90 protein-coding genes, 1 tRNA gene and 1 riboswitch (1 of these 92 only partly in view) are annotated in these 93,895 nt (G+C 71.6%); of the genes, 29 read left to right on the forward strand and 62 right to left on the reverse strand.

What is annotated here, in order from left to right:
• The 6 genes from ACH4DZ_RS24820 to ACH4DZ_RS24845 all read right to left on the reverse strand — a co-directional run.
• Positions 1-348, reverse strand: partial view of an iron-siderophore ABC transporter substrate-binding protein gene (locus ACH4DZ_RS24820; protein ID WP_398289498.1) — the 5' portion only. Its footprint begins 720 nt before the window's first position; 348 of the gene's 1,068 nt are visible here — the first part of the coding sequence; the start codon lies at positions 346-348; the stop codon falls past the left edge of the window.
• Between the two features lie 160 nt (positions 349-508).
• Positions 509-1,372 carry an ABC transporter ATP-binding protein gene (locus tag ACH4DZ_RS24825; RefSeq protein WP_398289499.1) on the reverse strand — a complete coding sequence of 288 codons (864 nt, stop codon included), beginning with the start codon at positions 1,370-1,372 and terminating at the stop codon, positions 509-511.
• 115 nt (positions 1,373-1,487) lie between these two features.
• Complete coding sequence (locus tag ACH4DZ_RS24830) at positions 1,488-2,390, reverse strand: helix-turn-helix domain-containing protein (protein WP_398289500.1); 903 nt, start codon at positions 2,388-2,390, stop codon at positions 1,488-1,490.
• Between the two features lie 211 nt (positions 2,391-2,601).
• Positions 2,602-3,486 carry an SDR family oxidoreductase gene (locus tag ACH4DZ_RS24835; RefSeq protein WP_398289501.1) on the reverse strand — a complete coding sequence of 295 codons (885 nt, stop codon included), beginning with the start codon at positions 3,484-3,486 and terminating at the stop codon, positions 2,602-2,604.
• Between the two features lie 95 nt (positions 3,487-3,581).
• Positions 3,582-4,115, reverse strand: coding sequence for an immunity 21 family protein (locus ACH4DZ_RS24840; protein WP_398289502.1), 534 nt, complete (start codon positions 4,113-4,115; stop codon positions 3,582-3,584).
• Positions 4,116-4,202: 87 nt separating this feature from the next.
• Positions 4,203-4,703, reverse strand: coding sequence for a rhodanese-like domain-containing protein (locus tag ACH4DZ_RS24845; protein ID WP_398289503.1), 501 nt, complete (start codon positions 4,701-4,703; stop codon positions 4,203-4,205).
• Positions 4,704-4,797: 94 nt separating this feature from the next.
• On the opposite strand from ACH4DZ_RS24845, the gene ACH4DZ_RS24850 reads away from it, so the two are divergent.
• The gene (locus tag ACH4DZ_RS24850) at positions 4,798-5,244 is read left to right on the forward strand and encodes an Lrp/AsnC family transcriptional regulator (RefSeq protein WP_107018741.1); all 447 of its coding nucleotides are present in this window, start codon (positions 4,798-4,800) and stop codon (positions 5,242-5,244) included.
• Between the two features lie 143 nt (positions 5,245-5,387).
• Here ACH4DZ_RS24850 and ACH4DZ_RS24855 read toward each other — a convergent pair whose 3' ends face one another.
• From ACH4DZ_RS24855 to ACH4DZ_RS24930, 16 genes are all read right to left on the reverse strand, one after another.
• Positions 5,388-8,384: an AAA family ATPase gene (locus tag ACH4DZ_RS24855; RefSeq protein ID WP_398289504.1), complete on the reverse strand. Its 2,997-nt coding sequence runs from the start codon at positions 8,382-8,384 to the stop codon at positions 5,388-5,390.
• 55 nt (positions 8,385-8,439) lie between these two features.
• Entirely contained in the window at positions 8,440-9,603 is a 1,164-nt protein-coding gene (locus tag ACH4DZ_RS24860; protein WP_398289506.1) for an exonuclease SbcCD subunit D, read from the reverse strand.
• A gap of 290 nt (positions 9,604-9,893) precedes the next feature.
• Complete coding sequence (locus tag ACH4DZ_RS24865) at positions 9,894-10,832, reverse strand: SGNH/GDSL hydrolase family protein (protein ID WP_398289507.1); 939 nt, start codon at positions 10,830-10,832, stop codon at positions 9,894-9,896.
• 123 nt (positions 10,833-10,955) lie between these two features.
• Positions 10,956-11,627 carry a response regulator gene (locus ACH4DZ_RS24870; RefSeq protein ID WP_398289508.1) on the reverse strand — a complete coding sequence of 224 codons (672 nt, stop codon included), beginning with the start codon at positions 11,625-11,627 and terminating at the stop codon, positions 10,956-10,958.
• Between the two features lie 16 nt (positions 11,628-11,643).
• Positions 11,644-12,807, reverse strand: coding sequence for a sensor histidine kinase (locus ACH4DZ_RS24875; RefSeq protein ID WP_398289509.1), 1,164 nt, complete (start codon positions 12,805-12,807; stop codon positions 11,644-11,646).
• A 106-nt stretch (positions 12,808-12,913) separates the two neighbouring features.
• Positions 12,914-15,166, reverse strand: coding sequence for an MMPL family transporter (locus ACH4DZ_RS24880; RefSeq protein WP_398289510.1), 2,253 nt, complete (start codon positions 15,164-15,166; stop codon positions 12,914-12,916).
• 283 nt (positions 15,167-15,449) lie between these two features.
• On the reverse strand, positions 15,450-16,967 hold the full coding sequence (locus ACH4DZ_RS24885; protein ID WP_398289511.1) for an ATP-binding protein: 1,518 nt from the start codon (positions 16,965-16,967) through the stop codon (positions 15,450-15,452).
• Positions 16,964-17,668: a response regulator transcription factor gene (locus ACH4DZ_RS24890; protein WP_398289512.1), complete on the reverse strand. Its 705-nt coding sequence runs from the start codon at positions 17,666-17,668 to the stop codon at positions 16,964-16,966. Before ACH4DZ_RS24890 ends, ACH4DZ_RS24885 begins: the two co-directional genes overlap by 4 nt.
• Before the next feature lie 48 nt (positions 17,669-17,716).
• Positions 17,717-18,493: an ABC transporter permease gene (locus ACH4DZ_RS24895; protein ID WP_398289513.1), complete on the reverse strand. Its 777-nt coding sequence runs from the start codon at positions 18,491-18,493 to the stop codon at positions 17,717-17,719.
• A 101-nt stretch (positions 18,494-18,594) separates the two neighbouring features.
• Positions 18,595-19,509, reverse strand: a complete 915-nt coding sequence (locus ACH4DZ_RS24900; protein WP_398289514.1) for an ABC transporter ATP-binding protein — start codon at positions 19,507-19,509, stop codon at positions 18,595-18,597.
• Between the two features lie 232 nt (positions 19,510-19,741).
• A complete protein-coding gene (locus ACH4DZ_RS24905) occupies positions 19,742-20,368 on the reverse strand; it encodes a YigZ family protein (protein WP_398289515.1) in 627 nt (208 codons plus the stop codon).
• 237 nt (positions 20,369-20,605) lie between these two features.
• Positions 20,606-21,181: a SixA phosphatase family protein gene (locus tag ACH4DZ_RS24910; RefSeq protein WP_398289516.1), complete on the reverse strand. Its 576-nt coding sequence runs from the start codon at positions 21,179-21,181 to the stop codon at positions 20,606-20,608.
• Positions 21,178-21,939 carry a hypothetical protein gene (locus ACH4DZ_RS24915; protein WP_398289517.1) on the reverse strand — a complete coding sequence of 254 codons (762 nt, stop codon included), beginning with the start codon at positions 21,937-21,939 and terminating at the stop codon, positions 21,178-21,180. The genes ACH4DZ_RS24910 and ACH4DZ_RS24915 overlap by 4 nt, the downstream gene beginning before the upstream one ends.
• 46 nt (positions 21,940-21,985) lie before the next feature.
• Positions 21,986-22,882: an ABC transporter ATP-binding protein gene (locus ACH4DZ_RS24920; RefSeq protein WP_398289518.1), complete on the reverse strand. Its 897-nt coding sequence runs from the start codon at positions 22,880-22,882 to the stop codon at positions 21,986-21,988.
• Positions 22,879-23,895 carry a FecCD family ABC transporter permease gene (locus tag ACH4DZ_RS24925; protein ID WP_398289519.1) on the reverse strand — a complete coding sequence of 339 codons (1,017 nt, stop codon included), beginning with the start codon at positions 23,893-23,895 and terminating at the stop codon, positions 22,879-22,881. The genes ACH4DZ_RS24920 and ACH4DZ_RS24925 overlap by 4 nt, the downstream gene beginning before the upstream one ends.
• 8 nt (positions 23,896-23,903) lie before the next feature.
• Positions 23,904-24,944 carry an ABC transporter substrate-binding protein gene (locus tag ACH4DZ_RS24930; protein WP_398289520.1) on the reverse strand — a complete coding sequence of 347 codons (1,041 nt, stop codon included), beginning with the start codon at positions 24,942-24,944 and terminating at the stop codon, positions 23,904-23,906.
• A 66-nt stretch (positions 24,945-25,010) separates the two neighbouring features.
• Positions 25,011-25,198: riboswitch (cobalamin riboswitch) on the reverse strand.
• 161 nt (positions 25,199-25,359) lie between these two features.
• Here ACH4DZ_RS24930 and ACH4DZ_RS24935 point away from each other — a divergent pair.
• Complete coding sequence (locus ACH4DZ_RS24935; protein ID WP_398289521.1) at positions 25,360-25,767, forward strand: CoA-binding protein; 408 nt, start codon at positions 25,360-25,362, stop codon at positions 25,765-25,767.
• A gap of 83 nt (positions 25,768-25,850) precedes the next feature.
• On the opposite strand, the gene ACH4DZ_RS24940 is transcribed toward ACH4DZ_RS24935, so the two are convergent.
• The 3 genes from ACH4DZ_RS24940 to ACH4DZ_RS24950 form a co-directional block, all read right to left on the reverse strand.
• Entirely contained in the window at positions 25,851-26,732 is an 882-nt protein-coding gene (locus tag ACH4DZ_RS24940) for an MHYT domain-containing protein (protein WP_398289522.1), read from the reverse strand.
• Positions 26,733-26,940: 208 nt separating this feature from the next.
• Positions 26,941-27,738, reverse strand: coding sequence for a VOC family protein (locus tag ACH4DZ_RS24945; RefSeq protein ID WP_398289523.1), 798 nt, complete (start codon positions 27,736-27,738; stop codon positions 26,941-26,943).
• Between the two features lie 190 nt (positions 27,739-27,928).
• Positions 27,929-28,288: an ArsR/SmtB family transcription factor gene (locus ACH4DZ_RS24950; RefSeq protein ID WP_398289524.1), complete on the reverse strand. Its 360-nt coding sequence runs from the start codon at positions 28,286-28,288 to the stop codon at positions 27,929-27,931.
• A gap of 68 nt (positions 28,289-28,356) precedes the next feature.
• Between ACH4DZ_RS24950 and ACH4DZ_RS24955 the strand changes: the two genes are divergently transcribed.
• The gene (locus ACH4DZ_RS24955) at positions 28,357-29,469 is read left to right on the forward strand and encodes a cation diffusion facilitator family transporter (RefSeq protein ID WP_398289525.1); all 1,113 of its coding nucleotides are present in this window, start codon (positions 28,357-28,359) and stop codon (positions 29,467-29,469) included.
• Positions 29,470-29,473: 4 nt separating this feature from the next.
• On the opposite strand, the gene ACH4DZ_RS24960 is transcribed toward ACH4DZ_RS24955, so the two are convergent.
• Positions 29,474-30,031, reverse strand: coding sequence for a YbaK/EbsC family protein (locus ACH4DZ_RS24960; protein WP_398289526.1), 558 nt, complete (start codon positions 30,029-30,031; stop codon positions 29,474-29,476).
• 77 nt (positions 30,032-30,108) lie between these two features.
• Positions 30,109-30,681 (reverse strand): helix-turn-helix domain-containing protein, encoded by a 573-nt coding sequence (locus ACH4DZ_RS24965; protein ID WP_398289527.1) that lies wholly within the window; start codon positions 30,679-30,681, stop codon positions 30,109-30,111.
• Positions 30,682-30,795: 114 nt separating this feature from the next.
• Between ACH4DZ_RS24965 and ACH4DZ_RS24970 the strand changes: the two genes are divergently transcribed.
• The gene (locus ACH4DZ_RS24970; RefSeq protein WP_398289528.1) at positions 30,796-31,647 is read left to right on the forward strand and encodes an EamA family transporter; all 852 of its coding nucleotides are present in this window, start codon (positions 30,796-30,798) and stop codon (positions 31,645-31,647) included.
• A gap of 127 nt (positions 31,648-31,774) precedes the next feature.
• Here the strand turns inward: ACH4DZ_RS24970 and ACH4DZ_RS24975 are convergent, their stop codons facing one another.
• Entirely contained in the window at positions 31,775-32,548 is a 774-nt protein-coding gene (locus ACH4DZ_RS24975) for an acyltransferase (RefSeq protein ID WP_398289529.1), read from the reverse strand.
• Between the two features lie 93 nt (positions 32,549-32,641).
• Between ACH4DZ_RS24975 and ACH4DZ_RS24980 the strand changes: the two genes are divergently transcribed.
• Positions 32,642-32,788, forward strand: a complete 147-nt coding sequence (locus ACH4DZ_RS24980; protein ID WP_398289530.1) for a hypothetical protein — start codon at positions 32,642-32,644, stop codon at positions 32,786-32,788.
• A 142-nt stretch (positions 32,789-32,930) separates the two neighbouring features.
• On the opposite strand, the gene ACH4DZ_RS24985 is transcribed toward ACH4DZ_RS24980, so the two are convergent.
• A complete protein-coding gene (locus tag ACH4DZ_RS24985) occupies positions 32,931-34,328 on the reverse strand; it encodes an MFS transporter (RefSeq protein WP_398289592.1) in 1,398 nt (465 codons plus the stop codon).
• A 140-nt stretch (positions 34,329-34,468) separates the two neighbouring features.
• On the opposite strand from ACH4DZ_RS24985, the gene ACH4DZ_RS24990 reads away from it, so the two are divergent.
• Together ACH4DZ_RS24990 and ACH4DZ_RS24995 are read left to right on the forward strand one after the other, a co-directional pair.
• The gene (locus ACH4DZ_RS24990) at positions 34,469-36,208 is read left to right on the forward strand and encodes a SulP family inorganic anion transporter (protein WP_398289531.1); all 1,740 of its coding nucleotides are present in this window, start codon (positions 34,469-34,471) and stop codon (positions 36,206-36,208) included.
• Between the two features lie 128 nt (positions 36,209-36,336).
• Entirely contained in the window at positions 36,337-36,870 is a 534-nt protein-coding gene (locus ACH4DZ_RS24995; RefSeq protein WP_398289532.1) for a gamma carbonic anhydrase family protein, read from the forward strand.
• Positions 36,871-36,973: 103 nt separating this feature from the next.
• Here the strand turns inward: ACH4DZ_RS24995 and ACH4DZ_RS25000 are convergent, their stop codons facing one another.
• From ACH4DZ_RS25000 to iolC, 9 genes are all read right to left on the reverse strand, one after another.
• A complete protein-coding gene (locus ACH4DZ_RS25000) occupies positions 36,974-37,630 on the reverse strand; it encodes a DedA family protein (protein WP_398289533.1) in 657 nt (218 codons plus the stop codon).
• A gap of 112 nt (positions 37,631-37,742) precedes the next feature.
• Entirely contained in the window at positions 37,743-40,235 is a 2,493-nt protein-coding gene (locus ACH4DZ_RS25005; RefSeq protein WP_398289534.1) for a beta-glucosidase, read from the reverse strand.
• Between the two features lie 183 nt (positions 40,236-40,418).
• A complete protein-coding gene (locus ACH4DZ_RS25010; RefSeq protein ID WP_398289535.1) occupies positions 40,419-42,899 on the reverse strand; it encodes a SpoIIE family protein phosphatase in 2,481 nt (826 codons plus the stop codon).
• Between the two features lie 114 nt (positions 42,900-43,013).
• Positions 43,014-43,796: a GntR family transcriptional regulator gene (locus ACH4DZ_RS25015; RefSeq protein ID WP_398289536.1), complete on the reverse strand. Its 783-nt coding sequence runs from the start codon at positions 43,794-43,796 to the stop codon at positions 43,014-43,016.
• A 48-nt stretch (positions 43,797-43,844) separates the two neighbouring features.
• Positions 43,845-45,341, reverse strand: coding sequence for a CoA-acylating methylmalonate-semialdehyde dehydrogenase (locus ACH4DZ_RS25020; RefSeq protein ID WP_398289537.1), 1,497 nt, complete (start codon positions 45,339-45,341; stop codon positions 43,845-43,847).
• A gap of 72 nt (positions 45,342-45,413) precedes the next feature.
• Positions 45,414-47,288, reverse strand: a complete 1,875-nt coding sequence (iolD, locus tag ACH4DZ_RS25025) for a 3D-(3,5/4)-trihydroxycyclohexane-1,2-dione acylhydrolase (decyclizing) (protein WP_398289539.1) — start codon at positions 47,286-47,288, stop codon at positions 45,414-45,416.
• A gap of 57 nt (positions 47,289-47,345) precedes the next feature.
• The gene (gene iolB / locus ACH4DZ_RS25030; protein WP_398289540.1) at positions 47,346-48,221 is read right to left on the reverse strand and encodes a 5-deoxy-glucuronate isomerase; all 876 of its coding nucleotides are present in this window, start codon (positions 48,219-48,221) and stop codon (positions 47,346-47,348) included.
• 46 nt (positions 48,222-48,267) lie between these two features.
• Complete coding sequence (locus ACH4DZ_RS25035) at positions 48,268-49,146, reverse strand: deoxyribose-phosphate aldolase (RefSeq protein ID WP_398289541.1); 879 nt, start codon at positions 49,144-49,146, stop codon at positions 48,268-48,270.
• Positions 49,147-49,190: 44 nt separating this feature from the next.
• A complete protein-coding gene (iolC, locus tag ACH4DZ_RS25040; RefSeq protein ID WP_398289542.1) occupies positions 49,191-50,165 on the reverse strand; it encodes a 5-dehydro-2-deoxygluconokinase in 975 nt (324 codons plus the stop codon).
• 244 nt (positions 50,166-50,409) lie between these two features.
• On the opposite strand from iolC, the gene ACH4DZ_RS25045 reads away from it, so the two are divergent.
• The 4 genes from ACH4DZ_RS25045 to ACH4DZ_RS25060 are packed head-to-tail and all read left to right on the forward strand — an operon-like array spanning position 50,410 to position 54,430.
• Positions 50,410-51,426: a sugar ABC transporter substrate-binding protein gene (locus ACH4DZ_RS25045; RefSeq protein ID WP_398289543.1), complete on the forward strand. Its 1,017-nt coding sequence runs from the start codon at positions 50,410-50,412 to the stop codon at positions 51,424-51,426.
• Between the two features lie 5 nt (positions 51,427-51,431).
• Positions 51,432-52,505 (forward strand): ABC transporter permease, encoded by a 1,074-nt coding sequence (locus tag ACH4DZ_RS25050; protein WP_398289544.1) that lies wholly within the window; start codon positions 51,432-51,434, stop codon positions 52,503-52,505.
• A 3-nt stretch (positions 52,506-52,508) separates the two neighbouring features.
• Positions 52,509-53,417 carry an ATP-binding cassette domain-containing protein gene (locus ACH4DZ_RS25055; protein ID WP_398289545.1) on the forward strand — a complete coding sequence of 303 codons (909 nt, stop codon included), beginning with the start codon at positions 52,509-52,511 and terminating at the stop codon, positions 53,415-53,417.
• On the forward strand, positions 53,417-54,430 hold the full coding sequence (locus tag ACH4DZ_RS25060) for a Gfo/Idh/MocA family protein (protein ID WP_398289546.1): 1,014 nt from the start codon (positions 53,417-53,419) through the stop codon (positions 54,428-54,430). Before ACH4DZ_RS25055 ends, ACH4DZ_RS25060 begins: the two co-directional genes overlap by 1 nt.
• A 382-nt stretch (positions 54,431-54,812) precedes the next feature.
• Here the strand turns inward: ACH4DZ_RS25060 and ACH4DZ_RS25065 are convergent, their stop codons facing one another.
• Positions 54,813-55,991, reverse strand: coding sequence for a phytanoyl-CoA dioxygenase family protein (locus ACH4DZ_RS25065; protein ID WP_398289547.1), 1,179 nt, complete (start codon positions 55,989-55,991; stop codon positions 54,813-54,815).
• A 176-nt stretch (positions 55,992-56,167) separates the two neighbouring features.
• Positions 56,168-56,605, reverse strand: coding sequence for a DUF4442 domain-containing protein (locus ACH4DZ_RS25070; protein ID WP_398289593.1), 438 nt, complete (start codon positions 56,603-56,605; stop codon positions 56,168-56,170).
• Between the two features lie 166 nt (positions 56,606-56,771).
• Here ACH4DZ_RS25070 and ACH4DZ_RS25075 point away from each other — a divergent pair, with 166 nt between their 5' ends.
• Entirely contained in the window at positions 56,772-57,809 is a 1,038-nt protein-coding gene (locus ACH4DZ_RS25075; RefSeq protein ID WP_398289548.1) for a hypothetical protein, read from the forward strand.
• Positions 57,810-57,970: 161 nt separating this feature from the next.
• On the forward strand, positions 57,971-59,269 hold the full coding sequence (locus tag ACH4DZ_RS25080) for an MFS transporter (protein ID WP_398289549.1): 1,299 nt from the start codon (positions 57,971-57,973) through the stop codon (positions 59,267-59,269).
• Between the two features lie 59 nt (positions 59,270-59,328).
• Here the strand turns inward: ACH4DZ_RS25080 and ACH4DZ_RS25085 are convergent, their stop codons facing one another.
• From ACH4DZ_RS25085 to ACH4DZ_RS25095, 3 genes are all read right to left on the reverse strand, one after another.
• On the reverse strand, positions 59,329-60,174 hold the full coding sequence (locus ACH4DZ_RS25085; protein WP_398289550.1) for a spermidine synthase: 846 nt from the start codon (positions 60,172-60,174) through the stop codon (positions 59,329-59,331).
• 110 nt (positions 60,175-60,284) lie between these two features.
• The gene (tuf, locus tag ACH4DZ_RS25090) at positions 60,285-61,466 is read right to left on the reverse strand and encodes an elongation factor Tu (protein WP_398289551.1); all 1,182 of its coding nucleotides are present in this window, start codon (positions 61,464-61,466) and stop codon (positions 60,285-60,287) included.
• Positions 61,467-61,763: 297 nt separating this feature from the next.
• Positions 61,764-62,147 carry a DNA alkylation repair protein gene (locus tag ACH4DZ_RS25095; RefSeq protein WP_398289552.1) on the reverse strand — a complete coding sequence of 128 codons (384 nt, stop codon included), beginning with the start codon at positions 62,145-62,147 and terminating at the stop codon, positions 61,764-61,766.
• A 49-nt stretch (positions 62,148-62,196) separates the two neighbouring features.
• On the opposite strand from ACH4DZ_RS25095, the gene ACH4DZ_RS25100 reads away from it, so the two are divergent.
• Entirely contained in the window at positions 62,197-62,970 is a 774-nt protein-coding gene (locus ACH4DZ_RS25100) for a TVP38/TMEM64 family protein (protein ID WP_398289553.1), read from the forward strand.
• Positions 62,971-63,094: 124 nt separating this feature from the next.
• Here ACH4DZ_RS25100 and ACH4DZ_RS25105 read toward each other — a convergent pair whose 3' ends face one another.
• Complete coding sequence (locus tag ACH4DZ_RS25105) at positions 63,095-64,264, reverse strand: thiolase family protein (RefSeq protein WP_398289554.1); 1,170 nt, start codon at positions 64,262-64,264, stop codon at positions 63,095-63,097.
• A 142-nt stretch (positions 64,265-64,406) separates the two neighbouring features.
• On the opposite strand from ACH4DZ_RS25105, the gene ACH4DZ_RS25110 reads away from it, so the two are divergent.
• The gene (locus tag ACH4DZ_RS25110) at positions 64,407-64,907 is read left to right on the forward strand and encodes a winged helix-turn-helix transcriptional regulator (protein WP_398289555.1); all 501 of its coding nucleotides are present in this window, start codon (positions 64,407-64,409) and stop codon (positions 64,905-64,907) included.
• A 35-nt stretch (positions 64,908-64,942) separates the two neighbouring features.
• On the opposite strand, the gene ACH4DZ_RS25115 is transcribed toward ACH4DZ_RS25110, so the two are convergent.
• The 3 genes from ACH4DZ_RS25115 to ACH4DZ_RS25125 are packed head-to-tail and all read right to left on the reverse strand — an operon-like array spanning position 64,943 to position 67,901.
• Positions 64,943-65,686 (reverse strand): cupin domain-containing protein, encoded by a 744-nt coding sequence (locus ACH4DZ_RS25115; RefSeq protein ID WP_398289556.1) that lies wholly within the window; start codon positions 65,684-65,686, stop codon positions 64,943-64,945.
• A gap of 2 nt (positions 65,687-65,688) precedes the next feature.
• Positions 65,689-66,633, reverse strand: a complete 945-nt coding sequence (locus ACH4DZ_RS25120; RefSeq protein ID WP_398289557.1) for a PmoA family protein — start codon at positions 66,631-66,633, stop codon at positions 65,689-65,691.
• On the reverse strand, positions 66,630-67,901 hold the full coding sequence (locus tag ACH4DZ_RS25125) for a Gfo/Idh/MocA family protein (protein ID WP_398289558.1): 1,272 nt from the start codon (positions 67,899-67,901) through the stop codon (positions 66,630-66,632). The genes ACH4DZ_RS25120 and ACH4DZ_RS25125 overlap by 4 nt, the downstream gene beginning before the upstream one ends.
• A 306-nt stretch (positions 67,902-68,207) precedes the next feature.
• On the opposite strand from ACH4DZ_RS25125, the gene ACH4DZ_RS25130 reads away from it, so the two are divergent.
• A complete protein-coding gene (locus ACH4DZ_RS25130) occupies positions 68,208-69,083 on the forward strand; it encodes an undecaprenyl-diphosphate phosphatase (protein ID WP_398289559.1) in 876 nt (291 codons plus the stop codon).
• 188 nt (positions 69,084-69,271) lie between these two features.
• Here ACH4DZ_RS25130 and ACH4DZ_RS25135 read toward each other — a convergent pair.
• Both ACH4DZ_RS25135 and ACH4DZ_RS25140 read right to left on the reverse strand, forming a co-directional pair.
• A tRNA-OTHER gene (locus ACH4DZ_RS25135) sits at positions 69,272-69,334 on the reverse strand.
• 74 nt (positions 69,335-69,408) lie between these two features.
• The gene (locus tag ACH4DZ_RS25140; protein ID WP_398289560.1) at positions 69,409-69,969 is read right to left on the reverse strand and encodes a carboxymuconolactone decarboxylase family protein; all 561 of its coding nucleotides are present in this window, start codon (positions 69,967-69,969) and stop codon (positions 69,409-69,411) included.
• A gap of 206 nt (positions 69,970-70,175) precedes the next feature.
• Between ACH4DZ_RS25140 and ACH4DZ_RS25145 the strand changes: the two genes are divergently transcribed.
• A complete protein-coding gene (locus tag ACH4DZ_RS25145) occupies positions 70,176-70,451 on the forward strand; it encodes a winged helix-turn-helix transcriptional regulator (RefSeq protein ID WP_398289594.1) in 276 nt (91 codons plus the stop codon).
• Positions 70,452-70,575: 124 nt separating this feature from the next.
• Positions 70,576-70,755, forward strand: a complete 180-nt coding sequence (locus tag ACH4DZ_RS25150) for a hypothetical protein (RefSeq protein ID WP_107018686.1) — start codon at positions 70,576-70,578, stop codon at positions 70,753-70,755.
• A 188-nt stretch (positions 70,756-70,943) separates the two neighbouring features.
• Here ACH4DZ_RS25150 and ACH4DZ_RS25155 read toward each other — a convergent pair whose 3' ends face one another.
• Positions 70,944-71,825 (reverse strand): NAD(P)H-binding protein, encoded by an 882-nt coding sequence (locus ACH4DZ_RS25155; RefSeq protein ID WP_398289561.1) that lies wholly within the window; start codon positions 71,823-71,825, stop codon positions 70,944-70,946.
• Positions 71,822-72,283, reverse strand: a complete 462-nt coding sequence (locus ACH4DZ_RS25160) for a nuclear transport factor 2 family protein (protein WP_398289562.1) — start codon at positions 72,281-72,283, stop codon at positions 71,822-71,824. The genes ACH4DZ_RS25155 and ACH4DZ_RS25160 overlap by 4 nt, the downstream gene beginning before the upstream one ends.
• A gap of 135 nt (positions 72,284-72,418) precedes the next feature.
• Here ACH4DZ_RS25160 and ACH4DZ_RS25165 point away from each other — a divergent pair, with 135 nt between their 5' ends.
• From ACH4DZ_RS25165 to lnt, 3 genes are all read left to right on the forward strand, one after another.
• Positions 72,419-73,030: a TetR/AcrR family transcriptional regulator gene (locus ACH4DZ_RS25165; RefSeq protein ID WP_398289563.1), complete on the forward strand. Its 612-nt coding sequence runs from the start codon at positions 72,419-72,421 to the stop codon at positions 73,028-73,030.
• Between the two features lie 52 nt (positions 73,031-73,082).
• Positions 73,083-73,568 carry a nuclear transport factor 2 family protein gene (locus ACH4DZ_RS25170; RefSeq protein ID WP_398289564.1) on the forward strand — a complete coding sequence of 162 codons (486 nt, stop codon included), beginning with the start codon at positions 73,083-73,085 and terminating at the stop codon, positions 73,566-73,568.
• 133 nt (positions 73,569-73,701) lie between these two features.
• Complete coding sequence (lnt, locus tag ACH4DZ_RS25175) at positions 73,702-75,333, forward strand: apolipoprotein N-acyltransferase (protein ID WP_398289565.1); 1,632 nt, start codon at positions 73,702-73,704, stop codon at positions 75,331-75,333.
• On the opposite strand, the gene ACH4DZ_RS25180 is transcribed toward lnt, so the two are convergent.
• Positions 75,248-76,162, reverse strand: a complete 915-nt coding sequence (locus ACH4DZ_RS25180) for a Gfo/Idh/MocA family protein (protein ID WP_398289566.1) — start codon at positions 76,160-76,162, stop codon at positions 75,248-75,250. The genes lnt and ACH4DZ_RS25180 overlap by 86 nt on opposite strands.
• Positions 76,163-76,373: 211 nt before the next feature.
• On the opposite strand from ACH4DZ_RS25180, the gene ACH4DZ_RS25185 reads away from it, so the two are divergent.
• Positions 76,374-76,886, forward strand: a complete 513-nt coding sequence (locus ACH4DZ_RS25185) for a DinB family protein (protein WP_398289567.1) — start codon at positions 76,374-76,376, stop codon at positions 76,884-76,886.
• A gap of 117 nt (positions 76,887-77,003) precedes the next feature.
• Positions 77,004-77,489 carry a hypothetical protein gene (locus ACH4DZ_RS25190; RefSeq protein WP_398289568.1) on the forward strand — a complete coding sequence of 162 codons (486 nt, stop codon included), beginning with the start codon at positions 77,004-77,006 and terminating at the stop codon, positions 77,487-77,489.
• A 42-nt stretch (positions 77,490-77,531) separates the two neighbouring features.
• Here ACH4DZ_RS25190 and ACH4DZ_RS25195 read toward each other — a convergent pair whose 3' ends face one another.
• The 7 genes from ACH4DZ_RS25195 to ACH4DZ_RS25225 form a co-directional block, all read right to left on the reverse strand.
• On the reverse strand, positions 77,532-78,152 hold the full coding sequence (locus tag ACH4DZ_RS25195; protein WP_398289569.1) for a hypothetical protein: 621 nt from the start codon (positions 78,150-78,152) through the stop codon (positions 77,532-77,534).
• A gap of 494 nt (positions 78,153-78,646) precedes the next feature.
• Complete coding sequence (ung, locus tag ACH4DZ_RS25200; protein WP_398289570.1) at positions 78,647-79,330, reverse strand: uracil-DNA glycosylase; 684 nt, start codon at positions 79,328-79,330, stop codon at positions 78,647-78,649.
• Between the two features lie 112 nt (positions 79,331-79,442).
• Positions 79,443-81,032, reverse strand: a complete 1,590-nt coding sequence (locus ACH4DZ_RS25205) for an ABC transporter substrate-binding protein (protein ID WP_398289571.1) — start codon at positions 81,030-81,032, stop codon at positions 79,443-79,445.
• 242 nt (positions 81,033-81,274) lie between these two features.
• Complete coding sequence (locus ACH4DZ_RS25210; protein WP_385837527.1) at positions 81,275-82,033, reverse strand: SDR family oxidoreductase; 759 nt, start codon at positions 82,031-82,033, stop codon at positions 81,275-81,277.
• Positions 82,034-82,049: 16 nt separating this feature from the next.
• Complete coding sequence (gene fabG, locus ACH4DZ_RS25215) at positions 82,050-82,811, reverse strand: 3-oxoacyl-ACP reductase FabG (protein WP_387321723.1); 762 nt, start codon at positions 82,809-82,811, stop codon at positions 82,050-82,052.
• 204 nt (positions 82,812-83,015) lie between these two features.
• The gene (locus ACH4DZ_RS25220) at positions 83,016-83,438 is read right to left on the reverse strand and encodes a DUF3037 domain-containing protein (protein WP_398289572.1); all 423 of its coding nucleotides are present in this window, start codon (positions 83,436-83,438) and stop codon (positions 83,016-83,018) included.
• On the reverse strand, positions 83,435-84,226 hold the full coding sequence (locus tag ACH4DZ_RS25225; RefSeq protein WP_398289573.1) for a HipA family kinase: 792 nt from the start codon (positions 84,224-84,226) through the stop codon (positions 83,435-83,437). The genes ACH4DZ_RS25220 and ACH4DZ_RS25225 overlap by 4 nt, the downstream gene beginning before the upstream one ends.
• Positions 84,227-84,532: 306 nt before the next feature.
• Here ACH4DZ_RS25225 and ACH4DZ_RS25230 point away from each other — a divergent pair, with 306 nt between their 5' ends.
• Together ACH4DZ_RS25230 and ACH4DZ_RS25235 are read left to right on the forward strand one after the other, a co-directional pair.
• Positions 84,533-86,704 (forward strand): prolyl oligopeptidase family serine peptidase, encoded by a 2,172-nt coding sequence (locus tag ACH4DZ_RS25230; RefSeq protein WP_398289574.1) that lies wholly within the window; start codon positions 84,533-84,535, stop codon positions 86,702-86,704.
• A gap of 122 nt (positions 86,705-86,826) precedes the next feature.
• Positions 86,827-87,285, forward strand: coding sequence for a Rieske (2Fe-2S) protein (locus ACH4DZ_RS25235; protein WP_398289575.1), 459 nt, complete (start codon positions 86,827-86,829; stop codon positions 87,283-87,285).
• On the opposite strand, the gene ACH4DZ_RS25240 is transcribed toward ACH4DZ_RS25235, so the two are convergent.
• Positions 87,272-87,922 carry a cysteine hydrolase gene (locus ACH4DZ_RS25240; protein ID WP_398289576.1) on the reverse strand — a complete coding sequence of 217 codons (651 nt, stop codon included), beginning with the start codon at positions 87,920-87,922 and terminating at the stop codon, positions 87,272-87,274. The genes ACH4DZ_RS25235 and ACH4DZ_RS25240 overlap by 14 nt on opposite strands.
• 175 nt (positions 87,923-88,097) lie before the next feature.
• On the opposite strand from ACH4DZ_RS25240, the gene ACH4DZ_RS25245 reads away from it, so the two are divergent.
• Positions 88,098-88,565: a pyridoxamine 5'-phosphate oxidase family protein gene (locus ACH4DZ_RS25245; protein WP_398289577.1), complete on the forward strand. Its 468-nt coding sequence runs from the start codon at positions 88,098-88,100 to the stop codon at positions 88,563-88,565.
• A 107-nt stretch (positions 88,566-88,672) separates the two neighbouring features.
• On the opposite strand, the gene ACH4DZ_RS25250 is transcribed toward ACH4DZ_RS25245, so the two are convergent.
• Entirely contained in the window at positions 88,673-89,575 is a 903-nt protein-coding gene (locus tag ACH4DZ_RS25250; RefSeq protein WP_398289578.1) for a LysR family transcriptional regulator, read from the reverse strand.
• Positions 89,576-89,613: 38 nt separating this feature from the next.
• Here ACH4DZ_RS25250 and ACH4DZ_RS25255 point away from each other — a divergent pair, with 38 nt between their 5' ends.
• On the forward strand, positions 89,614-90,678 hold the full coding sequence (locus ACH4DZ_RS25255; protein WP_398289579.1) for a DMT family transporter: 1,065 nt from the start codon (positions 89,614-89,616) through the stop codon (positions 90,676-90,678).
• A gap of 186 nt (positions 90,679-90,864) precedes the next feature.
• Here ACH4DZ_RS25255 and ACH4DZ_RS25260 read toward each other — a convergent pair whose 3' ends face one another.
• Complete coding sequence (locus ACH4DZ_RS25260; RefSeq protein ID WP_398289580.1) at positions 90,865-92,196, reverse strand: aminotransferase class I/II-fold pyridoxal phosphate-dependent enzyme; 1,332 nt, start codon at positions 92,194-92,196, stop codon at positions 90,865-90,867.
• Between the two features lie 166 nt (positions 92,197-92,362).
• Here ACH4DZ_RS25260 and ACH4DZ_RS25265 point away from each other — a divergent pair, with 166 nt between their 5' ends.
• Complete coding sequence (locus ACH4DZ_RS25265) at positions 92,363-93,040, forward strand: pyridoxamine 5'-phosphate oxidase family protein (protein ID WP_398289595.1); 678 nt, start codon at positions 92,363-92,365, stop codon at positions 93,038-93,040.
• On the forward strand, positions 93,040-93,672 hold the full coding sequence (locus tag ACH4DZ_RS25270; protein ID WP_398289581.1) for an FMN-binding negative transcriptional regulator: 633 nt from the start codon (positions 93,040-93,042) through the stop codon (positions 93,670-93,672). The genes ACH4DZ_RS25265 and ACH4DZ_RS25270 overlap by 1 nt, the downstream gene beginning before the upstream one ends.
• Positions 93,673-93,895 lie beyond the last annotated feature (223 nt).

Below are 93,895 nucleotides of genomic sequence, written 5' to 3' on the forward strand. Positions count from 1 at the left end.
GCTGGGCAGCTTCTCGGCGCTGACCCAGGTGCTGTACCCCTTCGCGTCGGAGACCGCGGTGGGGGTGACGCACAGCGTGAGCGCGTCCTCGACCTGCTGCCATTCCAGGACCGCGATCCGCTTGGCGGGCTTGTCGAGCTTCACCTGCCGGCCGACGCCGTCCTTGAAGGAGACCGGCTTCGTCGAGGTGGCCGTGGTGTCGTCGGCGCAGCTCTGCGACGCGGGCGACGCGCTCGCGCTGCTGCCGGCGTCGGCCTTGTCGTCGACGTCGGTCGTGCCGCAGGCCGTTGCGGCGAGGACGATGAGTCCTGTGGAGGCCGATGCCGCCAGACGACGGACACGCTTCATGAGGGGTCCTCTTTCTTGTTTCTTGTTCCCGCGACGGGGCGCGTCGCGGCAGGGGTGCACCGCGGCGCGGTGGGACGCGCTGCGGTACGGCGGCGGATGTGCCGCCTCGGGGGCCGTCCTATGAGAGGGGCCGTCCTACGAAAGGGGTTTTGCGAGGGGTTCAGGCGGGATGGCGGCCGAGCGGGTCGATACGGAGACGGCCCGTGCGGGGGTCGACTCCGACCTCGACCCGGATGTCGTAGACCTCGCCGATGTTCTCCGCGGTGAGGACGTCGACGGGTTTGCCCGCCGCGTGGACGCGGCCGGAACGCATCAGGACCAGCGTGTCCGCGACGCGGGACGCCTGGTCGAGGTCGTGCAGGACCACCCCGACCGCGATGCCGTGCTCCTCGACGAGATCGCGTATCAGGTCGAGGGTCTCGATCTGATAGCGCAGGTCCAGGTGGTTGGTCGGTTCGTCCAGCAGCACCACGCCGGTGTCCTGGGCCAGGCAGGCCGCGAGCCAGACCCGCTGCATCTCCCCGCCGGAGAGTTCTCCGACCGGCCGGCCGGCCATCTCGCGTACGCCGGTGACGCCCATGGCGTGGTCGACGGCACTGCGGTCCTCGGGGGTCGGTCCGGCGAAGCCACGCCGGTACGGGTGCCGCCCGAACGCGACGACCTCCGTGACCGTCAGCCCCTGGGGCGCGGGCCGCGACTGGGAGAACAGCGTGACCTCGCGGGCGAACCGACGGGCGCTGAGCAGGGCCGCGTCACGCTCGTGCGGTCCGTCGGGGGCGCCGAGCGTCAGCCGGCCGCCGTCCGCCCGGTGCAGTCGGGAGAGAGCACGCAGCAGCGTGGACTTCCCGCTCCCGTTCGGCCCCACCAGGGCGGTCGCGCGGCCGGGTGTCAGGGACAGCGAGACACCGTGGACGACCGGTGTGCCGCCGTACCGCAGGACCAGGTCGTGCCCGTTGAGGGCGGCCACCGGCAGGGCGGGGTCGGCCACGGGACGACCGGCGCGCCGGAGGGGGCTTGTGAACATCAGTGGGTCCGGACGCTCGGAGAGGCAGGGAAGACGGCAGTGCCCCGTCCGGCGTTCGCCGAACTAAGGGTTGCCTAACTCCGAGAAGAGTATGTTCCGCTTCCCATGTCGGCAATCAGGAGTTTTGGACAGGCACTACGGGATTCCGGACACCTTCGGACGGGTCGGGAGCTCCGTCGGCCGTGTCGAGGAACGCGCCGGGCGTGGTGCCCATGACCCGCCGGAACGAGGCGATGAAGGTACTGGGCTGCGCGTAGCCGAGCGTCTCCGAAACGGTCGTCACGTCGAGCCCCTCGGCGAGGAGCGTCAGCGCCCGATGGACGCGCAGCACCTGTCGCCACTGCGCGAAGGACAGGCCTGTGGCGTGGCGGAAGGCGCGGGTGATCGTGCGGTCGCTGATCCCCAGCCACCGCGCCCACTCCTCCAGCGAGCGGTTGTCGGCGGGGTCGTCCAGCAGGGCTTCGGCGATCGCGTCGATCCGCGCGTCGCCCGGCAGCTGCAGCGCGAACTGGTGTTCCGACGGCTGGAGCACGTCGAACACGACCGACTCGGCCCGCTGCCTGGCCGCCGTGTCGAGATCCGTACGGGACAGATGCGTCAGCAGCGACTCCAGCAGCGGCGTCATCGCGATCGCTCTCGGCTCCTCCAGCGCGAGGGCCGACGCGAACGCGAGCGGCGCGCGGTCGGGGGCGAAGAAGGCTTCGTAGAACTTCGCCCCCGCGGTCGCCCGGCCCCCGTGCACCACGCCTGCGGGCATCCACAGCCCGTGCCCCTCGGACACGGTGAAGACGCGGTCCGCCACCCGGGACGTGAGCGTTCCGCCGCGTACCCAGACGAGCTCGTGCCGGGGGTGTGCGTGCGGTGCCCACTCCGTGGGGACTCGGGGCACCTGCAGCCCGGCGATGATGGCGAAGGGGGCCACCGCCTGTTCCGGGAACGGCGGGACCCGGAGCACCACGGTGCCCGCCTCGCGCCGCCACATCCCGGGGCTCGCGTCACCACGGGACGATCGGACCATGCGCCCGAGTCTATCCGGGGGGCCGCACCGGCACCGGGACGCCCCTGACCCACGACGAACCGCTCCCCGGCGCTGCGGGCGCCGCGGCCTCCGCGGTGACACAGAACGACTCGGCGCCGCGCAGCGCCGCGGGCGCCGCAAGCCTCGCAGGCACCGCGAGTGGCGCAGAACAGCTCGGCGCCGCTGGTGCCGCGGGCGCCGCGCCCACGCCTCAGCGTCGGAATCCGCCCTCCGAGTCGATGACCTGCCCGGTGATCCACCCGGCCTCGTCCGTGGCGAGCCAGGCGATGAGCCGCGCGGGATCGTCCGGCATTCCCCAGCGCCCGCCCGGGAACATCGAGGCGACCTGCCCGTACGCCTCCCCGGTCAGGTAGCCGGTGTCCACCGGGCCCGGATTGACGGTGTTCACGGTGACGGCGTACTCGGCGAGCGTGGTCGCCAGGGAGCGGGTGACCGAGGCGAGGGCACCCTTCTGCAGGGCGTACGCGATCTCCCCCGGCATCCCGCCCGCGATGTCCTGACCGGACGTCATCATCACGACGCGCCCGCCCGGCGTACGCGCCGGCAACGCGGTACGCAGCCGGGCGTAGGCCTGGACGAGCAGGATCACCGACCGCGTGTCGACGGCCCAGTGCGCGTCGAGCATCGCCGCGTCGATCGCGTCCAGCGGGCCGTCCGAACCGCTGAGCGCGTGGTTGGCGACAAGGATGTCGAGCCGCCCGCCGAGCGCGTCCGCCGCCCGGGCGACCAGCTCGGCCGGGGCGTCCGGTTCGGAGAGGTCACCCGGCCCGTGGACGATCCGGGCGCCGGGATCGCCGAGTGCTCCGCGCACTTCGGCCGCCACCTCCTCCGGCCGGTCCGCGCCCCAGGGCATCGCGGCGTCGTGCGGCACGTGATGGTGCAGATAGACGCTCGCTCCGTACGCGGCCATGCGCCGGGCCACGGCGTAGCCGATCCCCGCGCGCCGGCCGGCACCGGTGACGAGAGCGGTACGCCCGCGCAGCGGCAGCGGCGCGCGGCACAGGTCTTCGGGCACGGGCACGGGTGCGGGTGCGAACTCTGCGGGTGGGGGTGCGGCTGAAGGGAGTTGAGGCATGGCGGACCATGATGGGCGGCGTGCGGGCCGCGCGCACGCCATTTTCCGCGGCGGGGCTCGTCCGTCGATTCACCGACAGCGCCCACCCTCCTCAATCAGCGCCCCAGCGGCCTCAGTCGGACGAGTCCGATCCATGTCTCCGGGCCGGGTTCGGCGTGCGCCGCGCGCACCGCGTACCGGCCCGGTTCGAGGGCGATCCGCAGATGCCCCGCCCCCGTGGCACGCTTCCCCGGCCACGCCGCGTCGAACAGCACGACGGCCCCGGGAACCTCCCAGTGCACCTCGCGGCCCCACGCCGCGGTGGCGAGGGCGGCCGGCACCCCGGCCAGCAGCTCCTGCTCCGAGTCGCCCGCGGACCACCGTACGAACGTGCCGTGTTCGGGCAGGTAGGCGGTGGCGGCCGGTTCGTCGCCCAGGACGAGGGCCGTGGTGTTGCCGACGGGCAGCAGGCCGACGAGGCCCTCCACCTCGCACGCCCTGTCGTAGTCGGAGGCCAGCTCGTCGCCGTCGGCCCCCGTCCAGAACGGCAGCACCACTTCCGGGATCGCTATGAGCGGCCCACCGCCGGACTCGACCCACTCCACCTGTTCGACCCGCTCGACCGAACCGGGGTCCGCATAACTCGCCATGGGCAGAAACTACACGCCCGGACGGACCGTAATTGACGATTCCTTTGCCGACCCCGGAGCTGATACGCGACTGAGTCCGTACGCCCCTCAGCAGCCGCAGTCCTCCGCCCCGACCGGTGCCGTCAACGGGTCGGCGGGACGCCGTTCGCGCCCTGCCCACGTCTCGAACTCGAAGCCCTCGCGCACCCAGTACTCGAACCCGCCGAGCATCTCCTTGACCTGGTAGCCGAGTTCGGCGAGGGCGAGGGCGGCCCGGGCCCCGCCGTCGCAGCCCGGGCCCCAGCAGTAGGTGACTACCGGTACCTGCTTGTCCAGCAGTTGTCCGGCCTGTTCGGGGATCAGGGCGGTGGGCAGGTGGATGGCGCCGGGTACATGACCCTGGTCCCAGGATTCCGTGGACCGGGAGTCGACGACGACGAAGCCGGGGTCGCCGTCACCGCCATCGGCGGCCAGTGCGGCGGCGACATCGGACACGTCGGCGTGGAAGGCGAGGCTCGCCGCGAAGTGGGCGACGGCCTCGGCGGGCGACGCCGGGGCGACGCGCAGAACGGGGTTACGGGTGTTCTGGGTGACGGCGCTGCTCTTCATGCCCCGAATCTACGGCCGCCGATCCCCCACCCAGAAGGCACGATCCACGGCCTCGGGCTTGGTCGGCCGGGGATTCCCCTGCTATTCCTCGGACATGACCGCGTATTCACCGGACGCCACCGACTGGCGCATTCTCGAAGTCCTCCAGCGCGAGGGCCGCACCGGTTTCGCCGAGCTGGCCCGTGCCGTCTCCATGTCCGCGAGCGCGGTCACCGAGCGGGTGCGGCGCCTGGAGGAGGCGGGGGTCATCCAGGGGTACGCGGCGGTCGTGGACCCGGAGAGCCTCGGCCTGCCGATTCTCGCGTTCGTGCGGCTGCGCTACCCGAACGGCAACTACAAGCCGTTCCACGATCTGATCGCGGCCACCCCCGAGATCCTGGAGGCGCACCACGTGACGGGGGACGACTGCTTTGTGATCAAGGTCGCGACCCGTTCCATGAGCCACCTGGAGGAGGTGTCCGGCCGGATCGGCACACTCGGCTCGGTGACGACGAGCGTCGTGTACTCGTCACCCCTGCCACGGCGCCCCCTCGGCCGCTGAAGCCCCGAGCGACCGTCACACCCTTCCTTCCGACCACCGTCACGCTCCCGACGACCGTCACAGCCTCCCCACCGCCTGCCGGGGTCTCCCCCGACGGGCCACCCCGCCACCCTCCGGACGCCACCGGCTGACGGCCGCGTACGTCAGCCGCCGTCGGCGCCCCGCTGCCGGACGACCGACCCCGAGCGCCCCTTCACGACCTCCAGTTGCGCATGGATCCGACGCCGCAGATCCGCGACATGGCTGACGATGCCGACGCTGCGGTCCCGCTCCCGCAGCGAGTCCAGTACGTCCAGGACCTCGTCGAGCGTCTGGTCGTCGAGACTGCCGAAGCCCTCGTCGATGAAGAGCGTGTCCAGCCGGACGCCTCCCGCCTCGTCCGTGACCACGTCCGCGAGGCCCAGCGCGAGCGCGAGGGAGGCGAAGAACGTCTCACCGCCGGAGAGCGTCGCCGTGTCGCGCTCACGCCCGGTCCAGGCGTCGACGACGTGCAGCCCGAGCCCGCTGCGGCCCCGCCCGGCCCGGTCGTCGGAGTGGACGAGGGTGTAGCGCCCGGCGGACATGCGCTGCAGCCGTGCGCTGGCCGCCGCCGCGACCTGTTCCAGCCGGGCCGCGAGGACGTACGACTCCAGGCGCATCCTGCGTTCGTTGTCCGCGGAGGTGCCGGCCGTGAGTGCCGCGAGTCGGGCCACGCGGTCGTGCTCCTCGCGCAGCGGCCCCAGTCGGCGCACGGACGCGGTGGCCCGTTGGGACAGCCGGTCCAGTTCCGTGCAGCGGCGGGCCGCCGCGTCCCGCGCGGAGGCGGCTTCGCGCATGCGCCGCACGGCCACGGCGGCGGTCTGTTCGGCGGTCCGGACGTCGGCGGGCGGCCGGTCCGCGGCGGCGGCCGTCTCGGCCTCCGCGAGCACCGCGCGGACCGTCGCCTCCTCCTGCTGCCAGGCGTCGAGCCGTCGTTGCAGCTCCCGGTGGGCCACGTCGTCGAGGAGGGCCGCCGCGGCGGCCTGCGGCGTGTCGAACCCGGCGCGGAAGGCCGCGTCGGCCAGTCGCCCGTCGGCGTCCTTGAGCCGCTGCGCGGCGTCCGCCGCGACGCGCGCGGTGTCCGCGGCCTCGGTGAGCGTCGAAACCTGCCGCTCCAACTGGGCGGCCCGCTCCGCCACACTGCCCGCCGAACCCCTGGCCTGCGCCAACTCCTCTTCCAGGGTGGCCGTTTCACGGGCGAGGGCGTCCCGGCGGGCGCTGCGTGACGCGCCGCGCACCGCGGCCTCCTGATGGGCGGCGAGCCGGCGCTCGTGCTCGTGCTCGGCCTGCCGGAGCGCCTCACCGGCCGCGTGCAGCCCGGAGGCGGCGTCCCGCGCCTCGGCGTGCCGCCTCTCCAACTCCTCGGCCTGCTCGGCGAGTCGGCCGGTAGGGCTGTCGCCCGCCTCCGCGGTCGCGGCGGCCAGTGCCTCGCGCACCACTCCGAGGCGGCGCTCCTCCTCCGTGCGGCGCTCGTCGGCGCTCTGGTACGCGGCGAGCGCGGCGTCCTCGGCACGCTGGTCGATGTGGCCGTCGACCTTCCGGGCGGGAGCGGGGTGCTCGGTGGCGCCGCAGACGGCGCAGGCCTGCCCGTCCACGAGGCCCGCGGCGAGTTCCGCGGCGATGCCCTTGAGCCGCTGTTCCTTGAGGTCCAGCCAGTGGGTGCGCGCGTCCGCCGCCTCTTCGCGTGCGGCGAGCACGCGCGCGTGGGCCTGGTCGGTGTCCCCGGCGAGCTGGTCGCGCAGCCGGGCCGCCCCGAGCCGCGCCCGGGCCGGCTCGCGCTGCACCGCGAGCTGTTCGGCCCGGGTGGCGGCCTCCTGGGCCGTCTCGATACGGGTCTGGAGCCCTGCCCTGGTCGTCTCCCACTCCGTGAGCCACTGCTCGGCGTCGTGCAGCACGTCCTCGTCGGCGCGCTCCTGGCGGTCCAACTGGACGCGTTCGGTGGCGAGTTCGGTCAGCCGCTGCTCGCCCCGGCGGGCCGACTCCAGTCCGCCCAGCTCTTCGGCGGCCTTGCGGGCGGCGGTCGCGAGCCCCGTGGCCCCGGCCCCGGAGAAGACCTCGGAGAGCTGTGCACGCGCGCGTGCCTCGGCGTCGGCCGCCCGCCGGTGTTCGGTCTCGGTCGCCTCGCGCAGCCCGAGCGCGGGCGCCACCGCCTCGGCCTTGCGGGCCCGCTCCATGCGGGTCCGGTCCTCCCGATGGGCCCCCGAGCGCTCCGCCAGCCGAGCGGCCCGCTCCCTGGCTTCGGCGAACCGCCGCTGCAGCCGCGCCACTTCGCGTACGTCTTCCAGTGCACGGGCCGCGGCGGCCTGCGCCGACTCGGTGGCCGCCTGTGCGCGGTGGGCGATCGTGAACCACTCGCGGGCCGTAGTCCTGTTGATCGCCGCCCACTCCAGCACGGCCTCGGCCAGCCCCGGGTCGCCGGGCGCGAGTTCGGGCAGCGGCAGCTCGACGAGGTCGCCGACCGCCTGCTGCATCCGGTGGGCGCCGGCGAGCAATTCGGCGTCACCGGCGCGTACTTGTGTCTCGGCCGTGCGCCTGCGCTCGGCCAGGCGCTGCTCGACGGCGGCGAAGCGCTGGGTGTCGAAGAGGCGGCCGAGAAGCCTGCCGCGGGCCTCGGCGTCGGCCCGCAGGAAGCGCGCGAAGTCGCCCTGGGGAAGCAGCACGACCTGGCAGAACTGCTCGCGGCTCATACCGAGGAGCTGGGTGATCTCCTCGCCGATCTCCTGGTGCGAGCGGCTGAGGTCCTTCCAGGAGCCGGCGGGCGCGTGGTACTCGCGCAGCCAGCTCTGTGCCTTCTCCGTGGTGGTGCCCGTGCCGCGCTTCTTGGGACGCGCGAAGGGTGGCTGCCGGGTGATCTCCAACCGCCGCCCGGACACGGTGAGTTCGAGCGTCACTTCGGTACGGATGTCGGGGAGCGCGTGGTCGCTGCGCAGCGAACCGCCCTGCCGGGCGCCCGGTACGGAGCCGTACAGCGCGAAGCAGACGGCGTCCAGGACGGAGGTCTTGCCCGCGCCGGTCGGCCCGTGCAGCAGGAAGAGTCCGGCGGTCGACAGGTCGTCGAAGTCGACCTCCTGGGCGCCGCCGAAGGGCCCGAAGGCGGTGATGTGCAGCCGGTGCAGCCTCATCGGGTCCTCTCGGTGCGGAACGCGCGCGGCGGACTGTTCCGGTCGCAGACCGCGGTCACCGGGCGACCTCGCGGACCGTGTCGTCGGCGCGGGCGGTGTCGAACGCGTCCTGGAGCACGGCCTGTTCGCGCTCGTCGGGACCGGCGCCGCGCACATGGGCCACGAAGTCCTCCGCGATCTGCTGGTCGCTGCGGCCCGCGAGCCGCCGGGCGTACGAGACGTCGGGGTCGTCGGGTGCCCGCTCGGGATCGAAGACGAGGCTGAGCGTGTGCGGGAACCGCTCGGTGAGCCGGGCCATGGGGTCGGCGGGGCGCACCGGGTCGGTGAGGGTCGCCTCGACCCACGCCTCCTCGTGGCGCGCCAGTTCCGGATCGGCGAGCAGTTCCTCCAGCTCTCCCCGGACGCGGGCCAGCGCGCGCGGTACGGGGCAGTCGAGGCGCTCGGCCTCCACGGAGCCGTCGGCCCCCAGGTCGACCAGCCACATGCTCTTGCGGTGGTCGGTCTCCGAGAAGGAGTACGGCAGCGGGGAGCCGGAGTAGCGCACGCGCGTGGTGATCCTCTGGCTGCCGTGGAGATGGCCGAGCGCCACGTAGTCGACCCCGTCGAAGACGCCGGCGGGGACGGCGGCGACCCCGCCCACCGTGATGTCCCGCTCGCTGTCGCTGGCCTCGCCGCCCGTGACGAAGGCATGGGCGAGGACTACGGAGCGGGTGCCCGGCGCACGCGTGGCGAGGTCGGCGCGCACCCGGTCCATGGCGGCGGCGAGGACCTGCTCGTGCCCCGCCTTCTCCACGCCGAACTCGTCCTTCACCAGGGCCGGTTCGAGGTACGGCAGCCCGTAGAAGGCCACGTCCCCGAAGGCGTCCTTCAGCAGCACCGGTGTGCCGCAGGCCGAGGGCTCGGTCCGCAGGTGGATGCCCGCGCGGCCGATGAGCCCGGCGCCGACACCGAGCCGGCGTGCGGAGTCGTGGTTCCCGGAGATCATCACCGTGGGCACGCCGAGGTCCGCGAGGCGGTGCAGCACGTCGTCGAAGAGCTCGACCGCGGCGAGCGGGGGCACGGCCCGGTCGTACACGTCCCCCGACACGACCACGGCGTCCACGTCGCGCTCGCGCACGGTCGCGACGAGGTGACCGATGAAAACGGCCTGGGCCCCGAGCATGTTCACGCGGTGGAACGCCCGGCCCAGATGCCAGTCGGAAGTGTGCAGCAATTTCATGAAACCGCTCTGACCTGCATGTTTCCCCCTGACGGACCTGAAAGACCAGCGCCGACCAGCATGGACCCCGATCGGCAACCAACACGCTAACCCCTCTGGGCCGCCGATTCACCACGGGTCGCAACCCATCCCACCTTTAACGGCACATTGCCGTAAATGTCCAAGAGGGCGTGTCGCGGAGGTCTCACCAATCCCACCTACATCCCGGAGCCTGCCCTCAGTTGACGGGTTCGTCGGGTGCACGCGCTGCACGTGGCGCAGGCAGCGGGTGCCCTTTTCGGACGCACTCATCAATTGGGGTGTGTTTCCCTCATGGCGCGCAGGATGATCTGCGTGACCCCGCGTTGTCCGCGAGCGTTGGGGTGTACCGGTGCCGCCGGACTACTGGGGATCAGGGGCTCGATCCATCGTGTGTCCTGGGCTGAGCACGCGCTGTGCTTCCGGGATTCGGTTTCGGTGTCCACATAGGTGGCGTCGGCTGTCTGGGCCTGTTGCCGCAGTACCTTGTTGAGCTGGTCTTCCCTCTCCCGCAGGTACGCGATATCGCCGGGAGCAAGAGGAAGGGCGCGTCCGCATCCCGTGCCGCCGGGCGGCAGGATCGCGGGGTAGCCGACGATGTAGAGGTGCGCCTGGGGTGCACGCCGCCCGATCTCCTGCATCAGGGCGGACAGTGCTGTTCTCAGCGCTGTCATCCGCTGCTGCGTACTGTCGGTGCCGTCCTTGACGTAGCGCTCGCGGCAGGGAGCGTCGATGGAGACGTCCTTGTGGCGGGTGATGATCTTGTACGCCGCTCCCATGGTGAGGCAGCGGGTCAGCATGCTGCTGAAGCCGACGTCATTGCCTCCGATGCCGACGGTCACGAGCCGGGTTCGGCGGGAAAGGGCGGAGAGCTGTGCGGGATTGCGGCCGTTGTCGGTGGACTGAGGCGAGGTGAAGTCCGCTGTCGTCGCGCCGCCGCAGCTCATATCGCGGAACATGCCCGGTGTGAGCTTGAGCTGGGCGGCGAGCAGCGCCGGGTAGTTGTGGTCGGAGCGGTCACAGCCGGCGGGCTTGCCGCTTCGAGCCGGTATGCGTGGACCGGAAGTGTAGGAGTCACCGAGGGCGACATAGGGGCCCTGCAGGTCGCTGTGCCCGGCAGTGTCGCTGTCCTGACGGGTCTCGGCGACGGCGACGGTCAGGACTGTTACGGACAGGAGGATTCCGGTCAGGACGACGCGTAGGTGGGTCACGGTGCCGTGTGTCCCCTCTTCTGGGTGGGCGTGATCGGTCGGAGGCAGGGCGGGCACGGGGAGGTCTCGGGCGACTTGGCAGCGTCCGTGGGGGTCGGTGCAAGGCACCGGTCGCCTCGTACGTCACCGCGGCGGTGGCATCAGTCCGGACTGGTAGGCGAAGGCGACGAGCTGTGCGCGATCGCGGGCGCCCGTCTTGGTTTTGGCCCGCTGGACGTGGGTGCGGACGGTCAGGGGGCTGAGGAAGAGTGCGTCGGCGATCTCGTCGTTGGATTTGCCCTCCGCGACCACGGCCAGCACCTCGCGCTCTCGCGGAGTGAGGCCGCTGAATCGCTCGGGGGCAGGGGCGACGGAGCTGGGCACGGGCAGGGCGAGGAAGCGGGTGATCAGTGAGCGGGTGGCTGCGGGTGACAGCAGGGCGTCACCGGAGGCGACCGTGCGGATGCCGTCGAGGAAGGCGTCGGCAGTGGTGCTCTTGCCGAGGAAGCCGCTCGCACCCAGGTGCAGGGCCTGGGCGACGTGCTCGTCGGTCTGGAACGTGGTGAGGATCAGGACGCGGGTGTCCTGCAGCTCGCTCCGGTCGCAGATGGCGGCGGTCGCGGCCAGTCCGTCGGTGCCGGGCATGCGGATGTCCATCAGAACGACGTCCGGGCGGTGGAGGTCGGCCAGTGTGACGGCCTGCTGCCCGTCGGCGGCCTCGGCGGCGACCTCCATGTCGTCACAGGAGTCGATCAGTACCCGGAAGGTCGCTCGCAGCAGGGCCTGGTCGTCGGCAATCAGTACGCGGATCGTCATGGAACTTTCTCTCTGGTCAGGCGCTGATGGGAAGTTCGGCCGTGACGGAGTAGCCGCCTTCCGGGCAGCGCCCCGCACGAAAGCTGCCCCCGGCGGACTGGGCGCGTTCTCGCATGCTGATGAGACCGAAGCCTCCGCCGGGTGCCCGCGGGGGCGTGATCGGGCTTCTGTCATTGCTCACGGTGATCGTCAACTGCTCCTGGCCGTAGACGAGGTGGACATGTGCCGTGTTCACCGCGGCGTGTTTGGCAACATTGGTGAGCGCTTCCTGCACGATCCGGAAGGCAGCCAGGTCCACCCCGGCCGACAGGGTCTTCGCGGCGCCTTCGACAGCGATCGTGATGTGCAGTGCGGCGGCGGCGAAGGCGGCGACCAGATCCGGAAGCCGGTCGAGTCCGGGTGCGGGGTTCAGCGATTCCTCGGCGCTCTCGGGCTGGCGCAACAGGCCCACGGTTGCCTCAAGTTCGCGCAGCGCCGCCGTGGTCGTGCCGGTGAGTTCGGTGAGGATGCGGCCGGTCTGCGCGGGACGCGTGGAAAACAGGTGGGCGGCTGTGCCGGCCTGGGCGTTGGCGAGGGCCATGTGGTGGGCCACCACGTCGTGCAGTTCCCGGGCGATACGGATGCGTTCTTCGGTGACGCGGCGTTGTGCCTCCTCATGGCGGGTGCGTTCGGCGTCCTCGGCGCGGGTGCGGACGGTGTCCATGTACGCGCGGCGCGCTCGTACGGCCAGTCCGTGCAGGATGGGCAGCAGGATCCAGAAGGCCAGGCTCACCGTCTCGTTCGCCCAGGGTTCGTCCTCCGCATCCCAGCGCAGCGCGGTGGGCACGAGGATGACGGCAACCAGGAGACCGTGGAGCCGGATGGCTCGCTGAGAGGCCTGGAGAGTCAGTTCGTACAGGGCGACGATGACCGGGAGCAGCAGGAGGGGTCCGAAGTCGCTGCCCCGGGCACCTGCGACGGCGGTGCCGAGGGTGGTGAGGACGACGACGGCGCCGGGGTGTCGGCGGCGCGCCGGCAGGCTCGTACAGGTGACTGCCGCGAGGGCGAAGCCGGGCCACCACAGGGTGTCGTCGCCGGCCCGGCGGTACTGGTTACTGGTGGCCGCATAGATCAACAGGAGGAAGGCCGCTTCGACCAGGCGGGGGTGGCGATCGATGCGACGTCGCAGGCGGGTGACCATGGTTTCTCCGAGCAGTACGGTGACCGTGGGCTGAAGAAGTGGACGGCGTGGAGGCCGGTCCGGGCCGCTCCGGGACCGGGGCGGAGCGGCCCGGCCGGCACGTGCGTCAGACCGTCACGGAGGGCCGTGGATCGTCGGCGGGCAGATCATTCGGCGCGGAGACCTGCTGGGTGAGTGCTTCGCCCTCGACGTCGACGCGGGGCATCAGCCGGTCCAGCCGGCGCGGCAGCCACCATGCCCGCTTGCCGAGGAGCGCCAGGACCGCGGGCACGAAGGCCATACGGACGACGAAGGCGTCGAAGAAGACGGCACTGGCCAGTCCGAAGCCGACCATCTTGACCAGGGATTCGCCGCCCGTCATGAACCCGCCGAACACCGCCATCATGATCAGCGCTGCCGCTCCCACGACCTGGGCGCTGTGCCGGAATCCGGTGACGATGGCCTGGTCGGGCCCTTCTCCGTGGATGTGCGCTTCCCGGATCCGGGAGACGAGGAAGACCTGATAGTCCATGGCGAGGCCGAAGACGATACCCACCAGGAAGATGGGCATGGTGCTCATGATCGGGCCGGTTTCGTCGACGCCGAACAGGCCGGCTCCGTGGCCCTGTTGGAAGACCGTGACGATCGCGCCGAGGGCCGCGCCGACGGACAGCAGGAATCCGAGGGCGGCCTTGAGCGGCACCAGGAGCGAACGGAAGACCAGGGCCAGGAGGAGGAAGGCGAGACCGACGACGACCGCGAGGTAGGGAATGAGGGCGTCCTGCATCTTCTGGCCCACGTCGATGTTCAGGGCGGTGGTGCCGGTGACTTTGAAGTCGGCGCCGGTGGAGGACTCCACCGCACCGCGCTCGCCGCGGATGGTGTGCACCAGGTCCTGCGTCTGCCGGCTGGTGGGTGCGGTCGAGGGGACAGCGGCGATCACGGCTGTGTCTTCGGCCTCGTTGAACCGTGCCGGGGAGACGGAGACGACTCCCTCGGTGCCGGTGAGTTTGTCGGAGACCGCTGTCACGGCCGCCTGCGGGTCCTTGGCCTCCTTGACGTCGACCACCACGGTCAGCGGGCCGTTGAAGCCCGGTCCGAAGCCCTCGGCGAGCGCGTCGTAGGCGCGGCGCTCGGTGGTCGCGGTCGACTTGGCCTCATCGCCGGGCATGCCCATCCGCAGGTCCAGCGACGGCACCGCGAGCGCCCCGAGGCCGATCACCGACAGGAGCAGGACGGGCAGCGGGCGGCGCACCACGAACTGCGCCCAGCGAACACCCCGGGGGGCCTTCGTGGTGGTGCCGGCCGTCCTGGTCCTGCCGACGAGGCTGAGGATCTTGGCGCGGGAGCGGCGTCCCCCCTTGCGGTCACGGCGCGAGAGCACCGCATCGGGCCAGAAGCCCAGGAGTGCAGGCACGGCGGTCAGGGCGATCAGGACTCCGACCATGACGGCGCCCGCCGAGCCGATGCCCATCTTGCTGAGCATCGGGACGCCGACGACGGAGAGACCCAGCAGAGCGATGACGACGGTGAGTCCGGCGAAGACGACCGCGCTTCCGGCCGTACCCACGGCCAGGGCCGTCGCCTCCTGCGGCTGGTGTCCCTTGGCCCGCTCCTCCCGGTAGCGGGAGACCACGAACAGGGAGTAGTCGATGCCGACGGCGAGGCCGAGCATCATCGCCAGTTCACCGACCGTCGAGGAGAATCCGAAGGCACTGCTCAAAGCGGTGATTCCGGCCAGGCTGATGCTGACGCCGAGGATGGCGGTGAGCAGGGGGAGGCCGGCGGCGGCGAGTGAGCCGAAGGTGATCAGCAGCACCACTGCGGCGACGAGAACGCCGAGTACTTCGCCCAGGCCCTGCGCGGCTTCGGTCTCCAGCGCGGAGCCGCCGACCTCGACGGTCAGGCCCGCGTCCCGGGCCTGCTCGACCGCCTTGGTCAGGTCCGTCTTGCTGGCGTCGGTGAGATCGTCGCCGGCGACCTTGTAGGTGACGGTGGCGTACGCGGTCGACTTGTCCTTGCTGACCGCGTTCGTGTCGAAGGGGCCGGCCGCGTCGGCGACCTGCGGCCCGCCAGCCACCGCCGTGACGAGTTCACCGATGGCCGACCGGCCGGCGGCGGAGGTGACCTGCCGGCCGTGTTCCGCGACGAACACGATGCGGGCCTCCGCGCCGTCCGCTTCGGCGCCAGGGAACCGCTCATTGATCAGGTCGAATGCCTGCTGGGACTCGATGCCCGGCAGGGAGGAGGAGTCCTCCGACGCCTCGGATGCGCTGGAGGCCCCGAGGAATACGGCAGCCAGTACGGCCGCCCAGGCCAGCACCACGGTGCCGCGCCTCCGGAAGGCCCAGCGGCCCACCCGGTGCAAGAAAGTCGCCATGAAAGACATCTCCATATCTGGATATCGGGAACGTCATTCACCCTGCCGGGCCGACCGCATTCGTGTCGTCGGCCGTATCGACGATCCCCCGTACTCAAAAACAAGTAGGGCTCGGCGGGGGCGTGATATCCCGCCGGTAGTCCTCTGCGACAAAGGGCAGGAGGCCGTGCAGAACAGGACGGCGGCACACTTGGCGGAACACGCCGTCGGTTCCGGTGAGGCGCTCGGTGTGTCGGTTACCGCCCGCTGTTCGCGACAGCGCTTCGACGGGCTCGGGCCATTTTCAGGAATTGCCGGCGGAGCTGTCGGAATTCAACGGCAGCAGGACGCGGAACGTGGCGCCCTCCCCAGGCTGAGAGCACACCTCCACGCGGCCCTGGTGAGCGGTCACCAGGGAGCGGACGATGGACAGGCCAAGTCCGGTACCGCCGGTCTGTGTCCGGCCGCGGGCGGTGTCGGCACGGTAGAAGCGGTCGAAGACGTGAGTGACCTGTTCGGCTGTCATCCCTGGCCCCTCATCGCTGAGTTCGAGGATGGCCTCGTCCTGCACGGTGCCGACGCCGATGCGTACCGGCGTGCCGGGCGGGGTGTGGGCGATGGCGTTGCCGACGAGGTTGGAGGTCACCTGTCGCAGGCGTGACTCGTCGCCCAGAACCGGGGCTCCACCGGGCGGGCCGCCGCCCGGGCCGGTCAGGGTGACGGGACGGTCGGGTGCCATGGCCCGCAGGTCGTGCAGGGCGTCGGCGGCCAGGGTGCGCAGGTCCATCGGAGTCAGGCGAACAGTCAGATGCGCGTCTGCGGTGGCGTCTTCGTCGAGCCGGGCGAGCAGCAGCAGTTCCTCGACGATGCGGACCAGGCGGGCCGCTTCACCTTCGATACGGCCCATGGCGGCATCGACGTCCGCGCGCCGGGGCATGCCGCCCATCCGGTACAGCTCGGTGAAGCCCTTGATCCCGAACAGCGGGGTGCGCAGTTCGTGGCTGGCGTCCGCGATGAAGGTCCGCATGCGCGCGTTGGTGGCCGCGCGGGCGGCGTCACCGGCTTCGATGCGGTCCAGCATGCCGTTGAGGGCGGCGGACAACCGGCCCAGTTCCGTGCGCTGGGTGGCCGGCTGCGGCACCCGGCTGGACAGGTCCCCGCCCGCGATGGCGGCTGCTGTCTTCTCCATACGCCGCAACGGCCGCAAGCCGGCCCGCACCGCGAACCAGGCGACGACGCCCAACCCGATGAGCACCACCGCGTCGATCACCAGCATCCACACGCCCAGGTGCCGGATCGTCGTATGGACCGGAGCCAGGGAACCGGCCACCACGACGCTGCCGCCCTTGCCCGCCTCGACGTCCTGACCCGGGGTCAGAGGAGTGGCGATGACACGCCACTCCTCACCGTCGCCCTCGGCCGCCACCTGGAAGGGGCGCTGTTCGCGGACGGCGACCGCCGCTGTGTCCAGGACGGGAAGAGGCGGGGCGCTGTGCGTAGCCGGACGCAGCGTACGCCGCAGTCGCCCCTCGGAATCGAGGTAGACGACGTAGACGTCGCCCGTCAGGTCGCGCTCCACTGCCTCGCGCAGCTCCGGTGCCGTCTCACCGGGCACGTCCTCCAGGTTCGACAGCCGCGCCGCCGTCGCGGCAGCGGCGCGCAGCCGGTCTTCCAACTGGTGCACCAGCTGCCGCTCCAGCAGGGTGACGAGTACGGCGTTGCTGGCCAGCAGGGCGGTGACGACCAGCGACAGCGTGATGGCCACGACCCGCCCGCGCAGCGACATCCGACTGATCGGCCCGCGCGCGGTGGCGGTACTCATGCGCGGGACCTGCGCAGCACGTAGCCGGTCCCCCGCACCGTGTGGATCAGCTTCGGTTCCGCGATGTCGATCTTGCGGCGCAGGTAGCTGATGTAGGACGCGACGATGGAGTCGTCACCGTCGAAGTCGTAGTGCCAGACCTGGTCCAGAAGCTGATGCCTGGACAGGACCTGGCCGGCGTTCTCCATCAGCACGCGCAGCAGACTGAACTCGGTCGGAGACAGTTGCACCGGCCGGCCGCCGCGGGTCACCTCGTGGCTGTCGGGATCGAGCTCCAGGTCGTCCACCACCAGGAGCCCGTCGGGCCGACGGCCGCTGGTTCGGCGCAGCACGGCCTGGATGCGCAGGATGAGTTCCTCAAGGTTGAAGGGCTTGGTGACATAGTCGTCCCCGCCTGCCCGCAGACCGCTGATGCGGTCCTCCGCCGCGTCCCGGGCGGTCAGAAAGAGGATCGGCGGCTGCCCGATTCCCGGACCGGAGGGGTCCTCACGCAGACGACGTGCCACCTCGAAGCCGTCGAGGTCGGGCAGCATCACATCCAGGACGATCAGGTCGGGTCGGTTGTCGCGGACCGCTTCCAGTGCTCGGCCGCCCGTCCGGGCCGCGGTCACCTCGAAGCCGGCCAGCCGCAGGCTGGCGGACAGCAGCTCACAGAGCGTGGGCTCGTCCTCGACCAGCAGCAGTCGTTGTGTCGTCGCCATGGCACCTGTCCCCGACCGATGATCCTCTGTCTTCACTGTCCCGCCCCGCTACGCGTCTCGCTTGCGGAAGACGATGAATGCCGCTGCCATCAGAAACGCCACGGACCCCACCATGACACCCACCCCCGCCCAGGGACTCAGCAGGTCGGGGTCCTGGTAACTGGTGATGATCTGCCCGCCTGCGATCGGCGGCCAGTACTTCGACACCCGGTCGCCCAGTCCTCCGGGCAGGGCCGGAGCGAATGCCTGAACAATCAGCATCACCCCGAAGAGTGTGGTCACCGTTGCCGTCGTGGAGCGGATCACCGTGCCCAGAGCCAGTCCGAAGAGCGCGGCCAGTGCCAGGTACAAGCCACCACCGAAGATGCCGCGCAGTGCCACGCCGTCGGAGAGCGCCAGGTGCGGAGCGCCCGCCCCGGACAGCGACGCCTGCCCGACCAGAAACCCGCCCAGCGACACCGCGATCCCGACCGGGAGCGCCACGCCCACCAGCACCACCGCCTTGGATGCCAGCACCTGTGCCCGGTGCGGAACCCCGATCAGAGTGGGGACGATCGTTCGGGCGCCGTACTCAGATGTGATGACCAGGCCGCCCAGCAGACCGAGCGCGATCTGCGCGAGCAGGTAACCGCGCAGGCTGGTGGCCAGCGGGTCGAACGACGCCTGGTCCGCGGGGCTCAGGTCCGCGAACTCGCTGCCGGCGGACGAGCCGTTCAGCGCGGCGAGTCCGAGGCAGAACGCCAGGGTGCCCAGGATCACGTACAACGTCGACCGCATCGTACGAATCTTGATCCACTCGGCATGCAGGCAGTGCCAGAAGGTCACCCTCCCCTCCCTCGCACGACGCGGTTGCGGCCGAAGACGGGGCATGAGCGGGCGCCGACGGGCTTTCGTCGCCCGGACAACGGTTTGCGTGGTCGAACGTGTCATCGGGTCGTCTCCTTCTCCGACTGGTACTCCACCGCATCCCGGGTCAGATCCATGAACGCCCTTTCCAGCGACACCTGGCGCGGAGCAAGCTCGTGCAGCTCCACCCCGTTGGCCGACGCCAGCGCGCCGATCTCGGCGGCCTCCAAGCCCGTCACCACCAGAGCGTCGCCGCTCTCGGTCCGCACCTCGACGGCTGCGCTGAGCATGCCGCGCAGTTCCCCGGACTGGGGACTGCGGACAAAGACCTCGCGCTCGGAGTGAGCCTCGATGAAGTCCTTCATCGAGGTGTCGGCGATCAGCCGTCCCCTGCCGATGACAATGAGGTGGTCGGCAGTCAGTTCCATCTCGCTCATCAGATGGCTCGACATCAGAACCGCGCGTCCTTCCGCCGCCATCCTCCGCATCAGCGAGCGGATCCACACGATGCCCTCCGGGTCCAGCCCGTTGAGCGGCTCATCGAAGACCAGCACTGGAGGATCGCCCAGCAGAGCCGCCGCGATCCCCAGCCGTTGACGCATCCCGAGGGAGAACGTCCCCGCACGTCGGCGGCTCACGTTCTCCAGGCCGACGTCCGCCAGCACCGCCTTGACCCGGCTGCTCGGGATGCCATTGCCTGCCGCCAGCGCCAGCAGATGGTGATAGGCGGTGCGGCTGGGCAGCACCGCGCCCGGATCCAGGAGCGCCCCGACCTCCTTCAGCGGCGTGGGCTGCTCGGCGTACGGCCGCCCACCCACAGTCGCGGTCCCGGAACTGGCGGCGTCCAGGCCCACGATCATCCGCAGGGTGGTCGACTTGCCGGCACCGTTGGGCCCCAGGAACCCCGTCACTTCCCCGGGCCGGACAGCGAACGTCAGATCGTCCACGGCCAGGACCTCGCCATAACGCTTTGACAGGCCACGTACTTCGATCATCGAGACTCCAGACCGGCGGCGGTGCACGCGACCCTCGCGTGCACCACTCACTGTCCGCCGCCGCCATGAACCGGATCTGGACGAACATGAACGTCACATGGGAATGCCAAGCCTGTGACCTGCGAAGACTCGGCAGGCCGCATCGGAGAGCCCTCTGACTCACATAGAACTCACATGCTGGCCTCTGGCCGCCGGCCATTGACATGGTTCCCGCAACAGGCCGATGTGCGGTTCATGCGTCCCCGTACGCCTCTCCGCCCAGTTCGAATCCGGCGGTGCCCGCCGTGCTGTCCGCCAGCCAGCTCCGGAATGCCTCCACCTCGGCCTCCGGCAGGCCGATCTCGATGGTGACGGCCTCCCCGTAGCGGACGTCACGCACCTCGCGGCCGGTGGAGCGCAGATCGTTCTGCACCTTGCCCGCCCGCTGGTGGTCGACGGTCACGGTCGCGAGGCGGAATCGTCTGCGCGTGAGGGTTCCGAGGGTGTCCAGTGCCTCTCCCACCGCGCCGCCGTAGGCCCGGATGAGTCCGCCCGCGCCGAGTTTGACGCCTCCGTAGTAGCGCGTGACGACGGCGACGACGTACCGCATGTCGCGGCGCAGCAGCATCTGGAGCATCGGGACGCCCGCGGTGCCGCCCGGTTCGCCGTCGTCGCTCGCCCGCTGTACGGCGGCGTCCGCGCCGATGACGTACGCGAAGCAGTGGTGCGACGCGTCCGCGTGCTCCTTGCGGACGGCCGCGACGAAGTCCTGGGCCTCCCGCTCGGTGGCCGCCGGTGCCAGTGCGCAGAGGAAGCGGGAGCGGTTGATCTCGGTCTCGTGCACCCCTGCGCGGGCCACGGTGCGGTACTCGTCCTGCATCCGCCCAGCGTATGCGCCCGACCGACGCCCCCTCCAGGGGCGCGGGGAACTACGCAATCATGCACGCCCGCCACACCTTCCAGGGGCGCGGGGAACTACGCAATCATGCACGCCCACCACAGCGACACCGCACCCACAAACGCACCTTCCAGGGGCGCGGGGAACTGCGCAATCGTGCACGCCCGCCACAGCGACACCGCACCCACAGACGCGCCTCCGGCGAGAAGCGGCGCCCCGCTATCGCCCCCGCCCGTGGTGCCCCTTCTCGCCGCGCGCCTTCTTCCCCCGCGCCACGATCATGTCCGTGAGCAGGGCCGTGCCGGGGCCCAGGGACGCCCAGCCGATGCCGTGCCAGGCGAGGATCGCGATCGCCGAGGTGGGGAACTTCGTACGGACGTCGTCCAGCGCGCCGTCGAGGCTGTCGCCCGCCAGCGTGAGGACCAGCTCCTCCAGACCGGGGTTGTGCCCGATCAGCAGCAGGGTCTCGGCCTCCGCCGGGGCCTCGCGCACCGCTTCGAGCAACTCGGGCACCTCCGCCCCGTACAGCCGTGCGTCATGGCGTGCCGGAGGGGGTGTGCCCCACTGTGCGGCGGCCAGTTCCCAGGTCTCCCGGGCGCGTACGGCGGTGGAGCAGAGCGCGAGGTCCGGCAGGCAGTCGGCGTCGGCGAGGACGCGTCCGGCGGCCGGGGCGTCCCGGCGCCCGCGCGACGCGAGCGGCCGCTCGTGGTCGGGGACGCCGTCCGGCCAGGCCGACTTGGCGTGCCGCAGCACGACCAGCCGGCGGAGCGGGCCCGCTCCGGCGCGCGCGATCACGCCGGAGCCTCGCGGCCGATGTCCCGGGTCAGCTCCAGACCGAGCAGCCGGTCCGCGTAGGCGTACGTCTCGAAGCGGGCCCCGTCCGGAACGGTCCCCGACGTCTCCACCTTCCGCAGCACCCCCAGTACGGCGGGCACGTCGAGGTCGTCCTCCCAGGCGGCGCGCAGCTGATCCCGTACGGGATCGGGGATGGGTCCCGAGGGCCGGGTGGCCCACCTGGCGACGGCGCCCCGCCAGTGCCTCAACCGGTCCTCGGCGTCCGCGAGATCGGCCGCGCCGAGCCGTAGTTCCTGGCCCCGGGGACGGGCGAGCAGAGCGAGGCGCAGGGCGGCGGCGCTCTCGTCGTCCTGCGCCGCTCCACTCTCGATGTCCGCCGGGGCGACCTCGACGCGCACCCCGCCCGCCGCCTCGTCGCTACGGGTCACGCTGTCGGCCGGCTCGTCGGTCCGGGCGCACACGCGCAGCACCTGGGCCTCACCGAGACCGGGGCCGCTGTCCCGTTCGTCCTCGAACGGCCGGATGCCGAGCGCCCTGGCCCGGGCCCGCAGTTCCGCGCGTCCCTCCGTGCCGGTCAGCACGGTCCACACGGGTGTACCGCCGATCTCCAGGGCCCGTACGAGGACGTCGGCGGTCAGGAGCACGCGCAGGCCGGTGGCGTCAGGGCGCTCCACCCGCGCCTCGACGCGGGTCAGGCCCCGGCGGGTGGGCGTGGCGGTGACGGGGTCGCCTGTTCGGGCGTCGGTGATACGCAGCACGGGCTGAGCGTAGGCGTGCGAGAGGCCGCGCGCAGGGATGCCGACATCATTGCGGACACGTGTGCGCGGATTCCCGGGGGTCGTGCCGGCTCACGGTGCCCAGGAAACGCACGTGCGGGCGGCCGTCGGGACCGTCGCGGTCGTCACGGGTGACGGCGGTCCGTACGCCGTACACCTCGGCGATGAGTTCCTCGGTGAGCACGTCGGTCGGTGTCCCGACGGCCACCACGCGTCCCTCGCGCAGGACGACGAGCCGGTCGCAGTACATCGCCGCGAGGTTGAGGTCGTGCAGGGCGACGACGCTGGTGAGCGGCAGCGAGGTGACGAGGTTCAGCAGGTCGAGCTGGTGCTGGATGTCGAGGTGGTTGGTCGGTTCGTCCAGGAGGAGTTCGCGGGGCTCCTGGGCGAGGGCGCGGGCGATCTGGACGCGTTGGCGTTCGCCGCCGGAGAGGGTGTGCCAGGACTGGTGGGCGCGGCCGGCGAGGCCGGTGCGGGCCAGGGCGTCGCGTACGGCCTCCTCGTCGGCCGGCGACGGGGGCGTCCAGGCGCGGCGGTGCGGTGTGCGGCCGAGGCGTACGACGTCCAGGACGCTCAACTCGACCTGTGTGTCGGCCTGTTGCTCGACCACCGCGATACGGCGGGCGATGTCGCGGCGGCCCAGTTCGCCGAGCGGACTGCCGTCGAGGGTGACCACGCCCGAGGCGGGGGCGAGGACGCCGGAGAGCAGGCGCAGGAGGGTCGACTTGCCGGAGCCGTTCGGGCCGAGGAGGCCGACGGTGGTGCCGGGGGCGGGGCTGATGCTGACGCCGTCCAGGATGACGCGTCCGTCGGCGGTGCGGGTGACGCGCCGGGCCCGGAGGCCGGCATCCGGCCCGGCCTCACCCGTCTCAACACGTTCGACGCCCTCGGTGGTCCCGGCGTGCGTGATGCGCTCCGTCGTCATCGTGTCCTCCGTGTCCGGTACAGCACCAGCACGAACACCGGCACGCCGATGAGTGAGGTGACCACGCCCACGGGCACCTCCTGAGGGTCGAGGACGGTACGGGCCAGGGTGTCCACCCACACCAGGAACACCGCCCCGGCGAGGGCGGCGACCGGCAGCAACCGGGCGTGGCCGGAACCCACCAACGCGCGGGCGGCGTGCGGCAGGACGAGTCCGACGAAGCCGATCGCGCCCGCCGAGCTGACGAGCGCGGCCGTCAGAAGCGCCGTCACGCACAGCAGCACCAGCCGGGTACGGGCCACGGACACCCCGAGGGTCGCGGCGGCGTCCTGGCCGAAGGCGAACGCGTCGAGCGTGCGCGCGTAGCCCAGACAGACCGCGAGCGCGACCACCAGGACCGCGAGGCAGACCCAGACGTCGGTCCAGCCGACCCCGCCCAGCGAGCCGAGCAGCCAGAACAGCACACCGCGGGTGGTCTCGGCGTCGGCGGCGGTCATCACGACGAAGGACGTGAGCGCGGAGAAGAGCTGCATCGCGGCCACACCGCTCAGCACCACGCGGTCCGTCGTCCCGCCGAGGGTGTGGCTGAGCAGCAGGACGAGTCCGAACGACAGCAGCGCTCCGAGGAACGCGCCCGCCGAGACCGACACCAGGCCGCCGCCCGCGCCGAGGACGACCACGACGACCGCGCCGGTCGAGGCTCCGGAGGACACCCCGAGGACGAAGGGGTCGGCGAGCGGGTTGCGCAGCAGGGACTGCATCACCGCGCCGCACACGGCGAGCCCGGCCCCGCAGACGGCGGCCAGCAGGGTGCGCGGCAGCCGCAGCTGCCAGACGATCCCGTCCCGGATGGGGCTCAGCTCCGTACTCCCCCAGCCGAGATGGGACGCGACCACGGACCAGACGTCGGCGACGCGGATGTCCGCCGGGCCGATGGTGATCGCGACGGCGATCGATGCGACGAGCAGTGCCGCGCCGGCCGCGCAGAGCAGTCCCACGCGCGGCCGTGTCACCCGGCGGGTCACCCCGTGAGCCCGAACTCCCGCAGGGCGGCGGCCACTTGTTCGACGCCCTCGACGGTACGGATGGTCGGGTTCATGGCCTGCCCGCTGAGCAGGACGTACCGCTTCTTCTTCACGGCGGTCATGTTCCTGGTGACCGGGTCGGACTCCAGGAACTCGATCTTCTTCTTCGCGGACTCGGCGGTCTGCGACTTGCGGGTCAGGTCGCCGATGACGAGGACGTCGGGGTCGCGGTCGGCGACCGTCTCCCAGTTGATCTGGGGCCATTCCTCGTGGGTGTCGTCGAAGACGTTCTTCGCGCCGAACGCCCGGGTGATGATGCCGGGGGCTCCGCAGCAGCCCGCCATGTAGGGGGACTCAGAGTTGGCGAACCAGTACAGGAGGGAGACGTCCGAGGCGTCGATGCCCTCGGTGGCCTTCCTCATCCGCTGCTTGAGCTCGGCGACGAGCCGGTCGCCCCGCTCCTGCACGCCGAACACCTCGGCCAGGTCATGTATCTCGCCGTAAATGGCGTCGATGCCGAGGGGCTTCTCGCGGGCGCCGTCGCCGTCTCCGGTGTTGTCCTTGCCCGCGCAGTCGGAGGGCGAGACGTACGCGGGTACGCCGAGCTTCTCGAACTGCTCGCGGGTGGCCACGCCTCCCTTGCCGAGCGTGGACACGAACGAGGCGGCGACGAAGTCCGGGTCGGCGTCCAGGACCCGTTCGAAGGACGGGTTGTTGTCGGCGATCCGCTTGACCTTCGCGTCGGCCTTCTCCAGGCCCTTCATCACCGGGTCGGTCCAGGTCGCGGTGCCGGCCATCCGGTCGGCGAGGCCCAGCGAGAACATGATCTCGGTGGTGCCCTGGTTGAGGGAGACGGCCCGGCGCGGCGGGGACTCCACGCGGACGGTGTGGCCGCAGTTGTCCAGGGTGACGGCTGCCGCGGAGTCCTTGCCGGCTGAGCCGGCTGAGCCGGACGAGTCGGCGCCACCGCAGCCGGTCAGCAGAATGGCCCCGGAAACGAGCAGGGCGGCGGGGCGGGCGGAGCGTGCGATGGGCACGGAAGTTCCTCAGACGTCGAGGGCTCGAACGCGGAGCCCGGTCGTACGGTGCTCCCCCGCCGTCTCGGGACCGCGGAGGCCGCCAGCAGGTCTTCGGACTCGGGTTCACCCGGACGAGGCGCCTTCCCGGACCGTCTGTTCGATCCAGTGGCCGATGCCCCGCCCGTCACCCTCACCGCTGCGCGTCAGCTCCGGATTTCCACCGGATTCCCTGACCCACGTACATGGGTTCGACTGGCTTTCGCAAGCTATCACGGCGACTTTCACGGCCACACGGCGCACAAGGCCTGCCGGGCCTTTCAGGGGCGGACCGAGGACAGCCGCTCCGCCGCCGGGCGCGATCTCGGGAATCCCAGGGCCGCGCCCGACGTTGTCCGCCGCAGGCAGACACACCCCCACCCACAGGAGGCGAACCGTGTACGGCGACCCGGCAACGATCCGCAAGATCCTCACCGAGAGCGGCGACACCTGGGCCGTCGTGGGCCTGTCGTCGAACGAACGGCGTGCCGCGTACGGCGTGGCGGACGTGCTCCGGCGCTACGGCAAGCGCGTGGTCCCGGTCCACCCGAAGGCCGAGACGGTCCACGGGGAGAAGGGGTACGCCTCCCTGGAGGACATCCCCTTCGAGGTCGACGTGGTCGACGTCTTCGTCAACAGCGACCTGGCGGGGCCGGTCGCCGACGAGGCCGTGGCCATCGGCGCCAAGGCCGTCTGGTTCCAGCTCGGCGTGATCGACGAGGCCGCGTACGAGCGCACCCGCGAGGCGGGCCTCGACATGGTCATGGACCGGTGCCCGGCGATCGAGATCCCCCGCCTCGGCTGACCCGCCTCGGTCGACCCGCCTCGGCTGAACCGGCGGGGCCGACCCTCCCGGGCCGTCCCGCGACACCGGGACAGCCGCCCCGTTCAGCCGTTGCGGCCCCCGGGCCCGCCTGGCTCGTACGCGCGCCGGTCCGTCCTGGGCGGGGCCTCGAACGCCGAGCCGGACCAGGCGGGCGGTTCCGTGGCCGGAGGGGGCGTCCGGCGGCGGGACGCGGTCCGGTTCCAGTCGCCGTCCCCGAGGACGAGCATCGGGTCGAACATCACCACGACTCCCGCGAGCGCCAGGAAGAGGACCGGGCCGATGAGCATCGGCAGCAGGAGCGAGTGGGCCGAGTCGCCCGAGTCCGGGGTGCCGGCCGCGCCGTGCAGGTGCACACTGACGGCCGCCATCCCCGTGTAGTGCATCCCGGTCACCGCGACGCCCATGACGAGGCTCGCCGCCAGGCTGGTCAGAAAGCCGCGGATCGCGACCGCCGCCCAGAGCGCGGCGGTCGCGGCGACGACGGCGATCAGGACGGAGAGCGCGACGGTACGGGCCTCGTACCGCAGGTCCCCGTTCACACGGATGGCGGCCATTCCTATGTAGTGCATGGCGGCGACCCCGAAGCCGGTGAACGCGCCCGCGAGCAGCAGGGTCGGTGTGCTCGCACCGCGATAGCCGACGGCGAAGACGCCCAGACCGACCACGGCGATCGCCACCGCGAGGCTGAGGATCGTCAGGCCGACGTCGTAGCGGATACGGCTTTCCTCGACCTGGAATCCGATCATGGCGATGAAGTGCATCGTCCAGATGCCGCAGCCGATCGACGCCGCCCCGAGCGCGAGCCAGCCCGGTTTCCACGACTGGTCGTTGCGCAGGGACCGGGTGATGCAGCGCAGCCCCAGGGCGGCTCCCAGACAGGCCATGACATAGGCCGTGAGCGGTGTGACCGTTCCATAACTGAATCCGTCGACCGTACCTTGCATATGCCAACATCCCCCCGGAATACGACTGTTGCGGGGACAGATGTACGTGCCACAACAGGACGACAGCAAGGGGTTTCGTGCAATTGCAGCCAACAGAATTCTGTATCAGTCACTTTTGGTCATGAATAGGCGCCTTTGCGCCGGAGGGAAGCATTCTGGTGGCGCGGCCCAGGACCACGGCCGCTCCCCGCCCCGCCGCGCCCCACCCTCACATCTGAGGCTTCGAGGTCACGGTGAACTGCGCCCCGTCGGGATCCCGCAGCACCGCCTCCGTGGTGGTCGCGCCGTCCCGGACCGTACCGCCGTGATCCAGCGCCGCGCGCACGCAGGCCTCGACGTCCGCGACCGAGAAATGGACCTGCCAGTGGGGCCGGATCGTGGGATCGGGGGCGGCCTCCACCGCGCCGGAGTGGATACGGGCCACCACGTCGCCGTCGCTGCGCAGGACGACCTCGTCCCCGTCGTAGTGCACCTCGCAGCAGCCGGGCCGCGAGGTCGCCCACTCCAGCACCTCGCCGTAGAACATCGCGGCGTCGAAGGCGTTGCGCGTGTGCAGTCGCAAGAAGGCGGGGGCGGCCCGGCGCCAGGTCTTCCAGCCGGCGACGAGCTGGCCCTCCCAGATGCCGAAGACGGCTCCGTCGCGGTCCGCCAGCAGGGCCGCCCGGCCCTGTGGGAAGCCGATGGGGCCGACCGCCGCCGTACCGCCGCGCTCCCGGCCCCGGGCCACCGCCTCGTCGGCACTGTCCACGGCGAAGTACGGGGTCCAGGCGACGGCCATCTGCCACATCGTGGCCACGGCCGCGACGCCCGCGACCGGCACCCCGTCCGCGTAGGCGATCCGGAACCGGTCCATCAGCGCGGTCGTCCGGAACCGCCACCCCAGCACCGCCTGGTAGAAGTCCTCGGCCGCCTGCTGGTCGCGCGCCGTCAGGCTGACCCAGCACGGGGCTCCCGCGACCGAGTGGCTGGAGACGACCTCGTTGCGGACTCTTGCGTCGCTGTTCATGGCAGTACCGTTCCTGAATCGTACCGAGGGGCGTGGGCGGACACCCGACAGCGTCGAAAGCACTAGCCGGGCCGTGGTGCCGTCTTCCTCAGCATCCCCCTCCCGCGCCTCCTTCGCCCGGAGGCGGGCGGGGTCCCACGCCCCGAGTACCCGGCGGTCACGCCCGAAACAAACCGGCGCCCAGGACCGCTCAATCGTGCGCCGGCCTGTCGCTGAGCCGGTGGTCGGCCAGATTCAGCGCCTCGTCGACAACCCGCCGCAGATGCCCGTCCCGCAGCGAATAGATCACCCGGCGGCCCTCCTTGCGTGTGTTGACGAGGCCCGCGAGCCGCAGCCTCGCCAGGTGCTGGCTGACCGCCGGACGGGCGGCCCCGCACCGCTCCGTGAGGGTCGTGACGTCCGCCTCGGCCTCCGCCAGGGCGTGCAGCAGGACGAGACGGGTGCGATCACCCAGGAGGGCGAAGAGTTCGGCGGCGAGGGCGAACTGCTCCTCGCCCGGCGTGCGCGGATGCTCATCGTGCGCAGGTGACAGGTGCATGCGTGCGCTCATACGCACATAATGGTCCGGTGGCGCGGTCGAGTCCACCTCGTCCGTGGACATCCCGGGAAGGAGACCACGTGAGCACCGAGCACGACCACGGGCACGAACGGGAACGCGGGCACGAGCACCGGCACGAGCCCGGTCACCAGCACAGTCAGGGGCACGGGCGCGGGCGCGGCTCAGGGAGCCCGTCCCGGCCGGGGCTCCGGCACCGGCTGACCCATCTCCTCACCCCGCACTCCCACGCGGCCACCGACAAGGTCGACCCCGCCCTGGAGTCCTCCGCCCGGGGCATCCGTACGCTCTGGATCTCGCTGGCCGTCCTCGGCGTGACCGCCGCGGCCCAGGCGGTCGTCGTCGCCCTCTCCGGCTCGGTGGCGCTGCTCGGCGACACCGTGCACAACGCGGCGGACGCGCTCACCGCCGTACCGCTCGGCATCGCCTTCGTGCTGGGCCGGCGAGCAGCGACGCGCCGCTTCACCTACGGCTACGGCCGGGCGGAGGACCTGGCGGGGCTCGTGATCGTGCTGACGATCGCCGCCTCCGCGGTCTTCGCGGGCTGGACGGCGGTCGACCGGCTGCTCGATCCACGCCCCGTCGAGCACCTGCCGGTGGTCGCCGCCGCGGCCGTCATCGGCTTCGTGGGCAACGAGTGGGTGGCCCGCTACCGCATCCGCGTCGGCCGCGCGATCGGCTCGGCCGCGCTGGTCGCGGACGGGCTCCACGCGCGGACGGACGGCTTCACCTCGCTCGCCGTGCTGCTGGGCGCGGGCGGCGCGGCGGTCGGCTGGCAACTCGCGGACCCGGTGGTCGGGTTGGCGATCACGGCGGCCCTGCTGCTGGTGCTGCGCGACGCCGCCCGCGAGGTGTTCCGCCGGGTCATGGACGCGGTCGACCCGGCCCTGCTCGACGCGGCCGAGCGGGCGCTGAGGGACGTACCGGGTGTACGTGGGGTCGGCGAACTGCGGCTGCGCTGGATCGGCCACCGGCTGCGCGCCGAGGTGGCCGTGGTCGTCGACGGGGAGTCGAGCGTCCGTGCTGCCCACCGGGTGGCGGTCGCGGCCGAACACTCCCTGCTGCACGCCGTACCGGGCCTCACCGCGGCCCTGGTGCACGCCGATCCGTCACCCGCGCCGGGCGAGTCGGACCCTCATCTGGCCCTCGCCCACCACGCGACGGGGCCCGCCTGAGCGGTCAGGCGCTCCCGAGTCCCTCCAGGACCACGGCGTTCGGCAGCTCCGCGAAGGCCTTGCCGGGCACGAGCAGCTTCCCGCGCCGCCGGCCGCTGCCCACCAGTACGTACGGCAGGTCGACGACGGCCGAGTCCACCAACACGGGCCAGTGGGCGGGCAGTCCGAGCGGTGTGATGCCGCCGTACTCCATGCCGGTCTCCCCGGTCGCCGTGTCCATCGACGCGAACGACGCCTTGCGTGCGCCGAGTTGCCGCCGGACCACGCCGTTGACGTCGACGCGCGTGGCGGACAGCACCACGCACGCGGCGAGCGTGGTCTCCCCGCCGCGCCTGCCCGCGACGACCACGCAGTTCGCGGACCGGTCCAGGAGTTCCGGACCGTAGTGTTCGAGGAACGTGGCGGTGTCGGCCCACTCCGGCTCGGTGTCCACGTAGACGATCTGCTCGGCGGGGACGCCGCCGCGCCAGTCGCGTACGGCGTCGGCGACCGGGCGGGTCAGCACGTCGAGGCGTTCGGGGGCGGGCGTGGCGTCGTCGAAGTGTCCGAGGGGTGCGCGCATGACGGCACGCTAACAGCCGCGCGAACGGCTCCCACCCGGGGCCTCTGCCGCCCGTACGCAGGGTCCGCGTACGGGCCTCAGTGCACGCCGGGGACCGACACGGCCATGACCATCTCCACGGGTACGTCGCCCGCGTTGCCGTACGTGTGGGGGGTGTCGGCCTCGAAGGAGGCGCTCGAACCGGCCGGGACGCGGTACTCCGTGCCGTCCACGGTGAGCGCCAGTTCGCCCTTCGTGACGTGGATGAGTTCGACCGTGCCCGTGGGGTGCGGGTCCGAGGGGCTGCCCTCGCCCGGCATCAGCAGCCAGTCCCACATCTCCAGGGGGCCGGGTGCCTCGGTGCCCGCGAGGAGCCGGTTGTAGCTGCCCGCGTCCGTGTGCCAGAGCCGTACGGCCTGCTCCGCCGGGACGATCCGGACCTTCGGGCCCTGCTCGTAGTCGAGCAGGGTGGTGATGCTGATGCCGAGCGCGTCGCCGATCTTGACGACGGTGCCGAGGCTGGGGTTGGTGCGGGCCTGCTCGATCTGGATGAGCATGCCGCGGCTGACCCCTGCGCGGGCGGCGAGGGTGTCGAGGGTGAAGCCGCGCTCGGTGCGCCAGCGCTTGACGTTGCGCGCCAGTGACTGGGTCAGGAGGTCGAGGTCCGACACATTCCGTCCAATATTCTGGATGACAGAGTCCAATGAGTTGCACTACGGTGAGGTGCACCAGATCGTCCACCGAACTGTACTGCGGTACGGGACCGCGAGACTGCGAGGTATGTGATGACGGCGCTGTTCGCCGTGGCCACCAGCTTCCTGTGGGGGCTGGCCGACTTCGGCGGCGGCTTGCTGACACGGCGCACTCCCGCGTTGACGGTGGTGGTCGTCTCGCAGTCGATCGCCGCGGTGGTGCTGGGCGTGATCGTCCTCGTGACGGGCGCGTGGAGCGAGACGGGCCCCCGGTTGTGGTTCGCGGTGGCGGCGGGCCTGGTCGGGCCCGTCGCGATGCTGGCCTTCTACAAGGCCCTCGCGCTCGGCCCGATGGGGGTCGTCTCTCCGCTCGGCTCGATCGGGGTCGCCGTGCCGGTGGGGGTCGGGCTCGCCCTCGGGGAGCGTCCCGGGCCGATGCAGTTCGTGGGGATCGCGGTCGCCGTCGCGGGGGTCGTACTGGCGGGGGGTCCGCATTTCAGGGGTGCGCCCGTGCAGCGGCAGGCCGTGCTGCTCACCTTGCTCGCGGCGTTCGGCTTCGGGGCGGTGATGGCGCTGATCGCGGCGTCGTCGTCGACGCTCACCGGTCTCTTTCTGGCGCTCTTCGTCCAGCGCGTCACCAATGTCGCCGCCGGTGGCGCGGCGCTGTGCGTGTCCGTGCGGCGGGGCGGCGTGGCTCCGCCGAGGGTCGCCTGGCGGTGGCTGCCGGCCTTCGCGTTCGTGGGGCTCGCGGATGTGGCCGCCAACGGCACGTATGCGCTGGCCGCTCAGCGGGGGCCGGTGGTGGTGGCCGCGGTTCTTGCCTCGCTGTATCCGGTGGTCACGGCGCTGGCCGCACGCGGTTTCCTCCGGGAGCGGCTGCGTGGCGTCCAGGCGGCCGGGGCGGGGCTCGCGCTGCTTGGCAGCATGCTGCTCGCCACGGGGTGAGGGCGGGCGCCGGCCTGTGCCCACGCCTTGGCCCCGCCTGGGCCTCGGCCCACGCCTGGGCCGGTGCGTCGGCTGCGGGCGGGCCGCGGCTGAGCGCGCCGTTCCCCGCGCCCCTGTCGGGGCTCCGCTAGGGGTCCGTGTGTGCGTCGTCTGTTGCTTTCAGCGCTGCGATGCTCTTCGCGTCCAGTTCGGACAGGGCCAGGAGTTGTTCCGGGGTGATGTTGTCGGGGATCGGGGTCGGGGCCGGGGTCCGCAGAGGTGGTTGCCAGCCTTCGGCCGGGGTCCAGCGGCGGACGACCCGGGCCGGCGCCCCGGCCACCACCGCGTGGTCGGGGACCAGGCCGCGTACCACCGCGCCGGCCGCCACCACGACGTTCCGTCCGATCCGCGCCCCCGGCAGGATCACCGCGCCCGTGCCGATCCAGCAGCCGGGGCCGATCTCCACCGGCTCCATCCGCGGCCACTGCTTGCCGATGGGCATCTGCGGATCGTCGTACGAGTGGTTCGTGGACGTCACGTACACATAGGGACCGAAGTAGCAGTCGCTGCCGATCGTGACCGTCGTGTCGGCGATGACATGGCTGCCGCGGCCGAGGACGACGCCGTTGCCGACCCGCAGTATGGGCTCGGCCCCGAGGTCGAGGTCGGGCATCAACCCGGCGGTCAGAGTGACCTGTTCGCCGATGATGCAGTGGTCGCCGAGGTGGATCCACGGCTCACCGAACACCGTGCCCTGCGGGAAGGCCAGCCTGGTGCCCGTCCCCATCGCGCCGAAGCGCAGCCGTCCCGGCCGCTCGGCCGTCACCGCGCCGGTCCGCTGCACCCAGGCCCAGCCCGCGTGGACGGCCCGCTGAACGAGGCGGCTCCGCCGGGACGAGAACGTGTTCTTGCTCTTGGGCACCCGCACACCGTACTCAGCGTCATGTCCGCCCACGGGCTCGTACGGCTGTGATCTTCGCCCCACGGCCACGGACCTGCGGTTCACCCGCTACGGATGATGCGCCCGCGCCCCGTCGCCGAAGTCACCACCGATGCGGTGATCCGCGGGCTGCCGGCCGCGGTGGTCGACCGGACAGCGGCCCGGCCGGACCTCGCCGCCGGTGTCTCGGCCGCATCGTCCGCGACACCGGCGGCGGACTGACCGGCAGCTCCGTGGGCGACCGGTTGCCGGGCCTGCGCGTCGCCGGCCGCTCAGGCCGGCTGCCGGGTGTCCCCCGCGCCCGCGTCGGTCCAGGATCTCGCCCCGGCCCCCGCCGCCCGCCACGACGGGACGGGACGGGCGGTCACAGGCCGGCCCTCTGCCGGGGCAGCATGGCCGCGGCGCCGAGCCCGGCCAGGCCTACGAAGGCCAGGACGCCCAGGGCCACGGCGTACGGTCCCGCGGCGGGGTCGGCGACGAGGATCGTGCCGGCGATCGCCGTGCCGAGCGACGAGCCGAGGTTCGACACACTGCGGGAGAGCCCCGAGATCTCGCCCTGCCGCTCCTCGCCGAAGCTCGACTGGACGACGTTGACCGACGGGGTGAGCATCACACCGAGCCCCAGGCCGATGAGGAGCAGTCCGGGTGTGAAGGCCCAGATGCCCGGCGAGCCCGCGGCCAGCGCGATGAGCAGACCGATCCCGCAGACCGTGACGCCGAAGCCCACGACGATGAGCGTCCGCTGCGGCCACCGCTTCACCAGGCGCGCGGCGGCCAGCGACGCCGTGAGCAGGCCGACGGTGGCCGCCGTGAAGATGACACCGGTGCGTATCGCGTCGTATCCGCGCACGACCTGGAGGTACGCGGCCACCACGAACGACACCCCCATCAGCATCAGCCACTGGGCGTGCTGGGTGATGAGCCCGAGGTTGGACGTGCGGTCGTGGAACAGGCTCGTCGAGAACAGTGGTTCCCGCCCCGAGCGCTCCCTCGCGCGCACCCACTGGAAGAGCCGGACGAGGACGAGCGCGCCGAGCCCCAGCAGCCCCGCCGTCACCCAGCCGTTGTCGTCGGCGGCCAGGATGCCCATGACGACGAGCACGAGGCCGACTGCGGACAGGACCGCTCCGCCGGTGTCGAAGCGGCGGTCCGGCTCCGGTGGCAGCGGGTCCCGGACGTGGCGGCTCAGCAAGATGATCAGCGCGACGACCGCCGCCTGGAAGACGAAGGCGGCCCGCCAGCCGATCGCCGAGGTGATGAGCCCCCCGATCAGCGGTCCCGCGGCGGCGCCGATGCCGCCCAGCGCCATGACGGTACCGAACGCGCGGGCCCGGGAGGTCACCTCGGTGAACAGGAGCGTGACGAGGATGTAGACGGGCGGGATGAGCAGGGCCGTACCGATTCCCTGGAGGATCGAGTAGCCGAGGGCGAGGACACCCAGGCCCGGAGCGAGCGCGCTGAGCACGGCTCCCACGCCGTAGACGGTGAGGCCGGCGAGGAAACAGCGCTTGCGGCCGTAGCGGTCGGTCAGCCTGCCGCCCGGGATCATCAGCGCCGCCATCGTCAGCAGGAAGACCGTGATGACGGTCTGCACGCCCTGGACGGTGGTGTCCAGGTCCTCGCTGATGTCGTTGATCATGACGTTCATGTTGGAGCCGGCGTAACTGCAGATGAACTGGGCGAGGGCGAGCGGGGCCAGGACGCGTCGCGCGGTACGCGACGCCTGTCCCGAGGACTCCGTTTCGGGGGGTTTCGGCGGCATGGCCATGTCGGCTCCCGGACGCTCGGATGCGGATATCCTCCGTGGCGGCCGGTCGCCCGTCATCACCCCTGCGAGGTGACGACGGGTTCGTGCGCCACGGAGTAGACGTCTATGAGCGAGGGACCGGGCGGAGGGCCGCGATGCCAGGTGACAGGAAGAGCGCTCCGAGCGTCCCGCCCGGGCTGCGTGCGCTTCTGGCCTATCGGCGGGAATGGCTCGTCAAGGACGTCGTCGCAGGGGTCGTCCTCACCACGCTGCTGGTGCCGCAGGGCATGGCGTACGCCGAGCTGGCGGGGCTGCCGGCGATCACCGGGCTCTACACGTCGGTTCTCTGCCTGCTCGCCTACGCGGTGTTCGGCCCGTCACGGATTCTGGTGCTCGGCCCGGACTCCTCGCTGGGCCCGATGATCGCCGCCACCGTCCTGCCCCTGATCGTCGCGGGAGGGGACAGCGAACGTGCCGTGGCGCTCGCCTCGATGCTCGCGCTCATGGTCGGGGCGATCACGCTCCTGGCGGGGGTGGCCAAGCTCGGCTTCATCGCCGACCTGATCTCCAAGCCCACGATGATCGGCTACATGAACGGCCTGGCGCTCACCATCCTGATCGGGCAGCTGCCGAAGCTGTTCGGCTTCAGGACGGACGCCGACGGGCTGCTCGGCGAGGTCGGGGACTTCTTCCAGGGGCTGGCCGACGGGAAGGCGGTCCCGGCCGCCGTGGCGGTGGGCGGTACGGGGATCGTGCTGATCCTGGTCCTGCAGCGGTGGCTGCCGAAGGTGCCGGCGGTCCTCGTCATGGTGCTGCTGGCCATCGCCGCGACCTCGCTCTTCGACCTGGGCCGGCACGGCGTCGGCCTGGTCGGTGAACTGCCCCGGGGCTTCCCGCCGCTGACCTGGCCCGGCATCCGCTGGGACGACCTCGGCCCGCTCTTCGTCGGCGCCCTGGGCATCGCGCTCGTCTCGCTCGCCGACACCATCTCCAACGCCTCGGCGTTCGCCACCCGCACGGGCCAGGAGATCCGCGGCAACGAGGAGATGACCGCGATCGGCGCGGCGAACGTGGCGGCCGGACTGTTCCAGGGCTTCCCCGTCAGCACGAGCGGGTCACGGACGGCCGTCGCCGAACGGGCGGGCGCCCGGAGTCAGCTCACCGGGGTCGTCGGAGCCGGCCTGATCGTTCTCATGCTGGTGCTGCTTCCCGGGCTGTTCCGCAATCTGCCCCAGCCCGCGCTGGCCGCGGTGGTGATCACGGCGTCGCTGTCCCTGGCCGACCTCTCGGGGACGGTACGGCTGTGGCGTCAGCGCAGGACGGAGTTCCTGCTGGCGATCGCGGCCTTCCTGGGCGTGGCCCTGCTCGGCGTGCTGCCGGGGATCGGCGTCGCCGTCGGTCTGTCGATCCTCAATGTCTTCCGGCGGGCCTGGTGGCCGTACAACACCGTCCTCGGCCGGGTGCCGGGACTTGAGGGCTACCACGACGTCCGCTCGTACCCGCAGGCCGAGCATCTGCCCGGACTGGTGATCCACCGCTTCGACGGTCCCCTGTTCTTCGCCAACGCCAAGGCCTTCCGCAACGAGGTGACGCGGCTGGCCCTCGGCGAACCGCGGCCCGTCTGGGTGCTGATCGCGGCCGAGCCGGTGACCGACGTGGACACCACGGCCGCCGACGAACTGGAGGAGTTGGACGAGGCGCTCAACGCGCGGGGCATCAGCCTGGTGTTCGCCGAGCTGAAGGATCCGGTGCGGCGCAAGATCGAGCGGTACGAACTGACGCGCACCATCGATCCGCGGCACTTCTTCCCCACCATCGAGGCCGCCGTCGCCGCCTATCGGGAGAAGACCGGCGCCCGGTGGACGGCGACGGACCGGCCGCCGTCCCAGGACTGACCGCGCTCGCACCACCTCTGCGGCGCCGGGCGGCCGTGCCTCGCCCGGGGCGGGTGACACGGACCCGGAGGGCCGGGCCGGCGGTCCATCGCCTACCGTGCCGGTGTACCGACGACGAGGAGACAGTGATGACGCACGAGGCGCTGGTCATGGGGATCGGCGGCAAGGATCCGCGGGTGGACCCGGAGGCGTTCGTGGCGCCCACGTCCGTGGTCATCGGGGACGTCACCCTGCGGCCGGGCGCGAGCGTCTGGTACGGCGCGGTGCTGCGCGCGGACTGCGGTCCGATCGTGATCGGCGCCGACAGCAACGTCCAGGACAACTGCACGCTCCATGTCGACCCGGGTTTTCCGATCACCATCGGGGAGCGGGTGTCCATCGGGCACAACGCCGTGGTGCACGGGGCGGTTGTCGAGGACGACTGTCTGGTGGGGATGGGGGCGACGGTCCTCAACGGGGCGGTGATCGGAGCCGGGTCGCTCGTCGCGGCTCAGGCGTTGGTGCCGCAGGGGATGCGGGTGCCGCCCGGGTCGCTCGTAGCCGGTGTTCCCGCCAAGGTGAGGCGGGAACTCAGCGCGGAGGAGCGGGAGGGGGTTTCGCTCAACGGGGTGTTCTACGTGGAGTTGGCGAAAGCCCACCGGGCGGCTCACGAGGAAGGGTAGGCGGGGGTCGTCGGTCTGGTGCGGGTCCGTTGTGGCCGGTCGCGCAGTTCGCCGCGTCCCTCAAAAAAGGTGCGGCTCCGCCCGCCCTTTTTTGCAGGCGGTCTCAGTCCGTCGCCGGGACCGGCTCCGCCGCAGCCGTCTCCTGCTCGGCCTCCGCCGTCATCCTCTTCGCCTTGCGCTTCATGATCAGCATGGAGGCGGCGCCGATGAGGACGGCGAGTACCAGGCCCAGCCAGGAGAAGCGCTTGAGCCAGGATTCGGCCACCACGCCGACGTAGTAGATGACCGCCGTGGTGCCGCCCGCCCAGATGATCCCGCCGAGGACGTTGGCGATCAGGAACTTCCAGTACGGCATGCGCAGCACACCCGCGAGCGGGCCCGCGAAGATCCGCAGCAGGGCGATGAAGCGGCCGAAGAAGACGGCCCACATGCCCCACTTCTCGAAGGACCGCTCGGCGGTGGCGATATGGCCCTCGCCGAAGTGCTTGGGGAACTTCGCGCCGAGCCAGGCCAGCAGCGGGCGCCCGCCCTTGCGGCCGATGGCGTAGCCGATGGAGTCACCGATGATCGCGCCCGCTGTCGCGCAGGCGCCGAGGATGACGGGGTCGATGTCACCGTGCTGGGAGGCGAGCAGCGCCGAGGAGACGAGGATGATCTCACCCGGCAGCGGGATGCCCAGGCTCTCCAGGCCGATGACCAGGCCCACCAGCGCGTAGATGCTGACCGCAGGCACGGTCTCTAGCCATTCCTGGACGTGCAACGCCGGTTCCTCCCCATCACCGCGGTCCGGGCCGGGCCCGGCGTGCGCTCGGTCATGCGCACGCCGGGCAGCCTACCGGTTCACGCCCCCTGCCCGACGGCCCGTCGGGGGCTCATACGGCCACCGTCGTACGGAGCCGCAGGTCACGCGACGATGCCCCGACCCATACGGTCCGCCGCCCGGTACCGAGCGCCCAGCCGGGCCCGCGCGGGTCCCACGAGGACAGCGTGCGTTCGTCGACGCGCACGGTGATCCTGCGCGACTCCCCCGCCCTCAGCGCGAGCCGCCGGTAGCCGCTCAGCACGCGTACCGCCCGCTCGACGCGCAGGTCCGGCGAGGGGCCCACGTAGACCTGCGGGATGTCGACGCCGTCCCGCCGCCCGGTGTTGCGCACGGTGAAGACGACGTCCAGCCCGTCCCCGGTCCGTTCCACCACCAGATCCTCGTACGCGAAGGAGGTGTACGAGAGTCCGTGCCCGAACGGGAACAGCGGCCGTACGCCCTTGGCGTCGTACCAGCGGTAGCCGGCGTGGATGCCCTCGGAGTACTCCTCGACGCCGCCCACACCCGGGTAGCGGCGTGGTTCGCCGGCGACCGGGTGGCTCTCGTCGTCGGCCGGGAAGGACTGGGTGAGCCGTCCGCCGGGGTCGCAGTCGCCGAACAGGACGGCCGCGGTGGCCGCCGCGCCCTCCTGGCCCGGGTAGTACATCTGCAGCACGGCGGCGGTGCGCTCCAGCCAGGGCATCGCGGTCGAGGAGGAGGTGTTGAGGACGACGGTGGTGCGCGGGTTCGCGGCGGTCACCGCCTCGATCAGGTCCGGCTGGTGGCCGGGGAGCGCGAGAGTCGTGCGGTCCTGGTTCTCGGTGGCGTCCTCGTAGGCGAACAGGACGACGCTGTGCGCGGCCGACGCGGCCCGCACGGCCTCGGCCACGTCCTGGGCGCGGGTCGCGCCGGTGACGCGCCGCAGCCGGAACGTCTGCCCCGCGTCCCCGCCCTTCGCGGTGATCTCGATCCGGTGCCCGCCAGGGGTGAGATCGACGGTCCTGCGCCGGACCGCCAGGCCGTCGGGGGCGGCCGACACCAGTCCGCCGGCGAACTGCTCGGCGAGCCCGGCCACGACGGGGAAGAGTTCCGTTCCGTCCAGGAGCACCCTCGGCCGCGTACCGGAGTAGTGGATGACGAAGGTCCACTCGTCGGCGTCCTCGACGGTGAGGGTCCCGTCGTACGTCCAGGTCTTCCCGGCGGCGATCCGCTGGGCCTCGGGGGCGATGCCCGCCGAGAGCGCGTTCTTCGGCAGGGGTTTGCCGAAGAGGTCCTCGCCGAGTGCGTACGAGACCCGGGCGCCCTCGCCCGCGCGGGACCTGATGGCGTCCAGTGGGCTGTCGGCGTGGTCGGGGACGACGTGGGCGCTGCCGCCGCCGCTGACGAACGGGAGGGAGCCGGTGGGACCGACGACGGCGATGCTGCGGGCGCCCTCGCCGGTGAGGGGCAGGGTGCCGTTCTCGTTGTGCAGGAGGGTCGCGCCCGCCTTGGCGACCTCCAGGGCGACGGCCGCGCCCGCCGCCGGGTCCCGGCGCGGGCGGGGCGGGGCACTGCCGTCGAGCAGGCCGAAGTCGTCCATCGCGGTCAGGACGCGGCGTACGGACCGGTCGACGTACTCCTCGGAGACGCCGCCGTCCTGGACCGCCTTCTTCAGGGCGGCCCCGAAGTACCTGCTGTTCGGCATCTCCATGTCGAGGCCCGCGGTGAGCGAGGCGACGGTGCTGTGGGCCGCGTACCAGTCGGTCATCACCCAGCCCTCGAAGCCCCAGCGGTCGCGCAGGATCCCGGTGAGGAGTTCCTTGTTCTCGCAGGCGTAGACGCCGTTGACCTTGTTGTAGGCGCCCATGGCCGCGCGGGCGCCGGCGCCGACGGCGGCCTCGAAGCCGCGCAGTTCGACCTCGTTGAGGGTCTGCTCGTCGACCCGGACGTCGACGGTCTCGCGGTCCTTCTCCTGGTTGTTCATCGCGTAGTGCTTGACGGTCGCGATGAGGCCCTCGCCCTGGATCCCCTTGATCTCCTCGGCGACCAGGTCGGCGGAGAGCAGCGGGTCCTCGCTGAACGTCTCGAAGTTGCGGCCCGCGTACGGGGTGCGGACCAGGTTGACCATCGGGGAGAGCAGGACGTCCTGGCCGAGGGCGCGGCCCTCGTGGCCGATGACCCGTCCGTAGCGGCGGGCCAGGCCGGGATCGAAGGCGGAGGCGAGCAGGACGGGTGCGGGCAGGGCGGTGGCGCGCTGTTTGACGCGGACGCCGGCGGGGCCGTCGGCGAGGCGCAGGGGCGGGATGCCGAGCCGTGCCACGCCGGGTACGTGACCGGCCTGGCCGAGGGACTCCGGGTCGGGGGCGCCGTGCAGCAGGGAGATCTTCTCGTCCAGGGTGAGCTGGGCGAGCAGGCCCTCCACACGGCGGCCGGCGGCCGGCTCCCGTACGGCCGCCCGGGCGGGCGCGGGACTGCCGGTGGTCGCGGCGAGGGCCACGGCGGTCGCGCCGCCCAGCAGGCGCAGGACGGAACGCCGGGACACGGGCCGCCGGGAGACGGGCCGCCGGGAGACAGGGTCGGACATGAGGCGTCACTCCTCGTTGGGTGCGGGCACGAGGAGGTGAACCGCGGGGCGCGCGGGCGGCCGTCATGGTTCGCCCTCCGGACGCACTATGCGACAAAAGCGACTTGTCGCAGTGTTAGGCGCCACCGTCGCAGCAGAAAATGCGACCGCACCGATCGGTGAGAACGTCTGCCAGTACGTCGGTCAGAACGTCGGGCCGGCCAGGGACTGTTCCGTCCAGATGATCTTGCCGTCCTGGGTGTAGCGGGTCCCCCAGCGCTGGGTGCACTGCGAGACCAGGAAGAGACCGCGGCCACCCTCGTCGGTCGTCTTCGGATGGCGCAGGTGCGGGGCCGTGGGGCTGGCGTCCCACACTTCGCAGACCAGGGTCCTCGACATGATCAGCCGCAGCCTGATGGGGCCGTCCGCGTGCCGGATCGCGTTGGTGAACAGCTCGCTGACGACGAGTTCGGTCGTGAAGGTCAGCTCGTCGAGACCCCATTCGCACAGCTGGCGCGAGGTGCGCTTGCGGACCTCGGCGACCGAGGCAGGGTCACCCGGCAGCTCCCAGGACACCGTCCGGTCCGCCGGCAGGCGGCGGGCGCGGGCCATCAGCAGCACCACGTCGTCCGGCGGGCGCGCGGGGACCAGGGCGTCGACCACGGCCAGACAGCGTTCGTCGAGGTCGGGAGCGCGCCGTCCGAGCACGCGGCGCAGCCGTTCCCGGTCGGCGTCGGCGTCCCGTCGGTCCGCGGGCCCCTCGGCGGCGAGCAGGCCGTTGGTGCACAGGGCGAGCACACTGCCTTCGGCGAGCCGCAGCTCGACCGACTCGAAAGGCGGTCCGCCGACGCCCAGTTCGGGCCCCTGCGGCAGTTCGGGGAAGTCCACCGTGCCGTCCGGGGCGACGACGGCGGGCAGGCCGTGGCCGGCGGCGGCCATCGACAGCCTCCCGCCGACCGGGTCGTACACGGCGTACAGGCAGCTGGCGCCCTTCGCGCGGGTGCCGTCGGCGCGGGGTGCCGTCCCCGGGTCGTCCTCCTGTCCGGCCCGGTCGACCAGGTCGTCGAGGTGGGCCAGCACTTCCTCGGGCGGCAGGTCCAGGTCGGCGAGGGTCTGTACGGCGGCGCGCAGCCGGCCCATCGCGGCGGCGGCCTCGATGCCGTGCCCGACGACGTCACCCACCACGAGCGCGACCCGGGCGCCGGACAGCGGGATGACGTCGAACCAGTCCCCGCCGAGGCCCGTCAGCTCGTCGGCCGGCCGGTAGCAGGCGGCGACCTCCATCGCGTCCTGTTCGGGCAGCCGGTGCGGCAGCAGATGGCGTTGCAGGACGAGCGCCGCGTCGCGTTCGCGGGTGTAGCGGCGGGCGTTGTCGAGGCACAGGGCGGCGCGGGCCACGAACTCCTCGGCGAGGCCCAGGTCGTCGTGGTCGAAGGGCTCCTCGCGGCGGCTGCGGAAGAACGTGGTGATGCCGAGCGTGGTGCCGCGGGCCCGGACGGGCAGGATCATCGCGGTGTGCGGTCCGGGGCCGGGGAAGTCGGCGGCCCCGCCCCGGGGCGGGTCGGCGGTCCACGCCGCGGCCGGCGGGTCGAGGCGCTCCTCGATCCAGGACCTGCCGCCGGTCAGGGCGGTGATCGGGGGTGAGTCGGCGCGGTACCGGGCCACCTGGCCGATTCCGACGGAGGTCTCCGGGCCCTCGTCGTCGACCGAGCGGTGGCCGGCCCGGCGCAGGGGGACGGCGTCCGGCCCGCCCAGGGGTCCCCCCGTCGGTCCGGGCGCCGGCTCACCGCCTTCGAGGACGGTCTCCAGCAGGTCGACGGTGACGAGGTCGGCGAGTCCCGGTACCGCGATGTCGGCCAGTTCCTGGGCGGTGCGGGTGACGTCCAGGGTGCGGCCGATGCTCTTGCCCGCCCGGTCCAGGAGGGTGAGGCGCGCGCGGGCCCGAAAGCGCTCGGTGACGTCCACGACGGTGTAGTACACGCCGAGCGGGGTGCCCTGGTCGTCGTCGAGCCGGGTGAAGGACATGGCGTGGGCGGTCTCCCGGTGCGGTGCCGAGCGGACCGTACCGACGTGTTCGTAGCCCGCGACGGTCTCGCCGGTCTCCAGGACCTGGCGCATCACCGCTTCCAGGGCGGCGGCGTCCAGTCCTGGTTGTATGTCCGCGAGCCGCTTGCCGATGCGCTCGTGCCCGGGTCCGCCGCCGAACTGCTCCAGCGCGGTGTTCGACCAGACGAAGCGCAGATCGGTGTCGACGATGGCGATGCCGATCGGCGAGTGGGCGGCCATCCGCTCCAGCACCCCTCGGCTCATGCCCCAGCCCGGGGTACCCGCGGTGTCGGCGGCCAGGGCCACCCAGCGGGGCGGGCCGTCCCCGGCCTCCACGGCGGGCAGCACCCGTACGGTGGCGACGACCGGGTGGCCGTCCCGGTGGCGCACCGCGAGGAGTCCGGTCCAGCGGCCGTCCCGCACGCACCGGCGGGCCAGGCCGGGCAGGCGCGCGGCGTCCTCGGGCATCAGCAGGTCCGCCACGGAACGGCCCACGGTCTCGGCGCTTCGGTAGCCGAACAGCCGTTCGGCGTCCGCGGTCCAGCCGGACACCGCCACGCGGGCGTCCAGCAGCACCACCGCGGCATCCGCCACGTCGAACCGACGCGCCGCCACGCCGCTCTCCTCGCTCGTCGACACCCTGACCCTCTCCGTCGCTGGGAGTGGTCTTCCCACGCCACGGTCGATGCACCCGCGCCGCACGGGCCCAACGTACCGCCGTGGAGGGCTGGTGAGCCCGGCAAACGCACCCGATCAGGGGCGGACGAGCAACTGGAAGTCGAAGGTGTAGCGGGCCGCCCGGTAGACGTGGGTCCCGTACTCCACGGCCCGTCCGGTGTCGTCGTAGGCCGTGCGCCGCATGGTGAGCAGCGCGGCTCCCGCGGGCTCGTCGAGCAGTACGCCCTCCGCGGCGGTGGCGCTTCGGGCGCCCACGGTCTGGTGGGCGCTGTGCAGGGTGATGCCGGCGGACTTCATCAGCCGGTAGAGGCCGGTCGCCTCAAGTCTCCCGGTGTCCAGGTCGAGGAGGGTGGCGGGCAGGTGGTTGCGGAGGTGGGCCACGGGTTCGCCGTGGGTGGTGCGCAGCCGTTCGAGCACGATGACGTCCCGGCCCTCGGGGATGCCGAGGGCCGCGGCGACCTCCGCCGAGGCCGACTCGATCTCGTTGCGCAGCACCCGGGTGGCGGGGCTCTGCCCGGCGGCGGCCAGGTCGTCGTACAGGCTGCTCAGTTCCAGTGAGCGTCTGACCTGGCTGTGCACCACCTGGGTGCCGATGCCCCTGCGGCGTACCAGCAGGCCCTTCTCCACCAGGGACTGGATCGCCTGGCGGACGGTGGGCCGGGACAGGCCGAGCCGCGCGGCGATGTCCACCTCGTTGCCCAGCAGGTCGCCCGGGGCGAGCGCCCCGTGCTCGATCGCCGACTCCAGTTGCTGGGCGAGCTGGTAGTAGAGCGGGATCGGGCTGCCCCGGTCCAGGGCGACCTCCAGCCGGTCGAAGGCCCCGGCGGTGGCCGGACGTGTGGTTCCGGTCTCTGCCACTCGTGCCCCTTCCTCGGACGTACGTACGCAGGCGGCTCAGGCGGAGAGTCAGGAATGGCTCGGGAAGCCGAGGTTGATGCCGCCGCTGTCGGCCGGGTCGGGCCAGCGGGTGGTGATGACCTTGCCCTGGGTGTAGAAGGCGACGCCGTCATTGCCGTAGATGTGGTGGCCGCCGAAGAGGGAGTCCTTCCAGCCGCCGAAGGAGTGGTAGCCGACCGGGACGGGGATCGGCACGTTGACGCCGACCATGCCCGCCTGGACCTCCAGCTGGAAGCGGCGGGCGGCGCCGCCGTCCCGGGTGAAGATCGCGGTGCCGTTGCCCCAGCGGGAGGCGTTGATCAGTGCGATGCCCTCGTCGTAGGTCTCGGCGCGGACCACGCACAGCACCGGGCCGAAGATCTCGTCCCGGTAGGCGTCCGCGGTGACCGGGACCCGGTCGAGGAGCGAGACGCCGAGGAAGAAGCCGTCCTCGTGGCCGGGCACGGTGAAGCCGGTGCCGTCCACGACGACCTCGGCGCCCTGGGCGGCGGCGCCCGCGACGTACGAGGCGACCTTGTCGCGGTGCTCGCGGGTGATGAGCGGGCCCATCTCGGAGGCCGGGTCGCTGCCGGGGCCGATCTTCAGGCCCTTGGCCCGCTCGGCGATCTTCTCGACCAGTTCGTCCCCGGTGTCGCCGACGGCGACGACGACCGAGACGGCCATGCAGCGCTCGCCGGCCGAGCCGTACGCCGCGCTGATGGCCTGGTCGGCGGCGAAGTCCAGGTCGGCGTCGGGCAGGACGAGCATGTGGTTCTTGGCGCCGCCGAGGGCCTGGACGCGCTTGCCGTGCTCGATGCCCTTGAGCTGGATGTACTTGGCGATGGGCGTGGAGCCGACGAAGGAGACGGCCGTGATGTCCGGGTGCTCCAGGAGGCGGTCGACGGCCGCCTTGTCACCGTGGACGACGTTGAGGACGCCGTCCGGCAGTCCGGCCTCGGAGGCCAGCTCGGCGAGCCGGTAGGAGGCGGACGGGTCCTTCTCGCTCGGCTTGAGCACGAAGGTGTTGCCGCACGCGATGGCGAGCGGGAACATCCACATCGGCACCATGGCGGGGAAGTTGAACGGCGTGATGCCCGCGACGACACCGAGGGGCTGGCGGATCGCGGCCACGTCGACCCGGGTGGAGACCTGGGTGGACAGTTCGCCCTTGAGCAACTGCGGGACGGAGCAGGCGAGTTCGACGATCTCCATGCCCCGGGCGACCTCGCCGAGCGCGTCCGGGTGCACCTTGCCGTGCTCGGCGGTGATCAGCTCGGCGATCTCGTCGCGGTGCGCGTCGAGCAGTTCGCGGTACTTGAAGAGGACCGAGGTGCGCTTGGCGAGCGAGGCGGTGCCCCAGCTCCCGAAGGCGGCCTTCGCGGAGGCGACGGCGGCGTCCACCTCGTCCACGGAGGCGAAGGGCACCTGCTTCTCCTGGGCGCCCGTGGCGGGGTTGTACACGGGGCCGAAGCGGTCGGAGGCACCCGCGACGGGCTTCCCGCCGATCCAGTGGTCGATGTTCTTCATGGGATGCGGGTCCTTTTCACGAGCGGGAGGTTCAGCGCGGGGAGGTGCGGGCGGGAGACGGGGACGGCACGGTCAGAGGTGGCGGCGACGGTCGGCGACCTGCCGCTCGTACGTCGTACGGGCGCTGGTCGCGGCCTCGCGGGAGGCGACCTCGGCGACCGGTACGTCCCACCAGGCCTCGGCGCCGGGCGAGGTGGGCGCCGGGTCGGTCTCGACGTACACGCAGGTGGGCCGGTCGGACGCGAGGGCGGTGGCCAGCGCGTCCCGCAGTTCGCCCACGGTCTTGGCACGCAGGACGTCCATGCCGAGGCTGGCGGCGTTGGCGGCCAGGTCGACCGGCAGCGGGTCCCCGGTGAAGGTGCCGTCCGGGGCCCTGTAGCGGTAGGCGGTGCCGAAGCGCTCGCCGCCCACCGCCTCGGAGAGGCCGCCGATGGACGCGTACCCGTGGTTCTGGATGAGCACCAGGTTGACGGGCAGCCCCTCCTGGACGGCCGTGACGATCTCGGTCGGCATCATGAGGTACGTGCCGTCGCCGACCAGTGACCACACGGGCGTGCCGGGGGCGGCCTGCTGGACGCCGATGCCGGCCGGGATCTCGTAGCCCATGCAGGAGTAGCCGTACTCCAGGTGGTACTGGCGCCGGCCGCGCGCCCGCCAGAGCTTGTGCAGGTCGCCGGGGAGCGAGCCGGCCGCGTTGATCACCACGTCGTCGTCGCCGACCACGGCGTCCAGGGCGCCCAGGACCTGGGTCTGGGTGGGGACGGCGTGCTCGTCGTCGGCCCGGTAGACCGAGTCGACGACCTGCTCCCAACGCTCCTTGCCCGCGCGGTACTCGGCCTCGTACGCCTCGGCCACGCGATGGCCGGCGAGCGCCCCGGTGAGGGCTTCGAGGCCCGCGCGGGCGTCGGCCACCAGGGTGCGGGCGCTCAGCTTGTGCGCGTCGAAGGCGGCGACGTTGAGGTTGACGAACCGGACAGCCGGCTCCTGGAAGAGCGTGGCGGAGGCGGTGGTGAAGTCCGAGTAGCGGGTGCCGACACCGATGACCAGGTCGGCGGTGCGGGCCAGGTCGTCGGCGACGGCGGTGCCGGTGTGGCCGATGCCGCCGACGTCCGCCGGGTGGTCGTACCGCAGCGAGCCCTTGCCGGCCTGGGTGGAGGCGACCGGGATGCCGGTGGCCTCGACGAACGCCTTGAGTGCCGGCTCGGCCTCGCTGTGGTGGACGCCGCCACCCGCGACGATCAGGGGGCGCCGGGAGCCGCGTACGGCCTCCGCCGCGGCGGCCAGCTCGGCCGGTTCGGGCGCCGGGCGGCGGACGTGCCAGACCCGGTCGGCGAAGAACTCCTCGGGCCAGTCGTACGCCTCGGCCTGCACGTCCTGCGGCAGGGCGAGCGTGACGGCGCCGGTGTCGACGGGGTCGGCGAGCACCCGCATCGCGTCGAGGGCGGAGGGGATCAGCGCCTCGGGGCGGTGGATGCGGTCGAAGTAGCGGGAGACCGGGCGCAGGGTGTCGTTGACGGACAGGTCGGCCTCGACCGGGTGTTCCAGCTGCTGGAGCAGCGGGTCGGCGACGCGGGTCGCGAAGTAGTCACCGGGCAGGAGCAGCACGGGCAGGCGGTTGATCGTGGCGAGGGCCGCGCCGGTGACGAGGTTGGTGGCGCCGGGACCGATCGAGGTGGTGACGGCCTGCGCGGAGAGCCGGTCGAGCTGGCGGGCGTAGCCGACGGCGGCGTGCACCATGGCCTGTTCGTTGCGGCCCTGGTGGAAGGGCATGGTCTCCTCGCCGGCCTCCAGGAGCGCCTGGCCGAGGCCCGCCACGTTGCCGTGGCCGAAGATCCCCCAGGTACCGGCGATCAGCCGGTGCCGTTCGCCGTCGCGTTCGGTGTACTGCGCGGCCAGGAAACGCACCAGTGCCTGGGCGACGGTCAGACGGAGGGTGGAGCGGCTCATCGGTTCCTCACTCGGATGCGGAGGCGGAGGCGGAGGCTGCGGGCGTGACGGAGCGGGTCACGGGGTCAGGCGGGGGTCGACCGGTTGGCTCGGCCAGGTGTCGCGGATCCAGGCGTGGTCGGGGTGGTCGCAGATCAGCCAGGCCCGGTCGGCGCCGGGGCCCGCCATGACGTTGAGGTAGTACATGTCGTGGCCGGGCGAGGCGATCGAGGGGCCGTGCCAGCCGTCCGGGATCAGGACGACGTCTCCGCCGCGCACCTCGGCGAGCACGTCCGTGCCGCCGCCGTTGCCGGAGGGCGAGACGCGCTGGTAGCCGAGGCCGGGGGTGCCCTGGTGGTCGGCGATCTCGAAGTAGTAGATCTCCTCCAGCTCGGACTCCTCGCCCGGCCGGTTCTCGTCGTGCTTGTGCGGCGGGTACGAGGACCAGTTGCCGCCCGGGGTGATCACCTCGACCGCGATGAGCTTGTCGCACTCGAAGACCCCGGCCGCGCCGAAGTTGTGGACCCTGCGGGAGCAGTTGCCGCTGCCGCGCAGTTCGACGGGCACGGACCCGGCGGGCCCGTAGCGGGCCGGCAGACGGCGCTCGCAGCGGGCCCCGGTGAGGGCGAACCGGCCGCCCTCGTCGGAGGTGAGGGCGGCGGTCGCGTCCCTGGGCACGTAGACGAAGTCGCTGACGCCGCTGAAAACGTCCGCCCGGCCGCGCACTTCGAACTCGTCCTGTCCGTAGTCGTCGGTGACGGCGACGGTGCAGCCGCCGCCGAGCGAGGTGACGATCCACTCGCTGTCCCCGGCGGTGAACAGGTGCGTGCCGCCGGGGGGCAGTTCGAGGACCCGGAGGCTGGAGTGGTCCCAGCCGGCGCTCTCCGGGGTCACGTCCACGGCGTAGGGGCCGCTCGCGGCCTTGCCCGCGGGCAGGTGGTGTGCGCTGGTCATGAGGTGTGATCCTTCCGGTGTCCGGTCACGACGGGCTGATCTCCGGTCAGAGCAGGCCGACCGCGGTGTCCACCGCTGTCTCCACGTCGCCCTCGGCGGGATAGAGCAGGGAGCGGCCGACGACCAGACCCTGGACGGTGGGCAGCCGCAGCGCCTTGCGCCACTTCTCGTACGCGCCCTCCTGGTCCCTGCCGACCTCGCCGCCGAGCAGGACGGCGGGCAGCGTGGAGGTCTCCAGTGCGGCGGCCATGTCGTCCGGGTCGCTGGTGACGGGCAGTTTCAGCCAGGTGTACGCGGAGGTGCCGCCGAGGCCGGAGGCGATGGCGATGGAGCGGGTGACGGCCTCGGCGGAGAGGTCGTTGCGGACCTTTCCCTCGACGCGGCGGGAGATGAACGGCTCGACGAACACGGGCAGTCGGCGCGCGGCCATGTCGTCGACCGCGCGGGCGGTGGACTCCAGCGTGGTCAGCGAACCGGGGTCGTCGTAATCGATGCGCAGCAGCAGTTTGCCCGCGTCGAAGTTCAGCCGCTCGATGTCCTCGGCGCGGTGGCCGGTGAAGCGGTCGTCCATCTCGAAGGCGGCGCCCGCCAGGCCGCCGCGGTTCATGGAGCCCATGACGACCTTGTTCTCCAGCGCGCCGAGCAGGAGGAGGTCGTCCAGGATGTCGGCGGTGGCGAGCACCCCGTCCACGCCCGGCCGGGACAGCGCGATGCACAGGCGCTCCAGCAGGTCGGCGCGGTTGGCCATGGCCAGTTTGCGGTCGCCGACGCCGAGCGCACCGCGGGCCGGGTGGTCGGCGGCCACGATCATGAGGCGGCCGCTGTCGCCGACGAGGGGTCGCCGGCTGCGGCGGGCGGCCGCTTCGGCCACGGCCTCGGGGTGCTGGACACGCACCCTGACGAGGTCGGGGATGGTGATGCTCAAGGTCTGGCTCCGTTCGGGGTGGTGCGGTGTCGGCCGTGAGATCTTCAGCCGCGAGAGGTGACGAGTTCCTCGACCTCGGCGGCGGTCGGCATCGCGGAGGAGCAGGCGAGGCGGGAGGCGACCAGGGCGCCGGCCGCGTTGGCGTACCGCATCGTCTTCTCCAGTTCCCAGCCGGCCAGCAGGCCGTGGCAGAGCGCGCCGCCGAACGCGTCGCCCGCGCCGAGGCCGTTGACCACCTCGACGGGTACGGGCGGCACCTCGGCGGTCGTGCCGTCGCGGTGGACGGCGAGGACGCCCTTGGGGCCCTGCTTGACGACGGCCAGTTCCACGCCGGCTTCGAGGAGGGCGTCGGCGCAGGCCCGCGGTTCGCGGACGCCGGTGGCGATCTCGCACTCGTCGAGGTTGCCGACGGCGACCGTGGCGTGCCGCAGGGCCTCGGTGTAGTACGGGCGGGCCTCGTCGGGCCCGCTGCGGGAGCCGCTGCTGTTGCCGCTCCAGAACATCGGGCGCCAGTCGAGGTCGAAGACGGTGGTGCCGGCCTTGTCGCGGGCCTTGAGGGCGGCGAGGGTGGCCGAGCGGCTGGGCTCCTCGCTGAGTCCGGTGCCGGTGATCCAGAAGATCTTGGCCGCCCGGAGCGCGAAGAAGTCCAGTTCGTCGGTGTGGATCACCAGGTCCGGCGCCTTGGGCTGCCGGTAGAAGTACAGCGGGAAGTCGTCGGGCGGGAAGATCTCACAGAACGTGACCGGTGTCGGGTACTCCTCGACCGGCGTGACCCAGCGGTCGTCGACCCCGAATTCCTTGAGAGCCTGGTGGAGATAGGCTCCGAACGGATCATCACCGGTACGGCTGACGATCGCCGTCGCGCGCCCGAGGCGTGCCGCGGCGACCGCCACGTTGGCCGCCGAACCGCCGAGGAACTTGCCGAAGGTCTCGACGCGTGCGAGCGGTACGCCGGTCTGCAGAGGGTAGAGGTCGACCCCGATGCGGCCCATGGTGATCAGGTCGAAGGACTCGCTCATACGCGTCGCTCCTCGTGTGGATGCGGGCTGGTGGGGGTGCGGGATGCGGGGGACCGGTGTGTCCTAGGTGTAAGACCGGGGGCCGAGCCATGTCAAGACTTTGTACTTACATTCTCACGTCACCGTGAAATGATGTCTTAACAAAGTATTGACAGCGGGGCATATGAGGGACTTACATCCCCTCCCAACAGAACTGCCGAGTTTTAGCTCCCTCTCCCCTGCCGCACAGTGAGGTGCCGGAAAGATGGACCGCACGTCTCGCCCCCGTTCCCGCAGAATCGCCCTCGTCGCCGCGGCCGCCGCGGCGGCCCTGATAGTCACCGGTTGCTCCAGCGACTCGGGAGGCAAGAAGGCCGAGGAGGACTCGGGCAACGCGTCGGCCGGCAAGGCCGACACCCCCCGTATGAAGATCGCGATGATCACCCACGCGGCCGCTGGTGACACCTTCTGGGACCTCGTCCGCAAGGGAGCGGAGACCGCCGCCGCCAAGGACAACGTCGAGCTGGTCTACTCGAACAACCCGGACTCGGCCAAGCAGGCCAACCTCGTCCAGAACGCGATCGACCAGAAGGTCGACGGCATCGCGCTCACCCTCTCCAAGCCCGACGCCATGAAGGACGTCGTCGCCAAGGCCGAGAAGGCCGGCATCCCCGTCGTCGGCCTCAACGGAGGCATCGACGACTGGAAGGAGCAGGGTCTCCTGTCCTACTTCGGCCAGGACGAGTTCGTCGCCGGTGAGGCCTTCGGCGAGAAGCTCAACGCACTCGGCTCCAAGAACAACATCTGCGTCATCCACGAGCAGGGCAGCGTCTCCCTGGAAGCGCGCTGCGCCGGTCTGAAGAAGACGTTCAAGGGCAAGACCACGACCCTCAACGTGAACGGCACGAACATGCCGTCCGTGAAGTCGACGATCAACGCCAAGCTCAAGCAGGACACGTCGATCGACTACGTGGTCACGCTCGGCGCCCCGTTCGCCCTGACCGCCGTGCAGTCCGTGGACGACGCGGGCAGCAAGGCGAAGGTGGCGACCTTCGACCTCAACAAGGAGATGGTCGACGCCGTCAAGAGCGGCGACATCGAGTTCGCGGTCGACCAGCAGCCGTATCTGCAGGGCTACCTGTCGGTGGACTCCCTGTGGCTCTACAAGACCAACGGCAACTTCAGCGGTGGTGGCCAGGAGCCCGTGCTCACCGGCCCGGCGTTCGTCGACAAGGAGAACGTGGACGACATCGCGAAGTTCGCCTCGAAGGGCACTCGGTGACACCCATGACCCAGGCAACGGCACCGGCGGCGAGTTCCTCGCCGCCGGCTTCGCCGGCCGCCCCCAAGGACGGCCGGACCTCGGAACGGTCCCTGGCCCGCCGCCTGGCGGCCCGCCCGGAGATCGGCGCCCTCATCGCGGCGATCGCCGTGTACATCTTCTTCTTCGCGGTCGCCTCGCCCTTCCGTGAGGCGAGCTCGCTGGCCAACGTGCTCTACGAGGCCTCCGTGATGGGCATCATGGCCCTCCCGGTCGCCCTGCTGATGATCGGCGGCGAGTTCGACCTCTCCGCCGGTGTGGCCGTGACCACCTCCGCGCTCACGGCGAGCATGTGGAGCTTCCAGCTGTCCATGAACGTGTGGACCGGCGTCATCGTCGCCCTGGTGGTGGCGCTCGCGATCGGCGCGTTCAACGGCTACATGCTGGTACGCACCGGACTGCCGTCGTTCCTCATCACGCTGGGCTCGTTCCTGATCCTGCAGGGCGCCAACCTCGCCATCACCAAGCTCTTCACCGAGAACGTCGCCACCGACTCCATCAGCGACATGGACGGTTTCGACCAGGCCAAGAGCGTCTTCGCCTCCGAGATAGGCATCGGCGGGGTCGACGTGAAGATAACCGTCTTCTACTGGCTGATCCTCGCCGCCGCCGCGACCTGGCTGCTGCTGCGCACCAAGTTCGGCAACTGGATCTTCGCCACCGGCGGCAGCCAGGAGAGCGCCCGCGCGGTCGGCGTGCCGGTCACCTTCACCAAGATCGCCCTGTTCATGGGCGTCGGCGCCGGTGCCTGGTTCGTCGGCATGCACATCCTGTTCTCGTTCAACACCGTCCAGTCCGGCGAGGGCGTGGGCAACGAGTTCCTGTACATCATCGCCGCGGTCATCGGCGGCTGCCTGCTCACCGGCGGCTACGGCTCCGCGATCGGCGCCGTCATCGGCGCGTTCATCTTCGGCATGGTCTCCCAGGGCATCGTCTACGCCAACTGGAACCCCGACTGGTTCAAGGCCTTCCTCGGCGTCATGCTCCTGCTCGCCGCCCTCGTCAATCTGTGGGTCCGCCGCCAGGCAACCCGGAGGTAACCCATGACCGACAACACCACCTCCAGCGACGACGCCCCCGCTGTCCAGGACGCGCCCCAGGACGCACCGCCGATCGTGCGGCTGCGCGGGGCCGGCAAGGCGTACGGCAACGTCCGCGCCCTGCACGGCGTGGACCTGTCCGTCCACCCCGGCCAGGTCACCTGCGTGCTGGGCGACAACGGCGCCGGCAAGTCCACCCTGATCAAAATCATCTCCGGGCTGCACCAGCACACCGAGGGCGAGTTCCTCATCGACGGCGAGGCGGTGCACCTGAGCACCCCGCGCGAGGCCCTCGACAAGGGCATCGCCACCGTCTACCAGGACCTGGCCACCGTGCCATTGATGCCGGTGTGGCGGAACTTCTTCCTCGGCTCCGAGCTGACCAAGGGCCCCTGGCCGATCCGCCGCCTGGACATCGCGGCGATGAAGCAGACCGCGGACACCGAACTGCGGGCCATGGGCATCGTCCTGGACGACCTCGACCAGCCGATCGGCACCCTCTCCGGTGGCCAGCGCCAGTCCGTGGCCATCGCCCGCGCCGTCTACTTCGGCGCCCGCGTGCTCATCCTGGACGAGCCCACCGCCGCCCTGGGCGTCAAGCAGTCCGGTGTGGTGCTCAAGTACATCGCCGCCGCCCGCGACCGGGGACTCGGCGTCATCTTCATCACCCACAACCCGCACCACGCCTATATGGTCGGCGACCACTTCAGCGTCCTGCGTCTGGGCACGATGGAACTCTCCGCGTCCCGCGCGGACGTCACCCTCGAAGAGCTCACCAACCACATGGCCGGGGGCGCCGAACTCGCCGCCCTCAAGCACGAGCTGGCGCAGGTACGCGGTGTGGACGTCGAAGGGCTCCCCGAGGAGGACGACCTCCAGGCACCCCTCGCGGCATCGAAGGGGAAGTCCTGATGGCGGGCGTGCTCGGCGTGGCCGTCATCGGCACCGGCAGGATGGGGGCCGACCACGTACGCCGGCTCCACGAGGTGACCAGCGGGGCCCGCGTGGCCGCGGTCGTGGACGTCGACGCGGAACGGGTCAAACGGATCGCCGACGGCATCGAGGGCTGCTCCGCCCACACCGACCCGGCCGCCGCGATGGCCGCGGACGGCGTCGACGCCGTACTGATCGCCTCCCCGGGCCCCGCCCACGAGGCGGCCCTGCTCGCCGCGTTCGAGCACGACCTGCCGGTCCTGTGCGAGAAGCCCCTCACACCCGGCTCGGCCTCGGCGCTGCGCGTCCTGGAAGCCGAGCAGCGGCTCGGGCACCGCAGGGTGCAGGTGGGCTTCATGCGCCGGTACGACGCCGAGTACGTGAAGCTCAAGTCGCTGCTGGAGACCGGCCAGTTGGGCCGGCCGCTGATGCTGCACAACCGGCACCGCAATGTGGCGACCCCGCCCGGATTCACCAGCGAGATGCTCATCAACGACTCCGTCGTGCACGAGATGGACATCACCCGCTGGCTGCTCGGCCAGGAGATCACCGCGGTCACCGTGCTGAAGCCGACGCCGTCGGGCAACGCGCCCGAGGGTCTGCAGGACCCGCAGCTGGTCCTCTTCGAGACCGCCGGCGGCGCGATCGTGGACGTCGAGATCAATGTCAACTGCGGTTTCGGCTACCAGGTGCAGGCCGAGGTGGTCTGCGAGCGCGGCACGGCCCGTATCGGTGACGGGCACTCCCTGGTCACCAACATGGCGGGCCGCTGGGGCGGCACCATCGCCCAGGACTTCACGGAGCGCTTCGAGGACGCGTACGACCGTCAGATGCAGGTCTGGGTGGACGCCACCCGCCGCGGCGAGGTCACGGGCCCCAGCGCCTGGGACGGCTACGCCACGGCAGCGGTCTGCGAGGCGGGGGTCCGCGCCCAGAAGGAGGGCGGCCGAGTGGAAGTGGAACTCGCGGAACGCCCTCGGTTCTACGCCTGACCTGGCAGGGGCCCGAACCCCGGCCCCGCTCGGGCAGAAATCCCCGTGCGGTCCGGTGGGGGCCGCTCGCGCCGTTCCCCGCGCCCCCAAGAACCGTGTCCGTCCGCAGGCCGGTGGGGGCCGCTCGCGCCGTTCCCCGCGCCCCCAAGAACCGTGTCCGTCCGCAGGCCGGTGGGGGCTGGTCGCGCAGTTCCCCGCGCCCCTCGGGGCGGGGCTGCGCCCCGTCCCACCCGGGGGCGCGGGGAACGGCGCAATCTTTTGCCTTTGGCTTCTAGGGGCGCGGGGAACTGCGCAATCCTGTCGCCTTTCAGGGGCGCGGGGAACTGCGCGGCCAGCCACAGTGAACCCGCACCCGAAGAACCGGCCCAACCACCCGCCCCGCTCAGCTGGAGCGCCGCTCAACCGCCTCCCTCAAGGCCTCCCGCAACCTCCCCGGCTCCCACCCCTCCCTCAACGCGTGCCGCACGACATCCGCCTGAGAAGCCGGCGCCAACCCACCCACAGGCGGATCGGAGTCCAGGTTGGTCGGAAAGGGATACCCCTCCGCACTGGACGCCACCACCGCCTCCAGCCACTCCCGGCTCGCCCCCGCCGCCGCGCGAGCGAGCAGCACCGGATATACCGCGTTCGACAGGGCCTCCCGGTCGACACTCTCCATGGCCCGCCCGAACGCGGAGGACACCTGCAGCAGATTGGCCATCCGCCGGATGTCCGCCGACGTGTTGTGTCCGGCGGCATGGAAGAGCGCGGGGTTGAAGAACACCGCGTCCCCCGCGGCGAGCGGCAGTTGCACGTGCCGCGCCTCGAAGTACGCGTGGAACTCCGGCAGCCGCCAGGCCAGATAGCCGGGCTCGTACTTCTGCGAATGCGGCAGATACATCGTCGGGCCGGACTCGACGGGCATGTCGCAGTGGGCGACCGCACCCTGCAGCGTCAGCACCGGCGAGAGGCGGTGCACGTGCGCCGGGTACGCGGCGGCGACCTCGTTGCTCAGGAAGCCCAGGTGGTAGTCGCGGTGCACGGTCTGCGCGGCGCCGCCCGGGTTCACGACGTTGACCTGGGAGGTGACCTGGTAGCCGGGGCCGAGCCAGGCAAGGGAGACCAGGGCGAGGATGTCGTTGGCGTAGTAGTCGGCGAACGCCTCCGGGGCGAGCAGGGCCGCCTTCTCCAGCGCGTTCCAGACCCGGTCGTTCGCGCCTGGCTTCGCGAAGTGGTCGCCCGCGACGGCGCCCGAGGCGCGCTGCTCGGCGATCAGGGCGTCGAAGACCCCGGTCGCCCGGTCGAGGACCCCGCGGTCGGGGAAGGCGCCCTTGAACACCACGATGCCGGGCCCTTCGGCGAGCGCCCGGACCAGCTCGGCCTGTACGTTCCGGCGGCCCTCGGGCGTCCGCACCTCGGCGCGCAGGCTCTCGCTGTCGTACAGCAGGACGTTCCGCTCGACGGCGGCGGCGTACGGGTAGTCGGCCGGGTCGGTACCCCGCTCGACCAGTTCACGGAATCCGTCGAGGTCGCAGTCGTGCTCGGACAGCCAGGTGCGGGGTCCTGAAAGGGTGCTGGACATCGTCGTCCTTTCGGGGTGGTCCTTGCGGGAATCGCGGCGAACCGTGCGGGGCCGCGGCGACGCGTTGCTGTCATTCTCATGACGCCGTACCCCTCAAGCAATCGTCACCGAGCCATCAAAAACCCCTCAGCGCGCACGGCCCGTGCGGTGGCCCCAGCCGTGGGGACGCGGCGCCCTCAGCCGTTGGGGCGCAGCGTCCAGACGACCGTCATCTCGCCGGTGACGGCGCCGTCCTCCCGCTGGATGGCGACGGCCACCGGGAACTCCGGGCGCAGACCGGCGTCGAGTTCGGCGACGACGTCGGCGGCGGGCCGCCCCAGGGTGGCGGTGGCCGTGACGGGCCCCCTGGCGAGCTTCTTGAACGCGATCTCGGCGGTCACGGGCAGCGGCACGGCCCGCGCGAGCTGGTCCCCGAACGCGGCCAGCACGACCGCCCCGCTCGCCGACTCCCCCAGGGTGAACATCGCCCCGGCATGGGGCCCGCCCACGTGATTGTGGTACTCGCTCTGGTCGGGCAGCGCGAGCACGGCCCTCTCCGGAGTGGTTTCGAGGTACTCCAGTTTCAGGGTCCGGACCATCGGCACGGTGGCGGCGAGCAGCTCGCCGATAGACATCTGATCTGCGCTCATGGCCGCACGTTACCCGCGAGTAGCGAACCTTGAACAGGATCCCGGACGGGATCTCGAACACACGGCGCCCGCCCTCGCGGGTGATCCGGTTACGCGCCTGATGAGGGGCAGTGACCCAACCGTGTCCCCTGCGGCACTAGGGTTACTGGCCATGTGGCCAGGAAATCAGCCGCCCGGGGGCGAGCAGAACCCGCAGGACCAGAACCAGAACCCGTACCAGCAGCCGGGATACCAGCAGCCGAATCCGTATCAGCAGCCCGGATATCAGCAGCCCGGGTACCAGACCGGACCCCAGCCGCAGAACCCGTACACGCAGCCGGGGCAGCCCGGCTGGACCGCGCCCGGTGCGCCGCAGCCCCCGGAGGGCGGCGGCAGGAACAGGACGAAGGTCGTCGCGATCGTGGCCGCCGCGGCCGTCGTCGTCGCGGCCGGTGTCACGGGTGTGCTGGTCCTGGGCGGCGACAAGGACGACGAGGCCGGCGGCGACAAGGACGGCAAGCCGAAGCGGCCGTCGTCGAGCGCGCCCAAGGACCCGAGCGCGTCCGCGTCCAGCGGTGAGGACAACCCGCGCGGCACGGACGCCGAGAAGCCGACGGTCGCGGGCTGGAAGGTCGTGATCAATCCGCGCTTCGGCACGATGTTCGACGTGCCCGCCGACTGGGAGATCGAGAGCACCGACACGAGCGTCGGCTTCGAGTGGGAGGAGAAGGGCAAGACCGACCGCACCACGGTCACCGCCCCCGCCTACCTCAAGTCCAAGTGGTGCACCAGCGACAGCGACAAGGACGGCCGCGAGGAGGACACGGCGCTGGTCACCGCCGGAACGCGCGGCGAGAACGGCGCCAAGGACACGGCCGAGGCGGCCGAGACCCGCGTCCCGTGGTGGATCTTCGGTGGCTACACGCAGCCCGACAAGAAGAGCGTGAAGTGGGACAAGGCGAAGGCCTACACGACGAAGTCGGGCCTCAAGGGCAGCGTCGCCAACGCCCACTCCAGCAACACACCGCAGAAGGGGAAGTGCGACAGCGAGGGCAAGGCCATCACCTTCGCGTTCAAGAACGGCGCGGGCGACTACGTCACCTGGAACCTGTTCGGTGCCCAGGGTGTCGACGACGAGATCCCCGAGGCGACCGTCCAGAAGATCCTGAGCACGGTGCGTCTCACCAAGGACGCCCCGACGGACGGCTGACGCGGCGGCGGGACGGCCGGTACCGCGGCAGGAACCATTCGCCCTGCCCACCCCGCCCGCCCCGGCGCGCGGCGGGGCGGAGCGGGACCACGCGGGATGCGGCACGGAACAGGCCGACAATCCGTTTGGCAAGTCGGCCCGTCGGCGGAGATAGTCGCCAGGTGAAACCCGCCGCCGACTCCTCCGCCGGACCGCGCCGCCCCTCCTGGGCGGGCCGCAACTACACCCTGCTGACCGCCGCCGCGGTCGTGACGAACCTGGGCAGCCAGGGTGCGTTGATCGCGGCGGCGTTCGCCGTCCTGGACGAGGGCGGCGACGGCGGTGACGTGGGCCTGGTGGCGGCGGCCCGCACCCTGCCCCTCGTGCTCTTCCTGCTGATCGGCGGCGCGGTCGCGGACCGTCTGCCCCGGCACCGCGTGATGGTCGCGGCCAACACCCTCAACTGCCTCTCCCAGGCGGCCTTCGCGGCCCTCGTGATCGCCGGTGAGCCGCAGCTCTGGCAGATGATGCTCCTCACCGCGCTCGGCGGCACCGGCCAGGCGTTCTTCGCCCCGGCCGCCGAGGGCATGCTGCTCTCCTCCGTCAGTGGCAAGCAGGCCAACCGCGCCTTCGCCGTGTTCCGCCTCGCGATGCACGGGGCCGGCCTCGGCGGCGCCGCGCTCGGCGGAGCAATGGTCGCGGTGGTCGGGCCGGGCTGGGTGCTCGCTGTGGACGCCGTGGCCTTCGCGGTCGCGGGCGCCCTGCGGGCCTTCCTCGACGTCGGGCACATACCGCCCCGGGTGCCGGGCACCGGGCTGCTCACCGACCTCCGCGACGGCTGGCGCGAGGTCGTCGGGCGGCCCTGGCTGTGGGCGATCGTCGCGCAGTTCTCCGTCGTGGTCGCGGTCGTCGGCGCCGCCGAGGCGGTGTACGGCCCCCTGGTCGCCCGGGACAGCCTCGGGGGCGCCGGTCCGTGGGGCCTGGCCCTCGCCGCGTTCGGCGCGGGCACCGTCGGGGGCGCTCTGCTGATGATGCGCTGGAAGCCCCGCAGACTGCTGCTCGCCGGAACGCTCTGCGTCTTCCCGCTCGCCCTGCCGTCGGCCGCGCTGGCCGTCCCCTTCCCCGTCGGCGGTCTGTGCGCGGTGATGTTCGGGACGGGCGTCGCCATCGAGGTGTTCGGCGTCTCGTGGATGACCGCGCTGCACCAGGAGATCCCGGAGGACAAGCTCTCCCGCGTCTCGGCGTACGACTGGTTCGGCTCGATCGCCATGGTCCCGCTCGCCACCGCCCTCGCGGGCCCGGCCGAGTCCGTCTTCGGACGTCCGGCGGCCCTGTGGGGCTGCGCGGTCCTGGTCGTCGTGGTGACGGCGGCGGTGCTCTTCGTGCCCGACGTACGCGATCTGACGCGGCGCACGAAGGAAGTGGCGCAGGGGACCCCGGCGAAGCGCGAGCCCGCGCGCCCGGCGCACTCCGAGAACTGAGCCGCGCCCCGTCCGCCGGTCGACCGGTCCGCTGAGCAGCCGATCAGCGGGTCCGCCTATCAGCCGACGCTGAAGGCCCCGGACGGCGGCTCCGGCGACGGCACCGCGTCCTCGTCCCGTACGGGCTTCGCGTCCCCGATGAAGACCCGCAGCGTGTCCCCGTGTTCGACACGCGCCGGAAAGGCGTCGGAGGCCGTGCGGCGCATGAGGGTGGCGGTGTCGAGGGGCCGGTGCGAGGCGACGAGCACCGCGTTCCCGAAGCGGCGGCCGCGCAGCACACCCGGCTCGGCGATCAGGGCCAGCTCCTCGAACACGGTGGAGAACGTGGCGAGCTGGGAGCGCAGGAAGGCGAAGGGCGAGGCGTCGGCGAGGTTGGCCAGGTACACGCCGTCGCCCCGCAGGACGCGCGCCGTCTCCCGCGCGTACGCCACCGAGGTCAGGTGCGCCGGTACCCGGGAGCCGCCGAAGACGTCGGCGATCAGGACGTCCGCCGAGGCGTCGGGGGCGTTTTCGAGCCAGGCGCGGGCGTCCGCGCCGTGCAGCGCGATGCCCGCGTCCTCGGCGACGGGCAGATGCTCGACGACGAGGTCCAGGAGCCCGCTGTCGGCCTCCACCACGTCCTGCCGGGACCCCGGCCGGGTCGCGGCGAGATAGCGGGGCAGGGTGAGCGCGCCGCCGCCGAGGTGGAGCGCGTCCAGCGGAAGCGCCGGTTCCACGACCGTGTCGAGGACGTGCCCGAGCCGTCGCGCGTACTCGAACTCCAGGTACGTCGGCTCGTCGAGGTCGACGTACGACTGGGGCGCCCCGTCGACCGTCAGCAGCCAGGCCCGCTTGCGGTCGATGTCCGGCATCAGCTTGGCGGTCCCGTGGTCCACGGTCCTGGTCACGGGTATCGGCTCGTCCACGCACCCATTGTGCCGGTGACGCGCGGGTGCCGACCCGCCTTCCGTACGGAAGGGTCCGTGCGGAAGCGTCCGTACGGAAGGCGGGCACCTGCCCGGCGGGCGCCGACGGTTCAGCCGACGGCGGTCACCGTGCCGGCTCCGACCGTGCGGCCGCCCTCACGGATCGCGAAGCCCAGGCCCGGTTCCAGCGGCACCTCACGCCCCAGTTCGACCGTCATGGTGACGGTGTCGCCGGGCCGCGCGACCGCGCTCCCACCGAGGTCGACGTCGCCGACGACGTCCGCGGTACGGATGTAGAACTGCGGCCGGTAGCCGGTGGACACCGGGGTCGTCCGTCCGCCCTCGCCCGCCGACAGGACGTACACCCGCGCCGAGAAGCGACGGCTGGGGACGACGCTGCCGGGCGCCGCGACGATGTGCCCGCGGCGCACGGCGTCGCGCGGGACACCGCGCAGCAGCAGCGCCACGCTGTCGCCGGCCTGCGCCTCGTCCATGGGCTTGCCGAACGTCTCCAGCCCGGTGACCACCGTCTCCACGGCGGCACCGAGCACTTCGACGCGGTCGCCCACCCTGATCGTGCCGCGCTCGACGGCCCCCGTGACGACCGTGCCGCGGCCGGTGATGGTGAGCACGTTCTCCACCGGCAGCAGGAACGGCGCGTCCACGTACCGCTCGGGCATGGGTACGTACGTGTCCACGGCGTCCAGCAGCGCGCCGATCGCCTCGGTCCACCGCGGGTCGCCCTCCAGCGCCCTGAGTCCGGAGACCCGTACGACCGGTACGGAGTCGCCGCCGTAGCCGTGCGAGGTCAGCAGCTCGCGGACCTCCAGCTCGACGAGGTCGGCCAGCACGGTGTCCTCGCCGTCGTCGACGGCGTCCGCCTTGTTGAGGGCGACGACGATGTGGTCGACGCCCACCTGCCGGGCGAGCAGCACGTGTTCGGCGGTCTGGGGCATGATCCCGTCGAGCGCGGAGACCACGAGGATCGCCCCGTCGAGCTGGGCGGCGCCCGTGACCATGTTCTTGACGTAGTCGGCGTGGCCAGGCATGTCCACGTGCGCGTAGTGGCGGGTGTCGGTCTCGTACTCGACGTGCGCGATGTTGATGGTGATGCCGCGCGCGGCCTCCTCCGGCGCCCGGTCGATCCGGTCGAACGGTACGTAGGTGCCGGAGCCGCGCTCGGCGAGGACCTTGGTGATGGCGGCGGTCAGGGTGGTCTTGCCGTGGTCGACATGACCCATGGTGCCGATGTTGAGATGCGGTTTGGTGCGCACGTAAGCCGTCTTGGGCATGGCTGTACCTCGAAGCCTCTTCGGTTTCAGCGGAGCTGAGTGATGGCCCCGGCGTCGGAACGGCCGGGACAGGGACCCCGAGACCCTGCCGACCCTCCCCCTGCGGGGTCCGCCGGACGATCCGGGAAGGGTCAGCTTCGGGCGCCTGCTGCGGCGGCCACGGTGAGGAGGACGGCAGCCTTCGTGGCATCCGCGACCGCGGATGCTGCGTGAGGGAAGGCGTACCGGAACATGAGGCGATCATCGCCGACGGTCCGGGCCGCGTCGAATGGTTTTTCGCACGCTCCGACCGCGTGGTTACGTGTGTTTCCCCTGGTACGTCCGGGCCGCGGGCAGGAATCCGGACGAGAGACGCCTCACATGCCGGCGCGGGTGGTCGACGGCGCAGTGCTCGTACTCGCGCTCCGGCAGCCGCCGGCAGCGCGGCGCCACCGCCGTGCGGCCGGCCTCCTCCGGCACGGACGTCCCCCTCAGCACCGTCCGGGAGCGCGCGCGGCGATCAGGCGTGGTCAGACCGAGGAAAGGGGCGCTGTCCTGCATGTACGCGCGTGCCGTCAGGGCCCGTTCCGGATCGGCCGCGGCGGCGTAGGAGACGGTCGGCCGCTCCGGCAACGTGTCCGCGAGGACGCTGCGCGGCGGCCCCGGACGGCCGTCCGGCGTTCCGGCAGCTGTGACGCCCATGAGACGAACCATACGGCGAACACACACATGGGTCGGTTAGTGTCACCGGATGCTCGATGCCACCACCCGCTCTGGGGGCACCGCCACGGTCACTCCCCCGCTTTCCGCAACAGAACTCGTCCCCGTCGAGTTCACCGCCGCGCCGACAGGCCCGGCCGCCCGCGTCACGAGAGCGCTGTTCTCGCCGTGGGCCCGGCTCTCCCTGCTGGTCGCGCTGCTGCTTTCGGCCGCCGGGACGGTGCTGCTGTTCGAGCCTCAGAGACTGCTCGCCGACGGTTGGCCGCCCCAGCTGACCGGTGCCGCGGCGGCCCTGGTCTTCGCGGTCGCGTACGGGCTGTGCACGGTGGCGTTCGTGCCCCGGCCGATCCTCAACCTCGGAGCGGGTGCCCTCTTCGGCTCGCAGCTGGGGCTCGGGGCCGCGCTCGCGGGTACGGTCCTCGGGGCCGGGCTCGCCTTCGGACTCGGCCGGATGCTCGGGCAGGACGCGCTGCGACCCCTGCTGCGCGGCCGCTGGCTGCAGGCCGCGGACGGGCAGCTCAGCCGGCACGGGTTCCGCTCGATGATGGCCGCGCGGCTGTTCCCCGGAGTGCCGTTCTGGGCCGCGAACTACTGCGCGTCCGTGTCGCGCATGGGGTGGTTGCCCTTCCTCCTCGCGACGGGCCTGGGATCGATCCCCAACACCGCCGCGTACGCCGTGGCAGGCGCCCGCGCCTCCGCCCCGACCTCTCCGGCCTTCCTGATCGCGATGGCTTTCATCGCCCTCCCGGCGCTGGCCGGCGCGATAGTGGCCTGGCGCAAACGCCACCACCTGCGGTCCGCCTGAGCGCGCAGTTCCCCGCGCCCCTGAAAGATGAAAAGCAGGGGCGCAGCCCCGCTTTTCAGGGGCGCGGGGAACTGCGCGGCCAGCCACACACGGCCCGCACCCGACACGTCACCCAGGCCCGGCGCTACACCCCTTCCAGCACCATCGCGTTGGCGAGACCGCCCGCCTCGCACATGGTCTGGAGCGCGTACCGAGCCCCACGAACCCGCATCGCATGCACGAGCGTGGTCGTCAAGCGCGTACCGCTCGCACCGAGCGGATGCCCGACAGCGATCGCCCCACCATGGACGTTGACCTTGGAGAGGTCGGCCCCTGTCTCCTGCCGCCAGGCGAGGACGACACTGGAAAAGGCTTCGTTGACCTCGAAGAGGTCGATGTCGTCCAGGGTCAGCGAGGCCCTGCGCAGCACCTTCTCGGTGGCGGGTACGACGCCCGTGAGCATCAGCAGCGGATCGGACCCGGTGACGGCGAAGCTGTGCAGCCGGGCCAGCGGCCGAAGGCCGAGACGGGCCGCGGTCTCGCTGGACGTGATGAGCACGGCCGAGGCACCGTCGTTGACCGGGCTGGCATTGCCCGCCGTGACGTTCCAGTCGATCTGCGGGAAGCGTTCCCCGAAGTTCGGGTCGTAGTAGGCCGGCTTGAGCCCGGCGAGGACCTCCACCGAGCTACCGGGCCGCACGCACTCGTCGCGCGTCACCCCGTCCAGGGGTGCGACCTCGGCGTCGAACAGCCCGCCCTCCCACGCCGCCGCGGCCCTGCGGTGCGACTCCACCGCGAAGGCGTCCATCTGCTCACGGGAGACCGACCACTTGGCCGCGATCAGTTCGGCGCTGATGCCCTGCGGGACGAGGCCCTCGGGATACCGCTCGGCGACCCCGGGCCCGAAGGGGTCCTTGCCCTCCGGCACGTTCGACCACATCGGGACCCTGCTCATCGACTCCACCCCGCAGGCCACGACCAGGTCGTACGCCCCTGCGATGACGCCCTGCGCCGCGAAGTGCACGGCCTGCTGTGAGGACCCGCACTGGCGGTCCACCGTCGTGGCGGGCACGGACTCGGGGAAGCCTGCGGACAGGGCGGCGTACCGGGTGGTGTTCATGGCCTGCTCGCCGACCTGGTCGACGGTCCCGCCGATCACGTCGTCGATGAGCGCGGGGTCGACACCGGACCGTTCGACGAGCGTACGGAGGGTGTGGGCGAGGAGTTCCACGGGATGGACGTGGGCGAGCGAACCGTTCGGCTTGCCTCTGCCGATCGGGGTGCGTACGGCTTCGACGATGACTGCGTCACGCATGGTCTGGCCCCCTGGGAGACAGGTCCGGAGACAACTTCGGAGACAGCCCCGAAGTCAGTGGGTTTGGATTCCGAACTCACTAAGTGACTCCACAGTAACCGAGTAAGTTGGAAGAACCAACCCACCCCGTAGACTGGATCGCATGAAGGACGCCCGCCCCTGTTCGATCGCCGGCACGCTCGCCCTCGTCGGCGAGAAGTACTCCCTGCTCGTACTGCGCGAGGTGTCTCTGGGCGCCACCCGGTTCGACCAGCTGGTCCGCAACATCGGCGCGCCGCGCGACGTGCTGACGACCCGGCTGAAGCGGCTCGTCGACGCGGGACTGCTGGAGAAGATCGCCTACAGCGAGAAACCTCCGCGCTTCGAGTACCGGCCCACCCGGGCCGGCCTGGAGCTGGAGCCGGTACTGCTCACGCTCATGGCGTGGGGCGACCGCCATCTCAACGACGGCGATCGCCCCATGGTGCTCGAACACTTCGACGGCCGTGGACACACCGGCGGACACGTCACCGGCCACGAACTGGTCCCGGTCGTCACCTGCGCGGAGTGCGGCGAAGAAGTCCGCCACGACGACCTCACGGCCCACCCACAGGCCCCGGGCTGGACGGTCACGGGGCCCGCGGCGGTCCGATCCGGAGGGTGAGCACGGTGGCGTGCCGGGGGTAGGGGGTGGCGGGCCTACATCCCCCGGTACACGTCCAGCCGCCCGCACATGCCGAACTTCCCGTACGCCGAAGGTTGTTCGGCCCGCACGGCCGCGTCGGCCAGGTGGGACACGTCCCCCCGCTCCAGCCGTTCGAGCTGCTCACCCGTCGCCACGGCCGCCGCCTCGGCACCGCGCCGCCACCGCTCACGCCACTCTGCGAGCCGGGGCCCTACGAGGGCCGCGGCGGCCCGGTGGAAGGCGGCGAGGGGCTCGGGCCCGTCCGCCTCGCGCAGCGCACGGTAGCCCTCCAGGGCGAGGTCGCGCCGGGCCCGGGCGATCCGCTCCCTCTCCGCCTCGGGCGCGTCCGCCGGGATGACGGTCGCGACGGCGTACGCCTTCGGGTCGGTCAGGTACTGCGGCGGCAGCGTGAGCACCGCGTCGCCCGCCTCCGGGAGCCCGCTGTTCTGCATGAGGACGGTGATGCGCAGGTCGTCCTCGTTGACGAGCCGGTGGATCGTGCCGGGCGTGAACCAGGCCACCGTGCCCGGCGCGAGCGGCGTGACCTCGTACCCGGAGGTCGTCAGGGTCTGCACCGCGCCCCGTCCGCCGGTGACGACGTACGCCTCCGAACAGGTCAGATGGAGGTGGGGCGTTCCGCCGCACACCCCGTCGTCGGCGGGCCAGTCGTAGACCGACAGATGCGAGACGGCGACCCCGCCGGGCAGGCCCGTGAAGCCCTCCGACGCCCCCTCGGACCCTTCGGAATCCTCGGCCACGCTCACCACGGGTGCTCCGCCAGGTACTTGGCGATCTCCTCGCGCTCCCAGAGACCGTCGGCGACGACGACGCGGTAGCGGCGGGTGAGCGTGTCGCCCGGCGCGAGTTCCAGCTCGTCGAAGAAGGCGAAGGAGGGCGCGACGGCCGCGAAGGGTTCGTTGCGGACGAACCAGTGGGCGGGGTGGGCGCCGCCCTCGCCCGTGTGGTCGTTCTCCGGGGCGTGCGCGAAGACGAGGGTGGCGTGCCCGTCGGCGACATCGTGCTCGGCGGAGTACGCGAGCCACGGTGCCTGCTGCCCCATCAGGCCGGGGCCCTCCGCGTCGGGGCCGATGATCCGCCCGTCCCGGAAGCCTCGCGGGCCCCGCCAGAACAGGCCGGTGTAGCCGGCCATCTCACGCCCGGCCGTCGTGGGACTGCCGAACCGCAGGGGCTCGGCCCGGCGGTTGGTGACGGCGGTCGTCCAGGTCAGCGCCCACGAACCGGACGCCGGGTCCACGTCGTGCACCTCGACGCGGCGCTCCTCCTCCGCCCAGAGCGAGCCGTCGTACGGATGCCAGGTGAGCCGCTCGGCGATGACCGCGCCGCCCGGACCGGCACGGCCCGCCTCGACCTCGTCGAACGCGACGTGCGCCATCGAGCCGACGCGCTCGGGGAGTTCGAGATACCCCTCCCCGTGAACGTATGTGTTGCCGCCCCACAGGTTCGCCCCCGACAGATGCGAGGCGGTCATCTGCAGGCCCTTGTGCCAGCGGTGGTCGTTGGGCCGGTAGTCCGTGACAACGTTGCCCGCGAGTGTCCTGAGCGGATGCAGATACGGCTTCGGGGCCTCCCAGGCCGCCTCCGGACCGTACACATAGCTGAACAGCTCCACGCCGGAGGTGGGTTCGGTGACCGTGATGCGGTCACCGTGGGCGTGGACGACGCGCAGGCCGCCTCGTGCGGTCATGCCGATGCCTCCTCGTACGTGGCGGGGATCGCGGGTGCCCAGCCGGGCGCGCCACCGTGCAGGGCCGTGTAGTAGGGGTCGCCGGGGCCGATCTCGCCGGCGCGGACGGTCGTGTCGGTGAACGCCGACTTGTAGAGCGCGGTGATCAGTTCGAGGCTGGTCCGCCCGTCGGCGCCGCTGCTGCGCGGTCGCTCGCCCGCCCGCATGCTGGCGACCAGCTCACGCAACTGAGCCAGGTGCGAACTGGGTACGTCGGCGCCGAAGTCCCGCCAGGCCGCCACGTCCTCGGCCGGCGTGTCCGGCACCGGGGTGATCCGCCAGTTGTCGTTGCTGTGCCCGTAGAGATGGGTCAGCTCGACCGTCGCGCGCTCGCAGTCGATCCGGATGCGGCTGATCTCGTCCGGACTGAGGACGCTGTTCACCACGGTCGCGAGGGCGCCGCTCCCGAAGCGTACGAGGGCGGTGGAGACGTCCTCCGTCTGCACGTCGTGCACCAGGCGTCCGGCCATGGCCCGCACCTCGCTCCACGGTCCGAGCAGGTCGAGCAGGAGATCCATCTGGTGGATGCCGTGGCCCATGGCGGGGCCGCCGCCCTCGGTCTCCCACTTCCCGCGCCAGGGCACGGCGTAGTAGGCGGCGTCGCGGTACCAGGTGGTCTGGCAGTGGGCCACCAGGGGCCGCCCCACGACCTGGTCGGCGATCAGGCGGCGTACGTGCCGCGCGCCGGAACCGAAGCGGTGCTGGAAGACGATGGAGGCGTAGGGGCCGCCGTCGGTGCCCTCCTGGGCCTCCACGGCGTCGAAGTCGGCGAGGCTCGGCACAGGCGGCTTCTCGCACCACACCCAGGCACCGGCGCGCAGCGCGGCGACGGTCTGCTCGCGGTGCAGGGTCGGCGGGGTGCAGATGGAGACGAGGTCCGGGCGCTGTTCCGCCAGCATCCGGCCGAGATCGGTGTAGCCGTGCGGGACACCGCCGTCCGCGCAGAAGCGCTCGACCGCGTCGGCGTCGATGTCGACCGCGGCGACGATCTCCACCTCGCCCTCGGCGGCGAGGGCGGCGAGCGCGGGCAGATGGCTGCCGGCGGCGATGGCTCCGGTGCCGATGACGGCGGCCCTGACGCGGCGGCCGTCGAGCGGGACCGCGGACCGCCTCTCGTGCGGGGTGTTCCGGTGCGCCGTACTCTCGTGCGCCGTGCTCTCGTCTGCGGTGTCCTCGTGCTCGGTGTGCTCGGTCGTCTTGCCGGTGGTGGCGTCGCGGGCAGTACGCATGGACGGGATCAGCACTCCATCGGACGTGACAGCGGTTCTGGCGGACGCCTGCCCGTCACGGCGACCACGAGAGGGTCCCGCGACAGCAAGCGCTTTCACTTCTCGCGGAAACGTAAGCGGCGCATCGCCGCGGGTCAACACCCTCGTCACCTCGCACGACCTCCACTGGGGAGGCCCTGTCGTCGCGCCGTCACCCGGGGGCGCTACGCTGCCCCGGACGCGCCTGATCACCGCAGACCACAACAGGGCACGTCCGTCCGCCCATTCGCTGCGCTCCCGCCATCAGCACTTGGATCACGTAACTTCATGTCTTGGTTTGAATCCCTCATCCTCGGACTCGTCCAGGGGCTGACCGAGTTCCTGCCCGTCTCCTCCAGCGCGCACCTGCGGCTCACCGCGGCGTTCGCCGGCTGGGAGGACCCGGGAGCGGCCTTCACGGCGATCACGCAGATCGGCACGGAGATCGCGGTGCTGATCTACTTCCGCAAGGACATCGCGCGGATCATCTCGGCCTGGTCCCGCTCGCTCGTGAACAAGGCGATGCGAAGCGACCACGACGCCCAGATGGGCTGGCTGGTGATCGTCGGCTCGATTCCGATCGGCGTGCTGGGCGTCACCCTCAAGGACCAGATCGAGGGGCCGTTCCGCGATCTGCGCATCACCGCGACGACGCTGATCGTGATGGGCATCATCCTGGGCGTGGCCGACCGGCTCGCGGCACGTGACGAGTCGGGCGGGAAGCACCGGGCCGCCGTCGAGCGCAAGACGCTCAAGGATCTGGGCGTGAAGGACGGCCTGATCTACGGCTTCTGCCAGGCCATGGCTCTCGTCCCGGGCGTGTCCCGCTCGGGCGCCACCATCAGCGGCGGCCTCCTCATGGGGTACACCCGCGAGGCCGCGGCCCGCTACTCGTTCCTGCTGGCCGTCCCCGCGGTGCTCGCCTCCGGCGTGTTCGAGCTGAAGGACGCCAGCGAGGGGGGTCACGTCTCGTGGGGCCCCACGATCTTCGCGACGGTCGTCGCCTTCGTGGTCGGTTACGTGGTCATCGCCTGGTTCATGAAGTTCATCACGACCAAGAGCTTCATGCCGTTCGTCTACTACCGCATCGCGCTCGGCATCCTGATCATCGTGCTCGTCAGCATGGGCGCGCTGAGTCCGCACGCGGCGGAGTCGGCGGGCTGACGCCCACGGCCGCGTACAGCGGTACAGACGTACAGCAATACAGAAGCGCAGAGGTACAGAGGTTTCGCACAGAACGAAGCCGCCCGCATGGTTCCCCCGTGGCGGGCGGCTTCGTGCTCGGTGTCCGGAGATCCGACTCGGCGGCGGCACATAAGTGTCCTGGGCCGCTGGACGACACCGGCGCGAGCCGGTGACGGGATTCGAACCCGCGTTTCTCTCTTTACAGGAGAAGTAGCCGCTGCCTTCGCACCCGGACGTACATGACGGTAGCGCGTACGGCTCCTGCGGGCACCCGAATTGATTCCGGCCGGCCGGCACTCTTCCGTCACCCGGTCGGAAAGTCCTTCGCCCAGGGTTCGCGCTCGATCCGAAGCCCGTTGAGCACGTACGCGATGGTGCGGTACCAGCCCGCCAGGACCAGGAACTCCAGGGCTTCCTGTTCCCCGAGGTGGTCGCGGAGCGCGGCCCAGGCCTCGTCGTCGAGGCGGGCCGTGTCGTGGAGCTGGTCGACGGCCGCCAGGAGCGCGCTCTGCCGGGGCGTCCAGACCGGGTCGTCCGGGGCGCCGGTCACCGTCAGGGGGACCTGCTCCGGCGTCAGGTCCGCGGCCTCGGCGTACGCCACCACGTGGGCACCCCACTCGTAGGCGCAGTCGCAGCGGGCCGCCACCCGGAAGATGACCAGTTCGCGGTCCGCGTCGGGGAGAAGGCCGTGGACGAGCAGACTCGCGCCGAGTTCCCGCATGCGGGAGGCGAGGTCCGGGTGGCGTTCCAGGACCTTGAAGAGCATCAGGGGTTCCTGGGTGACGCCGGGTGGCATCCAGCGGCGTAAGGCGCGCTCGGACTCGGGATCGTAGGGCGGCGTGATGCCGTCGATGCGTTGCTTCATGCCTCCCGACTCTTGCGCTTCTGAATTAGAAGCGCAAGAGTCGGAACGCAAAGGACGGCACGGCGAGTTGTCGGTCCGGTGAGTCGATCGGCGTCCGTTGAATCGATCCGCGTCCGTTGAGTCGATCGGCTCGGGGAGGAGAGGGTTTGGGTACGACACCCCGCCCCGGGCAGCCGGTGCGCGGTTCGGAGACCGGTCGTCCGGTGATGGCCGCGCTGGACCTCCTCGGCCGCCGCTGGACGCTCCGGGTGATCTGGGAACTGCACCTGGGCGGCGCGCCGGTCGGTTTCCGCGATCTCCAGCGGCGCTGCGACGCCATGTCCTCCAGCGTGCTGTCCGCCCGCCTCACCGAACTCCGCGAGGCGGGGATCGCCGCCCCCACGGACGGGGCGGCCTGGCGCCTCACCCGGCTGGGCGACGACCTCGTGACGGCGATGGGTCCTCTGCTGGACTGGTCGCACACGTGGGCGGAGCGGCAGTGAGACGCGTCCGCCGTCCCGTTTCCCAACTCGGTGGCCCTTAAACGCTTATGGCGTGACCAACCGCATACGGCATGGGTAGTCATCTGGTAGCGCACCGTCAGTCCTTGGCCTTACGCTGATGCGCATGTCCACCAATTCTCCGACCCCTGGTTCCGTGCGGTCAGCGGCCGCACTGAATGAGCAGATCCGAGCGTTATGGATACGCGCGGGCGGTTACCTCTCGCCCCAGGAGCGCGTCGAGTACGAACTGCTGGTCGTGCAGTGGGCCGCGGCGGTGCGCGAAGAGATCGTCGAGGCAGCGTGAACTCCGGGGCGCAGCCCCGCTTTTGAGGGGCGCGGGGAACTGCGCGACCGGCCCCCACCGGCCCGCACCCGAAAATCGAACCCCCCAGTGCAACGTCACGAGCAGAACGTCACGCGTGCAACATCACGCTCCCCCGAGCGCCCCAGCCGCCCCGGCAGTCCCGGCCGCCCGAGCACGACGGGCGACCGTCACGACACTCGCGCCGGCGGCACCGTCCCCGTACCGCCGGTCGCGGCGAGCACATGGTCGCGGAAGGCGCGCGGCCCGCGGCCGGTGAGCCGACGGACCGTGTCGGTGGTGCGGTCCTCGGCACCCCCCGCGTTCGAGCGGTCCATGCCGGCCAGCATCGCGGCGTACTCCAGCGGCATCGAAGCGCTCAGGTGGTCCCTCATCTCCTCGTAGGTCAGCGGCCGGTGAGCGACCGTACGCCCGGTCACCTCGGTGAGAACGGCCGCGACCTCGGTGTGACTCAGCGCCTGCGGACCGGTGATGACCAGGTCGGTGCCGGGGGCCCGCACATCGGTCAGCGCATGCGCGGCGACGGCCGCGATGTCCTCGGCGTCGACGAAGGCCACCCGGCCCTCGCCCGCCGCGGTCAGGATGACCCCCTCCTCGCGGACGCTTCGCGCGTGCATGTGGTCGCCGGTGAAGTTCTGCATGAACCATGAGGGCCGCAGCACCGCCCACTCGTCGAACAGCCCGGGCAGAGCCTGGTGCACCTGCCCGAGGGCCGGGCCTCCCGCGGGGATCGCCGAGGAACTGAGGAGCACCACCCGGCGTACTCCGGACGCACGCGCCTGCTCCAGGAAGGGCAGCATGACGTCCGCCGGGGTGGCGGAGTCCACAGGCGCGACAAGGTACACACGGTCCGCGCCGTCCAGCGCCTCCTCGTACGTCGCCGGGTCGTACCAGTCGAAGCGGACGGCCTCCGCGCCGTCGACAGGGGTGGCCCGGCGCCCGGCCGCCTTGACCCGGTGGCCCTCCCCGGCGAGGCGGGAGACCACGCGGCTGCCGGTCGTGCCCGTGGCGCCGAGCACGAGGACGGCCGCGGGGGCGGTCACGGCGCTCATCGGCCGCTCCGCGTGAAGTCGGTCGCGCTGCCCCGGGAGACGGCGAGGGGGTTCCAGTAGTCGCGGTAGTGCGTGATGAGTCCGCCGGCGACCGTCACCACGGCGATGTAGGTCATGTCGAACGGCTCCCCGGTCTCCACCACGCGTCCGACCCCGCGCATCTCCACCACGATCGTCCCGGAGTCACCGGTCTCGTGGATCCGCACGTAGGGAAACTCGTGCAGGTCGATGTGGTCGGGATAGTGGCGCATGTAGTCGGCGACGGCGGCCTTGCCCTCCAGCCGCTTCGGCCACCCGTCGGGGGCGAAGGGGAACTCAAGGACACCCCGGTCGTCCCAGAGACCGACCCAGGCCGGTATGTCCTTGTCGATCAGCATCCGCAGGTCCCGGCGGAACAGGTCCGACGGTTCCGCGGTCGCGGGTGGGGGTGTTGCGGTGGTGGTCCCGGTCGTGGCCATGGGGGCTCCTCCGATACTATGCGGACCAGCGGTCCGCTTAAGTTCGACTATACGGACCCGCGGTCCGTTTATGCAACCCGGCTTATACAACCCGTCCATGGCTCCCACGCGACCCACGGCCCCCCGGAGGAACCCGTGCCCGACCGCAAGCCCCGTGCGGACGCCGTCCGCAACCGGGAAGCCGTACTCGCGGCCGCCGACCGGCTCTTCGCCCGCAGCGACAGTCCCCAGCACGTGTCCATGGCCGACATCGCGGCCGAGGCGGGCGTCGGCAAGGGGACGCTCTTCCGCGGCTTCGGCGACCGCACCGGTCTGATCCGCGCGCTCCACGAGACCCGGCTGGAACCGATCCGCCAGGCCGTCGTGGACGGCCCGCGCCCCCTCGGACCCGGCACCCCGCCGGCCGAGCGCGCGCCCGCGCTGCTGGACGCCCTCCTGTGCTTCAAGCTCGACCACCGCCACCTCTCCCTGGCCCTGGAGGAGGCAGGCAGCGGCAGTCCCTACGGCGCCGGGCACTACGACTGGTGGCACGACACACTCCGCGGGGTCCTGGAGGACCTTCCCGGGTTCGGCGACGGGAACTTCGCCGCCCACGCACTGCTCGCCGCGGTCCGCGCCGACCTCGTCGACCATCTGGTCGACCGTCACGACGCCTCCCGTGAACAGCTCCGGGCGGAGCTGGCCGCCTTCACCGCGAAGCTCCTGAACGGCCCGTACCAGGACGTCCGTACAGCGCACGCCGGGTGAATATCACTGCACGCCCCTTGGCGCGCTCCTCCCCGTGGCCAACACTGAGCCGATGACGCAGCGCGTGGAACTGGCGACGGTGATGGACCGGCTCGCGGTCGACGAGGTGGTCACCGAGTACGCGGTGGCGGTCGACGACGGGGACTGGGAGGCGTACCGGCGGCTGTTCACGCCGGACGGGCGGGCGGACTACCGGTCCGCGGGCGGGGTCGAGGGCGACGCCGGGGAGATCGCCGCATGGCTCGCGCGGACCATGGAACTGTTCCCGATGCGGCAGCATCTGATCGTCAACCGGCGGGTGCGCTTCGGCCTGCTGGAGCAGGACAGCCGTGACACCGCCCGGGTCCAGGCCGACTACGTCAACCCGATGCGCCTCGCGGGACAGGACGGCGGCTCCACGGAGCCCGACTTCGTGTGCGGCGGCCGGTACGACTTCGGGCTGACGCGGACGGCCGAGGGCTGGCGGGTACGTGAGGTGGTCGTGCACGAGAAGTGGCGCCGGGCCCCGCAGCGCCGCCCGGAGCCGGCCGCCTCCTGATCCCGGACGGCCGTCCGGGCGGGGCCGGTGTGTTGATCGTTTCGGTGCCCGCACGCTGGACACACTGGAGTCACTGGATCCGATGACTCACCGAGTCACGCACCGTACTTCGAGGGGCCGCGGGAGGCGCTGGATGAACCTGTCCGCCACTGACTGGCACCGAGGTCCCGGCTCGCGAATCGGTTCGCGCCTCGGCTCTCCGTGGTGGCGCGGCGCGACGGCCGCGACGGCCGGTGCGCTGCCGATGCTGAGCTTCCCCGCGCCGTCCCTGTGGTGGTTCGCGTACGTGGCGCTGGTGCCGTGGATCCTGCTCGTGCGCTCGGCTCCGACGGGGCGGCGCGCGGCGTACGACGGCTGGCTCGGCGGGCTCGGCTTCATGCTGGCCGTGCACCACTGGCTGCTGCCGAGCCTGCATGTCTTCACCGTCGTGATAGCGGCACTGCTGGGCGCGCTGTGGGCCCCGTGGGGCTGGCTGGTGCACCGGTTCCTGGCCGGTACGCCCTCGCCGGGCCGCTCGGGAGCCGCCCTGTTCGTGCTGCCCTCCGGTTGGCTGATGGTCGAACTCGTCCGCTCCTGGGAGGGGTTGGGCGGTCCCTGGGGTCTGCTCGGGTCGAGCCAGTGGGACGTGGCGCCCGCGCTGCGGCTCGCCTCGGTCGGCGGGGTGTGGCTGCTGAGCTTCCTGCTCGTCGCCGTGAACGTGGCGGTCGCCGTGCTCGTCGCCGTCCGCTCCTCCCGTGTCCCGGCGGTCGCCGGGCTCGTCGCGACGGCCGCGATCGGCTCGGCGGTCTGGGTCTGGTCGCCCCGGCCGGAGGAGGCCGGCGAGCGGGCCCGGATCGCCGTCGTGCAGCCCGGCGTGATCAACGGCGTCGGCGGCCCGGAGAGGCGGTTCGCTCGCGAGGAGGCGCTCACCCGGAAGCTGGCCGGGCAGGGCGTCGACCTGGTCGTGTGGGGCGAGAGCAGTGTCGGTTTCGACCTCGCCGACCGTCCCGACCTGGCGGACCGGCTCGCCGCGCTCTCCCGCGAGGTCGACGCCGACATCATGGTCAACGTCGACGCGCGCCGGTCGGACCGGCCCGGCATCTACAAGAGTTCCGTGCTCGTGGGTCCGCAGGGCCCGACCGGTGACCGCTACGACAAGATGCGGCTCGTGCCCTTCGGCGAGTACGTTCCGGCGCGCTCGCTCCTCGGCTGGGCGACCTCTGTGGGCAAGGCGGCGGGCGAGGACCGTATGCGGGGCACCGAGCAGGTCGTGATGACCGTCGGCGACGGGCTGAAGGTGGGCCCGATGGTCTGCTTCGAGTCGGCGTTCCCCGACATCAGCCGGCATCTCGCGCGCGACGGCGCCGACGTGCTGCTCGCACAGTCGTCGACCTCGTCGTTCCAGAGCAGTTGGGCCCCCGAGCAGCACGCCTCGCTCGCGGCACTGCGCGCCGCCGAGACGGGCCGGCCGATGGTCCACGCGACGCTCACCGGCGTCTCGGCGGTCTACGGCCCGAGCGGTGAGCGCGTCGGCTCCTGGCTCGGCACCGACGCGAGCGCGTCCACCGTGTACGAGGTACCGCTGGCGCACGGCGTCACCCCGTACGCGCGCTTCGGCGAGTGGCCGGTGTATCTGGCCCTGCTGATCCTGGCCGCGCTGGGCGCCGCCGAGGGCGTACGGTCGCTGCGTATCAGGCGGTTCAGGCGCCTTGGGGCGAGCGCTCCGTCACCGCACGCACCACACGCTCGCACAGTTCGTGAGTCTCCAGCGCGTCCCGGGCACTGAGGACCTTGCCCGCGCGCACGGCGTCGAGGAAGGCGAGTACGGCCTGCTCGATGCCGCGCTGGCGGGCCACCGGCACCCAGTCGCCGCGCCGCCGGACCGTCGGCTGCCCCTTGTGGTCGACGATCTCGGAGAGGTTGACCACCTGACGCTTGGTGTCCTGCCCGGACACCTCCAGGATCTCCTCGGCGGAACCGCTCAGCCGGTTCATCACGCCGAGCGCCGTGAACCCGTCCCCGGCCAGCTGCAGTACGACGTGGTGCAGCAGTCCGTCCTCGACGCGGGCCCGCACGGTGACGTCGTCGACCGGTCCCGGCACCAGGAACCGCAGGGTGTCCACGACATGGATGAAGTCGTCGAGGATCATCGTGCGGGGCTGTTCCGGCAGGCCGACGCGATTCTTCTGCATCAGGATCAGCTCACGCGGGTGCTCGACGCACTGCGCGTATCCAGGTGCGTGCCGCCGGTTGAAACCGACGGCCAGGCTGGTGTTCCGCTCCTCCGCGAGCCTTACCAGGCGCTCGGAGTCGGCGAGTTCGTACGCGATCGGCTTGTCGACGTAGGTGGGGACGCCCGCTTCGAGCAGCCGGCCCACGATCTCGGGGTGGGCGTGCGTGGGCGCGTGCACGAACGCCGCGTCGAGGCCCTGCGCGAGCAGTCCGGCAAGGTCCGTGTGCCGCCGTCCGGTCGGCACGTGCAGGCTGTCGGCGACCCTGGTGAGGGTCGCGGGCGTCCGCGTGTGCAGATGCAGTTCGAGTCCCGGGCGGGTGGCGAGCACCGGCAGATACGCCTTCAGCGCGATGTCGCCGAGTCCGATGCAACCGACCTTCACAGGGATCTCCTCCGGGAAAACACGGGTCCGGGGCACGCTCACGCCCCCGTCGTCGGAAGCATACGGCGACGACGACGGCCGCCCCATGCCCAGGACGCTCGCACGAGCCGCAGCTCGGCGGGCAGCACGGCGTACGGCGGGGAGTCCGGAGGCCCTGGCGTGGGCGCGAAAACGGGTGGGCGGGGGCGTCCACGTCCGCGATGATGCGGTCATGACGATCGAACGCAAGGGACCCGCGACGGACGCCGGTGAGCGCGCCATGCTGGAGGGCTGGCTCGACTACCACCGGGAGACCCTCGCCTGGAAGTGCGAGGGTCTGGACGACTCCCAGCTCAGGACGGCCGCGGTGCCGCCCTCGGAGCTGTCCCTGCTCGGTCTCGTCCGGCACATGGCGGACGTGGAACGCAGCTGGTTCCGCAAGGTCCTGGTGGGCGACGACCCCGGGCCGATCCACTACAGCGACGAGGACCGGGACGGCGAGTTCCACCTCACCGAGGCGGACACCTGGAAGGAGGCGTACGCCACCTGGCAGGGCGAGATCGCGGTCGCCCGCCGCAACGCGGCACGTCTCGGCCTGGACGACCTGTCCGAGGGCCGGAGCAGGTTCACCGACAAGCCCTTCAACCTGCGGTGGATCTACACCCACATGATCGAGGAGTACGCGCGCCACAACGGCCACGCCGACCTGATCCGCGAGCGCCTCGACGGGGCGACCGGCGACTGAGAAGCCACCGGGGCTGCATCGGCCACCCGGCTTTCACCCGTGCGGGGTTTCACCCGTGCGGGGCACACTCCGCTTTTCGGCTCCCCACGTCACGGCGGACCCAGCAGAGTTGCGCGGGTGCATCGAACCGCGACCACCGCAACGCTTCTGGTCACCGTGGCCGTCTCGGCGGTCTCAGCCGTCTCGGGCTGTGTGACCGTCCAGCGGACGCCTTCGCCCGCCCCGCCGTCCGCCCCTCCCCCGGTGTCGGAGCCGCGCCCGGACGGCAGGGCCGAGCAGCGGGTCGTACAGGCCCCGGCCCGCGAGGCCCTGGAACTCATCGGCCCGTCCCGCCGCCCTTCGGCACCCGCGTCCGCGCCGGCCCGTACGCCCTCGGCGGGACCCGCGGGTCCCGCCGGCGTCCCGGCGGACCGTCCTCGGCACGCCCCCGCCGAACCGCCCCGGCGCCCGGAGCCCCGGCGGCCCGAACACCGGGCCGTACCGCGACTGCCCGCGTCCGTGCCGTCGACGGGCACGGACGTGTGCGCCCTGGGCCGGACGTACGGCGGCTGGCGGGCGGACAGCCAGCAGGCGGCCATCTGCCAGGACATGTACGGCCGTTGACGTCTTCGGCTCCGGTGGTGTCCGGACGGGTCCGGGGGTGTCCTAGGACTCCCGGCGCGGCGGTCCCAGCGTCTCGCCCCCCGGCCCTCCCGACCCTCCTGGGCCTCTCCCCTGCCCGGGCCTCCTCGGTGTGGGTTCGGGTGCGCCGTCCGGGCCCTCCCGGTCCAGCCTCGACTCCAGGCGGCCGATGCCGGCCCGGACCCCGTCTCCGTAGGCGTCGTCGCCGAGGACGCCCACGCCGGCCCGCGCCGCTCCGAGGTGGCCCCGGGCGGCCTCGGAGCGGCCGAGCTTCACGTAGTCCGCGGCGAGGTTCAGATGCAGTGACGGGTAAAAGGCGCGTACCGCGAGGGACTGATGGTGCTCCGGGTGCTCCGCGACCGGCCCGTCCGGGAGGTCGCCCGTGAGGTCGCCTGTGAGCTCGTCCGCCGCCGACAAGGCCCGGAGGTCCCAGGCGAGTTCGTCCGCGGGGTCGTCCTGCGTGTCGGCCATGTAGTGCGCGAGAGTGCAGCGGTGGAGCGCGTCGCCCTCCTCGCCGATCTCCGCCCACAGGTCCAGGAAGCGGCTCCGGGCCTCCTCACGGTCGCCGCCGTGGAGGAGCATGATGACCTGCCCGATCCTGGTCATCATCGCGTCCGCCGCCGCCTGCTCCTGCTGCTCCGCCACCGCGTCGCCCTCCACCCGCTCGTCCGCCGGCGGACGCGCCCGCGCCTGCCGTTGCCGCCTCTCCCCGACGCTAACGGCAGGCGCTGACAATCGAGCTGAGGCGGCCCCGTACGCCGCTGGACCGGTGTGGTGACGCCCGGGTCGACCCGCCGCGACCCGCCGCGATCCGATCCGGCCAGGGATGCCACACCTCGGCCGGGCCGGCCCCGCTCACCCCCGGCCAGAGCCGACCCTCTCTGTCCCCACGCGGGGCTCCCCCCCACCCAGGGTTGCAACTGTTCCGCCGCGAGACGGCCCCATCCGCCCCGTCCGCCCAGCCCGCGCTGCTTGCCCCCGTCGCGCGTCGGGGCTGTCCTGATCCCTCCCCGGACGACCCCGCGACGGGCCGGAAGACCCGACCCGGCCGGACGCGGATCGCTCCGGGCCGGCCCAGGCCTCCCGGACGGACCGGCTCAGGTCGAAGCGGGCCGTCCCGCCCGGGCAGGCCCGCCCCGTCAGCCGAGGTTTGGGATGCGCCAGTCGATCGGCGCGTGGCCCTGCTTCGCGATCGCCTCGTCGATCTGGGTGAAGGGGCGCGAGCCGAAGAACTTCTTCGCGGACAGCGGCGAGGGATGCGCGCCCTTGACGACGATGTGCCGCTCCTCGTCGATCAGCGGGAGCTTCTTCTGCGCGTAGTTGCCCCACAGGACGAACACCGCCGGGTCGGGCCGGTCGGCCACGGCCCGGATCACCGCGTCAGTGAACTTCTCCCAGCCCTTGCCCTTGTGCGAGTTGGCCTCTCCGGAGCGGACCGTCAGCACCGCGTTGAGCAGCAGGACGCCCTGCTCGGCCCACGGCATCAGATAGCCGTTGTCCGGCACCGGGTGGCCGAGTTCCTCCTTCATCTCCTTGTAGATGTTGCGCAAGGAGGGCGGTGTCCGCACACCGGGCCGGACCGAGAAGCACAGGCCGTGGCCCTGACCCTCACCGTGGTACGGGTCCTGGCCGAGGACGAGCACCTTCACACGGTCGTAAGGAGTCGCGTCGAGTGCGGCGAAGACCTCGTCGCGCGGCGGGAAGACGGGTCCCTTCCCACGCTCCTCCTCGACGAACTCGGTGAGCTCCTTGAAGTAGGGCTTCTGCAGCTCTTCGCCCAGGACGCCGCGCCAGGAATCGGGCAGCATGGCGGTGTCGGTCACGTGAACTTCCTTACAGGTGCGGTTGTTTCCGGTCCTCAGAACCTACCGCCGCCCACTGACAATCGGCCGGGCTGTCGGCCGACTCCGCCGCCACCGACCGGCCCCGCGCCCGCTACCAGCTGGTCTTGCGGGACAGCTCCCACACCATCATGATCGTCGACGGGTCGATGGAACGCTCGACGCCGGAGATCTCCTCGCTCGCGGCGATGTACTGCTTGCCCTGCCACAGGGGCAGCAGCCGCGCGTCGTCCACAAGGATGTCCTGGGCCTTCTCGAACTGCTCGACGACGTCCCCGCGGTCGCTCCGGCGGCGCGACTCCGGCAGCAGCACGTCAGTGATCTCGGGCGACTTGTACGGCGTACCGAGCGCGTTCTGTTCGCCCACGAACGGGGCGATGAAGTTCTCGGCGTCGGGGAAGTCGGGGAACCAGCCACGGCCGAACACGGGGTACTCGCCCTTGCGGTAACCGGCCTCGTACGTCTTCCAGGGGCGGCCCTTGACGGTGACGCTGAACAGGCCGGTCTCGTTCAGCTGCCGCCTCAGCTCCTCGAACTCGGGCTTGGTCGTGGAGCCGTACCGGTCCGTCGTGTACCAGAGGGTGAGCGGTACGCGTTCGGAGATGCCCGCCTCCAGGAGGATCTGCCGGGCCTTGGAGGTGCTGGGGCTGCCGTAGTCGTCGAAGAAGCCGGTGGTGTGGCCGGCCAGTCCGCTCGGGACCATGGAGTACAGCGGCTCGACGGTGTCCTTGTAGACGCCGTGGGCGATGGCCGGCCGGTCGACGACCTGCGCGACGGCCTTGCGGACCGCCGCCTTCCTGGCCCACGGGTCCTTGGGGTTGAAGACGAGGTAGCGGATCTCCGTGCCCGCGCTCTCCACCAGCTGGATCTCGTCCTTGCCGCGCCGGTCCTCAAGGGCGACGACGTCCTCGGCGGCGAGTCCGCGGAGGGTGGCGTCGATCTTCTGCCCCTTCAGTGCGCCCACCATCTCGTCCGAGTCCTGGAAGTACCGGATGGTGACGGCGCTGTTCTTGCGGTCGGCGGAGCCCTTGTAGTTGTCGTTGCGGACGAGCCGGGCCTCCTGCCCCTCCTCGTACGACTCCAGGCCGTACGGTCCCGACCCGGTGACCTCGCCGTCCTCGCGCAGGGCGTCGGCCGGGTACTCCTCGGGGTCGACGATCGACATGGCGGGTGTGGCGAGCACGAAGGGGAAGGTGGCGTCCGGCTTGTTGAGGCGGAAGACGACCTCGCGGTCACCCTTCGTCTCGACCCGCTCCAGACTGCCGAGCAGGCCCCCCGGGCCGCCGTCCACGGCGATCTTCCGGATGCGGTCGATGGAGTGCTTCACGGCCTCGGCGTCGAGACCGTGCCCGTCGGAGAAGGACATTCCCTCGCGCAGCTTGCAGCTGTACGTGCGGTTCGAGTCGTCGGTGAAGCGGCAGCTCTCGGCGGCGTCCGGCTCGGGCGCGGACGCTCCGGCCGGGTAGCTGAGGAGGGTCTGGTAGATGTTGCGGAACAGCTCCCACGACCCGTCCCAGGACGCGGCGGGGTCGAGGGTGCTGGGTGCGCTGGTCGTGCCCACGACGATCGGGCCCTCGCCGTCGGACGTGTCCGAGGAGAACACTCCGCATCCCGTGACCAGGGACAGGGAGGTGATGGACGCGATCAGCGACAAGTGCCGCAGAGACCGGTTCCGCTTCAACACGCGCACGCTCCTCGATGAGCCCCGCCAAGGTGGGCAGGACCATATCGCAGTGCCCCGCCCGTCAATCGGCTCTGACGGCGGGGCACTTGACGTGCACGAACATCATTTGTTCGATTTTTTTCGGCTCTGCGGCTCTTGTTTGGAATCTGTGCGGAACATATCCACTTTCCGCATGAATTTTCCGTGTGGAAATCCCGTGTACGACGCAGGGTTTAAAACACCGGATTTATTGTCGGCACCGGTCAGGACACGCCCGCGTTGAGGAAGATCCCGCCGTCGACCACGAGCGTCTGCCCGGTGATCCAGTCCGACTGCTCCGAGGTGAGGAAGGCCGCGGCACCCCCGATGTCGGAGGGCACCCCCAGCCTGCCGAGCGGATAGGCCGCGGCGGCCTCCTCCTCGCGACCCTCGTACAGGGCCTGCGCGAACTTGGTCTTGACCACGGCCGGCGCGATCGAGTTGACCCGCACCAGCGGCGCGAACTCGTGTGCCAGCTGGAGGGACAGGTTGATCATCGCGGCCTTGCTCATGCCGTACGCGCCGATGAACGGCGAGGCCGAGACGCCCGCGAGCGAGGCGATGTTGACGATCGCGCCGCCGTTCGCGCTCTGCCACGCCTTCCACGTCTGCTGGGCGAAGCCGAGCGCGGAGACGACGTTGGTCTCGAACACCTTCCGCGCCACGTTGAGGTCGAGGTCGGCGATCGGCCCGAACACCGGGTTCGTACCGGCGTTGTTGACCAGGAAGTCGACCCGGCCGAACGCTTCCATGGTGCGCTCCACGGCGACGGCCTGGTGGGCCTCGTCGTGGGCCTTGCCCGCGACACCGATGACGCGGTCGGCGCCGAGCTGCTCGACGGCCTCCTTGAGCGCGTCCTCGTTGCGGCCGGTGATGCACACCCGGTCGCCGCGGGCGAGCAGCGCCTGCGCGACGCCGTAGCCGATACCGCGGCTGGCGCCGGTGACGAGGGCGACCTTGCCCGAGAGTTCCACAGTGGTCATGTCCCTGTCCCCAGTCCTAGTTGAGCGGTCCGCCGGCCACGTACAGCACCTGGCCGGAGACGAATCCGGCGGCGTCGCCCGTGAAGAAGGCGATCGCGTTGGCGATGTCGTCCGGGTTGCCCACGCGCTGGACGGGGATCTGAGTGGCGGCGGCGGCCTGGAACTCCTCGAAGCCCATACCGACCCGCTCGGCGGTCGCGGCGGTCATGTCCGTCACGATGAAGCCGGGCGCGACGGCGTTCGCGGTGACGCCGAACTTGCCCAGCTCGAACGCGAGGGTCTTGGTGAAGCCCTGCAGACCGGCCTTGGCCGCGGAGTAGTTGACCTGGCCGCGGTTGCCGAGCGCCGAGGACGAGGAGAGGTTGACGACCCGGCCGAACTTGGCCTCCACCATGTACTTCTGGACGGCCCGCGTCATCAGGAAGGAGCCGCGCAGGTGCACGTTCAGGACCGTGTCCCAGTCGGACACGCTCATCTTGAACAGCAGGTTGTCGCGGAGCACGCCCGCGTTGTTCACCAGGATCGTCGGCGCCCCGAGCTCCTGGGCGACCCGCGCCACGGCGGCCTCGACCTGCGCCTCGTCGGAGACGTCGGCGCCCACCGCGATCGCCTTGCCGCCGGCGGCGGTGATCTTCTCCACGGTGTCCTTGCACGCGGCCTCGTCGAGGTCGATCACCGCGACGGCACGGCCCTCGGCGGCCAGTCGTACGGCGGTCGCGGCGCCGATACCGCGCGCGGCACCGGTGACTACGGCGACGCGCTGCTCAGTGGTGGACATTGCTGGTTCTCCTCGCCCTGGGGGAAGCCCTTGAAAGACCGGACCTGCGGCTCTCACGGTACGCCCCACTGGTGAGCGACCGCTTAGTACCTTCAGCAGACGAGACGCTAGAAGCCTTGGCACCCAGTGTCAACGGCAAGCCGCGCCCATGTGATCCATTACCCGGCCAGGAGGTGACCCGTCCCCCGGCGGAAAGGTGATCCTCTACCTGACGAGCAGGTCGAGCAGACGTGCCGTCTCGGCCTCGGGATCGGCGGTGAGACCGGTGTGGACGGGCCCCGGCTGCACGACCGTCGAGCGGGGCGCGATCAGCCAGCGGAACCGCCGTCCGGCGTCGTCGCCCGCGGCCTGCCCGGCCGCCGCACCCCCGGCGCAGACCCCCTCGACGGCCCGCAGCGCGGCCCGCACGCCCGGCGCGTCCGCCGCCGGGTCGAGCGCGAGCAGCTTGGTCTCGTCGAGGTGGGTGCGGGCGGCCACGAAGGAGTGCGCGCGGCAGTACACGAGCACTCCCGCGTTGATGTACTCCCCCCGCTCGACGCGCGGCACGACACGCAGCACCGCGTACTCGTAGACCACACGGTCGACGACGTCGACAACACGGCCGTCCCGGCCGTCGCGCTCGCTCACTTCGTGCCCTTCCGGATGCCGATGTCACTGGTGTCGCCCTGGAGGCGGATGCGCTCGTGGATCGTGGCGGCGCGGGCGAGGAGCGGCTGCGCGTACGCCTGCCGGAGCGCGTCGGCCGAGTCGAAGCCCGGCTCGTCCTTCAGCCACTCCTCGGGGATCGCGGCGGTCACGTCGGCGAGCAGTTCCGCCGTGACACGCGGCCCCAACTCCGCGGCGGCGGCCGGGATGTCGGGGCCGAAGGGAGCGAGGGCGTGGTCGGTCGCGTCGTACGGCTTGGCCGCCGAGGCCTGTGCGCCCGGCCAGTTGTGGTGCCAGATCATGGTGGCGCCGTGGTCGATGAGCCACAGATCGCCGTCCCGGAACAGCATGTTGGGGTTGCGCCACGACCGGTCGACGTTGTTGACCAGCGCGTCGAACCAGACGACCTTGCCGGCTTCCTGCGGGCTCACCTCGTGCGCGAGGGAGTCGAATCCGATCGCCCGGGAGAGGAAGTCCATCCCGAGGTTCAGTCCGCCGCTCGACTTGAGCAACTCCTGCACCTGCTGGTCGGGTTCGCCGAGTCCGACGACCGGATCGAGCCCGATCGTGACGAGTCCCGGTACGCGCAGGCCCAGGCGCCGGGCGAGTTCACCGCAGACGACCTCCGCGACGAGGGTCTTGCGTCCCTGTCCGGCGCCGGTGAACTTCATGACGTACGTGCCGAGATCGTCGGCCTCGACGAGTCCCGGCAGCGAGCCGCCCTCACGCAGGGGCGTGATGTAGCGGGTCGCGGTGACTTCTGTCAGCATTTCCCCAGGCTATAGGGGCTGCGACGAACGCCCTCCGGAGGCTCCCCGAAGGCTGCGCCCAGGGTGGACGGCATGCCCGGGCCAGCCGGGTCCGAGGGAGGCAGGACGGTCCGGGTCGACCCCGACGCCGAGGCGCCCTGTCCGCTCCGGCGGAGGATACGTAGCGGGTCTCGCCGACTTCCTTGAGCATCGCCCTCGTTATCGGGCGTTCCGTCCGCCCACACGACGTTCCTCGTCCGTCGCCAGAGCCCGACCGCATCAACTCGGATACCCTCATCCGTCCTCCCGAAGGGAACACCCGTGCCCGTGACCACCGAAGACCTGCCCCTGCAGTTCGCCCGTACGAAGCGTTTCTCCCTCGGTGTACCGCGCGGTTTCACCGTCTCGCCCGACGGCGACCGTGTCCTCTTCCTGCGCACCGCGAGCGGCCGCTCCACGACGAGCCTGCTCTGGCTGTACGAGAACGGCGAGGAACGGACACTCGCCGACCCGCGCGCCCTCGACGACGGCGGTGAGGTCCCGGAGGCCGAGCGGATCCGCCGCGAACGGGCCCGCGAGACCGGCGCCGGAATCGTCTCGTACGCCACCGACGCGGCCGTCCGCCTGGTCGCGTTCGCCCTCGCGGGCGCCCTGTGGACCGTACACACCGACGAGCGCGGTTCCCGCCGGATCCCCACGGCGGGCCCGGTCGTCGCCCCGCGCCCCAGTCCCGACGGCACCCACATCGCGTACGTGAGCGGGGGCACCCTGTGTGTCGTACGCGCCGACGGCACCGGTGACCGCGCACTGGCCGAGCCGGAGGGCCCCGAGGTCACCTATGGGCTCTCCGACCATGTGTCGGCCGAGTCGCTGGAGCGTGCGCGGTCCTTCTGGTGGTCACCGGACGGGGACGCGCTGCTGGTGGTGCGGGTCGACAACTCGCCGGTCCAGCAGTGGTACATCGGCGACCCGGCGCACCCCGGGCGTCCCCCGCGCGCGATCCGGTACCCGGCCGCGGGCACCGCCAACGCGCTGCTCTCCCTGCACCTCGTGGACCTCGACGGCGGTCGCGTCGACGTCGACCTTCCCGAGGAGGCCGTGTCGCATCCGGGCGGGGAGTGGACCGACCCGGCCTTCGAGTACGTCGCGCAGGCGGACTGGAGCGCGGCCGGCCCCCTTGCCGTCGTACAGACCCGGGACCAGCGTTCGGCGTACGCGCTGAGCATCGATCCGGCGAACGGTGCGACCAGGACGCTGCACCACCTGACGGACACCGCCTGGCTTGAGTTCGTGCCCGGGACCCCCGCCTCCACCGCGGCGGCCGGTCTCGTCCTCACCACCCAGGAGGGGACGCGCGGGCTGCTGATGACCGGAACCGGGATCCGTACACCGGAGGGCATGTACGTCCACGAACTGCTCGGCACGGCGGGCGACCGGCTGTACTTCATGGCCGCCGAGGAACCGACCGAGGCGCACGTCTGGTCGTACGACCCGGAGAACGGCTTCGTCCGACTGACCGACGAGCCGGGCGTGCACCGCGCCGCCGTCGGAGGCGGCACCGTCGTGCTGGACAGCTCGACGCTCGACGGGCAGACGGTGACCGTGCTGCGGGACAGCGTCCCGGCCGGGCGGATCCAGGTGCTGGCCGAGCGGCCCGTGATCCGGCCGCGCCCTCGCTTTCTGACCCTCGGCGAACGCGGACTGCGTGCGGCGCTGTATCTGCCGACGCCGTACGAATCGGTCTCCTACGAGTCGGTCTCCTATGAGTTGGCATCGTCGGAGCGGGCATCGTCGGAGTCGGGCCCCGGCCGTCTCCCCGTGATCGTGCACTCGTACTCCGGGCCGGGCGGGCAGACGGTCGTGCAGGCGACCAGATGGCACCACGCCGTCAACCAGTGGTTCGCCGATCAGGGTTTCGCGGTGCTGTCGGTCGACGGACGCGGCACTCCGGGGCGCGACCGGGCCTGGGAGACGGCCATCCACGGTGACCAGTTGACGCCGGTGATCGAGGACCAGGCCGACGCCGTACGCGCGGCGGCGGAGCTCTTCCCGGAACTGGACACGAGCCGGGTCGCCATCCGCGGCTGGTCCTTCGGCGGCTATCTCGCGGCGGGTGCCGTACTGCACCGGCCCGATGTGTTCCACGCGGCCGTCGCGGGCGCGGCGCCGACCGACCTGCGGCTGTACGACACCCACTGGAAGGAGCGGTACCTGGGGCATCCGGACGTACAGCCGGGTCCCTACGACCGCTGCTCACTGGTGGCGCACGCCCATAAACTCACGCGCCCCTTGATGCTCGTCCATGGGATGGCCGACGACAATGTGTTCCCGGCACACATGTTGCGGTTCTCGGCGGCCCTGCTGGCGGCGGGCCGGCCGCACACCGTGCTCCCCTTGGCAGGCGCGACCCATCTGGTGGCACAGGAAGGCGTGATAGACACCCTGCTCCGAATGGATCTCGATTTCATCAAGAAGTCGCTGGATCTCCGGACCGCCTGAACCATGCGGGTGACGTGCCCGTACCCCTAAGCGGATGGACGCACATCCACGCAAACGTACAACTATGCATGTGCACACTTGTACATCTGCTCACCTGCACATCTGTGGAAGGGACCGCCACTATGTCCAGCGAATCGCTTCAGCCCGCTCCGGCACTCTGTCGTCGCACCGTCCTGGCAGCGTTGGGCGGGGCCGGGCTGGCCGCCGCGCTGACCGCCTGCGGGGGCTCCGACGACACGTCGTCCGACTCCTCCTCGAACTCCCCCTCCGGCGCGTCGACCGGATCCGCCGGCGGTGCGGCGTTCGCCAAGACCACCGACATCCCCGAGGGCGGCGGGAAGGTCTTCGCCGACCAGTCCGTGGTCGTCACCCAGCCGACGCCGGGCGAGTTCAAGGCCTTCTCGACGGTGTGCCCGCACCAGCAGCAGCGCGTGAACAGCGTGGACAACGGCGTCATCACCTGCCCCGCCCACGGCAGCCAGTTCAGCGTCACGGACGGCGCCGTCAAGAAGGGGCCCGCGACCAGCGGACTGACCGCCGCCGACATCAAGGTGAGCGGGGACTCGATCACGCTCGCCTGACCCGGCGGGGCCGATCGAAGCAGGCCAGCACGTCGTCCGTGGTGGTGATGGTGGCCACCAGGGCGAGCGTGTTGCGGATCATCGCGGGGGTGTAGTCCGAGGGCACACCCGCGATGGCGTCCCCGGGGACCACGGCGGTGTAGCCGCGGTTCACGGCGTCGAACACCGTGTTGGGTACGGCCACATTGGCGGAGACGCCGGTCACGACGAGCGTGCGGCAGCCGAGGTTGCGCAGCAGCGCGTCGACGTCGGTGCCCGCGAGGGGCGACAGGCCGTGCAGACGGCGTACGACGAGGTCCTCCGCGGCGACCTCCACGGGCGGCGCGACCCGGACCGCCGCACTGCCGGCCAGTTGCCGCACCGGCAGGCGTTCGGCCGCGCGGAACAGGCGGGCGTTGTGGTTCGCGCCGCGGCCGTCCGGGCGGCGCTCGGCGATCGCGTGCATCACCTGTACGCCGCTCTCGTGGGCCGCAGCCACCAGACGCGCGACCCGGTCCAGCACCCCCGACGAACGGGCCTCCAGGGCGAGTTCCGGCAGCGCGCTGTCCGGGCCGACGACACCCCGCTGGCATTCGACGGTCAGCAGCACCGTGGTCGCGGGATCGAGGAGTTCGCTGAGCGCTTCGTACGACGGCATGGCTTCCCCTGTCGCGGACGGTCTTCTCGGTCCGCCCGAACCGGGTCGGTTCGACCGGCGGTGGCGGGCGAGCGTAGCCACCATTGCGTACGGGTGGAAGACGACCCATGCTTTGCTGACGCGGCATCAGACACCGCGTAGGAGATGCCGTAGCAGTCGGAGAAGAGGGAGCTATATGGCCGTCACCCAGCGCCGGGGACGAAGGATCATGATGACGCCGGAGGAGCTGGACGAGTTCCTGACCATCCAGCGCACGTGCCGCGTCGCGACCGTCTCCGCGGACGGCGCCCCGCATGTCAGCACGCTCTGGTTCGTCTGGGACGGCAAGTCCCTCTGGCTGTACTCGATCACTCGCAGCAAGCGATGGGCCGACCTGCGCCGCGATCCGCGGGTGGCCGTGGTCGTCGACTCGGGCGAGGAGTACGACCAGTTGCGGGGCGTCGAGGTGTCGGGCTCGGTCGAGTTCGTCGGCGAGGTGCCGCGCACGGGCGAGCCCTGCCCCGAACTCGACGCCGTGGAGCGGTTGTTCGCCCGCAAGAACTTCGGCCTGGACGAGATGCCGCACGACGGCAGACATGCCTGGATGCGGCTGACGCCCGAGGCGACGGCCTCGTGGGACTTCCGCAAACTCGCCGCTCTGTGACAGCACGCCGGGACGCCGTGCCGTGCCGTGCCGTGCCGTGCCGGAAAGGGCGACGCCGAAGACGGCTGAGCGGGTGAGCGGGTGAGCGGGTGAGCGGGAGGACCGTGTCACCCGTGCGCCGACCCCGCCGTCCGCAGCGCGTCAGCCACCGCTCTGATCGACGGGCGGCGGTCGGCGTCCGCCCGCCACACCGCGTGGACATGTCTGGTGACCCGGTGCCGCACCGGGACCGTCCGCACCCCCGCCGGCACCGGACCGCGCCCGAGTCTGGGCGCGACACAGACACCCAGCCCCGCCGCGACCAGCGCGAGCTGGGTGTGGTGCTCCTCCGCGCGGTGGGCGATCACCGGCTCGATCCCCTTGCCCCGCAAGGTGAAGAGCAGCCACTCATGGCAGAACTCGCCCTCCTCCCAGGCGATCCACTCGTCGTCGGCGAAGTCCTCCAGGTCCACCTCGGAGCGATCGGCGTGGCGGTGATCCGCGGGCATCGCCACATCGGCGGGGTCGTCGAGGAGCGAGACCTTGACCAGCCCCTCGGGCATGGGCAACGGCTTGTTGTACCAGTCGAGGACGACCGCCAGATCGATGTCGCCGCGCAGCACCCCGGCCACCCCGTCCTCCGGCTCCAGTTCGCGTGAGCGGACGCGCAGTCCGGGATGCTCGGCCCGCAACGCGGCCAGGGCCGCGGGGAACAGCCCGCGCGCCGCCGTGGGGAACGCGGACAGCCGCAACTCCCCCACCACCTGCCCGCGCTGCGCCTCCAGATCGGACTGGGCTAGCTCGACCTGGGACAGGATCCGGGCGGCATGGTCGGCGAGCAGCCGCCCGGCGTCGGTGAGGCGCACCCCCCGACCGTTCTTGGCGAGCAGTTGCTGTCCCACTTCCCGCTCCAGCTTGGACATCTGCTGGGAGACCGCCGAGGTCGTCACATGCAGCCCGTCGGCCGCACCGCCGACCGAGCCGTGGCGGGCGAGGGCGTCGAGAGTGCGCAGCCGCTCCAGATTCAACATGTAAGCAATGCTACGCGATACCGGAAGAAAAGTCTCGCTTGTTCTACGAGATCGTTTCCGTCATCGTGAGAGGCATGAGCGCCCCGACCGAGCCCCGCACGCCTCTCTCGACCGCATCCGTCAGATCCGCGGCACCCGCCGTGCCCGCCGTGCCCAACGACTCTTCGACCCCGCCGGGCCCCGGACTGGGTGCGGCCCCGCTCGGAGGCGCCGCGCCCCGGCCCCGCCCCGCTCTCGACTGGCGCCTGCGCTTCGGCGCCCTCTCCCTCGTCTGGGGTTTCAGCTTCCTTCTCATCAAGGTGGGCACGGACGGCTACGCCCCGTTCCAGGTGACGTTCGGCCGACTGCTCTTCGGGACGCTGGTGCTCGCCGCGGCGATGGCCTGGAAGCGCGAGCGTCTGCCGCGCGGGGTGCGCACCTGGGGACATCTGGCGGTGGCGGCCCTCCTCCTCAACGCCCTGCCGTTCTCGCTGTTCGCGTACTCCGAACTGACGATCCCGTCCACCCTGGCGGGCATCTGCAACGCGACCTCACCCCTGTGGGGCATGGCACTGTCGATGGTCGCCCTCTCCGAGGACCGGCCGACCCGCCGTCGCGTGGCGGGCCTCGGCATCGGATTCCTCGGCGTCCTGACGGTGCTCGGAGCCTGGCAGGGCTTCCACGGCCTGGACGCCGCGGGCACCACGATGGCGCTGCTGGCCTCGCTCAGCTACCCGATCGGCTGGATCTACGTCCGTCGCACGCTGGCCGGCTCCAGCCACTCCAACCTGTCGCTGACCGGCGCCCAGTTGTTCCTCGCGACGGCTCAACTGGCGGTCGTCACGCCGCTGTTCACCACGATGCCGACCCGCTTCGCGCTCGTACCGCTGCTCGCGGTGATCGCCCTGGGCGCCCTGGGCACGGGCTTCGCCGTCCTCGTCCAGTACGGCCTGGTCTCCGAGGTCGGCCCGACCACGGCCCAGATGGTCACGTACTTCATCCCGGTCATCGCCACCGCCGCGGGCGTCGCGATCCTGGGCGAATCACTGACCTGGTCGACACCGGTGGGTGCCGCCGTCGTACTGGCGGGCGCGGCACTCACCCAGTCGAGACCGAAACCGTGACCGACTCGGGAGCGGGCCCCCGGAACCTCCGGTCCTCAAGCGCCGGGCGGGCTGAAGATCCGCGGACCGTGCGCGAACCGGCCCGTCCGGCGCTTGAGGACGAGCGCGCAAGCGCGACAGGGGGCGAGAGGACGCAGCCCCCACGCGGTGACTGCGCCGACTGCGCCGACGGCGGTCAGACGTAACTCAGACGTAACGTCGTGCCGGCGCCGACCCCACCGCCACAGCGACCGCGTCCGCCACCACCCCCACCTCGTCCGGGGCGAGCGTCGAGACGGTGATCCGCAGCCCCGGCGGCGCGTTCATGCGAAAGCGCGCCCCCGCCGCCACGGCCCACCCGGAGTGCAGCAGCCGCGCGACGGCCCCGGTCTCGTCCGGGACGGGCACCCACACGTTCATTCCGCTGCGCCCCTGCGCCTCGACGCCCCGCTCCGCGAGCTCGCCGATCAGCGCGTCACGGCGGAGCCGGTACGCCGACGCCACGGCCGCGGTGTCCACGGCACCGCTCGACCACAGCCGCACCACGGCCCGTTGCAGCAGCCGGCTGACCCAGCCCGGCCCCAGCCGCTGGCGCCCCTGCACCCGGTCCATGGTGACCGGGTCGCCGGTCAGCACGGCCAGCCGCAGATCGGGCCCGTAGGCCTTGGCGACCGAGCGGGTGAAGGCCCAGTGCCGCGTCACTCCGGCCAGCGGATGCAGGGGCAGGTCGACGATCCGGTGCCCGTGGTCGTCCTCGACGAGCAGGGTCTCCGGGAACCGCTCCAGCACGGCCCGCAGGGCACGCGCGCGCGTGGCGCTCACCGCGGCGCCGGTCGGGTTCTGCGCGCGGTCGGTGACGACCAGTGCCCGCGCGCCGCCCTCCAGAGCGGCCCGTACGGCGTCGGGCAGCGGCCCCTCGGTGTCGACACGGACGGGCACGGCCCGCAGCCCGAGGGCCGGGACGAGGTCGAGCACGCTGTGCCAGCCGGGATCCTCCACCGCGACCGCGTCCCCCGGCCTCAGATGCGCGGCCAGGACCCGCTCGATGCCGTCGAGCGATCCCGAGGCGACCACGACCGGCCCGTCCGGCACCCCGTCCGCGTCCAGGTCGGCGCGGGCGAGCCGGGCCAGTTCCGGGTCCACGGAAGCCTCTCCGTAGAGCGTCGGTACGCGGTCCGCGAGCTCCGCGGCTGCCGCGAACGCCTCGCGGAGAGAGGGCAGCAGAGCGGGGTCCGGATTGCCGTCCGACAGGTTCCGTACGCCGGGCGGGACGTCCAGCCGGGACAGCTCCCGGGCGGTCGTCACCGGCTTGGAGCGCACACGGCTGCCGCGCCGGCCGGCGGTCTCGATGACTCCGCGTTCGCGCAGTGTGCGGTAGGCCGCCGCGACGGTATTGGGATTCACCTCAAGCCGGGACGCCAACTCCCGCATCGGCGGCAGCAGTTGGCCGGGCTCCAGCTCCCCCGAACCCACCGCACGCTCGACACTGGCCGCAATCTCGGCTGCGCGCCTGCCCTCGATCCGATACTCTTCTAGCACAAAGCAGAGTATGCACTAGTGCAATGCGCGATGCAAGGTTAACGCGATGTACGGGAGTGTCCTGGGGCAGGTGTCCGTGGACACACCGCGTCCCGGCGAGTCGCCTCGCACACCTCGCACCCGGCGCACACCTGCGAGCACCGACGACGCCCACCTGGAGAGCCCCATGACGGAGACGGCCGCCCCGCGCCCCGCCACCTACACCCCGACCGACCGCACGGTCCCCACCCGCTCCCGGGAGCGCGCCGCGTACGACCACGAGATGGTGCACGCGATCCTCGACGAGGGGTACGTCTGCCACCTCGGGTTCGTCCGCGACGGGGCGCCCGTCGTGCTGCCCACGCTGTACGGACGGGTGGGCGAGCGGCTCTACGTGCACGGCTCGACCGGTTCGCGCCCGCTGCGGATGGCGGGGCAGGCCGACCCGGGTCTGCCTGTCTGCCTCACGGTCACCCACGTGGACGGGCTCGTGCTGGCCCGCTCGGCCTTCCACCACTCGATCAACTACCGGTCGGTGGTGGTGCACGGCGTGGCCCACCAGGTGACGGACCCGGAAGAGAAGCGGCAGGCCCTGGACGCGCTGGTCGACCACGTGGTGCCCGGCCGCTCGTACGACTCCCGGGCCGCTAACGCCAAGGAGCTGGCCGCCACCTCCGTACTGCGACTCGACCTCGACGAGGTCTCGGCCAAGCTGCGCACCGGCGGCCCGAACGACGAGCCCGAGGATCTCGGCCTGCCCCACTGGACCGGAGTCCTCCCCGTGCGTACGACCTACGGAGCCCCCGTACCCGCCGACGACCTGGCTCCGGGCATCGAGGTCCCGGACTACCTGACGACCCTCTGATGCTCGTACATCCCTGGGACGCGCCCCACGACGACTCCGAGTGGCAACAGTGGCTGGCCGTCCACGACTTCGGGCAGCTCGCGGTGAACGGCCTCCCCGGTGATCCACCGCACGTCCAGCCGCTCCACTTCGTCCACGAGCCCGACCGCGGCGAGGTGCTCGCCCATCTGGCCCGGCCGAACCCGCTGTGGCCCGCCCTCCTGGCCGACCCGGTCGTGACCCTGAGCGTGGTCGACGACTACGTGTACGTCCCCGGCCCCTGGCAGGCACCGCCCGGTACCCCGTCCGAGCACGGCACCCCGACGAGTTTCTACGCGGCGGTCCAGCTCCGCTGCACCGCGCGGGTGGTGGACGACCCCGCCGAGAAGGCCGAGCTGCTCAACCGCCAGGTCGGCCACTTCCAACCGGAAGGCGGTTCCGCCAGGGCTGCCGCCGGAGAGGACCCGTACGGCCGCCTGCTGCCCGGAATTCGAGGCCTCCGACTCGAAGTGACCGGCGTCCGGGCGAAATTCAAGTACGCGAATCACCGTACGGAGGAAGTCCAGGACCGGGTCGCCGCCGAACTGTCCGCGAGGGGCGGCCCCCGGGACGCGGCGGCGCGAGAGCAACTGATGAGACGGCGCCGGTCCTGACACCGGTTCGGGTATCGGGTATCCCTCGCGTTCGACCGTGCCGTGTGGGCCCTACAGGGGTGGGCCCACACGCTGGTCACAGCGCCTCCGGACAGCCCGCGGCCGGGGAGGGCCGCACGGCACGGCCTCTAGGGCCTGTCTGACAATTCCCGCCTGCCTCGCGACGCCATGCACGCACTCTCGCCGCACCGGACACAGAGCCAAGTACGTCCAGTACGAGGCC

It is taken from the genome of Streptomyces sp. NPDC017991, from assembly GCF_044328075.1.
Taxonomy (GTDB): domain Bacteria; phylum Actinomycetota; class Actinomycetes; order Streptomycetales; family Streptomycetaceae; genus Streptomyces.

Bases quoted from the DNA above. Each gene is read 5' to 3' on its own strand.
- ACH4DZ_RS24850 (WP_107018741.1), top strand. From the start codon at position 4,798: ATGACCGCGTATTCACCGGACGCCACCGACTGGCGCATTCTCGAAGTC.
- ACH4DZ_RS24825 (WP_398289499.1), bottom strand. From the start codon at position 1,372: ATGTTCACAAGCCCCCTCCGGCGCGCCGGTCGTCCCGTGGCCGACCCC.
- ACH4DZ_RS24985 (WP_398289592.1), bottom strand. From the start codon at position 34,328: ATGCCGCCGAAACCCCCCGAAACGGAGTCCTCGGGACAGGCGTCGCGT.
- ACH4DZ_RS24960 (WP_398289526.1), bottom strand. From the start codon at position 30,031: ATGCGCGCACCCCTCGGACACTTCGACGACGCCACGCCCGCCCCCGAA.
- ACH4DZ_RS25105 (WP_398289554.1), bottom strand. From the start codon at position 64,264: ATGCGTGACGCAGTCATCGTCGAAGCCGTACGCACCCCGATCGGCAGA.
- ACH4DZ_RS25245 (WP_398289577.1), top strand. From the start codon at position 88,098: ATGGCCGTCACCCAGCGCCGGGGACGAAGGATCATGATGACGCCGGAG.
- ACH4DZ_RS24885 (WP_398289511.1), bottom strand. From the start codon at position 16,967: ATGAGTACCGCCACCGCGCGCGGGCCGATCAGTCGGATGTCGCTGCGC.
- ACH4DZ_RS25130 (WP_398289559.1), top strand. From the start codon at position 68,208: ATGTCTTGGTTTGAATCCCTCATCCTCGGACTCGTCCAGGGGCTGACC.
- ACH4DZ_RS24840 (WP_398289502.1), bottom strand. From the start codon at position 4,115: ATGGCGAGTTATGCGGACCCCGGTTCGGTCGAGCGGGTCGAACAGGTG.
- ACH4DZ_RS25055 (WP_398289545.1), top strand. From the start codon at position 52,509: ATGACCGACAACACCACCTCCAGCGACGACGCCCCCGCTGTCCAGGAC.
- ACH4DZ_RS24940 (WP_398289522.1), bottom strand. From the start codon at position 26,732: ATGCAAGGTACGGTCGACGGATTCAGTTATGGAACGGTCACACCGCTC.
- ACH4DZ_RS24980 (WP_398289530.1), top strand. From the start codon at position 32,642: ATGATGCGCCCGCGCCCCGTCGCCGAAGTCACCACCGATGCGGTGATC.
- lnt (WP_398289565.1), top strand. From the start codon at position 73,702: ATGAACCTGTCCGCCACTGACTGGCACCGAGGTCCCGGCTCGCGAATC.
- iolC (WP_398289542.1), bottom strand. From the start codon at position 50,165: ATGAGCGAGTCCTTCGACCTGATCACCATGGGCCGCATCGGGGTCGAC.
- ACH4DZ_RS25020 (WP_398289537.1), bottom strand. From the start codon at position 45,341: ATGAAGAACATCGACCACTGGATCGGCGGGAAGCCCGTCGCGGGTGCC.
- ACH4DZ_RS25050 (WP_398289544.1), top strand. From the start codon at position 51,432: ATGACCCAGGCAACGGCACCGGCGGCGAGTTCCTCGCCGCCGGCTTCG.
- ACH4DZ_RS25225 (WP_398289573.1), bottom strand. From the start codon at position 84,226: ATGCTGACAGAAGTCACCGCGACCCGCTACATCACGCCCCTGCGTGAG.
- ACH4DZ_RS25160 (WP_398289562.1), bottom strand. From the start codon at position 72,283: ATGGCCACGACCGGGACCACCACCGCAACACCCCCACCCGCGACCGCG.
- ACH4DZ_RS25070 (WP_398289593.1), bottom strand. From the start codon at position 56,605: ATGTCTATCGGCGAGCTGCTCGCCGCCACCGTGCCGATGGTCCGGACC.
- ACH4DZ_RS24855 (WP_398289504.1), bottom strand. From the start codon at position 8,384: ATGAGGCTGCACCGGCTGCACATCACCGCCTTCGGGCCCTTCGGCGGC.
- ACH4DZ_RS25210 (WP_385837527.1), bottom strand. From the start codon at position 82,033: ATGACCACTGTGGAACTCTCGGGCAAGGTCGCCCTCGTCACCGGCGCC.
- fabG (WP_387321723.1), bottom strand. From the start codon at position 82,811: ATGTCCACCACTGAGCAGCGCGTCGCCGTAGTCACCGGTGCCGCGCGC.
- ACH4DZ_RS24880 (WP_398289510.1), bottom strand. From the start codon at position 15,166: ATGGCGACTTTCTTGCACCGGGTGGGCCGCTGGGCCTTCCGGAGGCGC.
- ACH4DZ_RS24995 (WP_398289532.1), top strand. From the start codon at position 36,337: ATGACGCACGAGGCGCTGGTCATGGGGATCGGCGGCAAGGATCCGCGG.
- tuf (WP_398289551.1), bottom strand. From the start codon at position 61,466: ATGCCCAAGACGGCTTACGTGCGCACCAAACCGCATCTCAACATCGGC.
- ACH4DZ_RS24860 (WP_398289506.1), bottom strand. From the start codon at position 9,603: ATGAAATTGCTGCACACTTCCGACTGGCATCTGGGCCGGGCGTTCCAC.
- ACH4DZ_RS25235 (WP_398289575.1), top strand. From the start codon at position 86,827: ATGTCCAGCGAATCGCTTCAGCCCGCTCCGGCACTCTGTCGTCGCACC.
- iolB (WP_398289540.1), bottom strand. From the start codon at position 48,221: ATGACCAGCGCACACCACCTGCCCGCGGGCAAGGCCGCGAGCGGCCCC.
- ACH4DZ_RS25170 (WP_398289564.1), top strand. From the start codon at position 73,083: ATGACGCAGCGCGTGGAACTGGCGACGGTGATGGACCGGCTCGCGGTC.
- ACH4DZ_RS24890 (WP_398289512.1), bottom strand. From the start codon at position 17,668: ATGGCGACGACACAACGACTGCTGCTGGTCGAGGACGAGCCCACGCTC.
- ACH4DZ_RS25110 (WP_398289555.1), top strand. From the start codon at position 64,407: ATGAAGGACGCCCGCCCCTGTTCGATCGCCGGCACGCTCGCCCTCGTC.
- ACH4DZ_RS24830 (WP_398289500.1), bottom strand. From the start codon at position 2,390: ATGGTCCGATCGTCCCGTGGTGACGCGAGCCCCGGGATGTGGCGGCGC.
- ACH4DZ_RS25270 (WP_398289581.1), top strand. From the start codon at position 93,040: ATGCTCGTACATCCCTGGGACGCGCCCCACGACGACTCCGAGTGGCAA.
- ACH4DZ_RS25250 (WP_398289578.1), bottom strand. From the start codon at position 89,575: ATGTTGAATCTGGAGCGGCTGCGCACTCTCGACGCCCTCGCCCGCCAC.
- ACH4DZ_RS24970 (WP_398289528.1), top strand. From the start codon at position 30,796: ATGACGGCGCTGTTCGCCGTGGCCACCAGCTTCCTGTGGGGGCTGGCC.
- ACH4DZ_RS24920 (WP_398289518.1), bottom strand. From the start codon at position 22,882: ATGACGACGGAGCGCATCACGCACGCCGGGACCACCGAGGGCGTCGAA.
- ACH4DZ_RS25145 (WP_398289594.1), top strand. From the start codon at position 70,176: ATGGCCGCGCTGGACCTCCTCGGCCGCCGCTGGACGCTCCGGGTGATC.
- ACH4DZ_RS25045 (WP_398289543.1), top strand. From the start codon at position 50,410: ATGGACCGCACGTCTCGCCCCCGTTCCCGCAGAATCGCCCTCGTCGCC.
- ACH4DZ_RS25265 (WP_398289595.1), top strand. From the start codon at position 92,363: ATGACGGAGACGGCCGCCCCGCGCCCCGCCACCTACACCCCGACCGAC.
- ACH4DZ_RS24870 (WP_398289508.1), bottom strand. From the start codon at position 11,627: ATGACGATCCGCGTACTGATTGCCGACGACCAGGCCCTGCTGCGAGCG.
- ACH4DZ_RS24950 (WP_398289524.1), bottom strand. From the start codon at position 28,288: ATGAGCGCACGCATGCACCTGTCACCTGCGCACGATGAGCATCCGCGC.
- ACH4DZ_RS24945 (WP_398289523.1), bottom strand. From the start codon at position 27,738: ATGAACAGCGACGCAAGAGTCCGCAACGAGGTCGTCTCCAGCCACTCG.
- ACH4DZ_RS25100 (WP_398289553.1), top strand. From the start codon at position 62,197: ATGCTCGATGCCACCACCCGCTCTGGGGGCACCGCCACGGTCACTCCC.
- ACH4DZ_RS24900 (WP_398289514.1), bottom strand. From the start codon at position 19,509: ATGATCGAAGTACGTGGCCTGTCAAAGCGTTATGGCGAGGTCCTGGCC.
- ACH4DZ_RS24875 (WP_398289509.1), bottom strand. From the start codon at position 12,807: ATGGTCACCCGCCTGCGACGTCGCATCGATCGCCACCCCCGCCTGGTC.
- ACH4DZ_RS25155 (WP_398289561.1), bottom strand. From the start codon at position 71,825: ATGAGCGCCGTGACCGCCCCCGCGGCCGTCCTCGTGCTCGGCGCCACG.
- ACH4DZ_RS25125 (WP_398289558.1), bottom strand. From the start codon at position 67,901: ATGCGTACTGCCCGCGACGCCACCACCGGCAAGACGACCGAGCACACC.
- ACH4DZ_RS25240 (WP_398289576.1), bottom strand. From the start codon at position 87,922: ATGCCGTCGTACGAAGCGCTCAGCGAACTCCTCGATCCCGCGACCACG.
- ACH4DZ_RS24835 (WP_398289501.1), bottom strand. From the start codon at position 3,486: ATGCCTCAACTCCCTTCAGCCGCACCCCCACCCGCAGAGTTCGCACCC.
- ACH4DZ_RS25005 (WP_398289534.1), bottom strand. From the start codon at position 40,235: ATGTCCGACCCTGTCTCCCGGCGGCCCGTCTCCCGGCGGCCCGTGTCC.
- ACH4DZ_RS25060 (WP_398289546.1), top strand. From the start codon at position 53,417: ATGGCGGGCGTGCTCGGCGTGGCCGTCATCGGCACCGGCAGGATGGGG.
- ACH4DZ_RS25065 (WP_398289547.1), bottom strand. From the start codon at position 55,991: ATGTCCAGCACCCTTTCAGGACCCCGCACCTGGCTGTCCGAGCACGAC.
- ACH4DZ_RS24905 (WP_398289515.1), bottom strand. From the start codon at position 20,368: ATGCAGGACGAGTACCGCACCGTGGCCCGCGCAGGGGTGCACGAGACC.
- iolD (WP_398289539.1), bottom strand. From the start codon at position 47,288: ATGAGCCGCTCCACCCTCCGTCTGACCGTCGCCCAGGCACTGGTGCGT.
- ACH4DZ_RS25150 (WP_107018686.1), top strand. From the start codon at position 70,576: ATGTCCACCAATTCTCCGACCCCTGGTTCCGTGCGGTCAGCGGCCGCA.
- ACH4DZ_RS25185 (WP_398289567.1), top strand. From the start codon at position 76,374: ATGACGATCGAACGCAAGGGACCCGCGACGGACGCCGGTGAGCGCGCC.
- ACH4DZ_RS25075 (WP_398289548.1), top strand. From the start codon at position 56,772: ATGTGGCCAGGAAATCAGCCGCCCGGGGGCGAGCAGAACCCGCAGGAC.
- ACH4DZ_RS25140 (WP_398289560.1), bottom strand. From the start codon at position 69,969: ATGAAGCAACGCATCGACGGCATCACGCCGCCCTACGATCCCGAGTCC.
- ACH4DZ_RS25120 (WP_398289557.1), bottom strand. From the start codon at position 66,633: ATGACCGCACGAGGCGGCCTGCGCGTCGTCCACGCCCACGGTGACCGC.
- ACH4DZ_RS24845 (WP_398289503.1), bottom strand. From the start codon at position 4,703: ATGAAGAGCAGCGCCGTCACCCAGAACACCCGTAACCCCGTTCTGCGC.
- ACH4DZ_RS24990 (WP_398289531.1), top strand. From the start codon at position 34,469: ATGCCAGGTGACAGGAAGAGCGCTCCGAGCGTCCCGCCCGGGCTGCGT.
- ACH4DZ_RS25095 (WP_398289552.1), bottom strand. From the start codon at position 62,147: ATGGGCGTCACAGCTGCCGGAACGCCGGACGGCCGTCCGGGGCCGCCG.